This is a genomic window from Chryseobacterium oranimense, from assembly GCF_900129755.1.
Taxonomy (GTDB): domain Bacteria; phylum Bacteroidota; class Bacteroidia; order Flavobacteriales; family Weeksellaceae; genus Chryseobacterium; species Chryseobacterium oranimense.
On the sequence record NZ_FQWT01000007.1, the window covers coordinates 57,672 to 173,014 of the forward strand.

Genomic DNA, 115,343 nt, shown 5'->3' on the forward strand with positions numbered 1-115,343 from the left:
AAAGGTGCTCTTGATGCCATTGAAGAATCTGATGAAATTATTGCTGATGGCTCAGACAGAGATTTGGTAGATCTTGCCAAAGAGGAGAAACTTGAAGCTCAGGCTAAAATTCCAGGACTGGAAGAAGAATTGAAAGTTTTACTGATTCCTAAAGATCCTGCAGACGACAAAAACATCATTGTGGAATTACGTGCCGGAACAGGAGGTGATGAAGCAGCTATTTTTGTGGAAGATATCTACAGAATGTACACCATGTATTTCAAATCAAAAGGATGGAGACATGAAGTAACAGATTCCAATGAAGCGGCAAAAGGTTATAAAGAACTGATTATGAAGGTGGAAGGTGAAGGTGTTTACGGAATTATGAAATTCGAGTCCGGCGTTCACCGTGTACAGCGTGTTCCGGAAACAGAATCCCAGGGAAGAGTTCACACTTCTGCTATTACCATAGCTGTGCTTCCGGAAGCTGAAGAAGTGGATGTGGAGATCAATCCTGCAGATATTGAAATGCAGACATCCCGTTCAGGAGGTGCCGGAGGACAGAACGTTAACAAGGTAGAGACCAAAGTACAGTTAACCCACAAGCCTTCAGGTTTGGTAGTAGTATGTCAGCAGGCCCGTTCTCAGCTGGCTAACCGTGAACTGGCCATGGAAATGCTTCGTGCCAAACTATATGATATTAAGCTACAGGAAGTTCAGGGAGATATTGCAGCACAGAGAAAAACCATGGTTTCCACAGGAGACCGTTCTGCGAAGATCAAAACCTACAACTATCCTCAGGGAAGGGTTACTGACCACAGAATCAACAAGTCTATGTACAATCTGGATGCTTATATGAACGGAGATATTTCTGAAATGATAGACGCCGTGATCATGGCAGAAAATGCAGAAAAAATGAAGGGAGAAGAAGAAAATTACTAAAATAGATAATCACACAATATAAATATGAAAAAATTATTCTTACTGACAATTGGTTTATTCCTTATGTCTTCCTGCTCTACAGATGTCCAAAAGGACGATTTAGATTTAGGTAAATCTGAAAACAAAATAGGTAATATTACAAAGAATTTGAATAGTAAGGTTGATGAAAATTATGATTTTATCTTAAGTGATAGATCTGATGTTGTTCCTAATACAGATCCGACTAATTATGTTAGTGGCTATATTCAGATTTATTCTCCACAATTGTTAAGTGAAGGATATACTTTTGATTTAGAATACTTTATAGGAGGAAGAAATGTTTTTGGTGGAACTCCCACTATTTATCTGCCACCAAATACCCATTATGCTGAAATTAATCCATATGATATGATTCAACTATATGGATGTGGGGGAAAAACTGTAACTGTAAAAGTAAAGGCTATTAGAAAAGGTAGATTTCAGATTGTTACTGATAAAACGGTATTATCATCTTGTAATATTTCGCTTTACTTGGCTAATTGTAATGTGGAAATACCTAAGCCATCAGATAGTATCGGTGATGGGCCACAAGGGTTTTGATTATAACCTAATTTTGAGAGAAAGCTATTGTTAGAATAAATTATAACCACGCTCTTGGATTTCAGGAGCTTTTTTTTGCTTAAAAATCATTGAATTTAAACGAACCATGAAAAAACTAGGGAGAATTTTATTGCTGATGACACTGTTTTGCGCTCAGAACTTTTTTGCCCAAACCAAGACATTGCAGCCTGAGCAGGTATTCGCATTGTACTTTGATACTTTTGTGAAACAGGATGAACAGGCACTTAATAAGCTTAATAGCTATCTGCTTACGTTTCTTGGTACTGAAAATACCTATAGAATGGATCTGAAGAAGTCTTACCATCAGGATGTTCAGTATCTTACAACGTTATTTCTTGCAGATCTTCCGAAAGAGAAGGCTGATGTTTGTAAAAAGGATGCGGAGGAATATTATAATACGCTTTTAAATAATTTGAAAAATACCCGGTACACATTAAAAAGTGTACGGGAAGTGAAAAATGAATTTGCAGCAAACAGCTCTGTCATGGAGCTCAACGTAGATCTTATTTTCTCTGTTCCTGAAAAGCCTGTCGGACTGAAACCGGTTAATATCAAAAGAATGACGGCCGGTGAGCTGCAGAACTACTTAAAAAAGCAGGTGAAGGCATTTTCAGAACCCGGAAAGGAGGTTACCGTACAGCAGATTTTCAGGCTGTCTCAGGTAAAAAAAGACGGAAATACCTATTATTGGAACGGTGGTCCTCAGGAATTGGTGTGGAAACTGAACGATTCCTATTTTAAAAGTTTCAACTAGCACAAAATTAAATTACCAAATATAAATATGAAGAATATTAAAATCATTGTATTGCTCATGCTGGCATTATTCAGTCAAAACCTGCTGGCACAGACGGAAGTGAAAAAACCTTCGGAGGTTTTTGAAATGTATTTCGGAACCTTTGTGAAAAATGATAATGTTTCGCTTTCTAAGCTGAATGATTATTTAAAGCCTACGGTAGAGGGAGAAAATGCGTATCAGGTTGATTTTAAAACCGTTTCCCAGGATATGATGAAAGAAAGTACGGATAATTTTCTTTCTGCTTTTTCCAAACCTACGGCAGATGCCTGCAGAAAAGAAGCTGAAGAGTATTTTACAGCCATGATGGAAAATTTTAAAAATGGTAAACTTACCGTCAAAGAAGTAAAAGTTGTTCAGAATGAATATATTGAAGATCAGAAAATTGCTGAGGTTACCTATACTGTAAGCTTTAAGGTTCCTGCAAAACTTCCTGAGGTACCGTCCGGAGAGATCCAGAAAGTTAAGCCGGAAGATCTCAAGAAATATCTGGTTGAGAGTGTACAATACTTTAAAAATGCAGATAAGACGGTAGAAACGGAACAGAATTTCAGGTTATACCAACTTAACGAAGGTGGGAAAATATATTATTGGAATGGCAGCCCTGATGAAATTGTTTCCGGACTGACCGATTTTTATTTCGAAAGCTTCGGATCTAAATAATGACCATAAAAAAATATTTAATGAAGACCTTGAAACCAGGGTCTTTTTTTATTCCATATACTTTACGTATTTTTGAGAAAACCCTTGATTTATGAATTTTAAGCCTATCTTATTAACCGCTGGAGTTTTGTTTTCAGCAACTTTTTATTCTCAAAAAATGAATTATCCTAAAGCCGTAAAAGGAACCCAGACCGATACTTATTTTGGCAATGCTGTGGCAGATCCGTTCAGAGACCTGGAAAATGACTCTCAGGCTACCAAAAAATGGGTAAATGATGAGGTGGCATTCAGCCAGAATTATCTTTCAAAAATCCCGTTCAGAAGTGCAATTAAAGATCAGCTGACAGAAATCTGGAATTATGAGAAAATTTCAGCACCATTCAAAGAAGGAGATTATACTTATTATTATAAAAATGACGGTCTTCAGGCACAATCTATTTTATACAGAACAAACAATAAGACCAAGGCAACGGAAATATTTTTAGATCCGAATAAATTTTCAGAAAAAGGAACTACCTCACTTTCCAATCTGTCATTCAACAAAAAAGGAAACCTGGCTGCTTATTCCATTTCTGAAGGCGGAAGCGACTGGAACAAAATTATCATCATTGATGCCATTACCAAAAAGCAGATCGATGAAACGCTGATTGACGTAAAATTCAGCGGAATATCATGGCAGGGTGATGAAGGATTCTATTATTCAAGCTATGATAAGCCGAAAGAAGGAACCGTACTTTCCGGAATGACCGACAAGCATAAAGTATATTTCCATAAACTGGGGACAAAGCAGTCTGAAGACAAACTGATCTTCGGAGGAGATCAGACGCCGAGAAGGTATCTTGGAGCCGGAGTTTCTGAAGATCAGAGATACCTGATCATTTCTGCGGCCAATGCAACCAATGGAAATGAATTGTATATCAAGGATTTAAAGAAAGGAGGTGATTTTGTGCAGATCAACAAAGGATTTGATATTAATGCCAGCATTGTAGACACCCAGGGCGATGATCTTTTTATCTTTACCGATAAGGATGCCCCGAATATGCGCCTTGTAAAAACCAGCATAGCCAATCCTTCACCGGAAACCTGGAAAGATGTGATCCCACAGACGGAAAATGTCTTGGGAATATCTACAGGAGGCGGGTATTTCTTTGCTACCTACATGGTTGATGCCATTGATCAGGTAAAACAGTTTGACAGAACAGGAAAACTGATCAGGGAAATTACTCTTCCGGGAAAAGGAAATGTAAGTGGTTTTGGAGGAAAAGAAGAAGAAAAAGAACTTTACTTCTCTTTCAGCAACTATATTACACCGGGAACCACTTATAAATTCAATGCAGATTCCGGGAAATCCGAGATCTATCAGAAGCCAAAAGTGAAATTCAATCCGGAGGATTACGTTTCTGAACAGGTTTTTTACACGTCAAAAGACGGAACTAAAATTCCTATGATGATCAACTATAAAAAAGGAACAAAGCTGGACGGTAAAAATCCTACAATTCTTTATTCTTATGGAGGGTTCAACATCAGTCTTCAGCCTTCATTCTCAGTAGTTAATGCCATCTGGATGGAAAACGGAGGAATCTATGCTGTACCGAACATCCGAGGAGGAGGTGAATACGGTAAAAAATGGCATGATGCAGGAACAAAGATGCAAAAGAAAAATGTTTTTGAAGACTTCATTGCTGCAGGAGAATACCTGCAAAGCAAAGGCTATACATCAAAAGAATACATGGCATTATCCGGAAGATCGAACGGCGGACTGCTTGTAGGAGCCACTATGACCATGCGTCCCGACCTTGCAAGAGTAGCCTTTCCTGGTGTAGGCGTTCTGGATATGCTGAGATACAATAAATTCACAGCAGGAGCCGGCTGGTCATATGACTACGGAACCGCAGAAGACAGTAAAGAAATGTTTGAATATCTTAAGTCCTACTCTCCGGTACATAATGTGAAAAAAGGAACATGCTACCCTTCCACAATGATCATTACAAGCGATCATGACGACAGGGTGGTTCCGGCACACTCTTTCAAATTCGGTGCAGAACTTCAGGAAAAGCAGAACTGTAAAAACCCGATTTTATTGAGAATTGAAAAAAATGCCGGTCATGGTGCAGGAAGAGCAACCGATCAGGTAATCAGTGAAAATGCAGATCTTATTTCTTTTGCCCTTTATGAAATGGGAATAACGAAACTGAAATAATTGAATTTGAATTAAAATAAAAGTATCGGCCGCTCGAAGAGCGGCCGATACTTATTATAAGATAGCATATAGATCGTTGTTTAAAATTAAGAATAGGATCACAAAGTGAAAATGATCAATTAAACAAGAAACTGATAAAGATGTAAATTTTATATCATTTTATGCATATGAAACGAAAATAATTAAATGACTAACTAATATCATAAAATAAAAAAAATAGTCAGTTTAATTGAATTTACTTATTTTTTTTGGTGCTGCTATGCGTTAAATTGTTATTTTTGCTATGGATATTTAAAATTTATTAATTCTATTCTTGTAGATCATTATGAAAAAAAGAATTTTACTAGTTTGTGCATTAGCCGCTGGTGTTGCCAGTTTCAATGCACAGAGATGGGAACCTGCATCGCAGAGGACATCCCAAATCAGAAAAGAAGTTGATGTAAAATACTCTTACCGGGTAGATCTGGCATCGCTTAGAAGCATTTTAAAAGATGCAGTAGAGACAGGTAAGGATGCTAAACCTGTTATTGTTTCTCTTCCTACAGTAGAAGGGAAAATTGAAAAATTTGCGGTATACAGCAATCCGGTGATGGAAAAGTCTATGGCAGACAGATACCAGTTGGGATCATACGTAGGAGTAGGTGTTGACGACCCTTCTAAATATGTAAGATTCAGCACATCTCCTACAGAAATGCAGTCTATGATCATCAAGAACGGAGAATTCCAGTTCATTGAGCCGATCACTACAGACAAGCAGACTTACGGAGTATTCTATAAGACAAAGAGAACAAGCAGCGAGCAGGGATTCGAATGCGGGACTAACGAAAAAAATAGCAAAGATATCCAGTTCCTTAAAGAGAACGGTAAAAAAAAGCTTTCTAATGTAGGGATTACAAACAGACCTGCAAGCACAAAATATAGAACATATAGATTGGCTATGTCTGTTACAGCAGAATACACACAATATTTCATGGCTCAAGCCGGAGTACCTGCTACAGCAACGGATGCTCAGAAAAAAGCTCCTGCAATAATAGCAATGAATAATACAATGACTCGTGTAAACGGAGTCTTCGAAAAAGATTTCGGGATTAAACTTCTTGTTCAGGATTATCAGAATGTTATTTATATCGATGCTGCTACGGATCCTTATTCAGACTCAGATGTGGGTGTAGGTGATGGAGCATGGAATGCAGAATTGATGAATACTCTTCATAATAACGTAGGAGAAGTCAATTTTGATATCGGACATTTATTTGGTGCCGATGGAGGAGGTGGTAACGCCGGATGTATCGGATGTATCTGTAGTGATGATATGACATTGAATCAGGGATCTCCGGTAGCTTACAAAGGTTCTGGATTTACTTCTCCCGCCAATGGAGTTCCATCAGGAGATTCATTCGATATAGACTATGTAGCTCATGAATTAGGACACCAGTTAGGAGGAAACCATACTTTCTCCAATAACACGGAAGGATCAGGTGTAAACGTAGAGCCGTGGGGTGGTACCACTATCATGGGGTATGCCGGAATTACATATGATAATGTACAGATGAATTCTGATGCTTATTTCCACTATGCTTCTGTTAACCAGATTCTTAATAATCTTGATTCTAAGACAACCTGTGGTGTTTCACAAACCATTACAACCAATACAGCACCTGTTATTTCTCCGCTTCCAGCATACAGCATTCCTAAAGGAACAGCCTATTATTTAGAGGCTACAGCAACAGATACAGATCCTGTAAAATATACTTGGGAACAGTATGACAGCGTAGATGAAGATGCTACTATTTCCGGAGATGCCGGATGGGGCTACAATACACAGGGTGCATTAACAAGATCTTATTTTGGTACTACAAGCGGAAGAAGATACTTCCCAAGTTTACCTTTGGTTATGAACGGAATTTTGACCAATAAAGCAAGTCTTCCAAATAATACAAATCCTAGCTGGGAAACTGTTTCTTATGTTCCTAGATTACTTCACTATGCGGTAACTGTAAGAGATGAAAATGCACAGAGACCAATGCTTTCATCCTTAGAAACAACTGTAAATGTAGGAAATGACGGACCATTTAAATTTAACGGTCTTACAACAGCTACAACTTTATATAACAATGCATCCAACACAATTAAGTGGGCTGTAGCCAATACAAATGCTGCTCCTTACAACGTTGCGAATGTAAAAATAGATTATACAGCTGACAACGGTACGACCTGGACAGAATTGGTAGCTTCTACGCCAAACACAGGTACTTATACTGCACAGATGCCGGCAAGCTTAACAGGAACTGTTAAATTCAGAATATCTGCTATCAATAACATATTCTATGCAGTATCTCCTGCAGTAACAATTGGAGCTGCGCCTACTTCAACTACAGCAGCACCAACAGGAGTATCTACTACAGCAGCAGATGTTCTTAAAAATTCTGCAATTGTATCTTGGAACAGTGTGCCGGGAGCAGCTTCTTACTCTGTAAATTACAGAAAAACAGGAACTTCAGCATGGACTAATGCAACAAGTACAACCAATTCAATCTTATTAAGCAGTCTTGAAGACGAAATGGCTTACGATGTACAAGTAGCAGCTGTTGTGAATAGCGTACCGGGAGCTTTCTCTTCAAACTATGTTTTCAAAACAAAACCATTGGCAACAGGAGTAAACTACTGTATCTTAAATACAGGTTATAATGCAGTAGGAAATATTGCAAGAGTGCAGCTTTCCAATGTTAACCATATCGATACAAACATCAGATCATACAAAGATGTAAGTGAAAATCCGGCAAAAATAATCAATCTTATTAGAGGAAATTCTTATCCTATATCGATTTTTGGTATTTACAATCAAGCTGCTCCAATGACTTATAATGTGTGGATCGATTACAACAGAAACGGAGTGTATGAGACAAGTGAGAAAGTATATACAAGTGCTGCCATAGCTCCAGGTTCAAATGGAGTAGGAAGTGCTACGGGTAACTTCACAGTTCCTGCTTCTGCTTCTGTTGGAAACAGGGTAGTGGGAATGAGAGTGGCATCTAATTATTCTTCTGCATTAAATAATGCTTGCGGTACCAATGGAACTATTCCAAGTGGGGCAGGAAGCGTAATGGATTTCTCTGTGAAAATTTTCGGAAGTGCACTTGCAGTAGACGAAACAAAGGCAACCAAATCTGAAGTTGAGATTTATCCAAATCCTGCCGATTCTTTTGTAGGCGTTAGAAACCTTAAAGGAAAAGCAGATTACAAAATCTACAGTGCAGACGGAAGATTGGTTCAAAGTGGTAATCTTGATGGCGAGATCATTAATGTAGCTAGCTTGGCAAAAGGAATGTATGTAATTACTATTAATGATGATAATAACACATACAACACTAAGCTTATCAAAAAATAATAAATAAGTTATCTATAAAATGAGACCGGGCAATTGCCCGGTCTTTTTTGTTTAATATCAGCCCGTATCCTCCGGTTTCTAGTAAATGTTCTTATGTTAATTTAATATTTTAACATCAAATAAGCTTTTTTAATGCTAATATTTGGGTTTTAATTTTTATTTTTGTGAAAATGCTGAATAATTTTTTTGAAATCACTGTAAATATGAAAAAGAAAATTTTACTAGTTTGTGCTCTGTCCGCCGGTCTGGCGTCTTTTAATGCACAAAGGTGGGAGCCTGCATCCCAGAAAACTTCTCAAATCAGGAAAGAAGTTGAAGTTCAGTACTCTTACAGAGTAGATTTGGCATCACTTAGAAATATTCTGAAAGATGCTGTAGAAACAGGTAAAGATGCAAAACCTGTAATTATTTCTCTTCCTACAGCAGAAGGGAAAATTGAAAAATTTGCGGTATACAGCAATCCTGTTGTTGAGAAATCCATGGCGGACCGTTATCAGTTAGGATCATATGTAGGAGTAGGGGTAGATGACCCTTCCAAATATGTAAGATTCAGTACCGCTCCTACCGAGATACAGTCCATGATTATCAAAAACGGAGTATTTCAGTTTATAGAGCCTATCACTACAGATAAACAAACCTATGGAGTTTTCTACAAAACCAAAAGAACTGCAAGTGATAATGGATTTGAATGTACTACAGAAGAGACGAATGCCAAAGATATTAAATCATTGGAAATCCATGGAAAAAATAATCTTTCTAACGTAGGAATTACCAGCAGACCTTCCATTACAAAGTACAGAACCTATAGACTTGCACTTTCCACTACAGGAGAATACACCAAAAAATTTGATCCCGCAGGAGGAATTACCAATACAGTAATCCAGATGAATGCTACCATGACCCGTGTGAATGGAGTATTTGAAAAGGAATTCGGCATCAAGGCTATTATTCAGGACATCCCGGCGATCATATACACAGATCCTACATCAGATCCTTATACCGGAAACCTGAATCTGAATCTGCAGCAGACCCTGACCTCCGTGGTCGGCAATGCCAATTACGACATGGGACACGTATTTAATGCTGCTGGTGGAAACGGAAACGCCGGTTCTATCGGATCTACATGTAAAGATCCTACGAGCCCGACGAATTTAGCAAAAGGATCTGCATTTACACAAAATACCAACCCGGTAGGAGATTTATTTGATATTGATTATGTAGCCCACGAAATGGGACACCAGCTTGGTGGAAACCATACATTCTCCCATTCATCGGAAAATTCCGGAGTAAATATAGAGCCTGGAGGAGGAACTACTATTATGGCCTATGCAGGAATTACTGGAGATAATGTACAGATGAATTCTGATGCCTACTTCCACTATTCCTCAATCAATCAGATATTAACAAGTCTTGATGCCAAAACAGCCTGCGGAACATCTGTAGACATTACAACCAATACAGCGCCGGTGATTTCCCCACTTACATCAAGAAATATCCCGAAGGGGACAGCCTACTATCTGGATGCCTCTGCAACAGATGCACAGGGAGATCCGTTTACCTATACCTGGGAACAGTACGACAGCGTTGGAGCCAATAACACCATTTCAGGAGACAGCGGCTGGGGATACAATACCGAAGGAAGTATAGCAAGATCATATTTTGGTACAGTGGGAGGAAGAAGATATTTCCCAAGCTTTGCTACCGTAATGGACGGAAAGCTTACGGATAAAACAAACTGGGAAACTGTAAGTTATATTCCGAGAACTTTAAAATATGCCGTAACATTAAGAGATGCAAACCCTACAAGACCAATGGTTTCTTCCCTTGAAACTACAGTGGTTGTAGGAAATGACGGTCCGTTTAAATTTAATGGCCTTACCACTTCCTCGGTTTTATATAATAATGCATCAAATACAATACAGTGGGATGTAGCCAATACGACAGCAGCTCCTTACAATGTAGCTAATGTTAAAATAGATTACACAACAGATAACGGAGTTACCTGGACAGACCTTGCAGCTTCAGTGCCAAACAGTGGAAGTTACACAGGCCAGATGCCGGCTAGTTTAACAGGAGCTGTTAAATTAAGAATATCTGCGATCGGTAATATTTTCTATGCTGTTTCTCCGGCAGTTAATGTAGGAGCTGCGCCAACATCTACCTCGGCAGCACCAACGGGTGTTTCCACGATAGATACGGAAGTATTCAAAACTACTGCAAGAGTATCCTGGAACAGCGTACCGGGAGCTGCCACCTATTCTGTAAATTATAGAAAAGTAGGCGATACCAACTGGTCCAATACAACAAGTACGGTGAATTCTGTAGTTCTGACAGGTTTAGAAGACGAAACCAATTTTGAAGTACAGGTTGCAGCTGTAGTAAACAGTGTACCGGGAGCTTTCTCATCAAATTATACCTTTAAAACAAAAGGACTAAAAACAGGAATAGATTACTGCTTGCTGACTACAGGAATTAATCAGTTAGGAACTATTGCACGTGTCCAGCTTGCCAATGTTAACTATACAGACGGTACTTTCAGATCTTACAAAGATGTAAGTGAAAACCCGGCACAGATCATAAACCTTACAAAAGGAACCCAGTATACTGTGTCCGTCCTGGCAGGAAGCTCTTCCAGTTATGCTCAGTATCCTTTTACCGTAAATGCCTGGATAGACTATAACAGAAACGGGGTTTTTGAAGCAACAGAAAAAATAATGACTTCTGCCTCTGCAACAGGAACAAGAACGGAGACAGCAACATTTACCGTTCCGGCAACAGCTTTTAGCGGAGATAAACTATTGAGAATGAGAGTGGCAGGAAACTTTAACAGTGCGCTAAGCAATGCCTGCGGAAATACCAACCAGGCGGGAAGTGTCATGGATCTTTCTGTAAAAATCACAAGCGGATTGGCTGTTAATGATGTAAATACGGTAAAAACATCAGAAATATCCATTTATCCAAATCCTGCCGATACTTTCGTAGAAGTTAAAAACCTGAAAGGAAAAGCGGATTACAGCATTTACAGTGCAGACGGTAGAATCGTTCAGCAGGGTCAGATTGATGGTCAGAGAATTAATGTGGCACAGCTTGTAAAAGGAGTGTACGTAATCACAATTAAAGATGATAAAAACACTTACAATACCAAACTTATTAAAAAATAATAAGAAAGTTCATCAATAGCTGAGACCGGGCAATTGTCCGGTCTTTTTTATACATTAAAGCTCAGAAAAACTGTAAGTTAACAGAAGTTTCATGTTTCGTTCAAAAAAATTAACTTTACGCAGACAAAAATTATTGGAATGCGAAAGACAATTTCTGTGAAAAAACCGGATTTTAATGTAGAACCTCAGGAAAGAGAGGTCTATAATTTTGAAAAAGACGGTCTGGAGTTAAAATCATCTTATACCCCCAAAGATGTTAAGAATGAATCCTTAACACAGACTTCTCCGGGAATTGCTCCTTACCTCAGAGGCCCGTATTCCACTATGTATGTACAAAAGCCATGGACTGTAAGACAGTATGCAGGTTTCTCCACAGCAGAAGAATCTAATGCTTTTTACAGAAGAAATCTTGCTGCAGGACAAAAAGGACTTTCTGTAGCTTTCGACCTTGCTACCCACCGGGGTTATGATTCAGATCATTCCAGAGTAGTTGGAGACGTGGGTAAAGCAGGGGTAGCTATTGATTCTGTGGAAGACATGAAAATCCTTTTCAATGAGATTCCATTAGATCAGATCTCCGTATCCATGACTATGAACGGTGCAGTACTTCCTATTTTGTCTTTCTATATTGTTGCAGCAGAAGAGCAGGGTGTAAAACAGGAGCTTCTTTCAGGAACCATTCAGAATGATATTCTGAAAGAATTCATGGTAAGGAACACCTATATCTATCCGCCGGCTCCTTCCATGAAAATCATTGCAGACATCTTTGAATATACGGCTCAAAATATTCCGAAATTCAACTCAATTTCTATTTCAGGCTATCATATGCAGGAAGCAGGAGCCACTCCGGTACTGGAAATGGCTTATACCCTTGCAGACGGTCTGGAATATGTAAGAACAGGAATCAAAGCAGGAATGAATGTTGATGATTTTGCCCCGAGGCTGTCATTTTTCTGGGCCATTGGAATGAATCACTTTATGGAAATTGCAAAGATGCGTGCCGCAAGATATATCTGGGCCACTCTTTTGCAACAGTTCAATCCGCAGAATCAGAAATCTTTGGCCTTAAGAACGCATTCACAGACCTCAGGATGGTCCCTTACGGAACAGGAACCTTTTAACAATATTACGAGAACGGCCATCGAAGCCCTTTCCTCAGCTTTAGGCGGAACACAGTCGCTGCATACCAATGCCCTTGATGAGGCCATCGCGCTTCCAACCGACTATTCAGCGAAAATTGCCAGAAATACCCAGATTATTCTTCAGCAGGAAAGCGGAATTTGCGATGTGGTAGATGCTATGGGCGGAAGTAACCTTGTAGAAAGCCTTACCCAGCAGATGATCGAAGAAGCAATGAAATACATTGATGAGGTAGAGCAGGAAGGAGGAATGACCAAAGCCATCGAAGCCGGAATTCCAAAAATGAGGATCGAAGAAGCGGCCGCTAAAAAGCAGGCTAAAATTGATAGCGGTGAAGAATTTATCATCGGAGTAAACTCATTCAGAACATCATTGAAACAGGATGGTATTGAAATCCTGGATATCGATAACACAGAAGTTCGCAGAAAACAGATCGAGAGGCTGGAAAAAATAAAAGCAGAAAGAAATCCTGAAGCTGTTGCAGAAATTCTGAATAATATCCGAGAAAGTGCAAAAACCGGAAAAGGAAACCTACTGGCATTATGCATAGAAGCAGCCAGAAGAAGAGTGACCCTTGGCGAAATGAGCGATGCCATGGAAGAAACATTCGGAAGATATAAAGCCAATATTAAAACCATTTCTGGAGTATATGCCATGAACGCAGGGAAAAACGAATATTTTGAAAAAGCCCTTCACCTGACTCAGAAATTTGAAGAAGAAGAAGGACGCCGCCCAAGACTTATGGTTGCTAAAATGGGGCAGGACGGGCACGACAGAGGAGCAAAAGTGGTAGCCACCGCATTTGCAGATATGGGATTTGATGTCGATGTGGCGCCATTGTTCCAGACCCCGGAGGAAGTAGCCAAACAGGCTGTAGAAAACGATATCCACATCCTTGGGGTATCTTCTCTCGCAGCAGGTCATAAAACCCTTGTTCCGCAGGTCGTGGAAGAACTGAAGAAGCTGGGTGCAGATGATGTAACTATCGTGGTAGGAGGTGTTATTCCGCAGCAGGATTATGAATTTCTGTACGCCAACGGTGCAGATTTTATCTTCGGTCCGGGAACCAATCTTCCTAAATGTGCCGTGGAAATTCTTGAAAAATTTCTAAATTAACATTCTTATAAAGGATAAATTGCATGGCTTTTGTATAGTTTAATGAAAAATTTCATTATGGCTTATACAGTAGTTTCAGTATTTCCGGTGACTGTAGATACAGAGGAAATTAAAAAAAATTTAAAAGAAAAAGGATTTGACGAAGCAGATATTATTATCTCAAAGTCCAGAGTAGAAAGTGGAATGTCAACTGATCATCAGGAAGACGAGCAGACGAAAGGATTTTTTGACTATGTCTTTGCTCACGATGCAGAAATGTTGGAAGCCTATCGCAAACATAGCATAGGAAGAAGCAATGTTATTGTGTACACGGATGACCTCGAGCGGGCAAAAGTAGCCAAGTCTGTTTTAAATGAAAACGGTGCACTTGAAGTCTATCGGAGACCATCAGAACCCCGCGATACCATTCCTGAAGGCATGACAGAGCAGGAATATAACGGAATCATTGCCAAAGCAAGACATAACATTTACTTTCTCGGATCAGAAAGAGTATATCACTCCAATGAAGTTAAAGGAATGGATGATGAGATGGACAGCTTAGGATCGAAAGATTAATCACTCAAAAAATATAAGTCTGGATTATTTATCCAGGCTTTTTTTTTATTAAAAAATTTGGATATTCAGAAAAATTAATATATTTGCACCTGAAAATCAAGTTTAATCCATTAAAAACAACGAAGCAAATGTTCAGATTTAATCAGAATTCTACAGTTGGATTACCGCTTACAGTGGTAAGGCTTCGTGGTTTGGTATACTCTTAGAATAATAGTACAACGAAATATCAAAACCCGGAGTCGCAAAGATTTCGGGTTTTTATTGCGCAATATTTCAAACTCAAACAAGTTTCCCCGAAATTTTTTCAATATCAGAAGAATATAAGTATTGAACCTTTTTAGGATTCAACGTATTGTCTTCATTACAAATTTAGTTCAACTAGTATTTTAGTTGATAAAAAGAATATGCACAGATCAAAATTTTGAATCCTGTGTCTGGCATCTTATGTCTTAAAAATAAAACAATGGGAAATTTAAAACTAAAAGGAAAAGATATATTAAAACTCGGTTATCCGAATAATCAAAGCGTCAATGTGGCTCTGGAGGTTATGAAAAGAAATTTTGCAACGAAGAATATTCATCATGTAAGATCTATTTTAAAAGAAATCCTCCTGAACCCTGAAAACTTTGAAAAAGACCTGACTTTCGGACAGATTGCAGAATCGCTGCTTTCATCCAGAAAAACAGAAAAAAGAATGCTCAATACCCAGCGTGCTTCTTTCCGGATCTTTGGAAACAACATTTCTGAAGAAGCAAAAAACCAGCTGTACACCGCTTTAAAGCTGCCAATATCAACACAAGGCGCTTTAATGCCAGACGCCCACAGCGGTTACGGACTTCCGATAGGAGGTGTTCTCGCAGTAGAAAACGCCGTAATCCCTTATGGAGTTGGAATGGATATCGGCTGCAGGATGAGCCTCAGTATTCTGGATATACCAGTTTCATATCTTGACGGGGCAAGGGACAAATATGAAAAAGCCCTTGCAGAGCACACCAAATTCGGGATGTATGAAACCCATAAATCTCATATTGATCATGAAATCTTTGAGAGAGATACCTTCGATATGATCCCAATTTTGAGAAGATTAAAAGGAAAAGCCATTAAACAGATGGGGTCTTCCGGAGGCGGAAATCATTTCGTAGAATTCGGGGAAGTGGAAATCACGGAAGAAGATGACCAGATCGGATTACCGAAAGGAAAATATCTGGGAATCCTTTCACACAGTGGTTCCAGAGGCTTGGGAGCAGAAATTGCCCAGTATTACTCAAGAGTGGCTGCAGACCAGTGTCCGCTGCCAAAAGAAGCCCAGCAGTTTGCCTGGCTGGATCTCAGTACCCATCTCGGCCTGGAATACTGGACTGCGATGAATCTTGCCGGAGATTATGCCTCTGCCTGTCACGATGATATTCACAGAAGACTGGTAAAAGCAGTCGGAGGAAGAGTCAAGGCAAGAATTGAAAATCATCACAATTTTGCATGGAAGGAGATTCATAACGGAAAGGAAGTAATTGTTCACAGGAAAGGAGCTACACCGGCTAATGTAAACGAACTGGGAATGATTCCGGGTTCTATGACGGCTAAAGGCTTTATCGTCCGTGGAAAAGGAAATCCGGATTCACTGAATTCGGCATCACATGGAGCGGGAAGAGCTCACTCAAGAGGGGAATGCAGAAGCCTTTTTACTCAGAATGACATCAAAAAAGAGCTGAAGCTGAAGAAAGTTACTCTGATAGGAGGAAATACAGAAGAGGCGCCAATGGCTTACAAAGACATTCACGAAGTGATGAATGCTCAGAGCGAATTGGTGGATATCCTTGGAACATTTCAGCCCAGAATTGTGAGAATGGACAAATAATGAGTCTTAAACTTTACAACCTTATAGGTTTCAAAAACCTATAAGGTTTAATAAAGAATTATTTTAAAATTAAAAAAATGGGAGCACCTCATAACATAAAAAGATACGGAGAAGTCTGGCCGGAATTCAGAATCCTGCACGGACTTGAAATTTTAAATAAATTGAAAAAGAAAGTCATTATATCAGGTGGCTGGGCCTGGCATTTTATGTCACAAGAAGGCCATACGGAATATAAACATGCCCATGACCATAAGGATATTGACGTTTTTGTAACAAAAGAAAATGCAGCAGAAGCTGTGATAATCCTTCAGCAGGAGGGGTTTCAGAAAGTATGGACACGGTATGATCATCTGCAGAGTGACGAAAACTTTCGCAGATACGAGAAAACAATAGAGCCTGAGAACGGAAAGTCTCATAGGGTTACCATCGATTTTTTTGAAAGAAAGGATCTGGAAACTATTGAAATTAATGGTTTTAGTGTTGTTAAACCTGAACTCTTGCTGACATTTTACAGGAATATTCATTCCAGTGACAAATGCTGGGCTGTCATGGCTGCCAAAGAATTATTACAGAAAGGAATTGATCCTATAGGGCACCCTGCATTAAGTGCAATGCCAAAATTAAATTAAAAAATGGAAAAACTCATACAGATAACTTCAGGAAGAGGGCCTTTGGAATGCCAGTGGGTGACTGCAAAAGTTCTTAAGGTCTTCCTTGAAGAGATAAAAAATAATAAAATAGATTATGAAATCATCCATCGTGAAAACGGTGATGAAAACATGACCCTGAAATCCGCAACCATTCTTTTAAAAGCAAAAGATCTGACGGAATTTTTAAAAACGTGGCTAGGAAGCATATGCTGGACCGGGAAAAGTACATTCAGGAAGCTGCACAAAAGAAGCAACTGGTTTATCGGTGTTTTCGAACTGGAAGAACTCGAACAGGTCCATTTCAACGAAAAAGATATTCAGTTTCAGACTACGAGAAGCCAGGGAAGCGGAGGCCAGAATGTGAATAAGGTAAATACAGCTGTTCGGGCGGTTCATGTACCCACGGGAGAAAGTGTATTTGCACAGGATTCACGTTCGCAGCTGGAAAACAAAAAGCTGGCTATTATGCGTCTGAAAGAAAAGGTGACCGGACTTTATATCAGACAGCTTGAAAAAAGAATGCAGGACACCTGGAACAACCACCTGCAGGTACAGAGAGGGAATCCGGTCCGTACATTTTCCGGAACAGATTTCAAAAAGAATCATCAGGATAAATCATTCAAAAAACAAAGAAATATCCTGAAAAAAGAACTTAAAAACAATAGACATGACCTTAACTAAAAGTAAATATTATTTTGATGCACTGGACAATTATCCATACAACCTTACGGACTGCCTGGAAGCATTGAACTATGCCTTGTCCTATGATCCTGAAGATGCAGACAGTCTTTGCCTGATGGGTAGGATTTACAGCGAAATGCTCGCCGATTACGAAAAAGCAAAAACCTATTTTGAAGAAGCTATGCAGTGTAATGTAACCAATCTCAATACACCACAGCATTATATAAAATGCCTTTTGGATAATGAAGATCTGGACGAAGCTGAAAAACTGATCGGCTATGCATTAAAAATAAAAGGAATAGACAAGGCAAGAATATTGATACAAAAATCGCTGTTGTATGAAATCAGATTAGAGTATAAAAAATCGCTGGAACCATTAAAAGAGGCAAGAAAGTACAGTTATAACCAGGCAATGTTAGATTTTTTGAAAGGCAGGGCTAAATTTATCAGGAATAAAATGGAAAATAAGCCTGGAAAGAAAAATAAAAATAGTTAATATCATTTTTACTGAAAAAAGGATAGAATATGCGGCATTATCATAAAAAAATCATAACTTTAGTGTGGAAAAAACAACTTTATGGATAGAAAATTATTTTTATGGCCGTTTTCGGTGGCCGTATTCTTTGCCTTTGGCAAAATGAATGCACAAATTTCGGACCGGCTTATTCAGGACTATTATCAGAAAAGCGGGCAATTAGCCCAGAAAAATGGCACCAGCAGTAAAGCCGGCGTTATTATTCTGAATGAAGATCCTTCTAAAAGCCTGGGCGTGAATATCGTAAATGTTCAGCAGACCTTTGACGGGCTCAGAGTGTATAATGCTCTGGGAAAAGTGATGATCAAAGAAAATAAGGTGATCTCCGAAAAAAATGATTTTAAAAAGAATATTTCTGTTGCCAGCCAGGGAAAAGCTAAAGAACGTTTCTCAGAAGATCTTCTTAAGCAAAAACTTAATCTGACTGAAATTTCCAAGGTAGATTATCTTCCTAATGTATATTTTGAAAAAAACGGAGTCTATGTTTTAGCAAAAGAATTGTTTGTTTCAGATAAGAAATCATCTGATGTATGGCATGTCATTGCTGATGCAGAGACAGGCGAAATTCTTACAAAAGATAATTTAACCCTGGACTGTAATTTTACTCATGCAGACAGCTTTGACACTGGCTCGGAAGCAAAGGCAGAACAGTATTTGGTATCAGAAGAACCCGCTTTGGCAGGTGCAATGAGTCAGCCGTTGACAAACAATTTATTGGTTCCCAGCAATGCTTCTTATAACGTTTTCCCTCTTCCTGTAGAAGCTCCTACATTTGGACCCCGCGCAATTATTAACAATCCATGGGATATAACGGTATCTCCGCAAGGTTGGCATTCTGACGGGACTAATAATTATACCAATACCAGAGGGAATAACGTATATGCTTATTCGGATCAGACGAATTCCAATACTGCAGGTTATTCACCAAGTGGCGGAGCTACTTTAAATTTTGACTTTCCTTATGCAGAAGGAAGGTATATCAATCCTTTTACACATAGAGATGCTGCCATCACCAATTTGTTCTATATGAATAATAAGATGCATGACGTCTTTTATAAATTCGGGTTTACAGAGTCGGCAAGAAATTATCAGACCAATAACTTCGGAAACGGAGGACTGGGGAATGATGCTGTAAATGCCGAAGCTTTTGATGGAAGCGGCCTGAATAACGCCAATTTCAGTTCGGGATATGAAACCATAATATCTGGTGTAACCTATCTTCAGGCTCCAAGAATGCAGATGTATCTTTGGGACAGGGCGCAAACTGCGGCAGATCCTATCTCCAGATATCAGTATAATTCCCCTTCAACAGCAGTAAGCAGGCCAAAAGTAATGACCGGAAGCGCATCTTTCGGAACTCTTTTGTTTGATGGGCAGACCGTAACAGGTGATCTTGCTGTTTCGGTACCTGCGGATGCCTGTACTCCGCCTGCAGCCGGAAGCCTTACCGGTAAAATTGCAGTGATAACAAGTGTAACCTGTGAATATGGACTTAAAGTATTAAATGCACAGAATGCAGGAGCAATAGGCGCCATTGTTTACAGACCTTCTACGGATACCCCTGTCAGCATGGGAGGAGGAACCTCAGGAAGCCAGGTAAATATTCCTGCCATCAACATCGGAAAAACAGAAGGATTGTATATGGTGACGGAGCTGGGAAATGGAAACACGATCAATTTGACATTAGGAAATGATTTCAATGGATTCAAACATTCCAGTCTTGATAACGGTATCATTGCTCATGAATACGGACACGGTATCTCAAACCGTTTAACTGGGCAGGGATACAGCTGTCTTTCTACAGCCAACAGCGCAGAGCAGATGGGTGAAGGATGGTCAGATTTCTTTGCATTAATGCTTACGACAAGACCGGGTGACACTTCAGCTTTGGCCAGAGGAATGTCAACATATTCGGCAGACCAGCCAACAACAGGAGGCGGGATCAGACTTGCCAAATACTCGCCTGATTTTGGGATCAATAATTATACCTATGGAAGAACAAATACCGTTTCAGGATCTCATGCCATAGGATTTATATGGGCGACCATGCTTTGGGATTTAACGTGGAAATACATAGAAAAATATGGATACAACAGTGATGTACTGGCAAGCACCACTTCCGGAAATGCAAAAGTTCTGCAGCTCGTTGTAGACGGTCTTAAGCTGCAGGCATGCAGCCCTACATTCATTGATGGAAGAGATGCCATCCTTCAGGCAGATGCCGTAGGAAACGGAGGGCTTGACAAATGTATGATCTGGAAAACATTTGCGAAAAGAGGACTTGGCGTTAATGCTTCAGCAGGAGTTAAAGCAACCGCCAATGATCAGGTGGAAGACTTTACTGTTCCAGCGGAATGTAATGCGGCATTATCTACTCAGGATATTAAAGCAGCGGATAATAAATTTATCGTATTCCCTAACCCGACTTATGATGAATTCTTTGTTGGTAATTTAGACCAATCTTCTCAGGACGTGCAGATAAAAATGTTTGATATGTCCGGAAAATTAGTCTTTTCAGATGCCAGAGATCCTCAATCCAAAAAAGCGGTTTCTACCAAAGGATTCCAAAAAGGAGTGTACATGGTTCACATCAAACAGGGTGAAAAAATTCAGACTGAAAAACTTATTGTAAGATAAATTAATGAGGTATAAAATCATGGAAGAGACCATTTTTGGTCTCTTTTTTTGTAGATTTAACTTATGAAGCCTTATATTATCTTCTTTCTGCTGATCATTATCTCATGCAAAAAAAATGATTCAAAACTAACGGTTGTTCCAAAAGATCATGACCTGAATTTAAGATATGAAGTTTTAAATCAATTAATTGATAACGATAGTGTATCATTCGAAAATAACTCTTACATCCTTGTTAGTACATTAAGAACAGTTTATCTTAATAAGGATGAAAATAATGATGAGCCCAGACCATTGGGATTTGTTCTGGAATATGACCCGGTCTTTTCTAAAAATGATTCTGCCTACTATAAAAATCAGGAAAAAATAGTATCTGATTTTCGACTTGATAAAACTAAAATTCGCAAAAAACTGCGGTATGTAACTGATGAAGAGCTTCATAAACTGGATGAAAATAGAAAAAGTGATTTTTGGACTGAGTTTAATAAAAAATTTGGAGGTACCTGCATTCGGAGTTTCTCAGTACCTTTCTTTAATAAAGATAGAACAATGTGTATCGTACAAAGCTCAACTTCATGTGGCTATTTAAATGGAAGCGGATATACAGCAGTTTATAAAAAAATCAATGGAAAATGGGTCGAAGTTAAAGCACTTCAGAATTGGATTAGCTAGGATATGAAAATAAGTTATACAATAAAAATACTTCAGTTAAAGGAAACTTTCTCGATCGCTTATGGAAATTACGAGACAAGAGAAGCTTTACTGATAGAATTATCTCATTTAAACTGCAAAGGATACGGCGAATGTGTTGCTATAGATTATTACCAGATTGATCTGAAAAGCTTTATCAGCAGATTAAAAGAAATACAGCCTTTGCTTGAAAGACAGTCTGTTGTTCATCCGGAAGAATTTTTCCGTTTTCTCTCAGGGCTGGATCTGCATCCGTTCTTGATTTCTGCCTTAGATTGTGCCTATTGGGATTTATTTGGGAAGCTTGAGAATAAAAGCTTTGCTGAGCTGAACAGCATCCCTCTGGAAAACCTGGCTCAAAGCTCCATCACCATATCAGTCGGAAGTGCAGATGAACAGATTAAAAAGATTGAAAAAAGCAAGTGGAATAAATTTAAGGTAAAATGTAAAGGGTTAAACAAACCGGATATCAGCAGGCTTTTGCAGTTGAATAGGGATTTAGCATTGGATTCCAATGCCAGTTTTACAGATGAAGACTGTGTCTGTCTGCAGGAGAACATTGAAGTGCAAAAATTTTCATACCTGGAACAGCCGCGGCCGGTGGACCAGTATAAAATTTTAAAAAAAGAAGGTTTCGCCAACTGGATGGCAGATGAGGACTGCCAGAATATAGATTCCCTGGAAGAATTAATCCCTTACTATAAAAGTGTCAATATAAAGCTCATGAAATGCGGAGGACTGACCCCTGCACTAGGAATGATTGCCAAGGCCAAAGAATTGAAATATAAAATTATGATCGGTTGTATGACCGAATCTACCGTTGGAATTTCCGCTGCCTGCCTGCTTGCAGGACTCACCGATTTTGCCGATCTGGACGGAGCTAACCTGATCTCCAATGATTATGCCTCAGGAAATTTTGTAGAAAACGGAAAAATAATCCTCTCCGGAAAACCAGGATTGGGGATTGTCTTAAAATAGCTCAAAAAAAGTGGGGCATAAGCTTTTTGTCGCTTATACCCACAAATTTTCTGTTTTTTTAACTCTGGAGACCTTATTTTTTATTCACAGAAATAAGGTAATCATACACCATCTGATGCTGATCAGTGCTTAATTTAGCTTTAGGGGCCATTCTGCTTAAAGTTTTAATCCATCCCTGATCATCATGCTTGGCAGGATCCGGAAGTTTGTGGCATTTGGCGCATGAATTTTCAAAAATAGTTTTACCCTGAACCAGCTTTTCAGATGCAGTGTATTTTGGGCCTGTTACAGCGGTACTTTTAGGTCCGCAGGATACCATGAATGCTGCACCTGCGATCATGCTTAGAATTACTTTTTTCATATCCATATCTTGATTTTTGGTTATTTTTTCACAGAAACAATATAGTCATATACCCATTGATGCTGCTCGTCCGTAAGTTTTGCCTTCGGAGCCATTGAATTCATGATCCCTACCCACTGTACAGAAGTATGCGATGCAGGATCCGGAAGTTTATGGCATCTTCCGCAGGAGTTTTCAAAGATTGTTTTTCCCTGCGCTATTTGCTCGGCAGTAGATACGGCTGGTCCTGCAGGTCCTGCTGTAGAGGCTTTTGGAGTACAGGAAGCCAGTAAAATGCAGGTAAACAAGGCAGCAGCGGATATTTTTTTCATGTTTCTTAAATTTTGATTGATAACAAATGTAGGAATTTCCCTCTCCTGTTGATAAAGCAGGCTTTAGTTTTAATTTAGAAGAAATAAAATTAATGCCCGTTTGTAGGGGAGTTTGAAGGTTATTTTTATATTTTTGAATCAATGAAATTTTCTACAGAAGAACTCATCGATGGAATACGGTCAGGCAATAAGCGCCTGATCGGGAAAGCTATTACATTAGTTGAAAGCAAAAAAGCCGAGCACAGGACCCAGGCAGAAGAGCTTCTGAAGAAAATCATGCCTTTTACGGGAAATTCCGTAAGAATAGGAATCACCGGAGTTCCCGGCGCAGGAAAGTCTACATTCATTGAGAATTTTGGGAGACTTGCTATTGCTAAAGGCAAAAAAGTAGCTGTTCTGGCTATTGATCCAAGCTCTTCGATCAACAAAGGAAGTATTTTAGGTGATAAAACCAGAATGGAGGAACTTGCCAAAGAAGAAAATGCCTTTATCCGTCCTTCTCCTAGTTCCGGGTTTCTGGGAGGCGTTGCCAACACCACTTTTGAAACCATGATGATCTGTGAAGCCGCTGGCTACGACTATATCCTGATCGAAACAGTGGGAGTAGGGCAATCCGAGGTTCTGGTGGCCGATATTACCGACGTATTTTTATTCCTGAAAATTATTGGGGGCGGAGACGAGCTGCAAGGCATCAAACGGGGAATTATGGAAATGGTAGACCTTATCTTCATCAATAAAGTGGATCAGGATAATCTGCAGAAAGCAAAGAATACAAGGCTGGAGCTGAAAAGGGCGTTGGATTTCATTCCACCCAAAGAAAAAGGCTGGAAAATTCCGGTATTATTAGGTTCTGCCCTTCACAATGAGGGCTTGGGAGAAATTTACAGCATCATTGATGAGTTTATAGACCTTAAAAAGAAAACCGGACGCTTTAATGAAGTGCGTACCCGGCAGGCAGAAAAGCGGTTTGAATATTGGGTTCAGGAATATATTCTTGCCATGATGAAAAGAAGCGATTCTGTAGAGGCAGCTTATATACAGCATAAAAAAAATGCTTCAGAAATGGTTTCTAATCCCAGCACTGAAGCAAAACTGTTCGTTGAAAAATTTTTATCTAAAGACTAAAGTTTCTCCTTTTCTTTTGGGGACTCTTCATTCTTTGAGAGATATCCGTCATAGGTAATAGGCTGTCTGTCGTTACTTCTCATAGAAACAAATGCTTTCCCGCTTTTAAAAACTTCTACAATAATTTCGTCAACGTTTCGTCTATCATTAGGTTTGATCTTTAAAACCCAGTTTCCTTTTTTGTTCTGGGATTTGCTTATTGTGAAATCTTTGGAAGTAAAACGGTAGCTGTTATCGGCGGTATTGTATGAAGGATTGAACTGTCTTCCAAAATAGGGAAGAACCACTTCCATATTATTTTTTTTAAGCTCTATACCATAATTTTCTCCGTCAAGCTGAAGCATTCTTGTTGAAGGTGCATTCTGTATAGATCCCATCACATTAATTACCTCATAATTCATAGGATTTGCATGTTGCGCATGAAAAGTAAATTCTTCAGAACTTACCAGTGCATCGACTGTTTTGGAATCTAATGAAGCCTGTGAGGAGCAGCTTTGGAATAAAAAAAGAAATCCAAAAATAAATATAAGTGAAATATACTTTTTCATAACCGTAATAATTGTTAAATTTAAATAGCAAATTGTATGCAAATATATTCCTTCTGAACCATTTTGGAATAAAAATTGTAAATGTTGAATTATTAACACTCAAACAACTATGAAATTTACACATCTATTAGGAATAGGAGCAGTTGCCCTGTCGACTGTAGCTTGTACTACCAACCCGATTACGGGCAGATCTTCATTACAGATTGCCAATAATTCGGAAATCTTGACGATGTCTGCACAGGAATATAAAACGACATTGTCTAAATCTAAGATTATTACAGGAACTGCAGATGCAAAAAGAATAACGAGTGTAGGAAGCAGAATAAAAAGTGCAGCAGAAAGATATTACCAGAGCATAGGAAGATCCGCAGATCTTGCCAATTACAACTGGGAATTCAATCTTATACAAAGTAATGAGCTGAATGCCTGGTGTATGCCTGGTGGAAAAGTGGCTGTTTATACAGGAATTCTTCCGGTTACAAAAAATGACAACGGTCTTGCAGTAGTAATGGGACATGAGGTTTCCCACGCTTTGGCCGGACACGGTAATGAAAGAATTTCTCAGGCTATGGTGGCACAATATGGAGGTTCTATTTTAGGCGGAACCATTTCCAATTCACAATGGGCCGGTATCTTCGAAAAAGTATATCCTATCGGATCGCAGGTTGCCCTGTTGAAATATGGAAGAAACCAGGAGTCGGAAGCAGATCAGATGGGTCTGTATCTTATGTCTATGGCAGGATACGATCCAAGAGAAGCAATCCCTTTCTGGAACAGAATGGAGGCAGCTTCATCAGGAGCAAGACAGCCGGAATTCCTTTCTACCCACCCGAATCCGGAAACAAGGATATCAGATATCAATAAAAACCTTCCGAAAGCTTTGGAATATTATAAAGCAGCCGGAGGGAAGATATAATTATTCAGAAATTTAATCTTGTATAAAGCCTTATTTAATTTTTCACTAAATTGGGTAAGGCTTTTTCAATATAACCACTTAAACACAATATTTATGAAAAGTTTATCAATTACCGGACTTATACTGCTTGCTGTTTCGGCATTGCTTTTTTATCTGACAACTGATTTTACAGTAGGAGGAATTACCATCTCACATATGATGGGAGTAATGGCCGGAGTGGGAATTGGTCTTATTATTGGCGGATTGGTAGGGTATGTAAGCAAGGGAAGCGCCATAAAGGCTGAAGAGAAAAAAAGAGAATTCAAGCAATTACAGAAAGAAAAAGAGGAACTGGAAAAGCAGGCGGCGGAAATTGCCAGACGCGAAGCAGAACTTCAAAAAAATCAAAACCCTCAAATTTAGAATTTTGAGGGTTTTTTTATAGTGTTATTTTCAAATTATTTAAACTTATAGCCTACTCCTACTAAAAACAGGTTAGGTCTGTTGTCATATCTGATTTCGGAACCGGAAACCCTATTAATAAAGTTTCTTTCGTCTTTGCTGAAGGCTCCTTCATATCGTGCATTAATGATCAGTTTTTTGATTTCAAGTTGGGCACCGAACTGATATCCTACTGTGAAATTGTTTTTAACATTTTCTTTGAAATCATTGTAGGTATTGTCTTTGCTCAGGTTATAGCTGGCAACAGGTCCTACAAAAACGCCAAGCATATCTCCCAAAAGGTTGTAGCCTAGCAAAACAGGCATATCAAGACGATTGCTTTTTACATCAAAAGTAGTATTTTCTGTAGTGAATTCATTTTTGAAATGCGTGTAGTATAATTCAGGCATTACATATAATGAACCCGGAAGCCCCACTTTCAGGGAAAGTCCTACATTAAACCCTGCATTGTTCTTTCCTGTTCCTTCAATTGCATCATTTACCGTTCCTTTAATGTTTTTCCAGGAAGGAGAGCCTGTCGGGAATATCAGGTTAGCTTTTCCTGCCAGAGAAATCTGTGCGGAAGCAAACATTGAAAACCCGATTAATGCTATACTAAGTACCTTTTTCATTGTCATCTATTTTAGTGATTGTATTTTCAATCGTTTTATTATTTTCAAGTAAATATTCTCTCAGCTCTTTAAACAGTTCTGAAGAATAAACGAAGTCAATAAGATTTTTATTGCCCGCAGTAATCAGAATATCCTTATTCCCTTCCCATTCTTTAATTCCTAACCTCAGGTACACAATTTTCTCACCAATGGTCATCACGGAATTCATATCGTGGGTGTTGATGATGGTTGTTGTGTTGTATTCTTTGGTGATTTCAAGCAGAAGATCATCAATTACATTGGATGTATAAGGATCCAGCCCGGAATTCGGTTCATCACAGAAAAGGTATTTCGGATTGTTCACGATAGCTCTTGCAATGGCAACACGTTTCTGCATTCCCCCGGAAATTTCAGAAGGGAATTTTCTGCCTGCTTTATCGAGATGTACCCTGCCTATTACTTCAAATACCCTTTTCTTTTTCTCCCTGAAAGTAAGGTTGGTAAACATATCCAGCGGGAACATAATGTTCTCTTCCACCGTAAGGGAATCAAAAAGCGCACTGCCCTGGAATACTGTTCCGATTTCAGAACGGAGGTGCTGTTTTTCGTCCCTGGTCATTGTATTAATATCTCTTCCGTCAAAAAGGATTTCTCCTGATGATGGCTGGTACACATTCAGTAAACTTTTCAGGAAAACCGTTTTTCCGGATCCACTCTGCCCAATGATCAGGTTTACCTTTCCCTTATCAAATGATGTTGAAATTCCCTTAAGTACTTCAACTTCATCAAAACTCTTCTTAAGATCTTTTACCTCAATCATCAGCTTAATATTAATTGGGTTAAAATTAATTCCGAAATGATAATAAATACCATCGTCCACACTACAGCCTGTGTACTGGCTCTACCTACTTCAAGTGATCCTCCCTTTACATTATATCCGAAATAAGAAGGAACCGTAGCAATGATAAAAGCGAACACAATGGTTTTAATAAATGCATAATACACAAATAAATTAGGCATATACATCTGGATACCTACAATATAATCATTCTCCGTCCAGTTACCCGTAAGGACACCTGCAAGATATCCGCCGCCGATACCGAATACGATACTGATGGCAATAAGCAGGGGATTGAAAATGATGCAGGCAATGATTTTAGGAAATATCAGGAAATTGGGAGAATTCACCCCCATAATATCCAATGCGTCGATTTGCTCGGAAACCCTCATGGTTCCTATACTGGATGCAATATATGATCCTACTTTACCTGCCAGGATAAGGCTGATAATGGTGGGTGAGAATTCCAGAACCAAAACCGCTTTTGTTGCATATCCTACAAAAGAAGGCGGAATAGGGAAAGAGGAAGAATCAAAGTTATTGAACATCTGGATCGCGACTACAGCTCCCACAAATATGGAAGTGAAGATTACCAACCCAAAAGAATTGACGCCAAGATCATTGATTTCTCTCATGAACAGCTTCCAAAAAACCCTCATTTTCTGGGGCTTCTGCAAGGATTTACCTAGAAGGATAATGTATTCTCCTACTGCTGTGAAAAACTTTTTTAACATGCTGCTAAATTAGACTTTTTTTATTTAATTAAGGTTAAGGCTCAGTGGAATGCCTGAGGTTTATTTAACCTTACAAGCAAATATGATTCCTCAATCATATTCTTTATCTTTTGTTTGCTTTATTTTGCGTTTTTATCGCCACCGATCACCAGAAAAAAGGTTTTTAAAATAATAACCAGATCCAGCACAAAACTCCAGTTTCTTACATAGAATGTGTCTGCAAGAATACGCTTTTTCATCTCTACCTCCACATCTCCATAATCTCCACGAAGTCCGCTTACCTGGGCAAGTCCCGTGATTCCTGGCGATACCATGCTTCTTAAACTGTATCTCCCTATTTTAGGCCTATAAAAATTGTCGACGGCCAGCATATGCGGTCGGGGGCCAACGATAGACATTTCGCCCTTCAGAACATTAACGAACTGGGGAAGCTCGTCAAGGCTCGTTTTCCTTAAGAATTTTCCGATTTTGGTGATCCGGACATCGTTTTCCGCTGTAGTTTTTGTAGCTGATTCATTATTAACGATCATCGTTCTGAATTTCAGGCATGAAAATACTTCTTCGTGGAAGCCATACCTCTTTTGAACAAAAAAAACGGGTCCTTTTGATGTTGTTTTTATTAAAAGGGCGATGATTGGGAACAGCCAGGAACATACTAAAACCAATATGGTGATAGAAAAAACGATATCGAAACTTCTTTTAACCAGAAAATTAGAATAATAATCCAGAGGATATTTTGCCTGGCTGAGAACCGGCTGCGTCTGAATGTACCCCAGATCATACAGGAAAAAATCGCTTTGTGTAATGCTGGGAATCAGTGAGACGTGAACTTTATTGTCTTCGGCAAGGCGGAAGATCTCGGTTTCTACATTTTCAGTGAAATGGTTCTCCGTAGATAAAAACAGGGTGTGAATCCCATTTTTCTTCCAGAAGCTAACCAGTTCATTCGGACTGATGTCAGATTTATCGTATTCAAATATTTTGTATCCGTAGTCCTTCCTGTCCTGGAATATAGTCTTTAAAATCTCTGTAGATCCCGTTTCTCCCAGGAACATTACATTTCTATAATTGATCCCCAGTGAGCGGAAATATTTTATAGTAAAATAGATGACCGATTTGGAAAGGAAAATAAAGAAAAAAAGATAAAACGAAAGCCAGTAAATATCCGAATTAAAAAATACATTTTTGCTCACTTTACCAATAAGCAGAACGCCGAATATAAAAGTAAGGAAATGGATGAGAAGACGTTCCAGAAACAGGGTATAGGTAAGGTTCCTCTGAACATTATAAATTTTTGTCCTGCCGCTCAGCAGCATCCAGAACAAAAACAGCAATATCAGGGAAAAAATATTCTGATACCAGGTTTCTTCATGGTATTTTAAAGGCTCGTTCCGGCTTATAAAAAAGAATATAAAGATAGATGCAATAACCAAAAGGTCAAGCAAAATAATAATCGATTTCAGGTATCTAGAGTATCGAATTCTCTGCATCTATCGGTGTTATAACGGATATGAAGAGCTAATGTACATAATTTTTGCGGTATATTCCGGGATTCTATGAATATTATAAACTTTTGACCTGCTACTTAAGTATTTGAGACAAAAAAACAATCATATGAATAAAAAATATACTGATCCGGCATTTCTGTGAATTAAAAAATGATCTACGGAATATTCAGGTATTTATGGGTCTGAACCGACGCCTGCCATTCCGGATGAGCCAGAATAAAATCAGTGATTTTTGGATACATTTCATCGCGTTTGCTCCATTCACTCTGCATATACAGTTTACAGTCGGCAGAAACCTTTGCGGCCTGCTCCTGTGCGAAGGTAAAATCATGCTGATTGAATATGATCACTTTAAGCTCGCTTGCTTTCTGATAGATTTCTTCTTTTGGAAGTCCTGTTTTTTTAGGTGAAAGTGTAATCCAGTCGATTTGCCCGCTCATCGGATAGGCTCCAGAGGTTTCAATATGGATGGTGCATCCCAGCTCTTTTAATTTTCCTGTCAGGATATCAAGATTCCACATTAATGGCTCTCCTCCCGTTAAAACAATTGTCTTACAGTGTTTTGCGGCAGTTTCGGCAATTTCCTCTGCATTCATCAGCGGATGTAAGTTGGGATCCCAGCTTTCTTTCACATCGCACCAGTGGCACCCGACATCGCAGCCTCCCAATCTGATGAAATAGGATGCTTTTCCGGTGTGTGCACCTTCTCCCTGTAAAGTGTAAAAATGCTCCATCACAGGGAGCATTTTACCTTCTTTTAATAAAATATCTTCTTCTTTGTTCATTTTAAAATTAGTCGTTATAGACCGAAGTTTTGTATGCGATGATGGTGTTTTTCATCAGCATGGCTCTGGTCATTGGGCCTACTCCTCCCGGTACCGGTGTGATCCAGCTTGCTTTGGCTGCACAGCTGTCAAAATCCACATCGCCGGCAAGGTAATAGCCTTTTGGTGAATCATCATCTACTCTTGTAATTCCTACATCTACTATTACTGCTCCGTCTTTGATCATATCTCCTTTTAAGAAATGAGGATCTCCCAAAGCGGTAATAACGATATCTGCTTTTTTAGTATACTCTTCAATATCTTTGGTATAAGAGTGTGTTAAAGTCACGGTAGAGTTCCCCGGGAAGTCTTTTCTTCCCATCAGGATGCTCATAGGTCTTCCTACGATTTTACTTCTCCCGATAATCACACAGTCTTTTCCTTTGGTTTCAATATTGTATCTTTCCAAAAGTGTCAAAATTCCGAAAGGGGTAGCAGGTAGGAAAGTATCCATTTCCAAAGCCATTTTTCCGAAGTTTTCAGGGTGGAAACCATCCACGTCTTTCCTTGGATCAATAGCCATAATGATTTTTTCCTGATCGATCTGATCCGGTAAAGGAAGCTGAACGATGAAACCGTCTACTTCTTTGGATTTATTCAGTTCGTCAATTTTTTCCAGCAGTTCAGATTCGGAAACTGTGCTTGGAAATTTTAAAAGGGAAGAACGGAATCCTACTTCTTCACAGTCTTTTACTTTGCTGTTTACATAGGCTTTGCTTGCTCCGTTGTTTCCTACAAGAATAGCTACCAGATGAGGTGCTCTTTTCCTGCCTTCAAGGATTTTTTCCACTTCAGCCTTGATCTCTGCTTTTATTTCTTTGGATACTTTAAGTCCGTCAAGAATTTCTGCCATTTTTACTTTTTTACTTTATTTAGATTTTATTGAATACAACAATATCCTGGAATTCATCTGCACCTTCCTTTTCTACATCGGTTCTCCAGAATCCTCCTTTTATGGTGGTTACTTTTAATCCGGCTTCGGCCGCCATCTGATTCAGCAAAGGAATACTTACGGCAATATTGGCCGCGGTTACCTTATCGTCCATCAGCCTGTAGCCTTCATACTGATGGGGAAATGGCATGGTGCCGAATTCCTTTTTGGTTTCATCATACAGAAAAAATGTGGCCAGGCATTGGCCGTCACTTTTTAAAACCCTGCTGATTTCGTTAAGATATCTTTTGATCTCAGGTATCTGCATATGGGTGAAAACCGAGAACAGGAATGCTTTGTCAAACTGGGCATCATGATAAGGAAATGTAAAATGCTCCGCTTTTTGGCTGAACGTATTGTACAAATCATTATAAATCGGAGTGAATTTGAATTTAAAATTCGGATGCTTGTTACCAATGTGTTTATTACACCAGTTAATTCCTTTTTCCACTGCATCAAAACCATCATAGGTTCCTTTGTCGAGAACTTCTGTAAGGGCTACTGCCGTTCTTCCGATTCCGCATCCCACATCCAGAACGTGATCTGTATTTTGCAGTCCGATATATTTTTTAAGGGCATTTACCTGCCGGATACCATGGGGAATGAAATCGCTGCCGCCTACATAAATATCTCCTTTTTTAGGCTCGTTTTTGGATCTTTTTCCGGTAAGTCCGTCGTAGAGGTCTATCGGGAAATAATAGATCTTTCTCCCCAAAAGCCTCAGGCTGGGAGGAAGTTTATAATAATATGACCTTAATGCGGACATTGGCTATTTATTTCCTTTATAATAATTGATCAGTCCGTTCGTGGAACTGTCATGAGAACTGATGGTCTCACCGTTTTCAAGTTCCGGAAGGATTTTGTTGGCTAAAACTTTTCCTAATTCAACTCCGAACTGGTCGAAGCTGAAAATATTCCAGATCACTCCCTGAACGAAGATCTTGTGTTCGTATAATGCGATTAACTGTCCTAGTGAAAAAGGAGTTAATTCCTTGAATAAGATAGAGTTGGTAGGGGTGTTTCCGTGAAAGACTTTATAATTTAAAAGTCTGTCGATTTCTTCCTCGCTTTTTCCTTCATTCTTTAATTCCTGTTCTACTTCTTCTTCAGATTTTCCGAAGGCAAGTGCTTCAGTCTGGGCAAAAAAGTTGGCTAAAAGTTTCGGCTGATGATCAGAAACCGCATTGCTGCTTTTTGCATAAGCGATAAAATCAGCAGGAATAAGTTCCGTTCCCTGATGGATAAGCTGGTAGAAGGCATGCTGTCCGTTTGTTCCGGGTTCTCCCCAGATGATAGGGCCTGTTTCATATTCCACGAACTCACCGTTTCTGTCAACGCATTTCCCGTTGCTTTCCATATCTCCCTGCTGAAGATAGGCTGCAAATCTGTCCAGATATTGTGAATAAGGAAGAATTGCATAGGTAGTTGCAGCATAGAAATTACGGTACCAGATTCCTAAAAGTCCCATTATAACCGGGATGTTTTCAGAAAAATCTGCCGTCTGGAAATGCTGGTCGGTATCATGGGCTCCTTTTAAAAGATGCTCGAAATTGTCATAGCCTACTGCGAGAACGATGCTCAGGCCGATAGCGCTCCAGAGAGAGTATCTTCCTCCAACCCAGTCCCAGAATTCAAAGATATTTTCTTCTGCAATACCGAATTTTTTAACTGCTTCAACGTTAGTGGATAAGGCTACGAAATGCTTGGCTACATCTTTTTCTTTTCCTGCTTTCAGGAACCAGTCTTTTGCCGAATTGGCATTGGTCATGGTTTCCTGGGTGGTAAAAGTTTTGGAAGCAATGATGAAGAGTGTGGTTTCAGGATTAAGGGTTTTAACCGTTTCAGCAATGTGATTTCCGTCAACATTTGAAACGAAATGAACGTTTAATCTTGTCTTAAAATGCTTTAAAGCCGAAACAACCATTACCGGTCCAAGGTCTGAACCTCCGATCCCGATATTAACCACATCGGTGATTTCTTTGCCGCTGAAGCCTTTATGTTCTCCTGAAATAACTTTTTCAGAGAAAGCTTTCATGTGGTCAAGGACTCTTCTGATCTGCGGTTTGATGTTTTCACCGTCCACGATGATCTCTTTATCTGAAAAATCTCTTAAAGCGGTATGTAAAACTGCTCTTCCTTCTGTTTCATTGATCTTATCACCGGAAAACATTTTAGAGATAGCGTCTTTCAGCTGGCATTCGTTGGCCAGATTAAGCAACAGCTCTTTGGTTCTTGAATCGATCAGGTTTTTAGAATAATCAAAAAGGAAATTGTCTTTCTGCAGAGAGAATTCATTAAAACGATTCGGGTTGTACTGGAAAAGACTTCTCATATCAAAGTCGTTGCCTGCAAAATGTTCGTCAAGAGCTTTCCAGCTGTTGGTATGTATAGGATTTATTTTTGATAACATATTTTTAGAATTATATTGATTCAGGAGATGACAGCGGATCAGAAAAATTCAAAATCCATATCATTTTATTTCTGATCTGCAAATTTAAGGAAAAATAAAACCTCAGATAAATTTGAGCGTGATAAATAACAATTTTTTAAAAAAAAGGAAACCCCGGAACAAATCTGAGGTTTCATGGTTATTGTTAGTGGAAGGAATTAAGAAATTATTCGTCTGTTTCGTTCAGGATATTTTCAAGGTGTTTAGCCTGCCGTCCGTAAATATATTTCGTCCATAAAACGATATTAATGACTATCGCTATTGTCCCGACAAGAACACTTATAATCAAAGCCCGCTGATAAGAATCTGTCATATTTTCAAGAGACATTCCTTTTTTAGACAGAATCTTATAGAATTCCATACCTAATGTGATCATAAAATGAGGGAGTAGCAGGAACCCGAATGACTGGTATCTTTCCATATTGAGTTTCAGTTCGTGGTAAATCTTCCAGAGACTGTTTTTAGTATTTCCCGTATATAATTCGGTTTGCTTATAAAATTTATAAAATCCGTACATATAATAGGAGGAAATAACTACCAGCATAGCATAAGACGTGTAGTAGATAATATACTGCGACGATGGAAAATGCAGCAGTTGCGGAAAAAATGCAATAAGAACGATAGCCATAACCTGCATTGGAAATTCCGATTTCATGCTTTTACGGATTTTTTCTATGGGATGCTTGCTTTTCTTTAGCTGCTCTATGGTGTTGGGAATATGGACGCTGCTGCTATCCTCATTATTCCATTGTTCTTTTAATTGATCAAAATTCATAACCTGATTTTTTTATGATTTGCTGTATTTTTTCTTTGGTTCTGTTCAGTTTTACACGGGCGTTTCCTTCGCTCAGTCCTAAGTGGTCACCAATTTCCTTATGAGACATTCCTTCCATAAAATAGAAGATAACAGCCTTTTCAAGGGGTTTAAGTTCCTGGACTGCGCTGTAGAAAATTTCCAGCTGCCTGTCCTTTGATGGATTGTAGTCTTCATGCTGGATTTCAAAATGTTGGGGAACCTCCGCTTGATTATTTGTCCGGCGCTTCTCTTTTTTCAGATAGGTAATGGCGGTATTGATGGCAACCCGATACATCCATGTGGAAAATTCACTGTTGCCCTTGAAGTTCTGGTAAGATTTCCAGAGCTGGATCAGGATTTCCTGCTGAAGGTCTTCCTGGTCTTCCGCCGAATCGGCATAGATACGGGAAGTCTTATACAGAATGCCTTTGTGCCGGTTGACAAGCGTTAAAAAAACATTTTCAGTTTGACTGCTCACAACGATTCATGGTTTGGTTAGTTTATAAGCTGCAAATCCCAATTGTATAAAGTTTTTCATTTAAGTTTTTGGTTTTCCTATTCTTTAAATAGTAGGTAAGGCGAGCGCTGTCAATGTTACACTTTTTTTCAAAAAAATAAAAAACCTCCCAAAAAAGGAGGTCAGTAAAATCTAAAATTATGATGATAACCAGTTGGTTAGGATAGTTTATTGTTCATGGGTCTTTGTGTGTGCTGGCTGGGTTGGTTTTCTTTTTCTCAAAAAGTATAATATAATACCTAAGATTAATATAAGAGGCCAAACAGTAATGAGTCCTACGGCAATCTTTTGGATCAGGTAAAATCCTTCTACAAAAGCATTTTTGGCATCATATATAAAATTGAACTTATATTTATGATCAATATTCCGGGTATTGGTTACCGCAATTTCTGCAATGCGAAGCTTCGGTTCTTTAATGTAAATATCTACAGTGCTGTATTTTATATTGTCTGCAGTATCCATGTTGGCAAGTTGCTGCAGATTTCCCTCCGTCATATTATCGTTATCCAGTTTTACTTTGTCTTTATTTGCTTTCAGCTGATCGATATTTTCACTGGTCTTTTTTATTCTTTTTTCTTCCATTTCTGCATACCTGATGTTTGAGGTAACATCTTCAGCATTAATATTCCTGAAATTCAGAAAAAGCTTTTTATCATTAATCAGGGTAAGAAGCTCTCCTAATTTTTCTGTTGGAACTCTTACCTGCATTGCGTTTTCGCTCTGGTATTTTTTGATCATCATGGCCTCATCACCGGAAGTATTGTAAGTATCCTCTGAAATGACGTTGCTATGGAGATTGCTGTGCGTTACAAATCCTCCCAGATCCTGAACCGTTTTTTCAATAGAAATTGTTGCTTCGTAAACATCCTTTACCTCCATATTCACATCAGCCGTTTTAATGAACTGTTTGTCTTTTACGGTCATACTCGCTGCCGACGATACACTGTCTGAAACAGCCACTGTAGAATCTGTAATATAGGGATCTGCCCGTTCGATGGTGGCTACCTCACCTTTTTTACATGAATAGATTCCTAATAAAAGAACTGCTGACAGGGATAATTTAATGTAAGTCGTTTTCATAGTGTTGATTTTTTGTGGGTTTCTTTAAGCCAAAGTTCCGTCAGGATCTTTTGTAACGTTTGAAAATCAGGCGTAAAAAGTTTGTAAAGAAATATTTCTGTTTTAATGAGTTGTAAATCTGTGTTTTGTAAAATAAATGGGTACAGAATGACTTGTTTTCGGAGCAGTTTTTGCTTAACTTTTACAAATCAATCCCAAAATATTACTATGTCAAATACCTTTTCCAAAATCAGAAACGCAATAGAATTATTCAGATCCATAGATTTTGATCAGTTGAGTGCTATTTCTCAAAAAGTTGATCTGCCGAAACTGATGCAGAATTTTTCCAAGCTGGATGATAAGCAGCTGAACGGAATGATGAAAATGCTTGATCCCAATAAGAAAAAACGGGAGCTTCCTCCAATCGATGGTGATTTTTATGATATCTACCATACTTTAACCCCGGAACAGCGGGAAATACAGCTAAAGGTGAGAGCCTTCATGGAAAAAGAAGTGAAACCTTTGGTGAATCATTACTGGCTCAGGGACGAATTTCCTTTTGAATTGATTCCGAAATTCCAGAAACTGAATATCTGTGGAGTAACTTATGAAGGATACGGCTGTCCCGGAATGCCTTTTCTGATGGAAGGAGTTATTGCTATGGAAATGGCAAGAATTGATGCTTCGATAGCTACATTTTTCGGAGTACAATCCGGGCTTGCCATGGGTTCTATCTATATCTGCGGATCAGAAGAGCAGAAGCAGAAATGGCTTCCCCAGATGCAGAAATTTGAAAAAATCGGAGCTTTCGGACTTACAGAACCCGAAGTAGGATCCGGTGCAGCAGGAGGCTTAACCGTAACCTGTAAGAAAACACCGGAAGGCTGGATCCTGAACGGACAGAAAAAATGGATCGGGAACGCAACATTTGCTGACCTGGTTATTATCTGGGCTAGAGATCTTGATAGCGGAGAAGTAAAAGGATTTATTGTAGAAAAAGATAATCCCGGTTATTCCGTTGAAAAAATCAAAGGAAAAATGGCATTGAGAATCGTTCAAAACGGACTGATTACTTTAAAAGACTGTCTGGTGACCGAAGAAAACCGTCTGCAGAACGCCAATTCATTTAAAGATACCGGAAAAGTTTTACGGATGACCAGGGCGGGAGTAGCCTGGATGGCAACCGGTTGTGCAAGGGGTGCTTATGAAAGTGCTTTGCAATATACCAGAACCAGGGAACAGTTTGGGAAACCTATTGCCTCTTTCCAGATGATTCAGGGGCATCTAGTGGAAATGCTTTCCAACCTTACTGCGATGCAGACTATGGTTTTCCGTCTGTCTGAGATGCAGGATGAAGGAATTCTTAAAGATGAGCACGCCTCGCTGGCCAAAGTTTTTTGTACTTTGAGAACCAGAGATATTGTGTCCAGAGCCAGAGAGGTAATGGGAGGTAACGGTATTCTGCTTGAATATGATGTGGCAAGGTTTGTGGCAGATGCTGAAGCCATTTACTCCTATGAAGGCACAAAAGAGATCAATTCCCTGATTGTGGGAAGATCTATAACAGGATTCAGTGCATTTGTATAAAGATAGCAGGTTGCAGATGACAGGTATCAGGTGATATGCGCTGCACTACCTGTCACCTGTCATCTAAAATCTTTTAACTGATTAAAGCCTTATACTTTTCTCTGTTATCAATAATTGCCCAGATGTTAATGAGAAACATCACTACGGCTATGATCACTCCTGTCTGGTTAGGATCTCTGTAGACATTGTGAAGGAATATTCCTACCATTACAGGAAGGATAATGATAGCACCCAAAGCTCTGGTCTTCGGAAAGATAAACAGAATTCCTCCAATGACCTCTACAGCTCCCACTAAAGGCAGCAGCCAGCCGATTTCTGCGAAAGCAGCAAAAATCTTCACCTGTTCAGGAGTAAGCTTTGGCATTGGATTATAATGGAAAAACTTATCCAGACCGGCATTGATAAATACCAGTGCGAATAAAAGACAAAGAATAAATTTAACGATTTTCATAATTGTTGATTTTACATCAAATGTACTATAAAAATGGTATTCGTTGATTTATTTATAAATAATTTTGTTGATTTTTTCAGTTTTACCCTATAATTTCATATGTTATTCTATTATGAATTAATATATTTGATATACAAACCAAACTAAACAAAGTATTATGCTGAAAAATTTTCAAAAATTAGATCGTGAAAATTTAAAAAGAATTAATGGAGGCGGAGGCAAGCCTCCTATCTGCGATATCGGACCTGTAGGATGTCCTTGCATAATTCCACCGGGTGACCCTTGTCTGGGAGGTGGAGGTGGCGGCACTAATCCGGGGGATAACCTGGGATACTGTCCAGACAACCAGTCTTATATTCCATGCGACCAGGTATGCCCAAGTGGGATGAGCCCATTCTGTGCATTATAAAATTAAAGGCTGCTCTCAATAACTGAGACAGCCTTTTTTATTTTACAAGCTTATATTTTATTACTAATTACTTATTGCTCATTACCTATAATTAATCAGTCCATTTCCTTAATGGTAATATTCTTGGAAATCTTATAGCTTTTCTTCTTTTTATCAGGCTTTTCCTCTTCACCAAGCAATTTCCCCCAGGGTTTTAAACCTTCCACTCTTTCAAAAATAATTTTAATGATGGCAATAGCCGGAATACAGAGAAACATTCCTGCAATTCCCCAAAGATGCTCACCTAAAATAATTCCGATAAAAGAAAATAAAGCATTGATCTTTACTTTGGAACCTACAACAAACGGCAGCACAATATTCCCGTCAATAATATGCACGGCAATATACCCGATGGCTACATAGATGCAGGTAGAAGGTGTACCGGTTGCAAACGCGATAAAGCAAGATATTAAAAGAGAAATACAGATTCCCAGATAAGGAATTACATTCAGTAAACCTGTAAGGACAGCCAGAAGTATAGCGTATTTTACCCCAAGAACGGTAAGGAGGATGGAGCAAAGAACGGATACAATCAGCACCTGCAGGCAAAGTCCGAAAATATATTTCTTCGTCATCACCCGGATTTCGGTAACTACTTCCTGGACGCTTGCTTTATGCTTTTCATTAAAAACAGTTACAATGAAATTATTGAGAACCCTTCTGTAGTTCAGAATAAAAATAAAAAACAGGGTAAAAAATACAATAAAGCCAAAACCACTCGAAAATATTCCAAAAGTAAAACCGAGGATTACCCCTGAAGACGATAATAATTTATTGAGCCCCTGATTAATATAATCAAGCTGTTCATCTATTTTTACATTAAATGTTTTCGAAATCCAGTGCTGCAGATTGCTGAAAACAGTCGTCATCTGCTCCCGAAGATGGGGAAGGTCCTTACTGAAATCCGAAAGCTGTGATCCGAAAAAATAAATAAGCCCCGCTAAAATGGCCAGCATGATGAATACTGAAGTCATTGTAGATATAGATCTTGGAAATCTCAACCTTCTTTCCATAAATGTGGCAGCAGGCAGAAACAGCATTGCCATTAAAAAAGCCAGGAAAAAAGGAGCTAAAATACTCTGTCCGAGTGCCAGAAGATATCCCAGGCCTATAATGGAAATTACTACAAGCGTTAGATTAACAAGAAAAGGGAGTCTAAGAAAATTCATATTTTTTTCAAATCTGTTGTATAAAAATAAGAAAACCCTTCCATTTGAAAGGTGTTTTTGGCTTAATTAACATAATTCTTTTAACAAAATAAATGCCGTAATCCGGAAGTGTGGTATGTTTGTTATAATTACAGCTATTCCGAATTTTCAATTTTTGAATTGAATGATAAAAAAACGCGTCCCAAAAATCTGAGACGCGTTTCCTTATTGAGAGTTGATATGTTGTTATTTTTCGATGGCAAAGTCGATGACCTCTTCCATCCTGTTGACATAGTGTACCGTCAGGTTTTTCAGGTAATCCTTTTTAATTTCTTCCACATCTTTTCTGTTAGCCTCACACAGGATTACTTCTTTGATTCCGGCTCTGGTTGCAGCAAGAAGTTTTTCCTTAATTCCGCCTACGGGAAGTACTTTTCCTCTTAATGTTATTTCTCCTGTCATCGCAAGATGAGGTTTTACTTTTTTATTCTTAAACGATGAAACCATGGAGGTCAGCATGGCAATACCGGCCGACGGTCCGTCTTTTGGTGTTGCACCTTCAGGAACGTGAACGTGAATATTCTTTTTTTCTATCTCTTCCTGTGGTATTCCCAGCTCATCATGTTTGGCTTTAATGTATTCCAGAGCGATGGTTGCAGACTCTTTCATTACAGTCCCCAGGTTTCCGGTCATCGTAAGACTTCCTTTTCCGTTGCTCAGGATACTTTCGATATATAAAATATCTCCACCTACACTTGTCCAGGCAAGACCTGTTACCACGCCGGGTACTCCGGTAATTTCGGAAAGGCTTTTCGGTCTTGGAACTCCAAGGATTTCGTCTATTTTTTCAACGGTGATCTTCGGATCATATTCTTTCATAAGAGCGGTCTGAAGAGCAACCCATCTTGCAATGGAAGCAATCCTTTTTTCAAGGGTTCTTACTCCGCTTTCTGAAGTGTGAGCTTCAATAATATGCTTAAGTTCAGCATTTCCGAGCTTAAATGACTTGGTATCCAAACCATTTTCTTCCTGCTGTTTTTTAATAAGATGTCTTTTTGCGATCTCCGTTTTTTCCTCCATGGTATATCCGGCAATCTGAATGATCTCGGTTCTGTCCAGAAGAGGAGTCTGGATCGTTGAAAGTGAATTGACTGTGGCAATAAACATTACTTTAGACAAATCATAACCCATTTCCAGGAAGTTATCATAAAAAGCTTTATTTTGCTCAGGATCAAGAACTTCCAAAAGAGCGGAGCTCGGATCGCCATGAAGGCCTTGCCCGATCTTGTCAATCTCATCAAGTACGATCACAGGATTGGAAGTACCTGATTTTTTGATCGACTGTAAAATTCTCCCGGCCATTGCGCCAATATACGTTTTTCTGTGACCGCGGATCTCACTTTCGTCATGAAGTCCACCAAGGGATAATCTTACGTATTTTCTTCCCAAAGCATCAGCAACGGATTTTCCTAAAGAAGTTTTTCCTACTCCCGGAGGCCCTACCAGCAATAGGATAGGGGATTTCATGTTGTTTTTTAATTTCAAAACAGCCATGTGTTCCAGGATTCTTTTTTTGATGTCCTCAAGTCCGAAATGAGCTTTGTCTAAGATCTTTTCAGCTTTTGCAATATCAAAAACATCTTTTGTATAGGTTTCCCACGGAAGATCCGTAAAGAAATCAAGATAATTTCTCTGAACATTATAATCCGGAGCATTCGGGTTTTGGCGTTGCAGCCTGTTGATCTCCTTCTGGAAATGATCTTCTACTTCCTGGCTCCATTTTTTAGTCTTTGCTTTATTGATAAGATCTTCCACATCACTTTCCGGACCGCCTCCAAGTTCATCCTGGATGGTTCTGATCTGTTGGTTCAGGAAGTATTCTCTCTGCTGCTTATCAAGGTCTTTTGAAGTTTTCTGATGGATCTGGTTTCTTAATTCCAGCTTTCTGAAATCTTCATGCATCATTTCATAGCACTTTTTGGCCCGTTCCATAAGGCTTTTCTCTTCAAGCAGCTTTTGTTTTGACGGAGAAGGGAAACTGGCATTGGTACAGATGAAATTCAAAAGATCATCATTGTTATTGATATTCTTGATCGCAAAATTCGCAGCATTCGGAATATTAGGATCAAGTTCTATGATTTTTAAAGCTAATTCTTTAATATTTTCAAGTAAAGCTTCATATTCTTCCTTATTTTTCGGCTGGGAATCTTTTAGTTTGCTGATCTCCGCTTTAAAATAAGGTTGGCTTTCTACAATCTTTTTGATTTTGAATCTGTGGAAACCTTTGGTAATAGCTGTAATATTACCTTCAGGAAGCTTAATGATCTTAATAATCTTGGCAAGTGTACCGGTCTGGTATATATCTTTCTCGGCGGGCTGCTCCAGATCTGAATTTTTCTGGCTTACAATTCCGATGAAATCACCATTTTTCTGTGCCTCTTCAAGAAGCTGTATCGATGTTTTTCTTCCGGCAGTAATAGGAATTACCACGTTGGGAAACATGACCATATTTCTTACAGGAAGTATAGGGAATATTCTCTGTTCGGAATTCTTATCGGTTTCCGAAAAGTCTGAAAGATTGATCTCTTCCGCTACAATGTCAAATCCATCGCCGATCATTTCCTCTAAACTCATATCTTCAAATTCTGTCATACTTATATAAAATGACAAATTGTCATTTTCGTTTTAAATCGTTAAAATGAAATCTTACAATATGCCCTGAAAACGTGTGGCATATTATAGTTCTCTAAATTGCACAATACCTATGCCATTTGTTTTTTGCTAAAAAATATGGCCAAAATTTCCTTTTTTTAATAATCTTTCATTTTAAAAATTAAAATAAAGGAGTTCCGCTTCTCTAATTTCTTAAAAATGTGTATTTTCGCAAACTGATAAAAAACTATAATATATAAAATGGCAATTTTAGGACAGATTAGGAGTAAGCCTTGGCTTTTGATGGGAGTGATTGCATTGGCGCTTTTAGCGTTTTTGGTAAACCCCGATAGCATCGACAAGGTTTTTGGAAAAAATCCTGATGTTTTAGGAAAAGTAAACGGTGAGAAAATCACCCGCGAAGAGTTCAATGATCAGCTTTTCGTACTGCAGCAGCAGGCTGAACAGCAAGGCCGTCCAAAAACGGGACTTGAAGAGCAGGCTTGGCAGTTACTTGTACAATCTAAACTTATCAAGCAGCAGTTTGAAAAACTAGGCTTTGAAATGACGGATGATTATTTCTGGAGTCAGATCCAGTATGATCAGATGTTTGCCCAGAACAAACAGTTCTTTGATGAGAAAGGTAATTTTAAAACTCAAGAGCTTAAAAAAGAAATTGAAACATTAAAGAGCACCAGCCCTGAAGGGTACAACCAGTGGTTGAAAACCAGAAAAACTGTGGAGTACAGACTGATGGCTAGACAGGTGTTTACTAATATTTCTGCAGGGATCACTACTGGTAAGAAAGAAGCTGAAGAGCTTATGAAGCAGAGAGACCAGTTAGCGGATATCGATTTTGTAAAGATCGACTATGCGGCTTACCTTCAGAAAACGAAGATCAATGTGACAACAGCAGATCTTGAAAACTATATCAAGCAGCACCCTGTAATGTTCAAAGCTGAACCAAGCAGAAACATCGGAATTGTATATTTCCCTTCTACACCTAGCCCTGCAGATGATGCAGCAACTCAGAAAGAGATCAATAAACTCTTTTCAGCAGGTACGGATGCAAGCGGAGGTACAGAAAACTTCCAGAATACAAAGAACGACTCAATGTTCGTAATGGCAAATTCTGATATGCCGTTTAACAATCAGTATTTATCACCTGCCCAATTGCCTCAGACTATTAAAGGACAGATTACCACTGCAGCTATAGGACAGACTTTCGGACCTTATAAAGAGCAGAATTTCTATGTAGTTTCGAAACTTTTGGATAAAAAGACTTCAGATTCTACATTATCAAGACATATCCTGATTGCTTTCAAAGGAAGCCCTGCAGGAGAAGGATTAACAAGAACTAAAGAACAGGCTAAGAAACTGGCAGATTCTATAGGGGCTATTGTAAAAGCAACTCCTGCTAAATTTACAGAATTCCTGAAACTTTCTAACGACCCTAACTCTGCAGCACAAGGAGGAAGCTTAGGTTGGACAACTCCGGAAACACCTTTCGTTCCTGAGTTCCTTACTTATCTGGCAAACAACCCTAAAGGCGCTACAGGAGTAGTAGAAACACAGTTTGGATACCATATCATCAATATTGAAGATAAAAAAGCCGGAGCGATGAGCTATAAGGTAGCTAATCTTGTGAAAGAAGTAAAACCTTCAGACGCTACAGAAGCTGAAGCTGATAAAAAAGCAAGAAGATTCATCCAGCAGGTACAAGGGAAATCTTTCAACGATTTCGTGAATATTGCCAAAAAAGGAAACTATCAGTTCTCCAATCCTAAAGCAGCCAAAAGATTTGATGGCCAGCTTCAGGGACTTGGTACAGATAAAGACGGAGAAATTTTAGCATGGGCTTTCGATAAGAAAAGATCCAAAGGAGATACTGAATTCTTTACGGTAGAAGGTACAGGAGATAAAATTGTAGCTTACCTTAACGGAAAACAGGAAGCAGGTCTTGCAGATCCTGAATCTGTAAGAGATCAGATTGAAGTGATTGTTAAAAATAAACTGGCTGCAAAACAGATTTCTGATAAAATTGCAGGCGCTAAAGCCTCAAACTTAGACCAGATTGCTAAAATGTTTGCTTCAACCAAGCAGGCTGCTCAGGTTAATATGCTTAACCCTTCAGTAGCAGGAGCTATGGAACCTAAAGTTGCCGGTGCTGCTTTTGGGGTTGCAAAAGGAAAATTATCCAACCCTATTGAAGGAGGTACTGGAGTTTATGTTTTGATCAAAAAATCAGAAACTGTAAACAAGCAGCCGGGTGACCTTAAGCAGTTTACAGAATCTATTACCCAGAGAAATGCAGGAATGTTCGGACAGGCTTGGATGAAGAGTCTTCAGGACAATGCAGATATCAAAGACTACAGAATCGAGATCTGGAACAAGCTGGGAAATCAGCAATAGTAAGAAATTAATTTTTACAGATATAAAAGCGGCAGAATTTTCTGCCGCTTTTTATATTTAACGCAGAACAATAAAGAAAAAGATTAATTTAAAATGTGTTATATTTGCTCATTAGAAAAAATTTAGCAAGTGAAGTTGAGTAAAGAATTAAAAGCTGGTGTGATTGCACTTTTAGCTGTTGTAGGCTTTGTGTTGTTGTTTCAATTCATGAAAGGCAGAAGTCTTTTTACTACTGATAATATATTTTATGCAAAATACGATAATGTGGAAGGGCTTGCGCAGTCGTCCGCAGTTTCCATCAATGGTCTGAAAGTAGGTCAGGTTGATAAGATCATTCCTAAAACAGCAAAAGACGGAAAGATCAGTTTTGTGGTAAAAGTTACAGTGGATGACAAATTTGAGTTTTCCAAAAATTCAACCCTTGAAATCTTTGAGCCTGGCCTGATGTCAGGAAAAGAAATGAGAGTAAACCTTGTGTACGGAGGTCCTACTGCAAAAGATGGAGATACCTTACAGGGCGCTTTCAAACTGGGAACTTTGGGAAGCCTTTCCTCTCAGGTAGGTCCGGTTAAGGATCAGCTGCAAACTGTTTTACACCGTGTAGACTCACTGATGGCCAATGCCAATCAATTGGTGGACGGGCAGAACAGAGCCGAGATCAAAGCATTGTTAGCCAATCTTAACAAAACAGTAGGTGCCTTACAAACAACAGCAGGAAGCGTAAATACCCTTGTAGGACATAATGATCCAAAGCTCCAGAAAGTACTTGATGATGCCAGCGTTACCATGCAGAGCGGAAAAGTAACCTTGGATAAATACGGGAACCTTGCAGAAAGTATTGATACCAAAAAGCTGAATGCTGCCATAGCAAGTTTAGATGCTACGGTAGGAAAACTTAACCAGGTAATTGCAGGAGTTGATAACGGACAAGGAAGCTTAGGAAAACTAATGAAGGACGAGCAGCTTTACAATAACCTGAATTCTGCTTCCACTAATCTCAATTCGTTGATTGAAGATATGAAGGCAAACCCTAAGAGATACATCAATTTCTCGGTTTTCGGTAAGAACAATAAAGACTAATCACCTTATGCAATACATCGATAACATTATTTTTCTGATCTTATTAATTGCAGGATTCGGGCTGTTTGCAAAAAGCCTGCAAAAGATTTACAGAAACATCAGGTTAGGAAGAGAAATCAACAGAAGCGACAGAAAAGCCGAGCGCTGGGAAACCATGGCCACAGTGGCAATGGGCCAGAGCAAAATGGGAAAACGTCCGGTAGCAGGTATCCTTCACCTTTTTGTATACGTAGGTTTTGTTATTATCAATATTGAGCTGATAGAAATTATTGTTGACGGAGTCTTTGGAACCCACAGATTTCTGGCTTCCATTCTGGGAGATACTTTCTACAGTTTCTTTACGGCAACATTGGAGGTACTGGCTCTTTTAGTAATCATAGGCGTTGTTATTTTCTTTATCAGAAGAAATTTCTATGGTGTAAAAAGGCTTAACATGAAAGAGCTTTTCGGCTGGCCTAAAAACGATGCCAACTGGATTTTGGTCATAGAGTTCGCTCTGATGGTAGCTTTCTTTAGTATGAATGCTTCAGAATCTGTTTTGCAGGCACGAAATGCAGAAGGCTTTCATCATATAGGTTCTTTCCCGGTAAGTGAAATGCTTTTTGTGCCCTTCCTGAATGTATTCAGTTTTGATAATGGCTTCCTGATTTTTGTTGAAAGAAGTGCATGGTGGTTCCACTTTGTAGGGATTCTTTTCTTCATGAATTATCTGTATTACTCAAAACACCTTCATATTATTTTAGCTTTCCCAAGTACTTGGTTTGCTAATCTTGATAAAAAAGGAAAATTCAATAATCTTGATTCAGTAACAAAAGAAATCAAATTAATGATGGATCCTAACGCAGATCCTTATGCCGCTCCGGCTGAAGGAGATGCAGCAGAAGCTCCGTCTAAATTTGGTGCAGAAGATATATTCGACCTAAATCAGGTACAGTTGCTTAATGCTTACTCATGTACAGAATGCGGAAGATGTACTTCCGTATGTCCTGCCAATATTACAGGTAAAAAGCTTTCTCCAAGACTGATTCTGATGAAAACAAGAGACAGGCTGGAAGAAGTAGGAAGAAATATCGACAAAAACGGAAAATTTGTAGATGACGGTAAGAAACTTCTGAACGATTATATTACCAAAGAAGAACTTTGGGCTTGTACTACATGTAACGCATGTACAGAAGCATGTCCGGTATTGCTGGATCCGCTTTCCATCATTTTTGAAATGAGAAGATTCCTTGTAATGGAACAGTCTGCTGCTCCTCAGGAACTGAATCTGATGATGACGAATGTGGAAAACAATGCCGCCCCTTGGCAGTATAACCAGGCAGACCGTCTGAATTGGGCCAATGAAAATTAGATAATTAATCAATTTGAGAATTTGAAAACTATACTTTTAATTCATTTTCAAATTTCCAAATTCTCACATTTTCAAATTGAAAAGAATGGATTTCAGTATAAAAACAATGGCAGAATACGCTGCCGAAGGAAAAGCCCCGGAAGTTTTATTCTGGGTGGGATGTGCCGGAAGTTTTGACGACCGTGCCAAAAAAATTACAAAAGCATTTTGCAAGATATTAAACAAAATAGGAGTTGAATTTGCCGTTCTGGGACAGGAAGAAAGCTGTACAGGAGATCCGGCAAAAAGAGCAGGAAACGAATTTGTTTTCCAGATGATGGCCCTAACCAATATTGAGGTCCTGAATGCCTATGAAGTGAAAAAGATCGTCACTGCCTGCCCTCACTGTTTCAATACCCTGAAAAATGAATATCCGAGCCTTGGGGGGCACTTTGAAGTTGTTCACCATACCCAGTTCCTTAAAACCTTGATGGAAGAAGGAAGGCTGAAGATAGAAGGAGGTGCATTCAGAGGGAAAAAGATCACTTTCCATGATCCTTGCTACCTTGGAAGAGCCAACGACGAATATGAAGCTCCAAGAATGCTTCTTGAAAAACTGGATGCAGAACTTGTAGAAATGAAACGTTGCAAGACCAACGGTTTATGTTGTGGAGCAGGAGGTGCACAGATGTTTAAAGAGCCGGAAAAAGGAAATAAAGACATCAATATCGAAAGAACGGAAGAAGCGTTGTCTTTCGAGCCTAAAGTGATTGCTACAGGATGTCCTTTCTGTAATACGATGATGACGGATGGTGTAAAGCATTTTAACAAAAACACAGAAGTAGCTGTAAAAGATATTGTAGAATTGCTTGCAGAAGCTGAAGATTTGTAGCAGATAACTAAAAAACAGATAAAAAACTCAGGCTTAGGTCTGGGTTTTTCTTTATCATAAACTCAGGAATATTTCTTAATTTTATACTTTAAAACCGACAGGATATGAAAATTGAAGAATCAAGTATAGTAGAAACCAGCGACTACAGAGTCATTATATACCCCGCATCCAGACCTTTTGAAACCAAAGAGGCCAAAGCCATCACCGAAAAGTTATTCGATTTCCTGGCAACCTGGGCTGCTCACGGAAAACCACTTGCTTCATCGTTTAAGATTGAAAAAAATCAGTTTATCGTGGTATGTGTGGATGAAGAGAAGGAAATGGCTTCAGGATGCAGCATTGATGCCTTAGGAAAGGTAATGCGCGAAATTGATCAAGAATACCAGCTTGGACTTTTCGACAGAATGAAGGCCAGCTTTGTACAGGACGGACAGATAAAAACCCTGAAACTGCAGGAATTTAAATCCCAATTGAGAAACGGCGAACTGCCAAAAGATATCCAGGTTTTTGATTTCTCTAAAAATACGTATCTGGACTTTTTAAGCCATTTTCTGTTACCATTGGAAAAAAGCTGGGCTGCAGGCATCGCTTAAACAGCTGTAAAAAACAATCAATCAGAACTTTAGATTGAAGCCTTCAGGTAGTTTTCGGTTGAAAACAGTCTTGGTAAAGTCTTCAATGTAAGGTTCTTTTTGTTTGATAACCTTGCATGGATTTCCTACGGCAATTGAGTTGGATGGAATATCTTTAGCCACAATAGAACCAGCTCCAATAACCACATTATCACCTATTTTTACTCCCGGAAGGATCACCGAATTAGTTCCTACAAAAACATTGTTTCCAATAATGATAGGGCCGCATTCATCATGAATGCTGTGATCATTGTGATTATGGTTCGCAGAAATAAGGGAAGATCCTGCTCCGAAACCCACATTATTTCCTATAATAATGCCATTATTGGCCTGAATATAAATATTGGGATTATCCCCCGGATCACAAAGAATTCCTTTTTTTATTTTTGGATGGTTTCTGATCACTGAAGTAAAATGGACAGGCCACGGAACACTTCCGTTAATTCTTAAAATTTTTTGAGGAACCAGATAATGGAAAAAAAGAACATGTGGAAGCATATAATCGTACTTCTGACGGTAATATTCGGGATAGAAAAAATTATTAATTCTATGGAAAATCTGGTATTCAATAAATTTTTTAATCGGATTCATTTTTCTTCAGAATAAACATGATGTAAAAATACAAAAATCCGTAGCCGATAAACAAGAAACCGGAAAAAATCCCCACCAGATAGCTGATTCCCATTTCTTTTCCAATGAAAATTGCGGCAATATTAGCCAGGAAAAGATAGATATTGAAGACCAGGGCCACATTATTACGTTTCAGGATCGTTAAAATATCTGAAATAGGGTTGATAAGGCTTCTGGTAAGATATCCGAAGGACATCAGGAAAATAAAAAGCCCCAGGTGCTCCCAGTTTTTATTGAAGAACATTTCCAGAACAGGAATCCCGGCCACATTAATAAGTACATAGAGTGCAAAGATGATATAGAAATTCATCAGACTCATCTTTTTTGTATAGGCAAACAGTTCATCTCTGCTCCTGCCTTTGTTATTGATCTCTGCTGCTTTCGGATAATAAACAGTTGCAATGGAAGAAGAGATCAGAAGCAGCGGAACAGACATTATTTTTACGGCTAAAGAATATTCTCCCAACAAAGAGTCTGCAAAATAAAGCGAGATCAGAATCGGCATGATATTATTGCCTAAAGCATTGATCAGCGTTGAAGGATATGAATATTTAAAAAGCTCCGGTCTTTTTTTCGCATTGGCTATATATCTTTTGAAATCAGGTCTTACAATATATTTTCTTGAATAGTATAAAGCGGCAAGAAAAGCAGCAATATAGCCTATCAGACTACCGATAACAAGCCCGTTTTCTATCTTGATAAATACAAATAACACCTGAAACAGAAAACTTACCACAGAATCTATAATAGTTAATACCGATACCAGCTTGAATAATTTTTTCTTGGCCAGCAGAAACTTCGCATTATTTGTAAATAAATAGATGAATCCTGTAAATATCCCCAGAAATAAAATATTCTTAGGAATATCAAAAGGAATGAAAACCAGCAGGAAAGCCAGGAGCATAACGGTTGCTGAAATAATCCCGGCCGCACTGAAATTATTATTCACATCCTGTTCGTTACCTTCCAGCATGATCATATGTTCCTGGGCAAGGCTCAATACCACCGTAAATATGCTCATAATGCTCAGATAAATGCTGAAAATGCCATATTCCGAGGAACCGTAATATTTTGCCAGCAAAAGCCCTCCGATTACCAAAACGAACTTGGAGATAAAGTTTCCCTTAAAGATCGTGGTGATGTGGCTGCTGTTTAATTTTTTGAGTTTGTTTAAAAACATGGTAAAATATTACGGGAACAAATATATAATTATACATTTGCATAAAAAAGATTATTGAAAATTAACGGAAGATGAAATTCAAGCTCAATCCTATTTTACTATTTCAACTTACAGCGATCCTGTTTTTAACGGTTTCATGTGGAAGCGATGAAGATTCTTTACAGAGAATCGACCAGATCATGAATATTTATATAAAAAACAGTGCGGGACAGGACCTTCTGAATGCCAAGAAAAACGGTTCCTATTCTTCCTATGCGGTAAACGATGCTTTTGGTGCTACGGATGTATCTCCGGTATCTGTACCGCTTAAAATGACTACCGATTCGTTATATTACTTTGAATATATAAGAGGGGCAAAAAGGATGACAATGGATTCTTTGGGACCTGATAACAGAACATATCATTCCAAAATGGCATTTGCATTGAGAAGAACAGTGGATAATGCTGTTGAAACCACTATTGACTCTATGGAGATCAGATACCGCTGGACACCCACTGTATTTCAGGTTTCTGAGGTTCTTTACAATAATCAGGTAGTATTTACCAAGGCTGCAGATGCACCCAATGCTATAAATACCATTACTATCATAAAATAATTTTAAATTTGCAAAACTGTTAGCTTAGTATTTAAGTTTAACATCTAATATTTAACATCTCAATAAAATGTTACAAGTCAATTTTTTGCGCGACAATAAAGAACGCGTTTTAGAAGGTCTTCAAAAAAGACAATTCAAGAATCTTGGGTTGGTAGACGATGCTATTGCTACTGACGATGAAAGAAAAAGAATCCAGTTTGAACTAGATTCCCAGCTTTCCGAGATCAACAAAATTTCCAAAGAAATCGGACTTTTGATGAAAGAAGGAAAGAAAGAAGAGGCGGAGTCTGCAAAATCTAAAACAGCACAATTTAAAGAATCGAGTAAAGAATTACAGTCCCAGTTGGATGTAACGGAGAAGGCTTTGCTGGATATTTTATACCAGATTCCAAACATTCCGTATGAAGCGGTAAAAAGCGGAGCTTCTGCGGAAGATAATGAAAATATTTACCAGTCTCATGATGTGGAAGGCCTTGGAGAAGGAGCTATTCCTCACTGGGAACTGGCCAAAAAATATAACCTGATTGATTTTGAACTTGGAGTAAAGATCGCAGGAGCCGGTTTCCCTGTTTATTTAGGAAAAGGAGCAAGGCTTCAGAGAGCTTTGGTTCAGTATTTCCTTGATAAAAATGTTGAAAAAGGGTATATGGAGGTGAATCCTCCTCATGTGGTCAATGAGGCTTCAGGATACGGAACGGGACAGCTTCCTGACAAAGAAGGGCAGATGTACCACATCGGTTTGGATGATCTTTATCTGATCCCAACGGCAGAAGTTCCTGTAACGAACCTTTACCGCGATGTATTGCTTGAAGAAAAGGATCTTCCTATCAAAAATACAGCTTTCTCTCAGTGCTACAGAAGAGAAGCCGGAAGTTACGGAGCTCACGTAAGAGGTCTGAACCGTCTTCACCAGTTCGAAAAAGTAGAGATTGTAAGACTTGAAAAACCTGAGAACTCTTATGCTGCTTTAGAAGAAATGGTTGAGCATATCAAGGAAATTCTTACAGATCTTGAACTTCCGTTCAGAGTATTGAGACTTTGTGGTGGTGATATGGGATTCACATCAGCAATGACGTATGATTTTGAGGTATGGAGTGCAGCCCAGGAAATGTGGCTGGAAGTAAGCTCTGTTTCTAATTTTGAAACTTTCCAGGCGAACCGTTTGAAATGCCGTTTCAAAACAGAAGGAAAATCTCAGCTGGTACATACGCTGAATGGCTCTGCAATGGCCCTTCCAAGAATTATGGCTGCATTGCTTGAAAACAACCAGACCGCTGAGGGAATCAGAATTCCTAAGAAGATTGCAGAATATGCGAGATTCGATTTGATTAACTAAATAATATATCACTATAATAAAGAATCCCCTTTCAGTTTTGAAAGGGGATTTTATATTGGTTTACAGAAAATTATTCCGTTGTAATAACTACTTTCTTGTCTTTATTGACAAGGTTTTTGCCATCTACGAGGTCATTGGATCTTACAACAATTTCAACCGTTTTGTTATCGATCTGTTTTACAAAATCATGTTTACCTTCTATACTTTTGATGGGTTTCTGAAATTTAAGCCTGTTGGAAAATGTAAGATTGAACATTCTCAGCATTCCTGCCATTCCGGAAGCCATTTGTTTGCCATAGGCCTCAATGGAATCGCTTTTGGTCTTAGGAACAGTTTTTTCCTCCGTTTCCTTTTCTTCCAGCATTTTAAGAATACCATCGGAATTGAATTTGTCAGTATTAATCGTCAGTGATTTACCATCCCAAACGGCAACATCCTGCAAAGGAATTTTTTTCAGACGTTTGTCGCTGGCCAGAAGCTGGGTGATTTCTGAGGGCATAAGTTTATCATACTTCAGAGATAGACCTACGATCTCGTTCTTATCTTTGTCCACTTTCATATAGACTTTTTTCAGCACCTTCACCGAATCCTCATTAAGAGTTATTTTTCCGTGCTTCTGAACATTGTAAAGACTTGTCCAGTCAGTAGGCAGTTTATCCAAGTCGGTCAGTTTCTTCGGATCAGAACCCATCATGCTCATCATTCCCATTACACTTTTATCCATCAGGATATTCGACTGCATGCTGGTTGCAGAATCTTTGTAATAGGTAGTTTCTGTATTGATAGAGCAGGACTGTAGAACTATGACAAGAATGGCAGCCCATATAAAATTTATCTGTTTAATCATTACTGAAATTTTTAGTATTATCTTATGTATTACAAAACAAATACCAACCAAAAAACGGACTGAAATTTCAGCCCGTTTTTTTATTCTGTAACGATAACAATTTTTTTATCGGCATTCCTGAATTTTGCCTCCTTATCATACATTGCTTTGAGATCGTAATTAATTTTAACTGTATAATTATCGGTCTGTTTTACCCAATCGTGTTTCCCGGTTATGGATCTTATCTTGTTTTCAAATTTCAGAGTGGTTCCAATGCTTTTAAAGAACATGGTCACCATTCCTTCCACTTTTTCAGCTTCATCTTTGGACGCTTTGCTTTTCAGGGCTTCTTCAATATTTTTAAGATTAAAATTTTCTGTATTGATCGTTAAGGTTTGTCCGTCCCAATTATTGAAAATATTCTGATCCAGCGGAAGTTTTTCCTTTTTATTATAGCCTTTCAGCATCTGATAGTCTGCCTGGGTAAAATGATCCATTTTTAAGGAAAGGCCTGCCGGCTCATTATTTTCCTTGTTCATTTTCATGAAGATCTTTTTCATGAGCCTGATTGAATCGGGATCTGTAGTCTGCGGCTTGCCGTCCTGTTTCTGGATATCCAGAAAGCTTGTCCAAACCGTTGGCAGTTTATCCATTTCTCCGAATTCTTTCTGCTGTTTCAGAGAGTCGGGAGTCATAGCTTTCATTTCGGAAATAAACTGTCTCATATCGATGTCTGTGACAGAAGTTGATGCAGAGTCTTTGTGGTAGACAATTTCAGAGTTAATGGTACATGATTGCAGAACAAAAAGTCCTGCAATGAATAATAGGGAAATATTTTTCATGAAATTAGTTAGCTGTTTAATGGCAGTTACTTGAACTGTGGTCGTGACCTTCAATATGGCAGTTCCCATTGTGATCTTTGGAGATCGTCATCGCTTCAGCTCTAGGTGAGATATACGGAATTCCAAGTTCAAGGCCTCTCAAAATAAATAATCCTCCCAGAATAATCATAATAACCGGAACTGCTTTTAAAATTTTAATTCTGAAAGCCTGATTCATAAGATTTCCGGCCAGAACTACCGCAAACATGAACGGAAGGGTCCCAAGCCCAAATAAGGCCATATATGAAGCTCCCTGCCATATTCCTCCGGCTGCCAGGCTGGCAGTAAGAGCCATGTAAACCATTCCGCATGGAAGAAAGCCGTTAAGAAGACCGGTGGTAAATCTTGATCGGTAATCTGCTTTCTGAAGTAACTTCCCTAAATTTGATTTTACTGAAAACAGAAATTTCGAAAGAAAAGGTATTTTGGAAGCAAAATCTTTTCCGCCAAACGAAAACAAAGCCATAATAATCAGGAGGATTCCTGCAATGATCGTAAGATACTGCTGAAAACCTGCCATTTCAAAACCTTCCCCAACGATTCCCAGAATAGCACCCAATAGGGAATAGGTAACTATCCTGCCGAATTGGTAGGTTAAATTCTGAAGATAAAAATTTGTAGCCTGTTTTTTAGTCAATCCCATCGATAAAGCAATAGGCCCGCACATTCCGATACAGTGAAAACCGGAAGCAAAGCCCAATGCAATAGCCGATAAAATAAGTCCTATTTCCATATCACATCATAATCCATTCTGTAGTCTGTTTTGTCCTTTGTCCACATCAGTCTTAAGGTATAATTTCCTACTTTTAATACCTGTGCAGGTACTATAAAAGACTGGGTAGCATCAAGCTTTACAGATTTTTTGATATCTAAATTCTGGTCGTCGGTTCTGTTTAAAACAAATTTTACCGTAGTATTGGTATTGTTATATTCTTTTGGAAAGGTGATTTTAATTCCGCTTTTTTCCTGGCTGTATACCGGTTTTTCCTGCAGATCGTCTGCTCTTTTTTTAGCATCAATCACATCCTGATACTTAAGTTCCTCTTCGTAATAATTATCGGTTACCATTTCAGAATTCTTCTGCCCGTTCGGGAAAAGAAACAGCATGGATAATATGAAAACAATGAATGCAAATAATGCAATTACAACACCGTGTCCCCAACTAAAGTTTTTCATTTCTTCTTAAAATTAAAATTGCAGTTTGAATGGTCCCTCGAAGTAGGTCTGGTAAGAATCTACAAGCTTACCTTTCATATCGTATACCCCGATGGTTATATTCTGTTTTGAAAGTTTCATATCATTCTCAGGGAAGCTGATGTTGATGGTTCCTTTCGAAATTTTATCTCTGTCTACCTGTATTTTGCTGGATGCACTGTAAGTGATTTCTCCGTGAGCAGGTTCAATAACTTTTATAGTAACGATTTTCTTGTCATTGGTCTTGTTCAGGAAGGTATAATTGTAAGTATTGGTAATTTTTCCGTCTCTTACAAAGAATGTACTTCCTGCCGGTTTAATGAATTTTGCTTCCATTTCACCACGGTTGTAAAGAAGGAATCCTAAGAATCCTACCAGCAGAACCAGAACGACAGCAAAGCCTTTCATTCTTCCCGTGAACTTAAACTGAGTTTGGTTTTCAATTTCGTTTTCGGATGCATATCTGATCAATCCTTTTGGAAGGCCTACTTTATCCATTACCTCGTCACAGGCATCGATACATGCTGTACAGTTTACGCATTCCAGCTGCTGCCCGTCACGGATATCAATTCCTGTAGGACATACTACCACACACTGATGACAGTCGATACAATCTCCTTTTCCGGCTGCCTTACGGTCTTCTCCTTTTCTCCATTTTGATCTGTTTTCCCCTCTTTTAAAATCGTAGAAAACGTTGATGGTGTCTTTATCGATCAACACACCCTGTAATCTTCCGTATGGACAAACGAGCGTACAAACCTGCTCTCTGAACCATGCAAATACAAAGTAGAATGCTGCAGTGAAAAGCACCATTACGATGAAATTGGTAGGATGGGCAAACGGCCCTTCTGATATAATTCTGAATATTTCTTTATACCCAACGATATACATCAGCATAAAATGGGTAATGATTAATGAAATAATGATATAAACCGTCCATTTAAGGCTTCGTTTCCAGATTTTTTCGCTGTTCCACTCCTGTCTGTCCAGCTTCATTTGCTTGTTTCGGTCACCTTCAATAAGATATTCAATTTTACGGAAGATAGATTCCATAAAAATTGTCTGAGGACATATCCATCCGCAGAAAATTCTTCCGAACGCAATCGTAAAAATGATAATAAATATTAAAGAGGCGATAGCACCTAAAGTCAGGATAAAAAAGTCCTGTGGATAGAAAGGCTGTCCGAAAATGAAAAACTCCCTATCAATAACATTAAATAAAAAGAACGGGTTGCCATTAATTTTCAGGAATGGCACCGTAAAATAAATAATAAGTAAAATATAGCTTACAATGTTTCTATAGTTGGTGTATTTCCCTTTTGGTTTCCTTGGGAATACCCATTTCCTCTTACCGGATTGCTCCATTGTCCCTATAGAATCTCTGTAAGTTTCAGGGTCCAGAACCTGTCCCTGTCCGCCGCGTACTTCTATTTCTTCTATGTCTGACATATTGTAATATATTTAAAAAAGAAAAAACATAATTCGTTACTATTTTAATCTAATAACAAATTATGTTTTTTTCATATGTTTCTAATTTTTTTAAAATTATTCTTTTTCCCAATGCGCTTCGGTTCCCTGAGGAGCTGCTCCTCCCTGAGCCGGAGTCACTGGCGGTTGTTCCTGATTGATGTGATATACATACGCTGCAATCTTTTCAATCTCTGCTCCTGAAACCTCTCCGTTTTTACCGAATGGTCTCATCGCAGGGTTGGTAGGAGAACCGTTCCAGTCCATGTGGAAAACATTTTTGAATAAAGTTTTCTCAGGCTGGTTGATCCAGTAGTTATCCGTAAGGTTCGGACCAATACCACCGCTTCCGTCTTCTTTGTGACAAGATGCACAGTTGGTTTTGAATAGCTCTTTTCCTTCTGCTATATTATCAGCTGAATACTTAGCTGTTTCAATTGTTACAGGAGGCTGAGATTTCTGGTATTCCTCAATACTTGCTAATTGCTCTTTATATTCTTTTTCATACTCGCTTAACGGGTGAGCAAAGTCTGTGAAAGAGAATGCTGCAATATATACAATACAAAAAGCAGTCCCAAAATAGAATAGACCTACCCACCATTTAGGTAATTGGTTATCTAATTCCATAATCCCGTCAAAACCGTGATCGATAAGGATATCTTTTTCTTCTGTAGCAGACTGTTTTTTGAATGCACTGTCATACATTCTTCTTAAGAAAGGAATTTTCTTTTCTGCCAGGTAAGCTGCTTTTTCTTCCGGAGATAGTTTTTTGAATTTATTGTTTTCAATCAAATCCCCGATGGCGCTGTGGATGTAGGCCAGAATAGCACTGATCACCACTGTTCCCCAGAAATAAGGTGAAGCTAGGAACGAGTAGCTCTGTACAAACAAATAATAAAAAACTATTAAAAGTCCAGTTATTATTAAGATGTTTACAACAACAGGTGTTCTTTGTTTCATAATAAATAGTTTAATTTTTTAAATTAAAATCGTCATCCTCATCATCCCCAAGCGGAGCCTCTTCTTCCTCTTTGTAATATTTTTTAGGTCTGGTAAAGACATACACTACAAGAGCTACGAAGAACAGCATAAAGAAAATCAGAGCCAGCGTCTGGTAAAAACCAGCGTTTTCTGTATTGGATAATATATCTTTAAAGTTCTGAGGAATCATGTGAACCTTTTAATGTTTAGTTAGTACTTGCTGTTTTTATTTCTGTTGTCTTGATATCTGTTCCTAATCGCTGAAGGAAAGAAATAAGAGCTATGATCTCTTTTTTCTCAAGTTCTCCCTGAGGTCTCTTAGCGTAGGCCACTTTAAGGTCATTGGCTTCAGAGAAGATATCTTTTACAATTTTCTTTGACTGGTTGTCTGCCCATGAATTGGCAGAATCTATTTCAGCTTTTGTATAAGGAACCTCAAATGTGTTCTTCATCAGCTTCATTTTGTCTACCATTTTGGATCTGTCCAGATTGGTAGCAATTAACCATGGGTAACGAGGCATAATAGAACCTGCAGAGGTAGATCTTGGGTTATACATGTGTTTGTAATGCCAAGAACTTGGGTTTTTCCCTCCTTCTCTGTGCAAATCCGGTCCTGTTCTCTTAGAACCCCATAAGAATGGTCTGTCATAAACGAATTCTCCCGCTTTAGAGTACTGTCCGTTCTTACCGTTGAATCTGGTGATCTCATCCCTGAACGGTCTGATCATCTGGGAGTGACAAGCATTACATCCTTCACGGATATAAATATCTCTACCTTCAAGTTCAAGCGGTGAATATGGTTTTACAGCTGAAATTGTTGGTACACTTTTCTTTAAAGATAACGTAGGGATAATTTCAACTGAACTACCGATGGAAATCGTGAAGAAAGATAGAATACCTAATAATACCGGCATTCTTTCAAGCCATAAGTGAGTACCTTCTCCTTCTTTACGTTTGTTTCCGATGTTTGCCAATGCAGGTGCTTCAGCTGGAACTTCTTTCTGGAATGAACCTTTTCTTACGGTAGCAATTACGTTAACGATCATTAAGATAGCTCCGGAAATGTAGAATGCACCTCCAAGGAATCTCATTTTGAAATAAGGAATGATGGCAGTTACAGTATCCAGCCAGTTTTTGTACATCAAAGTACCATCCGGGTTGAACTGCTTCCACATTAATCCTTGTGTAAATCCTGAAATATACATTGGTACTGCATAGAATATAATTCCTAAAGTTCCTAACCAGAAATGCCAGTTAGCTAATTTTACAGACCAAATTTTAGTTCTCCACATAATTGGTACCAGGTAATAGATAACCCCGAATGCCATGAAACCATTCCATCCAAGAGCTCCTAAGTGTACGTGACCGATAACCCAGTCTGTAAAGTGACCAATTTTGTTGATGTTTTTTGTTGCCAAAAGCGGCCCTTCAAATGTTGCCATACCATAGCAGGTAACAGCCACTACGAAGAACTTAAGGATAGGATTTTCTCTTACCTTATCCCATGCTCCTCTCAGCGTAAGAAGTCCGTTAAGCATCCCTCCCCATGACGGTGCGATAAGCATGATGGAGAAACCAGTTCCCACAGCCTGCGCCCATGCAGGAAGAGCTGTATACTGAAGGTGGTGAGGACCAGCCCAGATATATACGAAAATTAATGACCAGAAGTGAATAATAGACAGTTTATAGGAGAATACCGGTCTGTCTGCTGCCTTCGGTAAGAAGTAATACATTAAACCTAGAACCGGAGTCGTCAGTACGAATGCAACCGCATTGTGACCGTACCACCACTGTACAATAGCATCTTTTACCCCTGCATATGCGGAATAAGATTTCCAGCCTGCGAAAGATAAAGGAACTTCAAGGTTATTGAAGATGTGAAGCATTGCTACCGCAATCCATGTTCCGATGTAGAACCAGATCGCTACATAAAGGTGTCTTACCCTTCTTTTTGCAATGGTCATGAACATGTTGATCCCGAAAATAATCCAAGAGAATGCAATTAATATGTCGATCGGCCACTCGTGTTCAGCATATTCTTTTGAGGTATTGATCCCCATAAAGAACGTAACGAACGTAGCAACGATCATAAACTGCCAAGTCCAGAAATGTAACCATGATAATGTATCGCTGTACATTCTTGTTTTTAATAATCTCTGCAATGAGTAATAAATACCGGTATAAACGATATTACATACAAATGCCCAGATTACGGTATTGGTATGAAGCATTCTGATTCTACCAAAACCAAATGCACCATGAGTGTTTATTAACCCTTGAATATTGCCTGATGCAAGGCTCTTGATGGTTGTATCATCTGTACCGAATAAAAATTCCGGCAATTCCGGGTAGAAAAGCATTAATGCCGCCGTAAGCCCGAACGTAAATCCTATAAGACCGAAAACTAAGGTCGCATAAAGGAACGCACGGACAATACTGTTGTCATAACTAAACTTTTGTGTTTCCATATCAACTATTCACTTTTTTCTTCAATTTTATTATTCTCTCCTATTTTTTTATCGTCTTTATCTTTGTCGCCGCTTTCCTCCTTTTCCTTGATTTCTCCATTATCAAAAAGGATTCTGACAGCCGGAGATTCATCATCTTCAAACTGTCCTTTTCGGGCATACACTATAAATACGACCAGGAAAATCGCAGCCAAAGAAACACTGCAGAGGATCATTAAATATAGAATATCCATTGGACAACAAAATTAACCTATTTTCGGGGTTCAAATTTAGTGAAAAATAATGACATTCATCAATAAATGCCGATTTCAGCTAATTTAAAATCAGTCTAAATAAGGGCCTTTACGCCTGTTTTTTGAAATATTTCCGGCCCAGAATCCAGGTGGAAACTGTAGTGAATGTCACTACCGTAATAGAGCTGATTGGCATAATGATTGCTGCGAAGAGCGGATGCATATGACCTGTAACTGCGTAACTTAAACCGACGATATTGTATAGAAAACTGATTATGAATGTCATTTTTACAATAGTAATCGAGCCTTTACAGACATTCAGGTAGTTGTCCAAAGTAACTACTTTATCACCATTCATGATCACATCGGAAGAAGGGGTAAAGCTGTTCGTATCATCTGCGATAGCAATTCCCACATTACTTTGTTTCAGCGCGCCTGCATCATTCAGTCCGTCACCAAGCATAGCGACTTTCATATTCTGATCCTGAAGGCTTTTGATGTAATTAAGCTTGTCTTCCGGGCTCTGGTTAAACGCCATTCCTTTGTAGTTCGGGATAAGTTCCTTAAGCTGGTTCTCTTCAGAAGAATTGTCCCCGCTCAGGATGAATATTTTGTAGCTGGTAAGCTTTGTAAACAGTTCCTTTAATTTAGGGCGGTATTCATTCTTAAAAATAAATTTACCCAGGAATTCACCATTTCTACTGATATAAACCGCTGTTTCAAGATTTTTAGGCTCCTGATCGTTGTAACGGGCAGAACCGATCTTGTAAACACTTCCTCTTATGCTTGCCTCATATCCTTTCCCGGAAATTTCCCGGAAATGTTCAACAGGGAAATAGTTGTCGGTAACCTCTATGAATTCATAAAGAGACTTGGATAGCGGGTGGTTGGAATTTTTTAATAATGTTTTGATATTCAGCTCATCAAATTCATTGATTTCAGAACCTTCGTATCTGATATTTGATTTTTTTCTGTGCGTAATGGTTCCCGTTTTGTCGAAGACAATCGTATCAAGTTTTGCAATCTTCTCGATCGTTAAAGTATCTTTTACATAAAATTTATTACGGCCCAGGATTCTCATAATGTGCCCGAAGGTGAATGGAGCGGATAGTGCCAGGGCGCATGGGCAGGCAATAATAAGGATGGCTGAAATTACCTGGAACATTTTTTCAAGGTCAATAAATGCCCAGTAAATTCCTGAAATTAAAGCGATACCTAAAATAATGAAAGTAAAATACTTGCTGATGTTGTTCGTTAGTGTATCGAGACCGGTTTCATGCTTTTTGAAAGCTTCCTTGTTCCAAAGTTGCGTCAGATAACTCTGGTCAACATCTTTGATGACTTCAAGTTCCAGTGAAGAGCCGATTTGCTTTCCTCCGGCGAATATTTTATCACCGGGCTGCTTGCTGATGCTTTCACTCTCTCCTGTAATAAAGCTGTTGTCAATATTTCCTTCTCCATTGATCAAAATAGCATCCACCGGAATGATTTCCTGGTTTCTCACTAAAATCCTGTCCCCAACTTTGATTTCAGAAAGAAGAATGTTGTCCTGTTTTCCTTCAAAGTCCACTTTGGTAACTGCGATAGGGTAGAAAGATTTATAGTCCCTGTCGTAAGATAATGCGCTGTAAGTTCTTTTCTGGAAAATCTTTCCCATTAGCATGAAGAAGAGAAGACCGCACAGCGTATCAAAATATCCCGGCCCGTAATCTGTAACCACTTCGTAAATGCTTCGTCCGAAAAGAACAAAAATTCCCAGAACAATAGGAACGTCTATGTTAACAATCTTGTTTTTTAGTCCGTACCATGCAGATTTATAGTAATCAGAAGCGGAATAAAACACGACCGGACATGCCAGAAGGAACATCAGTGTTCTGAAAAGTCCCTTATAATGCTCCATCCAATAATCTTCACCCCCTACATATTCCGGGAAGGCAAGGAACATTCCGTTTCCGAATGCAAATCCGGCAATGGCAAATTTGATGAGAAGGGATTTGTCAAGGTGATCTACGTTTTTATCGGCTGTTTCAAGGCTGATAACAGGTTTGTAGCCCAAGTTGGTTAAGAAATTAGCTAGTTCGCTTAATTTCAGATCATTATGGTTGAATGAAATCTGCAGCGTCTTTCTGGTGAAATTTACCTGGGAATAATTGATGTGCTCGTTCAGGGTGTGCAGACTTTCAAGAAGCCAGATGCATGAAGAACAATGTATTACAGGTATTTTGAAAGTGACAAGACTGGTGTTTCCTTCTGAGAAATCAGTAATCTTTTCAAAGATTTCCGGAGTGTCGAGATAGTCGAACTGGGAAGAGTTTTCATCACTTGGACGAATTCCTGCCCTTTTATTAAGTTCGTAGAAATTGGTTAAATTATTGATATTCAGAATTTCGTAAACAGACTTGCAGCCGTTGCAACAGAAAGTCTTTTCATCGAATAAAATCCGCTCCTTTTCTATACCTTGACCACAATGAAAACAGTTCTCGCTCACCACCATAAAATATTGAACTACAAAATTATAACAAATTTTTTTGTTTATCGCGTTAAAATGTTCTATTTTTGTGATAAATGTCATATAAAATGTCGCAGGAACAACAGATTGCAATTGAAGAGAGGTTCGCCAGAGTTTTTAATGATAAATCATTTAAGGAAAGACTTTCTAGCACTGATTTTGAAAAATATATTAGCAGTAAGAAAAAATTAAGTTTTCAAAAGCATGACACCATTTTCGAGGACGGGGAAACACCAAAAGGAGTATACGTTTTAGAAAAAGGAGCTGCCAAACTTTCAAAGTCCGGGGCTTTTGGAAAAGATCAGATCTTAAGATTTATCAAAGAGGGGGATATTATCGGCTATCGTTCATTACTTTGCGGGGAAAATTTCCAGGCAAAGGCTGAGGCTATGACAGATATTGAATGCATTTTCCTTCCGGCAGATGTTTTCATGTACCTTCTGGAGGTAGATCCGCAGCTTTCTTTTGCAATGCTTCAGAAGATTTCCTACGAATTGGGAGAATCATCCAATACCATTACTTTCCTTGCACAGAAGACAGTAAGAGAAAGACTGGCAGAAATCCTTATTCTTCTGGAACAGAAATTAGGTGTAGACCCTGAAGGCTTTATTAAAATTTCGCTCACCAGGGAAGAAATTGCCAACATTATTGGGACCGCCACCGAAAGTGCCATCCGTTTAATCTCTGAATTCAAACAGGACAGTCTCATAGAAGTGGACGGAAGAAACATCAAAATATTGAACCACGACAAACTGATGAAACTAGGTCACGTAGTTTTATAAATATCATACAACAACTTAAGTCGGCGAAAGCCGACTTTTTAACTTTTAAAAAATAGATAAATTATGTCTGTTCACTCTGAAATTAAAAAAGTTACGACTGAAACCTTGCGCAAAATGAAATTCGACAAGGAAAAGATAACAATGCTTACTGCATACGATTTTACCACTGCCAAGATGGTGGATGCAGGAGGGGTTGATGCCATTTTGATCGGAGATTCTGCGGCCAATGTAATGGCGGGCTTTGAAACTACATTGCCTATCACATTAGACCAGATGATCTACCATTCTCAAAGTGTGGTAAGAGGAACGGACAGAGCTCTTGTCGTAGCGGATCTTCCATTCGGAACCTACCAGAGTAATCCTGAAAAAGCATTGGAATCTGCCGTGAGAATGATGAAGGAAGGAGGAGCGCATGCTGTAAAAATTGAAGGAGGAAAAGAGATTTCTAAATCTATTAAAAAAATCATCAACGCCGGAATTCCGGTAATGGGACATTTAGGATTGACTCCGCAGTCGATCTATAAGTTCGGAACTTATAAAGTAAGAGCCAAGGACGAAGCGGAAGCTGAGAAATTAATTTCCGATGCACAGCTTTTAGAAGAATTAGGCTGTTTTGCTGTTGTTCTGGAGAAAATTCCTGCTGATTTGGCTAAAAAAGTATCAGAAAGCATTTCTATCCCGACCATTGGAATCGGAGCAGGTCCTGACTGCGACGGACAGGTTCTTGTATATCATGACATGGTTGGAATGAACAAAGGTTTCAGTCCGAAATTTTTAAGAAGATATCTTGACCTGTATACCGAAATTACAGGAGCAGTTGCCCAATATGTAAAAGATGTAAAAAGTGTGGAATTCCCTAATGAAAATGAAAGCTACTAATTGATGCAGAACCAACAGACTATTCAGGGGATTTTATCAATTGCGGCGCTTGTTTGTCTTGCAGCGGGATGGTTTAATCTCTTTTCTCCTGAAATCAATCATATCCTATCCGGGAAAATTTTTTACTACCTGATCGGAGCAAGCTTCTTCTTTCAGGCACCCCTTCTTTCCAATAAAAACTTTACGTATGCCATGTATGCGGCAGCCTTGATTTGTGTAGTAGGGGCAACTTTACCGGAAGGATCTAAATTTTCAGTGCTTAAAACAATAGGTCTTCTTGGGGGAATTCTCCTTTCATTTACCGGCAAACCTAAGCGTTCATGATGTATGGAGGAGCAGATTGTATATGAAGACAACCATCTTTTGGTCGTCAACAAAAAAGTAGGACAGCTTGTTCAGGGCGACAAAACCGGTGATGAATCTTTGCTGGAGTCCATTAAAAATTTTATAAAAAAAAGAGATGCCAAGCCTGGAAATGTTTTTCTCGGGCTGGTTCACCGTATAGACCGGCCTACTTCAGGATTGGTTATTTATGCTAAAACTTCCAAAGCGCTTTCCCGTCTTACACAGATGGTAAAGAACAGGGAGGTTAAGAAAACGTATTGGGCTGTTGTAGGAAAAGAAATGATTCCCCAAAGCCAAAGACTCGTTCATTATCTGAAGAAAAATGAAAAGAATAATAAGGCTATTGTTTTCCCAAAAGCAACAGAAGGAGCAAAAGAGGCAATCCTGACTTACCATGTGATTAAAACACTTGATAATTATCTGCTTCTTGAAATTGATCTTGAAACCGGAAGACATCACCAGATCCGCGCCCAGCTGTCAAAGACCGGAGTTCCGATAAAAGGAGATCTGAAATACGGAGCCCCCCGCTCCAACCCGGATGGAGGAATCAATCTTCATGCACGGAAACTGGAATTCATTCATCCTGTTACTAAAGAAAACATTGAAATTATAGCCCCGGTCCCGCAGAATGATGCGATCTGGAGAGCTTGTGAAGAATAAAATAAAATGATCCTGCAATTTTTTGCGGGATTTTTTTATTTAAGTTTTGTGAGCAACTCCGGGTTTTGTTTTTTTGAAACTTAATTTTGTCCATTCTGAAAAAATGTCTAACTTCGTCAGAACTTTAGGGGTGTCTGCAAACCTGCAGACTGAGACTTTACCCTTTGAACCTGATCTGGATTATACCAGCGTAGGGAAAAGTAAATGACTTTTGCTGTACATTCTATTGTACAATAACAGCCATTCCTAAAGTATATAAAAAATTAGGAATGGAACTTACAATCAACCACACAACGAAAACATTTGAAGTACTTCCCGACAATCTGGAAGCACTGATGGCTATGGAAATACCCGGGAAGAAGAAAGGGATTGCCGTAGCTCTCAACAATCGTATTATTCCACTGTCCGCCTGGGCAGAAACACTCCTTAGAGACAAAGATTCAATTTTAATCATTACCGCCACTCAGGGTGGATAACTCTCATTAATAAAACAAAAACTTATGGCTCATTCAATCACCTGTTCGCCATTTCCGAACGCCAGGAAAATTTATGTTGAAGGAAAAATACATCCTGTCAGCGTAGCAATGCGTGAGATTCATCTCAGTCCTACCAGGCTGAGCAATGGAACTTTGGAAGATAATCCCCCGGTAACCATTTATGATACTTCGGGTCCTTACACGGATGAAAATGCATCCATTGATATCATGAAAGGACTACCGAGAATCAGGGAACAATGGATCCTGGACAGAAAAGATGTGGATATCCTGAACGGAATCACCTCGGAATACGGGAAAGCCCGTCTTGCAGATCCACGTCTTGATCAACTTCGCTTTGCCTACGATCATAAACCGAAAGTAGCAAAAGAAGGCTTTGAACTTACGCAGCTCTATTATGCAAAACAAGGAATCATTACCGCTGAAATGGAATATGTGGCAATCAGGGAAAACCAGAGGATTGAACAGCTTGAATCAGTTTCCAGTGAAATGGCATGTCAGCATCCCGGAAACAGTTTTGGAGCCAATACCCCCAAAAGTAAAATCACCCCGGAATTTGTGAGGGATGAAATTGCAGCGGGAAGAGCAATCATTCCGAATAATATTAACCACCCGGAAAGTGAACCGATGATCATTGGGCGAAATTTTCTGGTTAAAATTAATGCCAACATCGGGAACAGTGCCGTTTCTTCCAGTATCGAAGAAGAAGTGGAAAAAGCGGTTTGGGCATGCCGTTGGGGAGCAGATACTATCATGGATCTTTCTACAGGGAAAAACATTCATGAAACAAGAGAGTGGATCATCAGGAACAGCCCGGTTCCTATTGGTACCGTTCCTATTTATCAGGCTCTGGAAAAAGTAAAAGGTGTTCCCGAAGATCTTACCTGGGAAATTTTTAAAGATACTTTGATCGAGCAGGCAGAGCAGGGCGTGTCTTATTTTACCATTCATGCGGGAGTTTTATTAAGATACATTCACCTTACGGCGAAAAGAGTAACAGGAATTGTTTCAAGAGGAGGCTCCATCATGGCCAAATGGTGTCTTTATCATCATAAAGAAAACTTTTTGTATACCCATTTTGAAGAGATCTGTGAGATCATGAAGAAATATGATGTGGCTTTCTCTTTGGGAGACGGTCTCCGTCCCGGATCTATTGCAGATGCCAATGACGCCGCCCAGTTTGCAGAATTGGAAACTTTAGGCGAACTGACTAAAATTGCCTGGAAACACAACGTGCAGGTGATGATAGAAGGTCCAGGACATGTACCGATGCATATGATCAAGGAAAATATGGATAAGCAGCTGGAAGTATGCCAGGAAGCACCGTTTTACACTTTAGGTCCTTTGACGACAGATATCGCACCAGGCTACGACCATATTACTTCCGGAATAGGGGCAGCAATGATCGGCTGGTTCGGGTGTGCAATGCTTTGCTATGTAACTCCGAAGGAACATCTGGGGCTTCCCAACAAAGAAGATGTAAAAGTGGGAGTTATCACTTACAAATTAGCTGCCCATGCTGCAGATCTGGCGAAAGGCCATCCCGGAGCACAATACAGGGATAATGCTTTAAGTAAAGCCCGGTTTGAATTCCGTTGGGAAGACCAGTTCAACCTTTCATTAGATCCTGATACAGCCAGAGCTTATCATGATGAAACACTTCCGGCGGAAGGAGCAAAAATTGCCCATTTCTGTTCCATGTGCGGCCCTAAATTCTGTTCTATGAAAATTACCCAGGAGATCCGTGATTCAGCAGAAAAAGGAATGATGGACAAATCCCAGGAATTTATAGAAAAAGGAAAAGAAATTTATATATGATCCTCGTTATCACTCCTGAAACAATGATTCAAAATGAGACAGAGATCATCAACCAAATGTTTCAGGAAGGATTGGATCTGCTTCATATAAGAAAGCCTAAGATAAGCCGGGAAGAAATGAAAAATTTCCTGTATCGTATCGATGAGGAGTTTTATCCTCAGTTGGTATTGCACGGATATGGTGATTTGGGGAAGGATCATCATATTTCCCGGCTTCATTTCAGGGAAGCAGAACGGAATGCAGGGATTTATAAATCCCATATCGGGAAAAATATTCTGTCCACTTCGGTTCACGATATGGAAACGTATAATGCATTAGGAAAAGAATGGGAATATTCATTTTTTAGTCCTGTTTTCCCAAGTATCTCTAAAAAGGGGTATGGGGAAGATTCATCATTAATAGAAGAACTGAAATATAGAAGTAACGAATGGGTAAAATTAATTGCATTGGGAGGAATTAACGAAGACAATATCTGTAAAGTGTTCGAAAACGGAGCAGACGGCGCAGCACTGTTAGGTGCGTTATGGAACAGCGATCAGCCACTAAATACATTTAAAAAATGCAGACAGAACGTCCTTTCGTGATGACCATTGCGGGATTTGATCCCTCAGGTGGCGCAGGTGTTTTGGCTGATATAAAAACATTTGAGCAGCTTGGTGTAATGGGACTGAGCGTTTGCACAGCAATGACCGTTCAGACGGAATCCCGGTGTTTAAGTTTGGAATGGCGGCCTTTAGACGAGATCATAACAACTATAAGTATCTTAATGAAAGATTACCCTGTTGAAGCCGTAAAAATCGGAATAGTAAAAGATGCATGGCTTCTGGAAAAGATTGTAGAAACGGTACGATTGTATAATGCGGAAGTAAAGATTATTTGGGATCCGGTATTAAAAAGTACTTCAGAGTTTTCTTTTTTTGACCTGGAAAGTTTACCTCTTTTAACAAATGCTTTAAAGAAGATTGATCTGATTACCCCCAATTATGATGAATATAATGTTTTACAGAAACATGACCTTTTAAATGGGTCCGGGAATTCCTGTGCGGTGCTGGTTAAAGGAGGTCATAGAAATGATAAGATAGGTACAGATATCCTGATCTGTCAGGGAAAAGAAACTTCATTGGAACCAGATTCACACGATTCTTCTGGCTTTTATCCCAAGCACGGTTCAGGATGTGTGCTCTCTTCGGCCATTGCTGCTCATCTTGCTAAAGGAGAAGCCCTTGAAGCAGCCTGCAGGAAAGGAAAATTATACATAGAAAAATTTTTAAAAAGTAACCCTTCATTACTGGGGTTTCATTCAACTTAATCATGGAAAAATTACAATACATATCTCAGGGACGCACAAAAGCAGAACAGGAAGACAACATCCGTAAAGTCTTGGACCATGGCATACAGTGGGTGCAGGTCCGTTGGAAAAATGCCGACGAAGCTGATTTTTTTCACCTTTGTGAAATTTCAAAGCAGCTTTGCTCAGAATATCAGGCTGTTTGCATCATTAATGATCATGTACAGATGGCAAAAGATATTGATGCAGACGGCGTCCATTTAGGATTAAAAGATGTATCGGTTGAAGTTGCAAGAGATATTCTGGGGAACCATAAAATCATCGGAGGAACGGCTAATACTATTTCAGATGTTCTGCAAAGAATAAATGAACCATGTGATTATATCGGTTTGGGACCGTTGAGATTCACTTCCACCAAGGAACAGCTGAGTCCGATCCTGGGTTTTGAAGGCTACCGGGATATTATTGAAGGTTTAAAGGCACAATCAATCGACATTCCAAAAATTTATGCTATCGGGGGTGTTGTTCTTCAGGATATGGAACTTCTTCAGCAAATAGGAATATATGGAGCTGCGGTTTCAGGAGAAATCACCAGCCGCCCGGCCGTCATCAGTGAATTTAAAAAAGCAATGATATGAACAATCAGAAATTAATAATAGCAGACCGGATTTTTGAATCCAGATTATTTTTAGGAACAGGAAAATTCGGAAGCCTCTCAGAAATGACCGACTCCATTATCGCTTCAGGAAGTGAAATGGTGACCATGGCCTTAAAAAGAATCGACTCCGGGTCTTCAGAAGATGGTTTGCTGGAAGCTATAAAACCTGCAAAAGTTCATCTTTTACCCAATACTTCAGGGGCAAGAACAGCCAAAGAAGCGGTATTGGCAGCGCAGCTTGCAAGAGAAGCCCTGGAAACAAACTGGGTGAAACTGGAAATCCATCCCGATCCGAAATATCTTCTCCCGGACCCTATTGAAACTTTATATGCCACCGAAGAATTAGCCAGACTCGGATTTATCGTGATGCCATACATCCATGCCGATCCTGTTTTGTGTAAACGTTTGGAAGATGCGGGAACCGCGGTGGTAATGCCTTTGGGAGCACCTATCGGCACCAATAAAGGATTAAAAACACTGGATTTTCTGGAAATCATTATCAGCCAGAGTAAAGTTCCCGTAGTGGTAGATGCCGGAATAGGAGCCCCTTCAGATGCTGCGAAAGCAATGGAAATGGGAGCAGATGCCGTACTCGTGAATACTGCGATTGCTGTAGCACAAAATCCTGTAAACATGGCCCTGGCATTTAAAGAAGGAGTTACAGCAGGAAGAAGAGCCTATGAATCGGGTTTGGGAGCTGTAGCTGATTATGCAGAAGCATCAAGTCCTTTGACGTCCTTTTTATTTGAATAATAAAGCAAGAAATAATGAACAGCTTTAAAGATGTTTTTGAACGCTATCATTGGGATGAGATAAAAGCTAAACTAGGAAAAGTTACCCATTCCGATGTCCTGGCAAGCCTTCAGAAGAAACATAAAACCCTGGATGATTTTCTGAACCTTATTTCCCCTGTGGCTGCAACAGAACTCGAATTAATGGCGAAAATGACCCGTCAGCTTACCCAAAAACGTTTTGGGAAAACGATTCAGCTGTATGCACCGATGTATCTCAGTAATGAATGTCAGAATATTTGTACCTATTGTGGTTTCAGCCTCGATAATAATGTAAGGAGAAAAACTCTTTCCGATACAGAGCTGATGATTGAAGCCTCGGTTTTAAAATCAATGGGAGTCAGTCATGTACTTTTGGTGAGCGGGGAAGCCAACAAAACAGTGGGAATTTCTTACTTTTTAAATGCTGTCCGCCTGCTGAGGCCTCATTTTGCCAATATTTCAGTTGAAGTACAGCCTTTATCCGAAGAAGAATATCTGCAGTTGCATCAGGAAGGCGTTTATTCGGTTTTGGTCTACCAGGAAACCTATCATCAGGAAGTTTATAAAGAATATCATCCCAAAGGAAAAAAATCGAACTTCCATTTCAGGCTGGATACGCCGGACAGGATAGGAAGGGCCGGAATTCATAAAATCGGATTGGGTGTTTTGCTCGGGCTTGAAGACTGGCGTGTAGACAGTTTCTTTAATGCTCTTCACATCGATTATCTTCAAAAGCAATACTGGAAAAGTAAATTTTCAGTTTCTTTTCCACGGTTAAGACCCGCAGAGGGCATCATTGAACCTAATTTCGTTATGGAAGATAAAGATCTGCTGCAGCTGATCTGTGCCTACAGAATTTGGAATGAAGATCTGGAAATCTCAATATCCACAAGGGAAAATGAAAAATTCAGGGACCATATCATATCATTAGGTGCCACAACGATGAGTGCAGCTTCCAAAACCAATCCGGGAGGCTACGCTGTAGATGTTGAATCCCTGGAACAGTTTGAAACCAGTGACGAACGCAGCATGGAAGACGTTAAAAATGTCATCAGAAAAGCCGGCTATGATCCTGTGATGAAAGATTGGGATTCGGCATACAGCGGAATTTAAAGAACTAAACCATTAAGAATATTGAAGCTATTAAGTTTAATTAAGAAAAATCAATAGATTTTAAATCTTAAAGCAAAGCGCACCTTAATGTTCTTAACACCTTAAAAAAACTTAATGGTTCAAAACAATTAAAAAATGAGCAAAGATATTTTTGCAAGATACAGCCGGCAGATTTTTATTGAAGAAATTGGTTTGGAAGGGCAGCGGAAGATCATCAATTCCAAAGTTCTTGTGATCGGAGCAGGAGGCTTGGGTAGCCCGGTCATCCAATATCTTGCGGCTGCAGGCGTTGGAAATATGGGCGTTGCCGATTTTGATGAGGTTGAACTTCACAATCTCAACCGCCAGATCATTCACACTGAAAATACAGTTAGAACCTCAAAAGTCAAAAGTGCAGAGCTTTTTGTAAAAAACCTTAATCATCACGTGAGTTTTACCGGGATTGAGAAGAAAATTACCCCTTCCAATGTAGAAGAAATCCTTTCGCAGTACGATATTATTGTAGACGGTTCTGATAATTTTACAACAAGATATTTAATCAACGATACCTGTACGAAATTAGAAAAGCCCTTGGTTTATGGAAGCATTCTTGGTTTTTCAGGACAGGTTGCCATTTTTAATTATAAAGGAAGCAAAAACCTCAGAGATCTTTTTCCCGAGCCGCCTTCTGAAGAAAATATCCCGGACTGTGACAGTCTTGGAGTTTTGGGAGCGCTTCCAGGCATTGTAGGAAGCATGATGGCTATGCAGGCCCTGAAAATGATCACCGGGCTTCCTTTACAAACGGATCAGCTTACCCTTATCGATACTTTGAACTGGAAATTCCAGACGATCGATTTTTAATTATATTGTTTAAACAAATAAGGCAGTAAAATAATTTTTTACTGCCTTATTTTTGATGATAAAAAGTTACTGCGGATTCTGCATCACGCCGCTATCCTCCTTCTTAGTCTGGTTCAGGATGTTTGGATCTTCCTTGGCCAGTTTATTCTTCGTAGGAATTTTATAATTGATAGAAATTCCAAAGTTTCTCGTATCGTACTTACTTCTGATCATTACAGGCTGTCCTTCAGGCGGATTCGAATAAACCTGCATCACCTGTCCGTTGAAAATATCATTCGCGAAAACAGAAACGGTAAGACGGTTGTTCATGAACTTTTTCGTCAGGGTAATGTCCAGGTTATTATTGAATGGTTTATCCGCTGTAAAATAAAAATACCCGGCTTTTGGCGTTAGATAACTGTAATTGGCCGTCAGCTTGATATCCTTCGGTAAAAGCAACTGGGTCATGATATTAAAGATCCAGAAGCCTTTATTATTTAAATTATCAATATCATGTTTCTGGTAACCTGCATACAGATACATGAAATTAATCTTGTCAGGATTAAAATTAAACTTCATGATCTCGCTCATCGGCTTGCTGAAAATCATAAAAGGGATAGGAAGCCCTACATTAAAGTTGTGAATTTTTATATTAGAAATATTCACCTGTCTGTTGTAAAGGTTCTTGCCGTTTTTCATGATGATCTGCGCTACCTGATCCTTTGCAGAACTTACACTGTATCCAATGAAGGCATAATCAAACGCCGAAACTTTCAATTCATAATTGTCAAAAATCGTAGGCTGAAGATCCGGGTTACCGGTAACTTCCGTATTCGGGCTGGCAAAGATGACGTTATTCGGGTTCAAGGCAGAAATGCTTGGCAGCGTGATTTTTTTATTGTAATTCGCTGCAACATACACCTGGTTCATCAGGCTATACTGTACACTTGCATTCGGGAAAAGCTTGAATTTATTGAAAGGGGTTAAATCCCTTTCCACAACAGCATTATCCTTTATAATTCGCGTCATCCCGTAAATATCATAGTTTTCTGCTCTTGCCCCTAAGGTGAAATCAAACTTTTTCAGTTTTGCCTGAAATTCAAGGTAGGTAGAAGCTGTCTGCCTCTGGTATTCCAAATTGGTAAGGCCTTTACTTTCCGTATCGTAATCCTGTCTCTCATATAAACCTCCCAAACTTACTTTTCCACCGTCCAGAAGCTTGATCGGCTGTGAGTAATCTACCTTAAAGTTAGCAACTCTCATATCCGACTTATTATCAAGTACATTTTCTCCGCCTACATTCAGGAAAGGCTGCCAGATATCCGTATAAAAGCCTCTCTGGAAGAAATTGTCCTGGGAGAATTTAGAAGTAGCCTTAGTATATCCGAACTGGAAATCCAATTTTTGAGATTTGTCACTGAAACGCTTCTGATACGTTACAACAGCTTCCTGTCTCAGGTTATTGGTATGGGCAACATCGGATGCTTCATAATCGGCTTCCCGGTACTGGACAGGATTAAAGCTTACAGGAATGTCGGCAAGTCCTGTACTGGCAGTATAATTGTCGTTATTATTGTGATAAATATCGTAGTTCAGCAATAATCTGTCCTGCCCAAGATCAAAAGTCAATCCTGATTTTGCAAAATATCCCCGTCCTATTCTGTCCGTATTGTTATGGAGAAGCACATCCTGATCACCATTCAGCATACTTTCACGGTAGTTCTGGCCTACATTCAGCTGCCATCCGAAAAGCTTATTTCTGGCATTCAGATTTAAAGAATTGGTGGTTCTGCTTCTGAATTTGTCGTAATTGCTAAAAGAATAATTTCCCGAATAGGTTGCTGTTAAATACTTATTAGCATTCTTATTGGTAATGATATTCATGATGGCACCTCCTGAGGTAGCCGGATATTCCGCTCCCGGCTGGGTGATCACTTCTATTCTGTCCACCGAGTTGGCAGGCATTCCTTCAAGAAAAGAATTCAGTTCGTTTGATGTGATATTCAATGGTCTCCCGTTCAGGTAAACATCCAGGATTTTTCCCTGGTACATCATTCCGGCGATATCGGTTGAAACCAGGCCGGGAAGCTTCTTTATACCTTCCAGAACATTTCCGTTATTAAGCTGTGGCTGCTCGGAAAAGTCAAAAATAGTACGGTCTGCTTTCTGTTCAACGGCTTTTTTAGTTTTGGTAATGACTACGCCTTCAATCTGTTTCTCTTTGTCTGGGGTGGTATTGGGTTTTTCCTGTGAATAGGCAAAAAAAGACGCCAGCAAAGACAGCGTGAATATAGTTTTTCTCATAATGTTTTTTACTACTATCCAGTTAGACGTAAAAAAAGCTCATTTGTTACGGTGAAATTTGCGAAAAGTTAAATTTTTAAGCATTTATTTTTTTATTTCCGAAATAATTATATCTTTGCCACGTAATTATCAAGAATCTCATAGATGGGATAGCAACCTGCAAAAACAAGCAAGGTGCTGAAATAGATAAGCCGATATGCCCGGAAAAAATGTTTATTCTCTATTTTTCTCCCATCTTGACATTTTTGTTTTAAAAATAAAATCAATGTTTAAAGACAAGGGAAACCACAAGACCAATTTAAATTTTAGTTTCTCAGATCATGAAGTGTCACTTCGTTATTCTGACCTGTTTTCATGCCATACCCACATGTGCATGTGTTGTTGTTTCTAGACTTCTTTAAAAAATAATTCAATCATTCAGGCTTTTAACCGTAACCTCAAATAGAGGTTACAGGAATTTTATTGCCTGAAAACAATCAACAATCAGTAATCAAAAAATAGAAAAACACATGTACAATTTCAACAAAAAAACAATCATAGCATCAGCAAGTCTTATTTCAGCATTTTATTTTGGGCAGACGGATTCCATATCTTCTAAAAAGATCGATGATGTGGTGATCCTGGGATCGAGAGGGGCCGGAAGATCTCTTACAGAAACTCCGGTTCCGGTAGATATCATCAATATTTCTAAAATTCTGAGACAAAGTCCCGTAAATAATATAAGCCAGGCACTTAATTATGTTGTGCCTTCATTTTCTTCCACATCACATACAGTGAATGACGGAACCGATTTCGTGGATCCCGCTTTGCTAAGAGGACTTGGCCCGGATCAGGTTCTGGTATTGCTTAATGGAAAAAGAAGATACCAGTCTTCGTTGATCAATGTTACCCTTACTCCGGGAAGAGGTTCGGTAGGAACGGATCTTAATGCAATTCCGGCTTTTGCTTTAGATAAAATAGAGGTTCTGAGAGACGGGGCTTCTGCACAATATGGTTCTGATGCCATTGCAGGAGTAGTGAATTTAGGATTAAAGAAAAGGCTTGGACTTTCAGGACAGGTATTTTTAGGAGGATATGCTTCACCAGTTGCTAATAATTTCTCAGGAGGTATAGACGGGGAGACCATTTCTGCAGATCTTAATTATGGAGCAAAGATCGGGGAGAAAGGATTTATTAATGTAACAGGTTCCGTACAATATAGAGACCCCTATTCAAGAGCAGGTGTCCGTCAGGGTGATATCTTTAATGCCTATAATGCCATTAATTACAGAGCATTGCAGAATGGAGTCAATATTGATGGGTTGTATAAAAATATTACCAATACGCCCAATACCCAGCAGATTATTAATACAATAAAGCAATACGCCTCACAGGTTGGCTATTTTTCGCAGGATTTCAAGGATCAGATATCAGGAGCTAACAGTATTACAGCATTGCAGGGGTTACTGGGAAAAGATTTCACTGATAAGGAACTGGCATACAGAGGTCTGGAAAGAAAAGATTTCAGTCTTAGGGCAGGACAGTCCAAGCTGCAGTCCGCACAGCTTTTTTTCAATTCTGAAATTCCCGTCAATGAAGACTGGAAAGTCTATTCTTTTGGAGGTTACAGCTACCGTTTAGGGAATGCAGGTGGATTTTACCGTCTTCCGAATACAGAAAGGAACATCAATGCTGTTACCCCGAATGGATATTTGCCGCAAATTGAAGCTACTGTGAATGATTATTCCCTGGCAGGAGGAATCAAAGGAAAATGGAACGGATGGAATGTGGATTTAAGCAATACTTTCGGGAAAAATGCTTTTAATTTTGGGGTGGTGAATACCTTTAATGCTTCTTTAGGAGAAAATTCTCCAAGAACCTTTGAAGCAGGAGGCTCAGAATTCTTACAAAATACGCTGAATCTGGATTTCTCAAAAAAATATGATGTGCTTCATGGTCTGAATGTGGCCTTTGGTGGGGAATACCGTTATGAGAACTATAAAGTAAATGCAGGAAACGAAAATTCCTATGTTTCTTATGATATCAATGGCCGCGTAGTGACGGCCGCTACTCCTGATAATGAAAAAGTAACTGATTTCTTTGGAGCTGTAAGACCGGCCGGATCACAGGTGTTTCCGGGGTTTAGTCCGGATAATGCAGTTTCCGGAAGCAGAAACAGTCTGGCGGCCTACGCTGATGTGGAAATTGAACCTACCGACTGGTGGCTCGTGGAAGGAGCTGTCCGTTTCGAGAATTATTCAGATTTTGGCTCTACTTTTAATTATAAACTGGCTACCAATGTAAAGCTGGCTAAAAATTTCAACTGGAGAGGAGCTGTTTCTACAGGATTCAGAGCGCCTTCTCTTGCGCAGATCTACTATAGTTCAACTTCTACATTGATACAGAAGGGGCAGACAACACAGGTTGGAACTTTCAGAAATAATTCCGAAGCTGCCCAGGCATTAGGAATTCCAAAACTAAAACAGGAAACTTCACAATCTTACAGTACAGGAATTACATGGAAAATTCCGTCTTTGAGCTTAGTATTTACAGCGGATGCCTATCTTATAAAGATCAAAGACAGGGTAGTGCTTACCGATTTATTCTATCGTCCGGAAGGAAGCTTTGCACCCGGATCTGATCAGGCGGTTCTCCAGGGAGCTTTCGACTTAGCCAGAGCCAGTGCTGCCAATTTCTTTGCCAATGCAGTGGATTCACAGACGAAAGGATTGGATATTACCGTTTCCCAGAATTCAAGAATTTCGGAAGGAATTTCTTTGGAAAATAATCTTGGGCTTAATCTTAACCAAACCAGAAGGATCGGGGATATTCATGCTTCACCTAAGTTGGTAAGCCAGATCAATAATTATTTTTCTGAACCGAACAGAGTTTATTTTGAAGAAGCTGTACCCCGTATAAAAGCTACACTTGCCAATACATTGAGGCTTGCAGCTCTTACCGTTTCCCTTAGAAATTCCTACTTTGGAAAAGTGACGGATGCCGATGTGCTGGATGCCAACTTTGACGGGATTACCGAAAGCAGAGAACACTTTATTCTGAATGAGCGTTTTGTTACGGATCTTTCTGTAGGTTATGATTTTAATAAAAACATTTTAGCAACTATAGGAAGTAATAATATCTTCAATATTCTTCCGTCGAAAAGTCCGAATATCAGCTCTTTGACGGCGGACAATCAGTTTGTGTATTCCAGACAGGTTTCCCAGTATGGTATTGGCGGACGTTTCCTTTTTGCAAGGGTGGAATTTAAATTTTAAATTAATTAAAGGACAAAAATAAAAAACAGAGACCGAATCTCTGTTTTTTATTTGATTATACAATTTATTATTGTGCTCTGTCTTTTTCCTCGAAATTGATGTTTTTCTTACTGATCTTCTTTTTGTTGCCTCCAAAAGTATAATTCACACTTAAACGGAAGCTTCTGCCATCCCAGTAATTATCCATATGCTGGCTGCTGTCGGTAAAATACTTGTCACCCCTGTACCTCTGGGCAAAAATATTGGTAACCGTCGCATTGATCTGAAGTTTCTTTTCCATCAGGGAAACTTTTAATCCTGAAGTAAGTTCAGGAAAAGAGTAGAAATAAGAGTTTACATTTCTGTAAGGAAGACTATGATCATAATTCAGGAATAAGGCAAGAGTCTTATTTTTATTTAAAGTAAACGTATTGCTTATCGAGTAGCTGAACGAACTTCCTTTCTGCGTTTCTGCCTGAATATTGAATACCGTTGAATTCTGAAGGGAAGCATTCATTGATATACTGGTTTCCCAGAATCTGAAAAAGGTATCGGTATAAGAAGCATTCAATCCCCAGAAATTATTGTTGTAGTAATTCAGATACGTGCCGATCTGTGAAAGTCCATCTATATATGAGATCTGTCCGAAGGCATTTTTCATCCTCAGGTAATAAACACTGGCAGAAAATTTACTGTTAAAAGTATATCCAAGCTCCCAGTTGTTGATATAAGCCGGAGTCAGCAAAGGATTTCCTGAAGAATAGGAATACGGATTCGAATACCAGCGGAACGGGTTGAGGTTACTCATACTTGGACGGTTGATCCTTCTGGAATAAGAAAAGCTGAACACATTTTTATCTTCTTTATAGGAAACATAAGCAGATGGAAACCATTGTGCGTAATTATATTGGTTTCCCGAACCGGAAGAAGGGGTATAGCTTTCTGCATTCGTGTTTTCATAGCGAAGACCGGCTTTCATTTCCCAATGCTCCCCGAAAGACTTTGCATAACTGATGTAAGCTGCATAGTTTTCTTCTTTATATTCGAAAAGATTGGCTCTTGTAAGATCTTCAATATAATTTCCTGCACTTACATTGAAATATCTGAGATCCGAACTGTTTTTAAACTGATTAAATTTTACTCCGGTTTCGATCGTCCCAAAAGAAAACGGAAGCTCAAGATCTGCCTGAGCGGAAAAAATCTGTGGTTTGATCAAGGAAGTGGTTCTCACATCCTGTACAGATTGATCTGAGGATTTCAGTGTAGAAAAATTGACTTCAGTATCAGAATTGTTCTTATAAAAATTCCCGGCAATGCTCAGTTTTTTTCCAAGGGAATCCAGTTTGAGATCGTAGTAAGCGCTTAAAGTGTGGGCAGGAAGCTTTTCACGGTGAAAAGTATTGGTTAAAAGATTTTCTTCACTAAGGTCTGAGGCAATGTTTTTCGTTGTATTAACAATATCCATCCCGGATTTCTGATGGGCGTAGATGTATTCCATCCCGATCTCTGCGTTTTTACTGATTTTATAGGAAAGATTAAGAGTCGGAGTCAGTTCCTTCCACATATCGCGTCGTACAGAATTGCTGTAGTTTTGGGATGTCCCCAGAATGGTGTAATTTTCATCAGAACGTTTGGCTGAGTCATAATAGGTTAATTTCAGGCTGCTGCTGAATTTTTCCGTTTGATAACTAAGCGAGCCGTTTGAACTGAAACCGGAATAAGTCCTCTGGATCAGATTGGTATTGATATTTCCGCTAAAACCTAAGTTGGGATTCTTTTTCAGGATAATATTGATGATACCGCTGTTGCCCTGCGCTTCATATTTTGAAGGAGGCGTGGTAATTACTTCTATTTTTGCAATGTTTTCCGAACGGATGGATTTCAGGTAGTTTAATAGGGCATTGCCCGAAAGATTCAGCATTCGTCCGTTAATCATCACACTTACCGTACTTTTTCCGGTAATAGAGATTAGCCCCATGTTTTCATCCACTTTAAGCATGGGAACATTAGCAAGAGTTTCGGAAGCGTCCATACCCTGCGAAGCTACCGATGCTTCCACATTGAAAATAAGACGGTCTGCTTTTCTTTCCAGGAGTTTTTTCTTTACCAGAAGATTAATCTGCTCCACCTGCTGGATGCTGTCTTTTTTAATTTGTGCCGATATCGTTGTTGAAAAAAGGCTGATGATCACAATGTATTTCAGTTTCATAGTTTAAAATCTTGCTCCAAAGGTATTTTCAAACTTATTTTTGTGAAATATCATTTAGATTTCATGGCGGATTATTCCGTTCAAAATATTTTCATCGGAAAAAAAACAGGTTTCATCGGAAATGTTTAGGAATTTGAATGATTGGAGCCTTACATTTGAGCATGAAGCAAAAACAAATCTTTCTCCTGCATTTTTTTTACTGGCTGCTGATTATTTTCAACGGAGTCGTTGCGGGATTGGTATATAATACGAGAAATCTGGATATCCTGAGTGTCACCATATTTTTTGCCAATTTTCTTGGCTTTTATGTAAATTACTTCTTCATCGCTCCAAAATTTTTTGATCCCAAAAGATTTTACATGATGATTATCGGCTTTTTTATCGGGGTATTCGTATTCGTTGTCTTCCGGTACTCAATAGAAGAGATATTGCTTCCCGCACTTACTGGCCGTAGAAATTATAAGGAGGGAACTACATTCCTGTACTATTTTTATGACAATATATATTATTCCAGCTTAACGGTTTTTGTAAGTACAAATCTCTGGTTTTTTAAATATTATTCTAAAATTGAAGCGGAACGTACAAGACTTATTGAAGAAAGAAAACATGCCCAGCTTCAGGCTCTGAAAACCCAGATCAATCCACATTTTATCTTTAATTCCTTAAATAACATCTATTCTCTGGTGTATCAGAATTCAGATCAATCTTTGCCTGCCATCGAAAAGCTGAGTGAATTGCTGAGGTACAGTACCAAAGACCTCGAAAAAGACGTTATCAGCCTGGATAAGGAAATTAGCTATATTGAAAGCCTGATCGGGCTCGAAAAACTAAGGATTAAGAATCCGGAAATGCTGGTGTTTGAAAAAAAAATCTCGAATCCGAAGCTTGAAATTTCTCCTATGCTTTTGGTTCCCTTTGTAGAGAATGCCTTCAAACACGGAGATTTCAGAAATAAGGGCTTTGTATTGGAAATTTCGGACGAAAGTAGAGTGCTTCATTTTTATCTTCATAATTTTAAAAACCAGGGAATGAAAGATACAGCATCAGGAATTGGTATTGAAAATGTCAGAAAAAGACTTGAAATTTTATATCCTAAAAAACATGAGCTTAATATAAAAGACCTGGAATCCGAATTTATTGTAGATTTAAGAATAATTTTCCCCTATGAGAACGATTAAATGCATTATTGTAGATGACGAGCCTCTCGCAATCTCCCTTCTGGAAAATTATGTCAGAAAGATTCCCTTCCTGGAGCTGGTTTTTTCCACGGAAAATCCTATTCTGGCATTGGAATATATACAAAGTAATGAAGCAGACCTGATTTTTCTGGATATTCAGATGCCGGAACTTACGGGAATCAATTTTATGAAGATCGTTGGGGAAAAGAAAAAGTATATCCTGACGACAGCCTATTCGGAATATGCGCTGGAAGGTTACGAGCATAATATTATAGATTACCTTTTAAAACCTGTTTCGTTTGACCGGTTTTATAAAAGTGCGGTAAAGGCTCAGGAACGTTTTTCTTTTTCTGAAAATAATGAAGAGTCTTATTTTTTTGTGAAATCCTCTGGTGTGCAGCACCGTATTAACTTCAATGATATTCTTTACATTGAAAGCATTAAAGATTATGTGAACATCAAAACATCCGATAATGAATATATTGTACTGGACACCCTAAAATCTTTGGAAAATGAGCTTTCTGAGAGGTTTATCCGTGTTCATAAATCCTTTATTGTTAATCTGGACAAAACTAAAAATATAGGCATAAAGAAAATAGTTTTGATTTCAGAGCAGGAAATCCCGATCGGGGAAAGCTACCGGAGCAACCTTCTGAATAAGATAAAATAAAAATCGGCTTCCGAAGGAAGCCGATTTTCTATGATTAATTAATCTAACAATTAATTCTGTTGTTTTTTAATCAGGTTAAGGGCAGAACCAGCCTTAAACCAATCGATCTGCTGATCGTTGTAAGTATGGTTGGCCATGATAATGTCTTTAGTTCCGTCTGCATGTACGAATTCTAAAGTCAGTTGTTTTCCTGGAGCGAACTGGTCAAGATCTAAGAAATTAACGGTGTCATCTTCCTGGATTTTATCATAATCTGCCTCATTAGCGAAAGTGATTCCCAGCATTCCTTGTTTTTTAAGGTTGGTCTCGTGGATTCTCGCGAATGATTTTACCAATACTGCTTTTACCCCTAAATGTCTAGGTTCCATCGCTGCATGTTCTCTTGAGGAACCTTCACCGTAGTTTTGGTCACCCACAACGATAGTAGGAATTCCGGCAGCTTTGTAAGCTCTTTGTACAGCCGGTACTTCACCGTATTCGCCGGTTATCTCGTTTTTAACATGGTTGGTTTCCATATTGTAAGCATTCACGGCACCAATCAGCATGTTGTTTGAAATATTATCAAGGTGGCCTCTGTATTTCAGCCATGGTCCTGCCATAGAGATGTGGTCGGTCGTACATTTTCCGAAAGCCTTGATCAGAACCTTAGCTCCCTGAATATTTTTACCGTCCCATGCAGGGAATTCTTCCAGTAACTGAAGTCTGTCCGAAGTAGGGTTTACTTTTACTACCACTGCAGATCCGTCTTCAGAAGGAGCCTGATATCCGTTATCATCTACTGCAAAGCCTCTTGCAGGAAGTTCAGAACCTTTAGGTTCGTCCAGTTTTACCTGTTCCCCGTTTTCAGCGGTTAAAGTATCGGTAATCGGGTTAAAATCCAATCTTCCGGAGATAGCAACAGCAGCTACCATTTCAGGAGAAGCTACGAAGGCGTGTGTATTTGGGTTACCGTCAGCTCTTTTGGCAAAGTTTCTGTTGAAAGAGTGAATGATAGAGTTTTTCTCTCCTTTATCCGCTCCCTCTCTGTCCCATTGCCCGATACAAGGTCCACAGGCATTGGTAAAGATTCTTGCATTTTCAAATTTTCTGAAAGAATTTAAGAATCCGTCTCTTTCTGCTGTGAATTTTACCTGCTCGGAGCCAGGGTTGATTCCTAAAATTGCTTTTGGCTTCACTCCTTTTGCAACGGCATCTTCAACGATGGAAGCAGCTCTGGATAAATCTTCGTAAGAAGAGTTGGTACAAGAACCGATCAGTGCCCATTCTACTTCAATAGGCCATCCGTTAGCTTCAGCTTTAGCCCTGAATTCTGCTACAGGAGTAGCCAAATCCGGAGTAAAAGGTCCGTTTAAGTGAGGCGTAAGTTCAGAAAGGTTGATTTCTATTAATTGGTCGAAATATTGTTCAGGGTTGGCATATACTTCAGCATCACCTGTTAAGTGTTCTGCGATTTTATCGGCGGCGTCTACTACATCCTGTCTTCCTGTTGCAGCCAGGTATCTTCTCATGGAATCATCATATCCGAAAGTAGAAGTTGTGGCTCCGATTTCAGCACCCATGTTACAGATGGTTCCTTTACCTGTTGCCGAAAGAGATTCTGCTCCTTCTCCGAAATATTCTACGATACATCCTGTTCCTCCTTTTACGGTAAGAATTCCTGCCACTTTCAGGATAACGTCTTTTGCAGAAGTCCATCCGCTCATTTTACCGGTTAATTTTACCCCGATAAGTTTTGGCATTTTAAGTTCCCAGGCCATTCCGGCCATTACGTCTACTGCATCAGCACCACCTACACCGATGGCTACCATTCCCAGACCGCCTGCGTTTACGGTATGAGAGTCGGTACCGATCATCATACCTCCAGGGAATGCATAGTTTTCAAGCACAACCTGGTGAATGATCCCGGCTCCTGGTTTCCAGAAACCGATTCCATATTTATCACAAACGGAGCTCAGGAAGTTGAATACTTCCGAGTTTTTGTTGATACCTTCCTGTAAATCTGCTTCAGCGCCTACTCTTGCTTGGATCAGGTGATCGGCGTGAGCTGTGGACGGAACCGCTACTTTAGCTTTTCCTGCCTGCATGAACTGTAAAAGTGCCATCTGCGCAGTGGCATCCTGCATGGCTACTCTGTCCGGAGCAAAGTCTACGTAAGAGTTTCCTCTCTCATGTGCCTGTGTAGCATTTCCTTCCCACAGGTGAGTGTAAAGGATTTTTTCTGAAAGTGTAAGCGGTTTTCCCACGACTTGTCTTGCTGCTGCAATTCTTTCAGGGTAGCGCTCGTACACTTTTTTGATCATATCAATATCAAAAGTCATATCTTAATTTAATTTTTCTTCTTTTTTAAATACACTTTCCGTTATTATTCTGTCTCGAAAATATTCCTTTACACTTCATCAAATTCTGTTCCTTCGATCTGTAAAAAGGATAAGTCTGATCAATAACCAGAATATTTTGCGTCTATCAAGTTAAGAAAAAAATGGAATTTCTTTCCTCTCTTTTATTTAAAATAATTATTAACAGGTCTTAAATAGAAAGGTTCTAAACAAAAATTGAAAGATTTTAAATTCCGCAGGACTAAAATCTTTCAATTATATTTAAAACAGTCCAAGGACTTATCTTCAAACTCTGTTAATGACCAACCTGAACCAATTCTTTGATAGGAGGGGCAAATTTAGTAAGGTCAATACCTTCAACTGCAGCTTTGTATTCATCTATATTAGGAATTCTTCCGATAATTGCAGACAATACAACAACAGGAGTTGAAGCCAGTAAAGATTCTCCTTTTTTACGTTCGGAATCTTCAACAACTCTTCCCTGGAAAAGACGGGTTGAGGTAGCCAATACCGTGTCTCCTTTTGCCGCTTTTTCCTGATTACCCATACAAAGGTTACAGCCGGGACGCTCAAGGTACATCATGTTTTTGTATTCAACACGTGCTTCACCTTTAGGAGCATTGTCGTCGAATTCGAACCCTGAATATTTTTCTAAAAATTCCCAGTCTCCTTCAGCTTTTAATTCATCAATGATGTTATAGGTAGGAGCTGCTACTACAAGAGGAGCATTGAACTCAACTTTACCTTGTTGTTTTTCAATGTTTTTAAGCATCTGAGAAACAATTTTTAAATCTCCTTTGTGAACCATACAGGATCCTACAAATCCAAGATCTACTTTTTTCTCTCCTCCGTAATAAGAAAGATCTCTGATGGTATCGTGAGTATATCTCTTGGAAACATCTTCGTTGTTTACATCCGGGTCAGCAATCATAGGTTCAACGATGGCATCAAGATCAACCACTACTTCTGCATAATATTTAGCGTTTGAATCTGGAGTTAAAGCCGGTTTTTCACCAGATCTGATCTCTGTGATTCTCTTATTGGCTTTATCAATTAATCCCTGAAGAACCTGATTGTGGTTATCCATACCTTTATCAATCATGATCTGGATTCTGCTTTTGGCAATTTCTAAAGATTCAATTAAGGTATTGTCTTCAGAAATGTTGATAGAGGCTTTAGCCTTCATTTCTGCTGTCCAGTCTGTAAAGGTAAATGCCTGGTCAGCCGGAAGTGTTCCAATGTGAACCTCAATGATTCTTCCCTGGAATACGTTTTCTCCTCCGAACTGCTTAAGCATCTGGGCCTGTGTAGCATGAACAACATCACGGAAATCCATGTGCTCTTTCATATTCCCTTTGAACGTTACTTTTACAGATTCAGGGATAGGCATGGAAGCCTCACCTGTGGCCAGTGCCAGGGCAACTGTTCCGGAGTCAGCTCCAAAAGCAACCCCTTTGGACATTCTTGTGTGGGAGTCACCACCAATGATGATTGCCCATTCGTCTATCGTGATATCGTTAAGAACTTTGTGAATTACATCGGTCATAGCGTGGTATTCGCCTTTTGGATCACGGGCTGTAATCAAACCGAACTCATTCATGAATTTCATCAGTTTAGGAATGTTTGCCTGTGCTTTTTTATCCCATACTGAAGCAGTGTGGCAACCTGACTGGTACGCCCCGTCAACGATTGGTGAAATTACGGTAGCTGCCATAGATTCAAGCTCCTGTGCAGTCATCAGTCCTGTGGTATCCTGAGAACCCACAATATTTACCTGTACACGAACGTCTGAACCGGCATGTAAAACCTTGCCTGGTGTTGTTCCAACAGCATTTCTGTTGAAGATTTTTTCCACAGCTGTAAGTCCCTGACCTTCATGGGAAATTTCTTTTGAAGGGGCAAAAACGGCAGGAGTGTCAATTTCTAAAAGTTTGGCTGCAAAAGTCTGCAGTTTTTTACCAAATACAATGGCATAAGACCCGCCGGCCTTAATGAATTCCATTTTCTGAGGAGTGAATGCCTTTGAAATGTCAATCAGTTCCTGGTCGCCGTTATATAGTTTTTTTGTTTTTGTATTGATTGTCAGAACAGTTCCGGTAGCAACTGAATAGGCTTCTTCAAGAACAATGTCTCCATTTTCATTACGAAGAGGATTACCGTTTTCGTCAAGCTTCTTAACCCAGTTTTTCAGGTCAATACCGATACCTCCGGTTACGTCTACGGTAGTAAGGAAAATCGGAGAGATACCGTTGGTTCCCCCAACAATCGGAGCGATATTTACAAACGGAATATATGGGCTTGCCTGTTTTCCTGTCCAGAGAGCCACGTTGTTTACTCCTGACATTCTGGATGAACCTACACCCATTGTGCCTTTCTCTGCAATCAGCATTACACTTTTATCAGGATGCTGTGCCTGAAGTGCTCTGATTTCTTCCTGTGCCTGAGACGTGATCATACATTTGCCATGAAGCTCACGGTCTGATCTTGAGTGGGCCTGGTTACCAGGAGAAAGTAAATCTGTTGAGATATCTCCTTCGCCTGCAATGTACGTAACTACTTTAATTTCTTCCGGAACATCCGGCAGTTTAGTAAAAAACTCTGCTTTTGCATAGCTTTCAATAATATCCTTTGCAATCTCGTTACCACTGTTGAATGCTTCTTTCAAACGATTGGTATCGGCTTCGTAAAGGAAAACCTGGGTTTTAAGAACATTGGCCGCTTCTTTGGCAATAGCGATATCATTACCTAAAGCCAGATCCAGCAATACTCTGATAGAAGGACCTCCCTTCATGTGGGATAATAGTTCAAAGGCATATGCCGGTGATATTTCTTCTACTTTGGATTCACCAAGAATGATCTCTTTTAAAAATTCAGCTTTTACTCCTGCAGCGCTTGTAGTTCCGGGTAGTGTGTTGTAAATGAAAAACTTAAGAGAGTCCGATCGGTCTGCGTTTTCAGTATCTTTAATCTGCGTAATAATTTCGCTTAGTAATTCAGCACTGTCAATTGGCTTTGGATGAAGCCCCTGGTTTTTTCTTTCTTCAATCTCTTTGATGTAATCCTTATAAATACTCATAATAATAGAAATCTTTCAATTTAAAAATGTAGATTAATAAAATGTTTTGCTAGCACTGTTTCTTTATCAGCCTATTACAATACGATAATGCTATTTTCGAAAGCAATGAAGAGGAGTAAAGTTCAGTATAATCTACCCCTTTTTTTGTCAATGTGAGATAATATTCGTTAATTATCAAACAATTAAAAAGGTTCCCAAAAGTACGAAAATTTAGTATTTTATAAGATGAAATTATTTAGATTCTTTATAAATATGAATTTGATAATTTCTATTTTTGGCCGTAATTTTGCAGGCAAATGATGAATATGAAAAATGCACTGAATTTTTTGGGTCTATTTATTTCGGTTTTCGTTTTTTCACAGACGAAATCGGTGAAGAAACTACCTATAAAAAATATAACGAAAACTGTTATAAGAAAGGCGTCTCCCGAGGTTAAACCGAATCCTGATCTTGTGGTGATCCACCAGGAGCTTCCGGTGCTGATTCCTAAAAAGGAAGATGGTAAATTTGGATATGTCAATCAGAACGGAAAATTTATAATCAAGCCTGAATATCATATTGCCGTGTTTTTTTATGAAGACTGTAATCTTTTGAATTCTCCCAACGAAAAGGTAAGGAAATTCGGGACAGATGAATATGCCACAGTGGAAAAAGATATGATTTCTTACCGGATCAATAAGGCAGGGAAAAGAGTCTACCAGTTCAAAGATTCAGATCTTGGAAAATGCAAGTTGGATAATTATAAACAGCAGCTTTACCAGGCATATGTCCTGAACGGGTTTTATGGCATCATTGAAAAATCCAGATTTGTAAATGCAGCAGATTACAGGGATTATCAGATTTATCCCCAGTATCAGTATTTATATATTATGGAAGGTGATGATGTGGCCAATCCAATGATTGTAGCTTCTCACAATGACAGATTCGGTGTAATTGATGTCAATAACAAAGTGATCATTCCTTTTGAATATTCCAATATAAAAAGAAACTTTACCTGGAAGCTGGGAAGAATGTTTGAAGTAACAAAAGACGGAAAAAACTATTACTATATTGATTCCAGAAATAATACGTACTAAGGCTGTAGTGTAGGCTATAAGCAGTAAGCTGGAAACTTAATGGCGAGTTTTTTTAACTATTTTAATTACATTAAGAAAAGAGCTTTTAGATTTAATCGTTATAAAAATATTTTAACACCCCGCAACTAAATAACCCGAACTCCACATCCGAAACCCATACCCCTAAACTCAAAAACCCCGTCTCACATTTTTTTTGTAATTTTGCGGCTGAAATAAAGGGGTGCTTTAACAGGCTGAGATTATACCCAATGAACCTGGAACGGATAATGCTGTTTAGGGAAATTAAAAATGAGCAATAGGTAATGAGAAATTCTCAAAATATTACTTATTACCAATTACTGATAACTCATCATAATCTGCCCCTTTTATTCATTAAATTTTAAAGATTTATAGAATGAAAGGATTATTTTTTTTAGGGCTTACTGTAGGCGCTGCAGCCTTTATCCAGGCTCAAAACAAAGATTCCCTGAAAGTCAGGGAAATAGAAGCGGTCAATTTTACCAAAAGACTGCCTGTTGCTAAGGAAATTATCAATGTACAGAAAGATGTAGACAGCAGAAATCTGGGACAGGATCTTCCGATTCTTTTGAAAAATCAAACCTCTATTATTTCTACTTCAGATGCCGGAAACGGGGTTGGATATACCGGATTCAGGATCCGTGGAGTGGAAGGAAAGGGGATCAATGTGATGATGAACGGGGTTCCGTATAACGATTCGGAAAGCCAGGGAACTTTTTTTGTAAATGTTCCGGATCTTACAAGTTCTGCCTCCCAGATCGTCATTCAGAGAGGGGTTGGAACATCCAATAATGGGGTTTCTGCGTTTGGGGCAAGTATTAATGTAATCTCCAAAGAACCGGAGGAGAAAATGTATTTTAAGACGGATGACAGCTACGGTTCATTTAATACCTATAAATATTCAGCGGAAGCAGGTTCCGGAAAGTTCTGGAAAGACAGGCTTTCGGTGATGGGAAGATATACACGCATTCATTCCGACGGATATATTGACCGCGCTTTTTCAAAACTGGATTCTTATAATTTCACGGCATTATTTGAAGAAGGTAAAACAAGACTCCGCCTGATGGCCTTCGGAGGAAAAGAAAAAACATACCAGGCATGGAACGGCATCGACCGGCCGACCTGGGAAACCAATCCAAAGTTCAATTATTCAGGGCAATATACTGATCTGGTTACCGGTGAGGAAAAATTCTATGATAATGAGACGGATAATTATCAGCAGAACCATTACCAGCTTTTATGGGAACAGAAATTCAGTGATAAATGGAATCTGGAAACAACGCTTCACTACACCAAAGGAAAAGGATATTACGAAAACTATAAGAGAGTGGATGAAACCGATGCGGATGCTACCCATTACTCCAATTATAATCTGCCGATACCGATCGTAAACGGATCGCCTGTAGATATAACAGATTTTATCAGAAAAAAATGGTTGAATAATGATTTTTATGGGGCAGTTTCCACCCTTTACGGAAAATTGGAACAGGTTGACCTTAATTTCGGTGTCGTGGCCAACCAGTATTACGGAAGACATTTTGGAAATGTTACAGGAGTGTATTTTCCTCAGATCAACGAATATGAATACTACAGAAACCGTTCAGTAAAAACCGAACTTGCAGGTTTTGCAAAAGCTTTGTGGCGAACCGGGGATCATTTCGAATTTTTCGGGGATCTCCAGATCAGAAATATCGATTATGATACCAAGATCCTTACCGCCGGAGACGGAGAAGGCGGAAATCTGGATAAAAACTGGCTTTTCTTTAATCCAAAAGCAGGGGTAAATTATAAAATCGGAAACGGAAAAGTTTTTCTTTCGTATGCGCATGCCCACCGTGAACCGAACAGGGATGATCTGATGAGTGATAATGAGGTAAAGGCTGAAAAGCTTCACGATTTTGAAGCCGGAATAGAAAAGCAGTTCGGGATTCTTGCCGTAACTGCTAATCTATACTATATGTACTATGTCAATCAGTTGGTACTGAACGGGGAACTGAATAATGTGGGCGCATTTATCAGGACAAATTCTGGAAAAAGCTATAGAAGAGGGATTGAAATCGGAGCGCTGGCGAAACTTTCCAAGCAGTGGGAAGTAAACGGTAATGTCAGCCTAAGCCAGAACAGAAATCTTGATTTTAAGATTAAAAATAATGGAACCCTTCAAAATCTGGGTGATACCGATATTTCATTCTCTCCCAATGTCATTGCCAATGTGGGTCTGAAGTTCAACCCTTCGAAAAGCTTCCTGTTTGCTTTAACGAATCAGTATGTCGGAAAACAGTATCTGAATAATACAGGTGATAAAAATCTGCAGCTAAAAGATTATTTCCTGACGGATTTCAATGCCCAGTATCAGTTTACCATTGCCCATAATGATATCGCTTTAAAATTGCTGGTGAATAATCTCTTTAATAAAAAATATGTCAACAATGGAGCTGTTTACGGTGGAGATCCATACTATTTTTCACAGGCAGGAACTAATTTTATGTTTGGGATCAGCTGGAAAATTCAATAAATGCTAAGATGGCAAAAAAGCAAAAAGGCTAAAATGCGGAAGAGCAAATTACTAAAAGGTAGAAGAATAAAATCGCAAATTACCTTTCTTTGCTTTCTCAGCATTCTTGGCTTATTCAGTTTGGCTGTTTAGCCTTTTCGCTTTTTCGCCAAAGTTTAAATAATACTATTCCCGTTTTGATGTGGAATAATCAAAAGACTGTTCCGGCGGTCTTTTTTATATCTGATAAATGTCTCCAAAAGTCGCGAAAAAATTATAAATTTGCTGCCAAATGAATATTTCGGCTTACATTTTAGAATATCTGAAACAATTTGGAACTGTGACGGTTCCGGGCTTCGGTGTGTTTTCGCTTAAAAATTCCAAGGCAATTATCAATTCCGAGAATGGAAGTATCCTTCCGCCGGCAAGTGAAATTGTTTTTGCCGTGGATTATGAAATACAGTCTGATGATCTGGCCGCTTTTATAGCCGGAGAAAAACAGATGTCTTTAGAGGCTTCCAGAAGTGATCTGAAAATTCAGACCGATTTTTGGAAAAAGAAGCTTCAGGCGGATCAGTTTCTGGAAATTCAGAATCTCGGAACAGTTCATATTGAAGATGATAAAACCCATTTTAAAGGGAAAAGAATAGAATCAGGACATCCGGATTTCTATGGGCTTGAAGAGATCAGGCTCTCGGATATCAATAACGGTGAAAAAGTCAGTACCACAGTAAACAAGGAAAAAGATTATAAGTTTAAAAAATCTATTCTTTGGATTTTCCTGCTGGCTATTCCTGTTTTAGGAATTCTGTATCTGGCAATTACCCAAAGAGAGCTTTTATTCGGAAAGAAATCTTTTGATAATGTTTCCGTGCAGACTTCTACACACAGAATTGTAAAGGATACCATTAAAGTAATGGTTCACAGTCCCGAAGAGGCTGTTTCAGATTCCCTGAAAAAAGATTCCCTGTCAAAACCTGCTGCGAAGGGCATTAAATCCAATCCGGCAGTTCAAAACAACACTAAGACTCAATGGCAAAAGTAAAAAAAGCGTCAGAATCCCTGACCATCATGACCAATATTGTTCTTCCGAACGAAACCAACTCTTTAAGAAACCTTTTCGGAGGTGAGCTTCTGGCAAAAATGGACCGTTGTGCTTCCATTTCTGCAGCCAGACACTGCGAAAGAAGAGTGGTAACAGCATCTGTAAATCACGTTTCTTTCAATCATCCTATCCCTGAAGGTGGAGTTGTGGTCCTGGAATCTAAAGTTTCAAGAGCATTTTCTACTTCAATGGAGGTGTATGTAGATGTATGGCTGGATGATCCCATTAACCAGAAAAAAGTTCATACCAATGAAGGAATTTACACTTTCGTAGCGGTAGACGAATTCAACCGTCCTATTCCGATCCCGGATATGATCCCGGAAACAGAAGAAGAAAAACTGAGACATGCTGCTGCTTTCAGAAGAAAAGAGTTATCATTGATCCTTTCAGGAAGAATGAAACCGCTGGAATCTGTAGAGCTTAAAAAATTATTCCAGGAGCCGGAAGAAGCAAAAGAATCTAAAAAAGATAAGAAATAAATCCTTTCTTTTATAAATCCGCCTTTGCGAAGAGGCTTAAACACAAATGTTTGCACAAATTGGTGTTTCAGAAATGAAATATCTATACTCTCCAGTTTAAAAACGGGGTAAGAAGAGTAATCAATGGAACATTATGAATTTTTTTGTGTCATTTGTGAAGTAATTAGTGTCATTAGTGTTTAAAATTATTCGTGTTTAAAAAATGAAGATTCTCCTTTTAGATAAAAACCATCCTCTCATCACAGAACAGCTTCTGGCTAAAAATTTTGTCCTGGAAGAGGATTTTACGTCGTCATACGATGAAATCTGTCAAAAAATTCAAAATTATGATGGTGTCATTATCAGAAGCAGAATTCCTTTGGATAAAAACTTTCTGGAAAAAGGGAAGAACCTGAAATTCATTGCCAGAGTAGGAGCCGGAATGGAAAATATTGATATTCCTGTTGCTGAAAAGCTGGGAATTCAGCTGATCAATTCTCCTGAAGGGAATAGAGATTCAGTGGCAGAACATGTGGTGGGAATGCTGCTGATTCTTATGAACCGTCTTTTTATAGCTTCACAGGAAGTGAAAAACGGAGTTTGGCTTCGTGAAGAAAACCGGGGGGATGAACTTCTTGGGAAAACGGTTGGCCTTATAGGATATGGTAACATGGGAAAGGCCACAGCAAAAAGATTTTCAGGATTTGGCTGTAAAGTGATTTTTCATGATATTCTTCCCGGACTGGCAGATGAATATGCTTCACAGGTTAGTTTGGATGAGTTGAAGCAGTCTGCAGACATCTTAAGTTTACATATTCCACTGACTCCTGAAACGCATTATCTTATAGATGAAAATTTTATTTCAGACATGAAAAAAGACTTTTATTTTGTGAATACAGCAAGGGGAAAAAATGTTGAAACTAAATATTTAGTTGAGGCTTTAAGATCAGGAAAAGTAAAAGGTGCCTGTCTTGACGTTCTTGAATATGAAAAGTCATCCTTCGAAAATCTGGAAACAGAAAACGAGGATCTGAAATATCTCCTGGAATCTGACAAAGCAATCGTAACACCGCATATTGCCGGATGGACCCATCAGAGTAAAGAAAAACTGGCACAGGTAATCGTAGATAAAATAGTAGCTTCGTACTGTTAATTTTAGCTAAGAAAGCAAAGAAAGCTGAGAAGTAAAGTTTTTCTATTCTAATTGCATTTGCGTTCTCAGCTTTCTTTGTTTTTGCCTTTTCGCGATTTCGCCCTTCCACTTTTTATGTTAAATAATTCATAATGTAGGCTTCGGACCGAGAATTTATTTTGAGTTTTATTAAATTGCCACTCATTTTTTGATACTCATGACGACGCGTAATTTTATACTTATTGTAACTGTTTTTTTATCCCTTATTTCCTGTAAAAAAAATGCTGAAGGCAAACAAGCTTCAGCTGAAAATTCAACCAATCTTCCGAATTACGGAAATGTAGACCTGAGCAATGTCTTTACCAAGGAAGACAGCCAGCTAGGAGATAAAGGAATACTCACAGGATATATTGACCAGTATTACAAAAAGATATGGGAAGGAGGCGACCTGAGCGGTGGAATTCTTGTGGCAAAAGGAGACGAAATCCTGTACGAGAATTACAGAGGTTTTGGTAGAGAAGGAAAACAGATGCCGATTGATAAAAATACGCCGCTGCACGTAGCTTCCGTTTCGAAAACTTTGACGGCAATGGCCATGATGAAATTGGTAGAAGCAGGAAAAATTAAACTAACCGACCATCTTACTCAATATTTTCCAGGATTCCCATACCCGAATGTTACCGTACAAACCCTTTTGGATCAGAGAAGCGGTCTTCCGAAATACGAATATTTCATTGCCAAAATACAGCCGGCCCCGGCAGAACTTTCAAAGACTTTTATTACCAATCAGGATATTCTGAATATGATAATCAAATATAAACCTGATCTGGCAAGAGATACGGATACAGGATTTATGTATTGCAATACCAACTTTGCCATGTTGGCTTTACTGATCGAGAAGATCACTAAAACCCCTTTTCCACAGGCAATGCAGGAAATGGTGTTCAAACCATTAAAAATGGAACATACCTATATTTTCCAGGAAAAAGATATACCTACAGCTGCCCAGTCTTTTTATTATGGCGGAAACAGATTGTATCCTCTGGACAGGCTTGATCTTATTTATGGAGATAAAAATGTCTATACAACGCCTAGAGATCTTTATAATTTCTCAAAAGCGATGTTCTCAAAAGAATTTTTGAAACCTGATCTCATGCAGATGGTTTTCACACCCTACAGCAACGAAAAAGCCGGAATGAATAATTATGGTCTCGGTTTCAGGATGAAGATTTTTGATAATGGAGAGAAACTTACTTATCACAATGGCTGGTGGCACGGGACCAATTCAGTTTTTGCCCATCTTCTGAAGTCTAAAGTGACGATCGTGGCTATTGGAAATAAATACTCAGGTAAAGTATATACAGCCCTTGCTTTATCAGGGTTATTTGAGGATTTTCCTGTTCAGAAAGATAAACTGCACAGCGTAATGAACGACAATAAAGATACTTTGAATGCCGGACATGAAGTTTTTGGAGAATAATGTTTAATTTTGCTTAAACATCTATGAAAAGACTTCTTCTATTATTCGTCATCTGTTTTCTTGTCCATTCATGTGCAAGAGTAGGAGCACCTGTCGGTGGTCCTAAAGATACCATCGCACCAAAATTTTTAAGCTCGAATATCGATACCACAAGGGTTAACGTGAGAAGAGATATCCGTGAGCTCAGACTGGATTTTGACGAATACATTACTTTAAAAGATATCAATAAGAATCTGATCATATCTCCGCCTATCAAAAATATAAAGCGGATCCTTCCTTCCAATATTGCCAATAAGTATGTGATGATCCAGTGGGAAGATACCCTTCAGGCCAATACTACTTACAATTTCAATTTCGGGAATTCCATTGCTGACAATAATGAATCTAATATTCTGCGTTATTTCAATTTTGCATTCTCTACGGGAGATAAATTGGATGACCTTTATATAAGTGGTGAAATATCGGATGCAGTAGCTATTAAAAAGAAAGAAGGAGAAAATAAACTCGTTGTAGGTCTTTATCAGGTAAAGGATACAATCAACTACAAACAGAAGCCTTACTATATCACAAAAGTGGACGATGATGGCTATTATGAGCTTAATTATCTTACCCCCGGAAAGTACAAGATCATTGCCTTTGAGGATGAGAACGGTAACTCCATCTATGATCCGGGAAAAGAAAAAATAGGATTCCAAAAAGAGCCTGTAGATGTTGAAAAGTCTGTTTCAGGATTAAATCTAAAAGTATATCCTTCCAAAAAGCCTTTGAAGTATGTTGAAATGAAAGAAAGTCCCGGCGGGGTTATTATGACATTTGAAGGGCATCCGGAAAATGTAAAGGTAGCTTCAATCAACGAAAAGCTTCAGGATATCAAGGTAACTCACCGTCCTAAATCAGATACTGTAAAGATCTGGTTTGATCCTGTGAAAAGTGATGTAGGTCAGACTGTTACCGAGAATCTTAAATTCAGTTACGATACCGGCAGCAAGCAGGATACGGTTTCCGTTTTCTATAAATACAATAAGAAAAATGCAATGGATCTTGAAAATGACAATGGCGGGCCTCTGCTGGCTCCCAATTCTGATTTTAAGATTAGATCCGGATATGTTATCGATAAGATCAGCCCTGAAAAATGGACTTTAAAAAGCGACAGCTTAACAACTCAGGAATTTACCGCAAAGATATCAGAAACGGATCCTTACCAGATTCAGATCCATTCAGACTTTGTGGCAGGTAAAAAATACCAGCTCACTGTTCCAAAAGAAACGGTATCATCCTATTACACTAAAAATGTACAGTCAAAACGTTTTGATTTTGAGGTAGAGAAAGTGGAACAGTTCGGAAGCCTTGCTTTTAACATTCAAAATGCTCCGGAAGCCAATTACTGGATCCAGCTTCTGGATGCTTCGGATAAAGTTGTTTATTCAAGATATACCAAAGGAAACAGCATCAAATTTGATATTCTGAAACCAAACGAATATATCGTCCGGATCCTGGTAGACAACAACGGAAATAAATTCTGGGACGAGGCTGATTTTGAAAATGAAACCTTTGCCGAAGACTCCTATGTTTTCTACAAAAAAGCTATTGTACGTCCGTTATGGGAAACCAAAGAAGACTGGGACCTGAAAGATACCAGAACACTGGACAATCCTAAAGGAAATGTTCCTAAACCTGCAGAAGTTCCTGCTGCCGGGGAAGCAACAAAAGAAACAGTACAGAAGGAAGTAAACAAAGAAGTGAAGTCGGAATCCGGAAATGCAGTCCTGACTCCGGTAAAATAGAGGTATGAAGACGTTAAAAAAAGTATTGTTCTGGACGTTGGTCGCTTTTGCAATCATCCAGTTCATCCCCATTGACAGGGTAAACAAACCTGTCGATACAGCTGTTAACTTTGTTGATACGAAAAAGACACCGGAAAAGATTAAAGGACTGATAAAAGGAGCCTGTTACGACTGTCATTCCAATGAAACAATTTATCCCAAATATGCTTACTTTGCACCGGTTTCCTGGTCCGTAAAAAGCCATATCAATGAAGGCAGAGAACACCTCAATTTCTCCGTCTGGGGAACCTATAATAAGGAACTGAAAGAGAGTATGCTGAGCAAATCTATCCAGACTATTCAAAACAAGGCTATGCCAATGCCCGGCTATATTGTCTATCATAAAGAAGCCAACCTTTCCGATGCAGAAAGAACACTGCTGGTTCAGTATTTTGAAGAAATGCTGAAATCAAAAACCTATTAAAAAACTCCCACAAAATCTGCGGGAGTTTATACAAAAATTATTTCTTTATATATTCCTTAAAAAATCTCTGCTGAGACTCAAAAGCAATATCATTAAGGTCCAGTGTATTCAAAGGAATCCAGACGGCCTCTGATATTTCAGAAAGCTCAAGGCTCACTTCAAATTTTTCCGGAACATTATACTCATAAAAGAGATCAATCGTATTATAATCGATTTCTTTATATTGGTAAACGTTTGGAAGACTGGCCAAATACTTTAAATTTGAAATATCCACATCAAGCTTAAGCTCTTCAAAAAGCTCTCTTTTACATGTTTCCTCAGCACTTTCCTTTGGATCTACAAAGCCTCCGGCCAGATCCAGTTTTCCCTTTTTAGGATCACGGTTTCTTCTGGTAAGGTAGATTTCGTCACCACATCGGATAACAACGGCTACCGCGCCGGCAACATTATTATAGAGGGTGAAACCACATTCGGGACAGCTCCATTTTTTTTCACCGTCCCAGTGCAGGGTTTCTTTGCCACAGCTTGGGCAGTATTTCAGTAATTTCATCTGTTCTAATTAATTTTTCAAAAATCAGATGCAACTGCGCTTCATTGAGCAATATTGATATTCCTCGGATGGTAACTCAAAATTACATCCCGAAGCTCTTCTGTCTTCAGATGGGTATAGATCTCCGTAGTGGTAATGCTGGAGTGCCCAAGCATTTCCTGGATATAGCGAAGGTCCGCACCATTCTGTAAAAGGTGTGTTGCAAAAGAATGTCTGAAAGTGTGTGGAGATATTTTTTTGCTTACGCCAGCTTTATCTGTAAGTTCTTTAATGATCAGGAATACGATCACTCTGGACATAGAGGTGCCACGGCTGTTCAGAAACAGAGTATCTTCGTATTTCTTATTAATCTTGTTTTTCGAACGTACTTCTTTAATGTAGGTTTCCAAAAGTTCAGCAGTATAATCGGCTAAAGGAACAAAACGTGTTTTGTTGCCTTTCCCGTTTACCTTGATATACTGTTCCTTGAAATTAATGTTCGAAATTTTAAGGTCAATAAGTTCCGAAACACGCAATCCGCATCCGTAAAGAACTTCAATGATACAATGATTTCTCTTTCCGAGATCAGAATCTGCCTCAATGGCTGCGATGATCTTATTGATATCCGGCAGGCTTAAGGTGTCAGGAAGATATAATCCCAGTTTAGGGCCTTCAAGCAGTGAAGCAGGGTTGTCTTCCCTGAACTCATCTTCAAGAAGGAACTTGAAGAAAGCTTTTATGGAAGAAATCCATCTTGCCTGAGATCTTTCGCTGAACTTCTGTTTGGAAAGATTGAAGATATATTCCTGTAAGTTTTCGTACCCGATAGAATCCGGACCGACATTTTCCAGATCTACTTCGGCGTAATCTTTTAATTTTTTGATGTCTCGAATATAGGCATCGAGAGTGTTTTCTGAAAAATTTCTTTCGAAGCGAAGAAATATTTCAAAATCTTTGATCTTTTCATCCCAAGTCATATTTGTGCTTTATTTTTTTAGTTCACAGTCCGATATTTGTTCTATTTCAATACCATGATTCCTCAAGAACGCTATTCCATCGTCGTCTGAATACTCATTAATATACACCAGCCTTGTAATTCCTGCCTGTAAAATCAGCTTGCTGCATTCTTTGCATGGGGACAGCGTTAAATATAACGTTGCGCCTTTTGCAGATTGCGTGGAAGCGGCCAGCTTTAATATTGCATTGGCTTCCGCATGAAGTACATACCAGTGTGTTTTTCCCTCTTCATCTTCACAGCAGTTTTCAAATCCCGAAGGAGTTCCGTTGTAACCATCTGAAATAATCATCCTATCTTTTACGATAAGAGCCCCTACCTGTTTTCTCTTACAGTAGGAGAGTGTTGCCCACTCCTGGGCCATTTTTAGATAAGCTTTATCAAACTTATTCATACCGCAGCATTAGTTTTTTCGAAATAATTTGGATTAAAAATCTAGAAGTTAGGCTTTCTTTTCTCTAAAAAAGCGGAAACTCCTTCTTTCTTGTCGTTCAGTTCAAAAAGTTCCCCGAAATACTTGATTTCAGATTCAAAACCTTTATCCGTGTCAGACAAGTTAACGGCCTGTATTGCCTTTGATATAGCCATTGGTGAGTTATGGGCTATAATACTCGCTAATTCTTTTGTTTTGGTTAATAATTCTTCAATAGGGTATACTTCATTTACCAGTCCGATTTCTTTTGCTTTTTGAGCAGGAATCATTTTGGCAGAGAAGATCATTTCGTTGGCGATACCTTTTCCTACAAGTTTAGGAAGTCTTTGTGTTCCTCCGTATCCGGGGATTAATCCCAGGGTAACTTCCGGAAGCCCCAGTTTTGCATTCTCTGATGCATATCTGATATGGCACGCCATGGCAAGCTCTAAACCTCCTCCTAGTGCAAAACCGTTAACGGCAGCAATTACAGGTTTAGATGTATTTTCAATTTTGTTGAACAGGGTATTATGCCCGTTTCTGGCCAGTTCTTCGGCTTTTTCCTGTCCAAAATCACTGAATTCTTTTATATCGGCCCCCGCTACAAACGATTTTTCACCACTTCCTGTAATGATAATTACCCTGCAGGATTCATCAGCATTAAGTTCGTCCATTGCTGAACTGATCTCCTGAATCGTTTTCGCATTTAAAGCATTTAAGCTTTGAGGTCTGTTTATTGTAACAACAGCTAATTGGTCTTCCTTCTCTAATAATATATTTTCGTAACTCATTTTTCCACTATAAAATATTATTTTTTGCAAATTATGAATTTTTTGCAAAAAAAAGGAAAAAATATTATTTTTTTTTCCTTTTAATTGATGAATTGTTCAAAATACTATTTTGAGTGGTTCATCATATTCGCATCTATATTGATGTTAAGCTGAGATGCCACTTTCATGCCAAGTTCAATATTAGTCCTGAAAAAGTGACATAACTGTCGGTTGATAATCTCGTCTTTTTTTGGTCCGGAAATTCCTTTCATGCTTCCTACTATGTTGCTGATTAGGTGTTCTCTATCCTCAACGTTCATTGCTTTTGTATAGAGCAGCCCGGGTTGGGTGTAGTGATCATCATCGTTTTCATTCCTGTTATAATTCGCAACATGAGCACTGTCCAGTTCATATTCATAATTCTTATAAGAAGGATCAGGCTTGATATCATCAAAGCTGTTCGGGTAATAATTCGGTTTGTCCTGGTAAGCACTTGAGTCTGCCATGAAGCCGTCTCTCTGATAATTGTTGACAGCAAATGGGCATCGGTTCACTTCCAGCTGATGAGCATTTACTCCAACTCTGTATCTGTGGGCATCCGGATAAGAGAACAGTCTTCCCTGAAGCATTTTGTCCGGAGAAAAGCTTATTCCGTTAATCAGGCTGCTTGGTGAAAAAGCAGATTGTTCCACATGGGCAAAATAATTGACCGGAACTTCGTTCAGCTCCATTTCTCCCACTTCAATTAATGGGAAATCACTTTGAAACCATACTTTGGTAATATCAAAAGGATTCCATCTGAAATCTTTGGCCTGCTCTTCTGTCATTACCTGGATATACATCGTCCATTTCGGGAAGTCTCCGTTTTCAATGGCGTTGCATAGATCTTCCTGGGCGAAATCCGGGTTTTCTCCCGCCATCTTTACGGCTTCTGCATCCGTAAAGTTTTTGATTCCCTGTTTTGTTTTAAAATGGAACTTTACCCAAACTCTTTCATTCTGATCATTGATCATTGAGAAAGTATGAGAGCCGAATCCGTGCATGTGTCTGTAGCCATATGGAGTTCCTCTGTCCGACATTAAAATTAGAACCTGGTGAAGGGATTCCGGATTATGGCTCCAGAAATCCCACATCATCGTGGCGCTTTTCAGATTGGTTTTCGGAACTCTTTTCTGGGTGTGGATAAAATCCGGAAATTTTTTGGCATCTTTAATAAAGAATACGGGTGTATTGTTTCCTACAAGATCCCAGTTTCCATCTTCCGTATAAAATTTCAAGGCAAAACCTCTCGGGTCTCTTGCCGTATCTGCACTTCCTTTTTCACCACCTACGGTAGAAAACCGGGCAAACATTCTGCATGAGTTTCCTACTTTTGAGAATAATTTAGCCTTTGTGTACTTAGTAATGTCATGGGTTACGGTAAATGTTCCGTATGCGCCGGTTCCCTTAGCGTGTACTATTCTTTCAGGAATTCTTTCCCTGACGAAGTGCGCGAGGTTTTCCTGAAGGATAAAATCCTGCAGAAGGACAGGGCCTCTAGGACCTACGGTCTGCGAGTCCTGATGTTCAAAATAAGGAGCGCCATTGCTGAGCGTTAATTTTTTAGAATCCATATAGTTATGATTTGTATGGTTGATTTCCCGTGTAAACTGTCTTATGCAGACGTATTAAATATCAAATTTACTTGAATTTTTGATTACAAATGGCAAAAACATTTTATCTTTGTAATAGATAATATTAATCACATGAACATTCAGCAACTGGAGTATCTTATCGCTGTAGATAAGTACAAACATTTTGGTAAGGCAGCTCAGGCATGCTTTATTACGCAGCCTACACTAAGTGCGATGATACAAAAATTTGAGGATGAACTGGATGTGAAGGTATTCGACAGAACAACACACCCGATCCGTACTACAGATGTAGGGCTTCAGATCATTGATCAGGCAAAGGTAATTATAGAATCTGTCAATGAGCTGAAAAATAAAGCCAATCTTTTGAATAATATTTTGGGAGGAACGATCAATTTGGGAATCATTCCTACTGTTTCTTCTTTCATTCTGCCAACGGAAATTTTTAAATTTTTGGAAGAGAATCCGAAAATCCAGATGAATGTAAAAGAAATGACTACTGATAATATTATTAAAGCCTTGAAAGCAGGTGAACTGGATGCAGGAATTATTTCCACACCATATGATTCTGCGGATGAATTTTACCAGGATTTTCTTTTCAATGAAGAGCTGATGATCTACAGCTCCAATACGGAAGCCAATAAAAAGAACTCTTATGTGGTTCCGGAAGAACTGAATGTAGAAAAAGTGTGGCTCCTTGAGGAAGGAAACTGCTTAAGAAACCAGTTTGAAAACATCTGTCATTTAAAAGAAAATACTTTAAAGCCGAAGAATCTGGATTTCTTAGCTTCTAATATCCAGACTTTAGTTCATATGGTGGATAAAGTGGGAGGAATCAGTATTCTGCCGGAATTGGCGCTGAGCCAGCTTTCTGAAGAGCAGAAGGAAAATGTTTTCAGATTCAAAAAGCCTTTCCCTTACAGAGAGATCAGCATCATATATTATAAGCCGACATTTAAGCAGAAAATTATTGATGAACTATCACATTCTATCAAGAATTCTTTAGAGCTTAAACTTAACTATCACGCTAACCCGAAGGAATTTGTAAGCATCAAGCCGCAATGAACTAAGAAGGCCGTAAAGTGATATAAATCATTAATTTTAAGAAAATTATAATTAATAAGCAAAATTCTTTAGTATTAAAAAAATAGTACTTAAATTTGCGGACGTTTATTAACGAGGAAAAATTTGACCTGATTGCAACCTCTCTAAAAATATGCTAAAACAGTATTCTTTTTCGGGCAATTATTCTTATTTTTCTTCACTTATTTTAATCTAAAAAACAAAGAATAATATGTCTTATCTATTTACATCTGAATCTGTTTCAGAAGGACATCCGGATAAAATTGCCGATCAAATCTCCGATGCATTAATCGATCATTTCTTAGCATACGATAAAAACTCTAAGGTAGCTTGTGAAACTCTGGTAACTACAGGACAGGTAGTGCTTGCAGGAGAGGTGAAGTCTGACGCGTATCTTGATGTACAGACTATTGCAAGAGATGTAATCAACGGAATTGGTTATACTAAAGGAGAGTATATGTTCAATGGGGATTCTTGCGGGGTAATCTCAGCAATCCATGAGCAGTCTCCTGATATTAACCAGGGTGTAGACAGAGCTGTAAATGACGGATCTTTCGAAGCCAAAGCCAATGCACAGGGTGCCGGCGACCAGGGAATGATGTTCGGTTATGCAACCAACGAGACAGCTAATTATATGCCTCTTGCGTTAGACCTTGCCCACACTATCCTTAAAGAACTTTCTGCATTAAGAAGAGAAGGTAACGAAATTGCTTACCTGCGTCCGGATGCAAAAAGCCAGGTAACCATCGAGTATTCTGATGATCATAAACCGGTAAGAATTGATTCTATTGTAGTTTCTACACAGCATGATGACTTTGGAACTGAAGAGGAAATGTTGAACAAGATCCGTGAAGATATCAAAAATATCCTTGTACCAAGAGTGGTGGCCCAACAAACTGAAGAGATCAAAGCTTTATTCAACGATCAGATCAAATATCACATCAATCCTACAGGTAAGTTTGTGATCGGAGGTCCTCACGGGGATACGGGTCTTACAGGAAGAAAAATCATTGTAGATACTTACGGAGGAAAAGGTGCTCACGGAGGTGGTGCTTTCTCAGGAAAAGACCCTTCAAAAGTAGACAGAAGTGCGGCTTACGCTACAAGACATATTGCTAAAAACTTAGTCGCTGCAGGAGTAGCTGATGAAGTTTTGGTACAGGTTTCTTATGCTATTGGTGTTGCTGAACCTTGTGGTTTATATATCAATACTTACGGTACTGCAAAAGTAGATCTTCATGATGGGGATATTGCGAAGAAAGTGACTTCTATCTTCGATTTAAGACCTTACGCTATCGAGCAGAACCTGAAACTGAGAAATCCTATCTACCAGGAAACGGCTTCTTACGGGCATATGGGGAAAGAGCACTATACAGCTGATAAAACGTTCAATAAAGGTCAGAAAAATGAAATTACCCTTAAAGGACTTGAGTTCTTTACATGGGAAAAACTTGACAAAGTAGATGAAATTAAAGCCGCTTTCGGTATTTAATTCTTCTTTAAAAATAATAAATGGCTGCTTTATCTTTGGATAAGGCAGTTTTTTTTAATTTTACATCCTAAATAATTTAAAGATGATGAATTTTAGAACGGGACTTGCCACACTTTCCATAATTTTCCTGAGCGTAATGGCAAAGGCGCAGTATACCATGCATAAAATGGTTACTGTGGGATATACTTACCAGAACCAGAGTTTCGGGGAAGTTGGGGGTAAGTTGCTTTTTCTGAAGAATGATGATGTGATATACAGACTGGGCGGATCTGCTCTGATGGGTTCCGCCAATTCCAAATTTGCCATCATGCCGAAACTGCAGGCTGATGTTCTTCTTAATTTTGAAAAAAATGTAGATTTCTATCACTCTTATTATCTTCTGTTAGGAGCTGAAGGAACCAATAAATATATTGCACCCAAAATAGGAGTTACTCTTTTCGGGCTGCTAGATCTTACCGGCGGGTATGCTTTTCCTATCGGAGACGCCCGTTTGAACGGAAAAGAGCTGAAAGGCTTAAATGTTAATTTTACATTAAATATCCCTACGGTCTTTATTCATGATATGTTTAAGTGATGTTTATTAAATTTTCTTGTTAAAATTTAATAATAGGTTAACAGTTATTAAAAAATTATTATATTTACACCATATAATAATTGTACTGCCTATTGATTTTACTTTACTCTAAAAAACTGTTTTGTATTTACAGCTAGGGCCAGATATAATATCTGGAGAATTGCTGGTCTGCAAATTTTTTATTATTGAGAAGAGTTATGAAATCAAAAACGGACAGCCTACTAATTTCCCTTTACCAGAAAGGAGACGAAGAAGCCCTATCGACCCTTATTCATCGTCATCAGAGAGAACTGTTTACATTCATTTTTTACAAAATTAATGATGAAGATCTGGCTAATGATGTTTTTCAGGATACATTCATGAAAATCATCCTGATGCTGAAAGAAGGAAGATATAACGAAGAAGGTAAATTCATTCTTTGGGCAAAAAGAATCGCACACAATCTTATCATTGATCATTTCAGACTGAAAGCAAAGAACGTGAAAGTTTCAGAAACTACTTTTGAAACAGACGAATATTCTATTTTTGATCTGATCAGAGAACCGTCGGAAAATATTGAAGATCAGCTGGTAACATTGCAGATTCAGGAAGATTTGCTGAGAATGCTGCAGTTTCTGCCTCAAAACCAGCAGGAAGTTATTAAACTAAGGTTTTTTGACGGCCTGAGCTTCAAGGAAATTGCAGATCATACCAATATGAGTATCAATACCACATTGGGCAGAGTGCGTTATGCGCTGATTAACCTGAGAAAAATCATGGACGAAAATAACATTGTATTGACACGGTAGGATAATATTTTTAAAAAATTCACGTTTATAGGAAAACATACTTTCGCCTATGAAAAAAAATGATTCCTTAAAAGTGAAAACTTTGAAACCTAAGAAACAAACAATTGATTTTTTATTGAATTACTCAAAAAGTCTTGAACTGGTAAAAACCAAGAGCAAGAATTTTCATGTTTCCAAAAATTAAAGAGTAATTTTGTGCTGTATGAAAATTCAGCACATTTTTTTTGATCTGGACAATACGCTCTGGGATCACCGTAAGAACGCTTTTCTTACCATCAAAGACCTTTTTGAAAAGCAGGAAATCACCTTAAACTACAATATAGATTTTGAGGAATTTCATTCTGTTTATCATGAAATTAATGAAAGTCTGTGGGAAAAAATCAGGGATGGAATCATTGATAAGGAATACCTGAGAAAACACCGTTTTTATGACACATTCAAGCGTTTTGAGGTGGATGATGAAGAGCTTTCACAGTATTTTGAAGAACATTTTCTGGATAAAATCCTTAACCATAACGAGCTGGTAGAGGGAGCTAAGTATATTCTTGAATATTTGAAGTCCAAACATTATACACTCCATGTTATTTCCAACGGATTTCAGGAGGTGACGGAGAGGAAATGCATGCTTTCCGGAATAGATAAATACTTTAAAACCATTACCAGCGCTGATTCTGTAGGTGTCAGAAAACCTAATCCAAAAATTTTTGATTATTCTTTAGGGCTTGCGGAAGCTTCTAAACAAGAAAGTATTCTGATCGGTGACGACTGGATTGCAGATGTTGTAGGCGCACAAAACTATGGGATAGATGTGATCTTCTTTGATGTTTACAAAGAAAATAAACAGGAAGAAGGGCTGAAGACTATTACCCATCTCTTGCAGATCAAAGAATATTTATAAACATACAATTTTTACATATTATTTTTTGAACCACTAAGATTATTGAAGAAGTTAAGTTTAAGATAAAAAATGAAATTTTTTTTAAGAATATATTTCTCTTAATCTTCCTATAGCTTTACTTAATCTTAATGGTTCAAAATCTTTTTTTATCTCTTCATTTCTTATTACTATTTTTCATTCATCTGTTTTTCCTAATTCTTTCCTAAATTGATTCTGAACTTTGCTCCATCATAAAGACAGAAAAAATTTAACGTTATGAAAAATATCAGAAAAATCACAGGAGCATTCGTATTAATTTTCTTACTGGCAGGCGGATTTATTTTTGCACAGGACAGAGCAATCAGTCCTAACCAATTACCTAAAACAGCCAAAACTTTTCTTGCCACTCATTTTAAAGGTATTACCGTAGGATCGGCCATTGAAGATCGTGAAATCTATGGTGTGGACGAATACCAGGCCTATCTGGCTAATGGTATGAAGGTAGAATTCGACAGCAGCGGCAACTGGAAAGAAGTAGACGGCAAACACCAGAAAATTCCTTATGGATTTATTCCTGCATCAATTCGGAATTATGCTGCCAAAAACTTTCCAAATACCTATATCGTGAAGATAGAAAAAGAAAGATGGTCTTATAAAGCTGAACTTTCCAACGGGCTGGATCTTGAATTTGACAGAAAAGGAAATTTCAGAAGAATAGATGATTAATTCGAACAAACAATATATAAAACACCTTAAAACCTTAATATGATGATCAACTGGAATATAATGAACAGCAGGGAGGGAAATGGATCTTCCCAGAGTATAAGGAAAAATGTGCTTTCTTTTTTAACAAGATATTATTCGGGCAGTGTGGTAGATTCGATAGAAAAGAAATGCGACGCTTATAAAATATATCTGATAAGCGGCCTGTGTCTTACTTTTGATGCAGCCGGAAGGCATGTAAAAACAAACTAAAAAGGAATAAGGAGGATAGAGGATCGGGAGTTGCAAAGCATGCTGCCGGGTTCTTTCCTCCGTCTTCCTGTCTATTTTCATATATTTGATAGAAGTTATAATGGATATGAAGATATTAATCATAGAAGATGAGCCGGAACTGAAAGATACCATACAGACTTTTCTGGAAGCAGAGCATTTTATTGTAGAATTTGCCCTTACATACAGTGCCGGACTGGAAAAGATCATTTCGTATGAGTACGATTGTATTCTCCTGGATATTATGCTGCCGGACGGAAACGGTATTGAGCTGCTGAAAGAGATCAAAAAACTGCATAAAAAAGACCCTGTAATTATCCTTTCGGCCAAAGATTCTGTAGATGATAAGGTTGCCGGACTGGAAATAGGAGCGGATGATTATCTTGCGAAGCCCTTCCATCTTGCTGAGCTTATGGCGAGGATCCGGTCGGTGATCAGAAGAAAGAATCAGGATGGGGAAAACATGATTGCGTATAAAAATATCAGTATTGATCCGGAAAACAGAGCTGTTAAAGTCGGTAATCAAGATCTGATCCTTAATCGTAAGGAATATGATCTCCTGTACTATTTTGTGATCCATCCGGAAAAAACATTACAGAAAACGACTTTGGCCGAGGCTATCTGGGGAGATTATATTGATCAGGCAGACAGTCTGGATTTTATTTATTCCCAAATTAAAAATCTTCGTAAAAAACTGAAAAACCTCAATGCAGAAGCTGATTTCCAGGCTGTTTATGGAATAGGTTATAAATTTGTCTGAATGAAAGTTTCGTTAAAATATTACACCATCAAATACATGATCGTTATCCTGCTGCTTATTATTGCAGTCTGGGCAGCGCTCTTTTATGCCTATATTCTGGATGAAGTGTATGATAATGTAGATGATGGACTGAAAGACAGGAAGATACAGATCATTAAAGCGGTATATCACGATCCGAAATTATTGGACAGTAAAGATTTTGGATTTAATGAATTTAAGATCAAGCCTATTTCCGAATCTGAATACAAGGACAAAAGCAGGTTCTATAATAAGATGTTCTATATGGAATATGATGATAAAGACCAGCCTTACCGTGTTTTGGAGACCGATTTCATAGATCAGTTCGGGAAAAGGCAGAGGCTTGAAATTCGCACGTCTACCGTAGAGCAGGATGAATTGGTATATGACCTCACCACAGCACTGATTGTGCTTTACATTTTGCTTGTCATCAGTATTGTTGCTGTTAACGGCTATCTGCTGAATAAGGCGATGCGCCCTTTCTATGCTATTCTTGACAGGCTTAAAAAATATCAGTTTGGGATATCTTCTTCGCAGGAAGCTCAGCGCTATGCCATTAAAGAATTTGAAGAACTCAATGTAGAGATTGAAGAAATGATTGACCGCAATGAGCTTGTTTTCCATCAGCAGAAACAGTTCATTGAAAATGCATCCCATGAACTCCAGACACCGCTGGCCATTGTGATCAATAAAATTGATTTAGTGATTCAGAATGATGATCTCGATAGAAAACACATAAACTTCCTTTCCGAAGTAAAAGGTGACCTCAGAAGAATGGCCGGTTTGAATAAATCTCTTCTCATGCTTTCAAAAATAGAGAACAGCCAGTTCAATAAAACGGAAAAGGTAGATTTTAATGAAATGATTTCTGAGCTCGTTAAAAGCTATGAGGACTTTATTGAATTTAAGAAAGTTCATGTCAGCATTGTTGAAAAAAGATTCTTTGGAGCGGATTTTAATCCCGATCTGGCAGGGATCCTGCTTTCCAATCTGCTTAAAAATGCAGTTAAGTACAATATAGAAGAAGGGGTTGTCAATATTATCATAAAGGACAACGAGCTGATTTTTCAGAATAGCAGTAACGGTATTCCACTTGACGAGGCACAGATTTTCAACCGCTTTTACAAACAGGGTTCAGACCACAGCTCTACGGGGTTGGGACTGTCTATCATCAGCACTATAACAAAACAATATCCCGGTTGGGATATTGTTTATAAGTTTGAAGAAAAAATGCATTGTTTTATTCTTTCTAAAAACAATGCAGGGTTATCGTAATGCTTAAATTCCTAAGCTCGTTCTTACTCTTTTAATGGTTTCTGTAGCAATAACTCTCGTTTTTGCTGCACCTTCCTGAAGTTTTGCTTCCAATTCATCAAGATTGGTCATGTAATAAGAGAATAGTTCTCTTTCTTTTTCAAATCTTACTAAAATCAGATCCAAAAGCTCTTTTTTTGCATGACCATAACCGAAGTTTCCTGCTAAATATTTCGCTCTCAATTCTTCAGTCTGTTCCGGAGTTGCAATTAATTGGTAGATGGCAAATGTTTTATCTGTTTCCGGATCTTTAGGCTCTTCCAACGTTTTAGAATCGGATTCGATGCTCATTACCTGCTTTTTCAGTTCCTTTTCAGGTAAGAAAATATTAATGATATTTCCCATGGATTTAGACATCTTACGGCCGTCTGTTCCGGGAACATATTTCGTGTCTTCCTGAAGCTCAGACTGAGGCAGTACGAAAACTTCCCCCATCTGATTATTAAACCTTGAAGCTACATCACGGGCAATTTCCAGATGCTGAAGCTGATCCTTTCCTACAGGAACGATCTCTGCGTCATACAATAAAATATCTGCCGCCATTAAAATAGGATAGGTAAACAAACCGGCGTTAACGTCCTGAAGTCGGTCTGCCTTATCTTTAAATGAATGGGCAAGAGTTAATCTCTGATAAGGAAAAAAACACGATAAATGCCAAGAAAGTTCACAGGTTTCAGGGATATCACTCTGTCTGTAAAAATATGTTTTTTCCGTATCCAGCCCACAAGCCAGCCAAGCCGCAGCGATCTCGTAGGTATTCTGTTTTAGAACCTTTGCATCTTTAATCTGGGTAAGAGAATGAAGGTTCGCAATAAATAAAAATGATTCATTTCCTTCCTGCTTGGAAAGTTCGATAGCAGGAATAATCGCCCCAAGCAGATTTCCAAGATGGGGGGTTCCGGTGGCTTGAATGCCGGTAAGAATTCTTGACATTTGTTTTTTGATTTATTAAAAATTAATGAAATGCAAATTTAATTAATTCTCCCGCAGATTACACAGATTTGCACAGATGTTTGTATAAAATTAAAAACGCAAGGAATTTAATCTAAAAAACAGGGGATTTCTCAGTGAAAAATTAAGGAATCTGAATCTTTTCTCCCCCGAATTTCGGCTGTACCCCGAAAAGCAGGTCCCAGTATACCTTTGTCTTTGCCAGGTATTCTCTAAGGTTGGTCTTTAAGCCGGCATATTTATTCACATCATTGGCGTTATAGCCGAAAGCCTCTATTCCGTTTTTTTGGGCCAGAAAAACCGCTCTTTCATTATGGAATTTCTGTGAAATGATCACCAGCTTCTTCTGTCCGAAGATATCTTTTGCCCTTACCACGGAATCCAACGTTCGAAACCCGGCATGATCCATTATAATCCTGTCCTTTGGAATGCCGTATTTCATCAGGGTAAGCTGCATATCTTCCGGCTCATTATACTCTTTGGTGCTGTTGTCACCACTTACAATGATATATTTGATCTTTCCGCTTTTATACAGATCTATAGCGGCCTGTATCCTGTTATAAAAATAAGTATTCGGCATGCCGTTGTTCAGATTCTTCCCGGTTCCGAGCAGTAAACCCACTTTGGTTTCGGGAACATCGGAAATGTTATAAGAAACAAAAGGGCTGCTCTCTTTTCTGATGCTGTAGTTAGCCCATGCTATAAAAATAATTCCTGCCACAACAAGCAGCAGGAAAATTTTAAAAATATTTTTAATTACTTTTTTCATCCGGAATACTGTTTTTTAAAACTCAAGTCCGTTAGGGAAAGCTTTTTTTCTGAATATTAACAATAAAGCGGCTCCTACTGTAATAGCTGAATCTGCTACATTGAAGATATATTTGAAGAACTCAATATGTTTTCCTCCAATCAGAGGCCAGTTGTCCGGAACATACCAGTCTACCAGAGGAAAGTGGAGCATATCTACCACACAGCCTTTCATAAAGGCGGAATACCCCTGTTCGAAAGGAACAAACTTGGAAATTCCTCCATATCCGATCCATCGGTCGATGCTCGGGTCATAAACGGTTCCGCTGTCAAAGATCAGCCCGTAAAACATACCGTCGATAAGGTTTCCGATAGCACCGGCAAAAATAACGGCCATCGGGATCAGAAGATAATTGGACGCTCCCTGCTGCAGCCATTTCTTAAACATATACACCATTCCACCGATTAAGAAAAGCCTTAAAATTACCAGAAAATACTTCCCAATGATTCCTCCGAAATGCAGGCCATAGGCCATTCCCGGGTTTTCCACGAAAGTCAGTTTAAAACCAGGAAGTACAGAAACGCTGTCGTCCAGGTTGAAATGGGTTTTGATGTAAATTTTTGAAGCCTGATCAATTAACAATACTAAAAATGTTATAGCTAAGATCTTTTTCATTACAGTCCTTTTGGTTTAGAAGGTTTCTCCGGGTTTTTCTTGTCGAAAATTTTCTTTGCCACTTTTTCTGTATGAAACGTATTTTTGGTGTGAGCTTTTTCAAATTTAATGTTCATTTCCTTTAGAACACTTTTCAGTGCGCTCAGTTCCATAGGATTCTTAGGATGTACTATGATAGATTCCATTTCTTTTCTGTTTTTATATATTACATTTTGGACAGTTCGTCAAGTCTTTTTCTGTCTTTTGCAGAAAGATCATTGATTCCGTTTTTGCCCATCTTACTCAAAAGTCTGTCGATTTCTTTTTCCCTTTCGCGTTTGTCGGAATTAAACTGATCATCGATAGTATAGTTCTTCTGCCGAACGGGAAAGAATCTGTTTCTGATCCATTCCCTATTGAAAAACAGTAAAACTGCAGCAACAATAATTGCTAAAATCAATACTTGGCTCATGGGTATACATTAAAAATTAGGTTTATAAAGTATCCTCGAATACGATATAAACCCAATATTATTTTTACAAACCTTACGGCTTATTTCTGCATATTTTTCGCTTCAATGCTCAGCGTAGCATGAGGAACTGCCAGAAGTCTTTCCTTAGGGATCAGCTTCCCGGTTACTCTGCATACACCATAGGTTTTATTTTCGATTCGGATCAAAGCATTTTTAAGATCACGGACGAATTTTTCCTGACGTCCGGCTAAAATAGAGTTCTGCTCTTTGCTTAAGGTTTCCGCTCCTTCTTCAAAAGCTTTGAAGGTAGGGGAAGTATCATCCGTCCCGTTATTCTGGTCGTTGATGAAGCTTTCTCTGATCAGCTGAAGATCTCTTTCCGCTTTTTCTATTTTTTCTTTTATAACTGCCTTAAATTCCTGTAAATCAGCATCGCTGTATCTAACTCTTTCGTCTGACATATTCTTTTCTCTTTTTTAATAAAATTATGAAATGGAATTTGAAATACATTAACTATATGTTAATTCTTTTCAACATTTACCTTAAAATTAACCTCATCTATTTCGATTTCGTTAAAATTTGAAAGTGAAGATACAATTTCTATTTTATTTGACAAGACCTCTGAGGAAATATATTCCTCATTTTTCTTAACATCTTCAAGGAAAGGAGAATTCTCTTCGATGGAGATCTTAATTCTGTCTGTCAGTTCAAAGTCTTTATCTTTTCGCAGGTTCTGAATTCTGTTGATGAACTCTCTTGCGATACCCTCAGATTTTAATTCTTCAGTTAACGTCAAATCTAATGCCACAGTTGTTTTCCCGTCGGAAGTTACTGTCCATCCCGGGATATCTTTCGTAGAAATTTCCACATCATCAGGGGTAATCTCGTAACCCTGGATGTCTATTTTTCCTTCTTTTTCAAGGCTGGAAATCTGTTCCGCATTCATCTCAGCAATCGCTCCGCCTACAGTTTTCATGTCTTTTCCTAGCTTAGGACCAAGAGCTTTGAAGTTAGGTTTTATCTGTTTTACAATTAAGTGAGATGCTTCTTCTGCATTGATCAACTGTAATTCTTTAACATTCACTTCCTGCTTGATCAGTTCTGCAACGGCCAGGATCTGCTCTTCCGTTTTGGAATCAAGAACCGGTACCAGTACTTTCTGCAATGGCTGGCGAACTTTTACGTTTTCTTTCTTTCTTAAAGAGAAAACCATGCTCGTGATGTTCTGTGCCAGATGCGTTTTTTCTACAAGATCCTGATCGATCAGGCTTTCATCAGCTACAGGGAAATCCGTTAAATGTACAGATTCACCTTTATCTTTTCCTGTTACTTTATTTAAATCCTGATACAATTGATCCATAAAGAACGGAGCAATAGGCGCAGATAATTTCGCTACGGTTTCAAGGCATGTATATAAAGTCTGGTAAGCAGAGATTTTATCATCAGAATAATCTCCCTTCCAGAAACGTCTTCTGCACAGTCTTACGTACCAGTTGCTCAGGTTATCATTCACAAAGGTGCTGATGGCTCTGGCTACTCTTGTCGGTTCATAATCTTCGTAGAATGCTTTTACTTCTTTGATTAAAAGGTTCAGCTCGGAAAGGATCCATCGGTCGATTTCCGGACGGTTTTCCACTTCTTTTTCTGTATAGTTGAATCCATCCACATTGGCATACAAGGCAAAGAATGAGTAGGTGTTGTAAAGTGTTCCGAAAAATTTTCTTCTCACCTCATCAATGCCTTCGATATCAAACTTCAGGTTTTCCCAAGGATTTGCATTCGAGATCATATACCATCTTGTAGCATCCGGACCATATACTGAAAGCGTTTCGAACGGATCTACCGCATTTCCTAAACGTTTTGACATTTTCTGCCCGTTCTTATCCAGAACAAGCCCGTTACTCATTACATTTTTATAAGCAACAGAATCAAAAACAGCAGTTCCGATCGCGTGAAGCGTATAGAACCATCCACGGGTCTGGTCAACACCTTCTGCGATGAAGTCAGCAGGGAATGCCTTGTTATTGTCGATCATTTCCTTATTCTCAAACGGATAATGCAGCTGAGCGTAAGGCATAGATCCTGAATCGAACCAAACGTCGATCAGGTCACTTTCACGGTTCATTGCTTTACCTGAATCAGAAACAAGCACTACTTTGTCCACTACGTTTTT

At 38.8% G+C, this 115,343-nt stretch carries 105 protein-coding genes and 2 riboswitches (2 of these 107 cut by a window edge); of the genes, 60 read left to right on the plus strand and 45 right to left on the minus strand.

The genetic code is table 11. From position 1 onward, the window contains the following. From prfA to BUB03_RS18315, 16 genes are all read left to right on the plus strand, one after another. On the plus strand, positions 1–921 hold the 3' portion of the coding sequence (prfA, locus tag BUB03_RS18240; RefSeq protein WP_073065881.1) for a peptide chain release factor 1. Its footprint begins 165 nt before the window's first position; 921 of the gene's 1,086 nt are visible here — the last part of the coding sequence; its start codon lies off the left edge, out of view; the stop codon is at positions 919–921. A 24-nt stretch (positions 922–945) separates the two neighbouring features. Beyond that, on the plus strand, positions 946–1,500 hold the full coding sequence (locus BUB03_RS18245) for a hypothetical protein (protein WP_073065884.1): 555 nt from the start codon (positions 946–948) through the stop codon (positions 1,498–1,500). 106 nt (positions 1,501–1,606) lie between these two features. Continuing rightward, the gene (locus BUB03_RS18250; RefSeq protein WP_073065887.1) at positions 1,607–2,275 is read left to right on the plus strand and encodes a hypothetical protein; all 669 of its coding nucleotides are present in this window, start codon (positions 1,607–1,609) and stop codon (positions 2,273–2,275) included. 27 nt (positions 2,276–2,302) lie between these two features. Next, the gene (locus tag BUB03_RS18255) at positions 2,303–2,977 is read left to right on the plus strand and encodes a hypothetical protein (RefSeq protein ID WP_073065889.1); all 675 of its coding nucleotides are present in this window, start codon (positions 2,303–2,305) and stop codon (positions 2,975–2,977) included. A gap of 91 nt (positions 2,978–3,068) precedes the next feature. Beyond that, positions 3,069–5,177, plus strand: a complete 2,109-nt coding sequence (locus BUB03_RS18260) for a prolyl oligopeptidase family serine peptidase (RefSeq protein ID WP_073065892.1) — start codon at positions 3,069–3,071, stop codon at positions 5,175–5,177. A gap of 325 nt (positions 5,178–5,502) precedes the next feature. Then, positions 5,503–8,565 (plus strand): reprolysin-like metallopeptidase, encoded by a 3,063-nt coding sequence (locus BUB03_RS18265; protein WP_073065894.1) that lies wholly within the window; start codon positions 5,503–5,505, stop codon positions 8,563–8,565. Positions 8,566–8,768: 203 nt separating this feature from the next. Then, positions 8,769–11,726 carry a reprolysin-like metallopeptidase gene (locus BUB03_RS18270; protein WP_073066140.1) on the plus strand — a complete coding sequence of 986 codons (2,958 nt, stop codon included), beginning with the start codon at positions 8,769–8,771 and terminating at the stop codon, positions 11,724–11,726. A 138-nt stretch (positions 11,727–11,864) separates the two neighbouring features. Further along, entirely contained in the window at positions 11,865–13,982 is a 2,118-nt protein-coding gene (scpA, locus tag BUB03_RS18275) for a methylmalonyl-CoA mutase (protein ID WP_073065897.1), read from the plus strand. A 57-nt stretch (positions 13,983–14,039) separates the two neighbouring features. Next, positions 14,040–14,537 carry a hypothetical protein gene (locus BUB03_RS18280; RefSeq protein ID WP_139258923.1) on the plus strand — a complete coding sequence of 166 codons (498 nt, stop codon included), beginning with the start codon at positions 14,040–14,042 and terminating at the stop codon, positions 14,535–14,537. A 463-nt stretch (positions 14,538–15,000) separates the two neighbouring features. Next, positions 15,001–16,392: an RtcB family protein gene (locus BUB03_RS18285; RefSeq protein WP_073065903.1), complete on the plus strand. Its 1,392-nt coding sequence runs from the start codon at positions 15,001–15,003 to the stop codon at positions 16,390–16,392. A 77-nt stretch (positions 16,393–16,469) separates the two neighbouring features. Continuing rightward, positions 16,470–17,021, plus strand: coding sequence for a hypothetical protein (locus BUB03_RS18290; protein WP_073065905.1), 552 nt, complete (start codon positions 16,470–16,472; stop codon positions 17,019–17,021). 3 nt (positions 17,022–17,024) lie between these two features. Continuing rightward, positions 17,025–17,723, plus strand: a complete 699-nt coding sequence (gene prfH / locus BUB03_RS18295; RefSeq protein WP_073065908.1) for a peptide chain release factor H — start codon at positions 17,025–17,027, stop codon at positions 17,721–17,723. Then, on the plus strand, positions 17,710–18,219 hold the full coding sequence (locus BUB03_RS18300; RefSeq protein ID WP_073065910.1) for a tetratricopeptide repeat protein: 510 nt from the start codon (positions 17,710–17,712) through the stop codon (positions 18,217–18,219). The genes prfH and BUB03_RS18300 overlap by 14 nt, the downstream gene beginning before the upstream one ends. An 81-nt stretch (positions 18,220–18,300) precedes the next feature. Further along, a complete protein-coding gene (locus tag BUB03_RS18305; protein WP_073065913.1) occupies positions 18,301–20,895 on the plus strand; it encodes a T9SS-dependent M36 family metallopeptidase in 2,595 nt (864 codons plus the stop codon). Between the two features lie 63 nt (positions 20,896–20,958). After that, a complete protein-coding gene (locus tag BUB03_RS18310) occupies positions 20,959–21,564 on the plus strand; it encodes a hypothetical protein (RefSeq protein WP_073065916.1) in 606 nt (201 codons plus the stop codon). A gap of 3 nt (positions 21,565–21,567) precedes the next feature. Further along, positions 21,568–22,560, plus strand: a complete 993-nt coding sequence (locus BUB03_RS18315) for an enolase C-terminal domain-like protein (protein WP_073065919.1) — start codon at positions 21,568–21,570, stop codon at positions 22,558–22,560. A gap of 73 nt (positions 22,561–22,633) precedes the next feature. Here the strand turns inward: BUB03_RS18315 and BUB03_RS18320 are convergent, their stop codons facing one another. Together BUB03_RS18320 and BUB03_RS18325 are read right to left on the minus strand one after the other, a co-directional pair. Beyond that, positions 22,634–22,921 (minus strand): c-type cytochrome, encoded by a 288-nt coding sequence (locus BUB03_RS18320; RefSeq protein WP_040999647.1) that lies wholly within the window; start codon positions 22,919–22,921, stop codon positions 22,634–22,636. Between the two features lie 20 nt (positions 22,922–22,941). After that, the gene (locus tag BUB03_RS18325; protein ID WP_040999536.1) at positions 22,942–23,232 is read right to left on the minus strand and encodes a c-type cytochrome; all 291 of its coding nucleotides are present in this window, start codon (positions 23,230–23,232) and stop codon (positions 22,942–22,944) included. Between the two features lie 141 nt (positions 23,233–23,373). On the opposite strand from BUB03_RS18325, the gene meaB reads away from it, so the two are divergent. After that, the gene (meaB, locus tag BUB03_RS18330; RefSeq protein ID WP_073065921.1) at positions 23,374–24,357 is read left to right on the plus strand and encodes a methylmalonyl Co-A mutase-associated GTPase MeaB; all 984 of its coding nucleotides are present in this window, start codon (positions 23,374–23,376) and stop codon (positions 24,355–24,357) included. Here the strand turns inward: meaB and BUB03_RS18335 are convergent. Next, on the minus strand, positions 24,354–24,905 hold the full coding sequence (locus tag BUB03_RS18335; RefSeq protein ID WP_040999531.1) for a DUF4251 domain-containing protein: 552 nt from the start codon (positions 24,903–24,905) through the stop codon (positions 24,354–24,356). The genes meaB and BUB03_RS18335 overlap by 4 nt on opposite strands. Before the next feature lie 109 nt (positions 24,906–25,014). Here BUB03_RS18335 and BUB03_RS18340 point away from each other — a divergent pair, with 109 nt between their 5' ends. Both BUB03_RS18340 and BUB03_RS18345 read left to right on the plus strand, forming a co-directional pair. After that, on the plus strand, positions 25,015–25,821 hold the full coding sequence (locus BUB03_RS18340) for a M48 family metallopeptidase (RefSeq protein ID WP_040999530.1): 807 nt from the start codon (positions 25,015–25,017) through the stop codon (positions 25,819–25,821). A 93-nt stretch (positions 25,822–25,914) separates the two neighbouring features. Further along, positions 25,915–26,223: a hypothetical protein gene (locus BUB03_RS18345; protein WP_040999529.1), complete on the plus strand. Its 309-nt coding sequence runs from the start codon at positions 25,915–25,917 to the stop codon at positions 26,221–26,223. Between the two features lie 35 nt (positions 26,224–26,258). Here BUB03_RS18345 and BUB03_RS18350 read toward each other — a convergent pair whose 3' ends face one another. From BUB03_RS18350 to BUB03_RS18400, 11 genes are all read right to left on the minus strand, one after another. Continuing rightward, on the minus strand, positions 26,259–26,873 hold the full coding sequence (locus tag BUB03_RS18350; RefSeq protein ID WP_073065923.1) for an outer membrane beta-barrel protein: 615 nt from the start codon (positions 26,871–26,873) through the stop codon (positions 26,259–26,261). After that, a complete protein-coding gene (locus tag BUB03_RS18355) occupies positions 26,857–27,672 on the minus strand; it encodes an ABC transporter ATP-binding protein (RefSeq protein WP_040999527.1) in 816 nt (271 codons plus the stop codon). The genes BUB03_RS18350 and BUB03_RS18355 overlap by 17 nt, the downstream gene beginning before the upstream one ends. Then, positions 27,672–28,424 carry an MlaE family ABC transporter permease gene (locus BUB03_RS18360; RefSeq protein WP_040999526.1) on the minus strand — a complete coding sequence of 251 codons (753 nt, stop codon included), beginning with the start codon at positions 28,422–28,424 and terminating at the stop codon, positions 27,672–27,674. The genes BUB03_RS18355 and BUB03_RS18360 overlap by 1 nt, the downstream gene beginning before the upstream one ends. Positions 28,425–28,543: 119 nt before the next feature. Then, positions 28,544–29,914 carry an exopolysaccharide biosynthesis polyprenyl glycosylphosphotransferase gene (locus tag BUB03_RS18365; RefSeq protein ID WP_073065926.1) on the minus strand — a complete coding sequence of 457 codons (1,371 nt, stop codon included), beginning with the start codon at positions 29,912–29,914 and terminating at the stop codon, positions 28,544–28,546. 173 nt (positions 29,915–30,087) lie between these two features. Then, positions 30,088–30,717: a 7-carboxy-7-deazaguanine synthase QueE gene (locus BUB03_RS18370; protein ID WP_040999524.1), complete on the minus strand. Its 630-nt coding sequence runs from the start codon at positions 30,715–30,717 to the stop codon at positions 30,088–30,090. Positions 30,718–30,724: 7 nt separating this feature from the next. After that, positions 30,725–31,609 (minus strand): bifunctional 5,10-methylenetetrahydrofolate dehydrogenase/5,10-methenyltetrahydrofolate cyclohydrolase, encoded by an 885-nt coding sequence (locus BUB03_RS18375; RefSeq protein ID WP_040999522.1) that lies wholly within the window; start codon positions 31,607–31,609, stop codon positions 30,725–30,727. Positions 31,610–31,628: 19 nt separating this feature from the next. Beyond that, complete coding sequence (locus tag BUB03_RS18380) at positions 31,629–32,453, minus strand: class I SAM-dependent methyltransferase (RefSeq protein WP_083539005.1); 825 nt, start codon at positions 32,451–32,453, stop codon at positions 31,629–31,631. A gap of 3 nt (positions 32,454–32,456) precedes the next feature. Then, entirely contained in the window at positions 32,457–34,097 is a 1,641-nt protein-coding gene (pgi, locus tag BUB03_RS18385; protein ID WP_073065929.1) for a glucose-6-phosphate isomerase, read from the minus strand. Between the two features lie 205 nt (positions 34,098–34,302). Further along, entirely contained in the window at positions 34,303–34,911 is a 609-nt protein-coding gene (locus tag BUB03_RS18390) for a hypothetical protein (RefSeq protein ID WP_073065931.1), read from the minus strand. Continuing rightward, complete coding sequence (locus BUB03_RS18395; protein ID WP_040999514.1) at positions 34,901–35,410, minus strand: RNA polymerase sigma factor; 510 nt, start codon at positions 35,408–35,410, stop codon at positions 34,901–34,903. Before BUB03_RS18395 ends, BUB03_RS18390 begins: the two co-directional genes overlap by 11 nt. A gap of 207 nt (positions 35,411–35,617) precedes the next feature. Further along, on the minus strand, positions 35,618–36,529 hold the full coding sequence (locus BUB03_RS18400) for a DUF4349 domain-containing protein (RefSeq protein WP_073065934.1): 912 nt from the start codon (positions 36,527–36,529) through the stop codon (positions 35,618–35,620). Between the two features lie 207 nt (positions 36,530–36,736). Between BUB03_RS18400 and BUB03_RS18405 the strand changes: the two genes are divergently transcribed. After that, complete coding sequence (locus BUB03_RS18405) at positions 36,737–38,095, plus strand: acyl-CoA dehydrogenase family protein (RefSeq protein WP_073065936.1); 1,359 nt, start codon at positions 36,737–36,739, stop codon at positions 38,093–38,095. 73 nt (positions 38,096–38,168) lie between these two features. Here BUB03_RS18405 and BUB03_RS18410 read toward each other — a convergent pair whose 3' ends face one another. Beyond that, on the minus strand, positions 38,169–38,546 hold the full coding sequence (locus tag BUB03_RS18410; RefSeq protein ID WP_040999511.1) for a DoxX family protein: 378 nt from the start codon (positions 38,544–38,546) through the stop codon (positions 38,169–38,171). Positions 38,547–38,703: 157 nt separating this feature from the next. Here BUB03_RS18410 and BUB03_RS18415 point away from each other — a divergent pair, with 157 nt between their 5' ends. Next, entirely contained in the window at positions 38,704–38,955 is a 252-nt protein-coding gene (locus BUB03_RS18415) for a bacteriocin-like protein (protein WP_073065939.1), read from the plus strand. 95 nt (positions 38,956–39,050) lie between these two features. Here BUB03_RS18415 and BUB03_RS18420 read toward each other — a convergent pair whose 3' ends face one another. Together BUB03_RS18420 and lon are read right to left on the minus strand one after the other, a co-directional pair. Continuing rightward, positions 39,051–40,163, minus strand: a complete 1,113-nt coding sequence (locus tag BUB03_RS18420; protein ID WP_040999507.1) for an AI-2E family transporter — start codon at positions 40,161–40,163, stop codon at positions 39,051–39,053. Between the two features lie 225 nt (positions 40,164–40,388). Next, positions 40,389–42,794, minus strand: coding sequence for an endopeptidase La (lon, locus tag BUB03_RS18425; protein WP_073065942.1), 2,406 nt, complete (start codon positions 42,792–42,794; stop codon positions 40,389–40,391). Between the two features lie 261 nt (positions 42,795–43,055). Between lon and BUB03_RS18430 the strand changes: the two genes are divergently transcribed. The 5 genes from BUB03_RS18430 (at position 43,056) to BUB03_RS18450 (ending at position 49,101) form a co-directional block, all read left to right on the plus strand. Beyond that, positions 43,056–45,206: a peptidylprolyl isomerase gene (locus tag BUB03_RS18430; RefSeq protein ID WP_073065944.1), complete on the plus strand. Its 2,151-nt coding sequence runs from the start codon at positions 43,056–43,058 to the stop codon at positions 45,204–45,206. Positions 45,207–45,335: 129 nt separating this feature from the next. After that, entirely contained in the window at positions 45,336–46,286 is a 951-nt protein-coding gene (locus tag BUB03_RS18435) for an MlaD family protein (protein WP_040999504.1), read from the plus strand. Between the two features lie 7 nt (positions 46,287–46,293). After that, the gene (locus tag BUB03_RS18440; RefSeq protein ID WP_073065947.1) at positions 46,294–47,637 is read left to right on the plus strand and encodes a 4Fe-4S dicluster domain-containing protein; all 1,344 of its coding nucleotides are present in this window, start codon (positions 46,294–46,296) and stop codon (positions 47,635–47,637) included. An 85-nt stretch (positions 47,638–47,722) separates the two neighbouring features. After that, the gene (locus BUB03_RS18445; protein WP_040999499.1) at positions 47,723–48,508 is read left to right on the plus strand and encodes a (Fe-S)-binding protein; all 786 of its coding nucleotides are present in this window, start codon (positions 47,723–47,725) and stop codon (positions 48,506–48,508) included. A 104-nt stretch (positions 48,509–48,612) separates the two neighbouring features. Beyond that, on the plus strand, positions 48,613–49,101 hold the full coding sequence (locus BUB03_RS18450; protein WP_073065950.1) for a hypothetical protein: 489 nt from the start codon (positions 48,613–48,615) through the stop codon (positions 49,099–49,101). A gap of 21 nt (positions 49,102–49,122) precedes the next feature. Here BUB03_RS18450 and BUB03_RS18455 read toward each other — a convergent pair whose 3' ends face one another. Both BUB03_RS18455 and BUB03_RS18460 read right to left on the minus strand, forming a co-directional pair. Beyond that, positions 49,123–49,731 (minus strand): acyltransferase, encoded by a 609-nt coding sequence (locus BUB03_RS18455; protein ID WP_073065953.1) that lies wholly within the window; start codon positions 49,729–49,731, stop codon positions 49,123–49,125. Then, positions 49,718–50,950, minus strand: coding sequence for a lipopolysaccharide biosynthesis protein (locus BUB03_RS18460; RefSeq protein ID WP_073065956.1), 1,233 nt, complete (start codon positions 50,948–50,950; stop codon positions 49,718–49,720). The genes BUB03_RS18455 and BUB03_RS18460 overlap by 14 nt, the downstream gene beginning before the upstream one ends. A gap of 71 nt (positions 50,951–51,021) precedes the next feature. Between BUB03_RS18460 and BUB03_RS18465 the strand changes: the two genes are divergently transcribed. Both BUB03_RS18465 and serS read left to right on the plus strand, forming a co-directional pair. Beyond that, the gene (locus BUB03_RS18465) at positions 51,022–51,546 is read left to right on the plus strand and encodes a hypothetical protein (protein WP_073065958.1); all 525 of its coding nucleotides are present in this window, start codon (positions 51,022–51,024) and stop codon (positions 51,544–51,546) included. Positions 51,547–51,613: 67 nt separating this feature from the next. Beyond that, positions 51,614–52,882: a serine--tRNA ligase gene (gene serS / locus BUB03_RS18470; RefSeq protein ID WP_073065960.1), complete on the plus strand. Its 1,269-nt coding sequence runs from the start codon at positions 51,614–51,616 to the stop codon at positions 52,880–52,882. A gap of 70 nt (positions 52,883–52,952) precedes the next feature. On the opposite strand, the gene BUB03_RS18475 is transcribed toward serS, so the two are convergent. The 10 genes from BUB03_RS18475 to BUB03_RS18520 all read right to left on the minus strand — a co-directional run bounded on the left by BUB03_RS18475 (position 52,953) and on the right by BUB03_RS18520 (position 63,420). Continuing rightward, on the minus strand, positions 52,953–53,729 hold the full coding sequence (locus BUB03_RS18475) for a hypothetical protein (protein WP_073065963.1): 777 nt from the start codon (positions 53,727–53,729) through the stop codon (positions 52,953–52,955). An 80-nt stretch (positions 53,730–53,809) separates the two neighbouring features. After that, positions 53,810–54,550, minus strand: coding sequence for a hypothetical protein (locus BUB03_RS18480; RefSeq protein ID WP_073065966.1), 741 nt, complete (start codon positions 54,548–54,550; stop codon positions 53,810–53,812). Between the two features lie 16 nt (positions 54,551–54,566). Beyond that, positions 54,567–55,322 carry a sulfite exporter TauE/SafE family protein gene (locus BUB03_RS18485; RefSeq protein WP_073065969.1) on the minus strand — a complete coding sequence of 252 codons (756 nt, stop codon included), beginning with the start codon at positions 55,320–55,322 and terminating at the stop codon, positions 54,567–54,569. Next, positions 55,313–55,765 carry a FixH family protein gene (locus tag BUB03_RS18490; protein ID WP_073065971.1) on the minus strand — a complete coding sequence of 151 codons (453 nt, stop codon included), beginning with the start codon at positions 55,763–55,765 and terminating at the stop codon, positions 55,313–55,315. The genes BUB03_RS18485 and BUB03_RS18490 overlap by 10 nt, the downstream gene beginning before the upstream one ends. Before the next feature lie 12 nt (positions 55,766–55,777). Beyond that, positions 55,778–57,232, minus strand: coding sequence for a cytochrome c oxidase accessory protein CcoG (gene ccoG, locus BUB03_RS18495; protein ID WP_040999297.1), 1,455 nt, complete (start codon positions 57,230–57,232; stop codon positions 55,778–55,780). Between the two features lie 96 nt (positions 57,233–57,328). Further along, the gene (locus BUB03_RS18500) at positions 57,329–58,210 is read right to left on the minus strand and encodes a cbb3-type cytochrome c oxidase N-terminal domain-containing protein (protein WP_073065974.1); all 882 of its coding nucleotides are present in this window, start codon (positions 58,208–58,210) and stop codon (positions 57,329–57,331) included. 10 nt (positions 58,211–58,220) lie between these two features. Continuing rightward, on the minus strand, positions 58,221–58,421 hold the full coding sequence (locus BUB03_RS18505) for a cbb3-type cytochrome c oxidase subunit 3 (RefSeq protein WP_040999299.1): 201 nt from the start codon (positions 58,419–58,421) through the stop codon (positions 58,221–58,223). Positions 58,422–58,437: 16 nt separating this feature from the next. Continuing rightward, entirely contained in the window at positions 58,438–60,699 is a 2,262-nt protein-coding gene (gene ccoN, locus BUB03_RS18510; protein WP_073065977.1) for a cytochrome-c oxidase, cbb3-type subunit I, read from the minus strand. Positions 60,700–60,704: 5 nt separating this feature from the next. Beyond that, positions 60,705–60,932: a cbb3-type cytochrome oxidase assembly protein CcoS gene (ccoS, locus tag BUB03_RS18515; RefSeq protein WP_073065979.1), complete on the minus strand. Its 228-nt coding sequence runs from the start codon at positions 60,930–60,932 to the stop codon at positions 60,705–60,707. A gap of 109 nt (positions 60,933–61,041) precedes the next feature. Beyond that, positions 61,042–63,420 carry a heavy metal translocating P-type ATPase gene (locus BUB03_RS18520; RefSeq protein WP_073066145.1) on the minus strand — a complete coding sequence of 793 codons (2,379 nt, stop codon included), beginning with the start codon at positions 63,418–63,420 and terminating at the stop codon, positions 61,042–61,044. 89 nt (positions 63,421–63,509) lie between these two features. Between BUB03_RS18520 and BUB03_RS18525 the strand changes: the two genes are divergently transcribed. From BUB03_RS18525 to BUB03_RS18580, 12 genes are all read left to right on the plus strand, one after another. Beyond that, positions 63,510–64,223: a Crp/Fnr family transcriptional regulator gene (locus BUB03_RS18525; protein WP_048500919.1), complete on the plus strand. Its 714-nt coding sequence runs from the start codon at positions 63,510–63,512 to the stop codon at positions 64,221–64,223. A gap of 63 nt (positions 64,224–64,286) precedes the next feature. Further along, positions 64,287–65,102, plus strand: coding sequence for a 3-methyl-2-oxobutanoate hydroxymethyltransferase (gene panB / locus BUB03_RS18530; RefSeq protein WP_040999307.1), 816 nt, complete (start codon positions 64,287–64,289; stop codon positions 65,100–65,102). A gap of 3 nt (positions 65,103–65,105) precedes the next feature. Beyond that, on the plus strand, positions 65,106–65,426 hold the full coding sequence (locus tag BUB03_RS18535) for a hypothetical protein (RefSeq protein WP_040999309.1): 321 nt from the start codon (positions 65,106–65,108) through the stop codon (positions 65,424–65,426). Positions 65,427–65,429: 3 nt separating this feature from the next. Then, positions 65,430–66,107, plus strand: a complete 678-nt coding sequence (locus tag BUB03_RS18540) for an RluA family pseudouridine synthase (protein ID WP_073065982.1) — start codon at positions 65,430–65,432, stop codon at positions 66,105–66,107. A 116-nt stretch (positions 66,108–66,223) separates the two neighbouring features. Then, positions 66,224–66,321, plus strand: a riboswitch (TPP riboswitch). Between the two features lie 55 nt (positions 66,322–66,376). Beyond that, positions 66,377–66,583 carry a sulfur carrier protein ThiS gene (gene thiS, locus BUB03_RS18545; protein WP_040999311.1) on the plus strand — a complete coding sequence of 69 codons (207 nt, stop codon included), beginning with the start codon at positions 66,377–66,379 and terminating at the stop codon, positions 66,581–66,583. Positions 66,584–66,607: 24 nt separating this feature from the next. Continuing rightward, entirely contained in the window at positions 66,608–68,419 is a 1,812-nt protein-coding gene (thiC, locus tag BUB03_RS18550; protein ID WP_040999313.1) for a phosphomethylpyrimidine synthase ThiC, read from the plus strand. Beyond that, positions 68,416–69,003 (plus strand): thiamine phosphate synthase, encoded by a 588-nt coding sequence (locus BUB03_RS18555; RefSeq protein ID WP_073065985.1) that lies wholly within the window; start codon positions 68,416–68,418, stop codon positions 69,001–69,003. The genes thiC and BUB03_RS18555 overlap by 4 nt, the downstream gene beginning before the upstream one ends. After that, complete coding sequence (locus BUB03_RS18560) at positions 68,979–69,728, plus strand: hydroxymethylpyrimidine/phosphomethylpyrimidine kinase (RefSeq protein WP_073065987.1); 750 nt, start codon at positions 68,979–68,981, stop codon at positions 69,726–69,728. The genes BUB03_RS18555 and BUB03_RS18560 overlap by 25 nt, the downstream gene beginning before the upstream one ends. A 2-nt stretch (positions 69,729–69,730) precedes the next feature. After that, the gene (locus BUB03_RS18565) at positions 69,731–70,345 is read left to right on the plus strand and encodes a thiamine phosphate synthase (protein WP_083539007.1); all 615 of its coding nucleotides are present in this window, start codon (positions 69,731–69,733) and stop codon (positions 70,343–70,345) included. Continuing rightward, the gene (locus BUB03_RS18570; protein ID WP_073065993.1) at positions 70,342–71,118 is read left to right on the plus strand and encodes a thiazole synthase; all 777 of its coding nucleotides are present in this window, start codon (positions 70,342–70,344) and stop codon (positions 71,116–71,118) included. The genes BUB03_RS18565 and BUB03_RS18570 overlap by 4 nt, the downstream gene beginning before the upstream one ends. Positions 71,119–71,132: 14 nt before the next feature. Next, positions 71,133–72,251: a 2-iminoacetate synthase ThiH gene (thiH, locus tag BUB03_RS18575; protein WP_073065996.1), complete on the plus strand. Its 1,119-nt coding sequence runs from the start codon at positions 71,133–71,135 to the stop codon at positions 72,249–72,251. A 135-nt stretch (positions 72,252–72,386) separates the two neighbouring features. Continuing rightward, a complete protein-coding gene (locus tag BUB03_RS18580) occupies positions 72,387–73,094 on the plus strand; it encodes a HesA/MoeB/ThiF family protein (protein WP_073066000.1) in 708 nt (235 codons plus the stop codon). A 66-nt stretch (positions 73,095–73,160) separates the two neighbouring features. Here the strand turns inward: BUB03_RS18580 and BUB03_RS18585 are convergent, their stop codons facing one another. Further along, positions 73,161–75,377, minus strand: a complete 2,217-nt coding sequence (locus BUB03_RS18585) for an outer membrane beta-barrel protein (RefSeq protein WP_073066003.1) — start codon at positions 75,375–75,377, stop codon at positions 73,161–73,163. 121 nt (positions 75,378–75,498) lie between these two features. Then, a riboswitch (SAM-I-IV-variant riboswitch) is annotated at positions 75,499–75,597 on the plus strand. A 289-nt stretch (positions 75,598–75,886) separates the two neighbouring features. On the opposite strand from BUB03_RS18585, the gene BUB03_RS18590 reads away from it, so the two are divergent. Continuing rightward, positions 75,887–78,631 carry a TonB-dependent receptor plug domain-containing protein gene (locus tag BUB03_RS18590; RefSeq protein ID WP_073066006.1) on the plus strand — a complete coding sequence of 915 codons (2,745 nt, stop codon included), beginning with the start codon at positions 75,887–75,889 and terminating at the stop codon, positions 78,629–78,631. Between the two features lie 67 nt (positions 78,632–78,698). Here the strand turns inward: BUB03_RS18590 and BUB03_RS18595 are convergent, their stop codons facing one another. After that, positions 78,699–80,819 (minus strand): outer membrane beta-barrel family protein, encoded by a 2,121-nt coding sequence (locus tag BUB03_RS18595; RefSeq protein WP_073066009.1) that lies wholly within the window; start codon positions 80,817–80,819, stop codon positions 78,699–78,701. 161 nt (positions 80,820–80,980) lie between these two features. Between BUB03_RS18595 and BUB03_RS18600 the strand changes: the two genes are divergently transcribed. Both BUB03_RS18600 and BUB03_RS18605 read left to right on the plus strand, forming a co-directional pair. Then, positions 80,981–81,997, plus strand: coding sequence for a sensor histidine kinase (locus BUB03_RS18600; protein ID WP_073066012.1), 1,017 nt, complete (start codon positions 80,981–80,983; stop codon positions 81,995–81,997). Next, positions 81,984–82,667: a LytR/AlgR family response regulator transcription factor gene (locus BUB03_RS18605; RefSeq protein WP_040999330.1), complete on the plus strand. Its 684-nt coding sequence runs from the start codon at positions 81,984–81,986 to the stop codon at positions 82,665–82,667. The genes BUB03_RS18600 and BUB03_RS18605 overlap by 14 nt, the downstream gene beginning before the upstream one ends. 50 nt (positions 82,668–82,717) lie before the next feature. Here the strand turns inward: BUB03_RS18605 and BUB03_RS18610 are convergent, their stop codons facing one another. Together BUB03_RS18610 and BUB03_RS18615 are read right to left on the minus strand one after the other, a co-directional pair. After that, a complete protein-coding gene (locus tag BUB03_RS18610; protein WP_073066015.1) occupies positions 82,718–84,985 on the minus strand; it encodes an aconitate hydratase in 2,268 nt (755 codons plus the stop codon). Positions 84,986–85,298: 313 nt separating this feature from the next. Further along, on the minus strand, positions 85,299–88,079 hold the full coding sequence (locus tag BUB03_RS18615; protein WP_073066018.1) for a bifunctional aconitate hydratase 2/2-methylisocitrate dehydratase: 2,781 nt from the start codon (positions 88,077–88,079) through the stop codon (positions 85,299–85,301). A 305-nt stretch (positions 88,080–88,384) separates the two neighbouring features. Between BUB03_RS18615 and BUB03_RS18620 the strand changes: the two genes are divergently transcribed. The 8 genes from BUB03_RS18620 (at position 88,385) to BUB03_RS18655 (ending at position 98,089) form a co-directional block, all read left to right on the plus strand. Continuing rightward, positions 88,385–89,155, plus strand: a complete 771-nt coding sequence (locus tag BUB03_RS18620) for a WG repeat-containing protein (protein WP_073066021.1) — start codon at positions 88,385–88,387, stop codon at positions 89,153–89,155. A 394-nt stretch (positions 89,156–89,549) separates the two neighbouring features. Further along, positions 89,550–91,688: a TonB-dependent receptor gene (locus BUB03_RS18625; protein ID WP_073066024.1), complete on the plus strand. Its 2,139-nt coding sequence runs from the start codon at positions 89,550–89,552 to the stop codon at positions 91,686–91,688. Between the two features lie 271 nt (positions 91,689–91,959). Beyond that, positions 91,960–92,712, plus strand: a complete 753-nt coding sequence (locus BUB03_RS18630; protein WP_073066026.1) for an HU domain-containing protein — start codon at positions 91,960–91,962, stop codon at positions 92,710–92,712. Then, positions 92,700–93,251, plus strand: a complete 552-nt coding sequence (locus BUB03_RS18635; protein ID WP_040999339.1) for an acyl-CoA thioesterase — start codon at positions 92,700–92,702, stop codon at positions 93,249–93,251. The genes BUB03_RS18630 and BUB03_RS18635 overlap by 13 nt, the downstream gene beginning before the upstream one ends. A 202-nt stretch (positions 93,252–93,453) precedes the next feature. Further along, a complete protein-coding gene (locus BUB03_RS18640; RefSeq protein WP_073066028.1) occupies positions 93,454–94,383 on the plus strand; it encodes a 2-hydroxyacid dehydrogenase in 930 nt (309 codons plus the stop codon). Between the two features lie 196 nt (positions 94,384–94,579). Continuing rightward, on the plus strand, positions 94,580–95,842 hold the full coding sequence (locus BUB03_RS18645) for a serine hydrolase domain-containing protein (protein WP_040999343.1): 1,263 nt from the start codon (positions 94,580–94,582) through the stop codon (positions 95,840–95,842). 23 nt (positions 95,843–95,865) lie between these two features. Next, positions 95,866–97,626 carry an Ig-like domain-containing domain gene (locus BUB03_RS18650; RefSeq protein ID WP_073066029.1) on the plus strand — a complete coding sequence of 587 codons (1,761 nt, stop codon included), beginning with the start codon at positions 95,866–95,868 and terminating at the stop codon, positions 97,624–97,626. A gap of 4 nt (positions 97,627–97,630) precedes the next feature. Continuing rightward, complete coding sequence (locus BUB03_RS18655; protein ID WP_073066030.1) at positions 97,631–98,089, plus strand: heme-binding domain-containing protein; 459 nt, start codon at positions 97,631–97,633, stop codon at positions 98,087–98,089. Between the two features lie 37 nt (positions 98,090–98,126). On the opposite strand, the gene BUB03_RS18660 is transcribed toward BUB03_RS18655, so the two are convergent. From BUB03_RS18660 to BUB03_RS18680, 5 genes are all read right to left on the minus strand, one after another. Beyond that, positions 98,127–98,639 (minus strand): NUDIX hydrolase, encoded by a 513-nt coding sequence (locus BUB03_RS18660; RefSeq protein ID WP_040999350.1) that lies wholly within the window; start codon positions 98,637–98,639, stop codon positions 98,127–98,129. A gap of 41 nt (positions 98,640–98,680) precedes the next feature. Beyond that, on the minus strand, positions 98,681–99,595 hold the full coding sequence (gene xerD / locus BUB03_RS18665; RefSeq protein WP_040999352.1) for a site-specific tyrosine recombinase XerD: 915 nt from the start codon (positions 99,593–99,595) through the stop codon (positions 98,681–98,683). Between the two features lie 9 nt (positions 99,596–99,604). Then, a complete protein-coding gene (locus tag BUB03_RS18670; protein ID WP_040999354.1) occupies positions 99,605–100,027 on the minus strand; it encodes a deoxycytidylate deaminase in 423 nt (140 codons plus the stop codon). Positions 100,028–100,068: 41 nt separating this feature from the next. Continuing rightward, a complete protein-coding gene (locus BUB03_RS18675) occupies positions 100,069–100,836 on the minus strand; it encodes an enoyl-CoA hydratase-related protein (protein WP_073066032.1) in 768 nt (255 codons plus the stop codon). Positions 100,837–100,940: 104 nt separating this feature from the next. After that, the gene (locus BUB03_RS18680; RefSeq protein WP_073066033.1) at positions 100,941–102,428 is read right to left on the minus strand and encodes a catalase; all 1,488 of its coding nucleotides are present in this window, start codon (positions 102,426–102,428) and stop codon (positions 100,941–100,943) included. A 132-nt stretch (positions 102,429–102,560) separates the two neighbouring features. Between BUB03_RS18680 and BUB03_RS18685 the strand changes: the two genes are divergently transcribed. The 9 genes from BUB03_RS18685 to BUB03_RS18725 all read left to right on the plus strand — a co-directional run bounded on the left by BUB03_RS18685 (position 102,561) and on the right by BUB03_RS18725 (position 110,306). Then, positions 102,561–103,511, plus strand: coding sequence for a LysR substrate-binding domain-containing protein (locus BUB03_RS18685; protein ID WP_040999358.1), 951 nt, complete (start codon positions 102,561–102,563; stop codon positions 103,509–103,511). Between the two features lie 229 nt (positions 103,512–103,740). Continuing rightward, positions 103,741–105,021: a methionine adenosyltransferase gene (gene metK / locus BUB03_RS18690; protein ID WP_040999360.1), complete on the plus strand. Its 1,281-nt coding sequence runs from the start codon at positions 103,741–103,743 to the stop codon at positions 105,019–105,021. A gap of 82 nt (positions 105,022–105,103) precedes the next feature. Beyond that, positions 105,104–105,595: a hypothetical protein gene (locus tag BUB03_RS18695; protein WP_081780240.1), complete on the plus strand. Its 492-nt coding sequence runs from the start codon at positions 105,104–105,106 to the stop codon at positions 105,593–105,595. Positions 105,596–105,792: 197 nt separating this feature from the next. Next, the gene (locus BUB03_RS18700) at positions 105,793–106,383 is read left to right on the plus strand and encodes an RNA polymerase sigma factor (RefSeq protein WP_040999361.1); all 591 of its coding nucleotides are present in this window, start codon (positions 105,793–105,795) and stop codon (positions 106,381–106,383) included. A gap of 202 nt (positions 106,384–106,585) precedes the next feature. After that, positions 106,586–107,281 (plus strand): YjjG family noncanonical pyrimidine nucleotidase, encoded by a 696-nt coding sequence (locus tag BUB03_RS18705; RefSeq protein ID WP_073066034.1) that lies wholly within the window; start codon positions 106,586–106,588, stop codon positions 107,279–107,281. Between the two features lie 255 nt (positions 107,282–107,536). Then, positions 107,537–107,986, plus strand: a complete 450-nt coding sequence (locus tag BUB03_RS18710) for a PepSY-like domain-containing protein (RefSeq protein WP_040999365.1) — start codon at positions 107,537–107,539, stop codon at positions 107,984–107,986. 39 nt (positions 107,987–108,025) lie between these two features. After that, positions 108,026–108,235 carry a hypothetical protein gene (locus tag BUB03_RS18715; RefSeq protein WP_073066035.1) on the plus strand — a complete coding sequence of 70 codons (210 nt, stop codon included), beginning with the start codon at positions 108,026–108,028 and terminating at the stop codon, positions 108,233–108,235. A 106-nt stretch (positions 108,236–108,341) separates the two neighbouring features. Next, the gene (locus tag BUB03_RS18720; protein WP_073066148.1) at positions 108,342–109,013 is read left to right on the plus strand and encodes a response regulator transcription factor; all 672 of its coding nucleotides are present in this window, start codon (positions 108,342–108,344) and stop codon (positions 109,011–109,013) included. After that, positions 109,014–110,306 carry a sensor histidine kinase gene (locus BUB03_RS18725; RefSeq protein ID WP_073066036.1) on the plus strand — a complete coding sequence of 431 codons (1,293 nt, stop codon included), beginning with the start codon at positions 109,014–109,016 and terminating at the stop codon, positions 110,304–110,306. Positions 110,307–110,309: 3 nt separating this feature from the next. On the opposite strand, the gene trpS is transcribed toward BUB03_RS18725, so the two are convergent. The 7 genes from trpS to ileS form a co-directional block, all read right to left on the minus strand. Beyond that, positions 110,310–111,278: a tryptophan--tRNA ligase gene (gene trpS / locus BUB03_RS18730; protein WP_040999371.1), complete on the minus strand. Its 969-nt coding sequence runs from the start codon at positions 111,276–111,278 to the stop codon at positions 110,310–110,312. Positions 111,279–111,420: 142 nt separating this feature from the next. Then, positions 111,421–112,065 (minus strand): SanA/YdcF family protein, encoded by a 645-nt coding sequence (locus BUB03_RS18735; RefSeq protein WP_073066038.1) that lies wholly within the window; start codon positions 112,063–112,065, stop codon positions 111,421–111,423. A gap of 15 nt (positions 112,066–112,080) precedes the next feature. Then, positions 112,081–112,719, minus strand: coding sequence for a lipoprotein signal peptidase (locus BUB03_RS18740; protein WP_073066040.1), 639 nt, complete (start codon positions 112,717–112,719; stop codon positions 112,081–112,083). Beyond that, positions 112,719–112,904 carry a DUF2683 family protein gene (locus tag BUB03_RS18745; protein ID WP_040999377.1) on the minus strand — a complete coding sequence of 62 codons (186 nt, stop codon included), beginning with the start codon at positions 112,902–112,904 and terminating at the stop codon, positions 112,719–112,721. The genes BUB03_RS18740 and BUB03_RS18745 overlap by 1 nt, the downstream gene beginning before the upstream one ends. Before the next feature lie 20 nt (positions 112,905–112,924). Further along, a complete protein-coding gene (locus BUB03_RS18750) occupies positions 112,925–113,170 on the minus strand; it encodes a DUF6576 domain-containing protein (protein WP_040999378.1) in 246 nt (81 codons plus the stop codon). A gap of 80 nt (positions 113,171–113,250) precedes the next feature. After that, on the minus strand, positions 113,251–113,631 hold the full coding sequence (locus tag BUB03_RS18755; protein WP_040999380.1) for a TraR/DksA family transcriptional regulator: 381 nt from the start codon (positions 113,629–113,631) through the stop codon (positions 113,251–113,253). Positions 113,632–113,690: 59 nt separating this feature from the next. Next, positions 113,691–115,343: the 3' end of an isoleucine--tRNA ligase gene (gene ileS, locus BUB03_RS18760; RefSeq protein ID WP_040999382.1), read on the minus strand. It continues 1,737 nt past the right edge of the window; 1,653 of the gene's 3,390 nt are visible here — the last part of the coding sequence; its start codon lies beyond the right edge, outside the window; it ends in the stop codon at positions 113,691–113,693.

Bases quoted from the DNA above. Each gene is read 5' to 3' on its own strand.
- BUB03_RS18245 (WP_073065884.1), top strand. From the start codon at position 946: ATGAAAAAATTATTCTTACTGACAATTGGTTTATTCCTTATGTCTTCC.
- BUB03_RS18250 (WP_073065887.1), top strand. From the start codon at position 1,607: ATGAAAAAACTAGGGAGAATTTTATTGCTGATGACACTGTTTTGCGCT.
- BUB03_RS18255 (WP_073065889.1), top strand. From the start codon at position 2,303: ATGAAGAATATTAAAATCATTGTATTGCTCATGCTGGCATTATTCAGT.
- BUB03_RS18260 (WP_073065892.1), top strand. From the start codon at position 3,069: ATGAATTTTAAGCCTATCTTATTAACCGCTGGAGTTTTGTTTTCAGCA.
- BUB03_RS18265 (WP_073065894.1), top strand. From the start codon at position 5,503: ATGAAAAAAAGAATTTTACTAGTTTGTGCATTAGCCGCTGGTGTTGCC.
- BUB03_RS18270 (WP_073066140.1), top strand. From the start codon at position 8,769: ATGAAAAAGAAAATTTTACTAGTTTGTGCTCTGTCCGCCGGTCTGGCG.
- scpA (WP_073065897.1), top strand. From the start codon at position 11,865: ATGCGAAAGACAATTTCTGTGAAAAAACCGGATTTTAATGTAGAACCT.
- BUB03_RS18280 (WP_139258923.1), top strand. From the start codon at position 14,040: ATGGCTTATACAGTAGTTTCAGTATTTCCGGTGACTGTAGATACAGAG.
- BUB03_RS18285 (WP_073065903.1), top strand. From the start codon at position 15,001: ATGGGAAATTTAAAACTAAAAGGAAAAGATATATTAAAACTCGGTTAT.
- BUB03_RS18290 (WP_073065905.1), top strand. From the start codon at position 16,470: ATGGGAGCACCTCATAACATAAAAAGATACGGAGAAGTCTGGCCGGAA.
- prfH (WP_073065908.1), top strand. From the start codon at position 17,025: ATGGAAAAACTCATACAGATAACTTCAGGAAGAGGGCCTTTGGAATGC.
- BUB03_RS18300 (WP_073065910.1), top strand. From the start codon at position 17,710: ATGACCTTAACTAAAAGTAAATATTATTTTGATGCACTGGACAATTAT.
- BUB03_RS18305 (WP_073065913.1), top strand. From the start codon at position 18,301: ATGGATAGAAAATTATTTTTATGGCCGTTTTCGGTGGCCGTATTCTTT.
- BUB03_RS18310 (WP_073065916.1), top strand. From the start codon at position 20,959: ATGAAGCCTTATATTATCTTCTTTCTGCTGATCATTATCTCATGCAAA.
- BUB03_RS18315 (WP_073065919.1), top strand. From the start codon at position 21,568: ATGAAAATAAGTTATACAATAAAAATACTTCAGTTAAAGGAAACTTTC.
- BUB03_RS18320 (WP_040999647.1), bottom strand. From the start codon at position 22,921: ATGAAAAAAGTAATTCTAAGCATGATCGCAGGTGCAGCATTCATGGTA.
- BUB03_RS18325 (WP_040999536.1), bottom strand. From the start codon at position 23,232: ATGAAAAAAATATCCGCTGCTGCCTTGTTTACCTGCATTTTACTGGCT.
- meaB (WP_073065921.1), top strand. From the start codon at position 23,374: ATGAAATTTTCTACAGAAGAACTCATCGATGGAATACGGTCAGGCAAT.
- BUB03_RS18335 (WP_040999531.1), bottom strand. From the start codon at position 24,905: ATGAAAAAGTATATTTCACTTATATTTATTTTTGGATTTCTTTTTTTA.
- BUB03_RS18340 (WP_040999530.1), top strand. From the start codon at position 25,015: ATGAAATTTACACATCTATTAGGAATAGGAGCAGTTGCCCTGTCGACT.
- BUB03_RS18345 (WP_040999529.1), top strand. From the start codon at position 25,915: ATGAAAAGTTTATCAATTACCGGACTTATACTGCTTGCTGTTTCGGCA.
- BUB03_RS18350 (WP_073065923.1), bottom strand. From the start codon at position 26,873: ATGAAAAAGGTACTTAGTATAGCATTAATCGGGTTTTCAATGTTTGCT.
- BUB03_RS18355 (WP_040999527.1), bottom strand. From the start codon at position 27,672: ATGATTGAGGTAAAAGATCTTAAGAAGAGTTTTGATGAAGTTGAAGTA.
- BUB03_RS18360 (WP_040999526.1), bottom strand. From the start codon at position 28,424: ATGTTAAAAAAGTTTTTCACAGCAGTAGGAGAATACATTATCCTTCTA.
- BUB03_RS18365 (WP_073065926.1), bottom strand. From the start codon at position 29,914: ATGCAGAGAATTCGATACTCTAGATACCTGAAATCGATTATTATTTTG.
- BUB03_RS18370 (WP_040999524.1), bottom strand. From the start codon at position 30,717: ATGAACAAAGAAGAAGATATTTTATTAAAAGAAGGTAAAATGCTCCCT.
- BUB03_RS18375 (WP_040999522.1), bottom strand. From the start codon at position 31,609: ATGGCAGAAATTCTTGACGGACTTAAAGTATCCAAAGAAATAAAAGCA.
- BUB03_RS18380 (WP_083539005.1), bottom strand. From the start codon at position 32,453: ATGTCCGCATTAAGGTCATATTATTATAAACTTCCTCCCAGCCTGAGG.
- pgi (WP_073065929.1), bottom strand. From the start codon at position 34,097: ATGTTATCAAAAATAAATCCTATACATACCAACAGCTGGAAAGCTCTT.
- BUB03_RS18390 (WP_073065931.1), bottom strand. From the start codon at position 34,911: ATGAATTTTGATCAATTAAAAGAACAATGGAATAATGAGGATAGCAGC.
- BUB03_RS18400 (WP_073065934.1), bottom strand. From the start codon at position 36,529: ATGAAAACGACTTACATTAAATTATCCCTGTCAGCAGTTCTTTTATTA.
- BUB03_RS18405 (WP_073065936.1), top strand. From the start codon at position 36,737: ATGTCAAATACCTTTTCCAAAATCAGAAACGCAATAGAATTATTCAGA.
- BUB03_RS18410 (WP_040999511.1), bottom strand. From the start codon at position 38,546: ATGAAAATCGTTAAATTTATTCTTTGTCTTTTATTCGCACTGGTATTT.
- BUB03_RS18415 (WP_073065939.1), top strand. From the start codon at position 38,704: ATGCTGAAAAATTTTCAAAAATTAGATCGTGAAAATTTAAAAAGAATT.
- BUB03_RS18420 (WP_040999507.1), bottom strand. From the start codon at position 40,163: ATGAATTTTCTTAGACTCCCTTTTCTTGTTAATCTAACGCTTGTAGTA.
- lon (WP_073065942.1), bottom strand. From the start codon at position 42,794: ATGACAGAATTTGAAGATATGAGTTTAGAGGAAATGATCGGCGATGGA.
- BUB03_RS18430 (WP_073065944.1), top strand. From the start codon at position 43,056: ATGGCAATTTTAGGACAGATTAGGAGTAAGCCTTGGCTTTTGATGGGA.
- BUB03_RS18440 (WP_073065947.1), top strand. From the start codon at position 46,294: ATGCAATACATCGATAACATTATTTTTCTGATCTTATTAATTGCAGGA.
- BUB03_RS18445 (WP_040999499.1), top strand. From the start codon at position 47,723: ATGGATTTCAGTATAAAAACAATGGCAGAATACGCTGCCGAAGGAAAA.
- BUB03_RS18450 (WP_073065950.1), top strand. From the start codon at position 48,613: ATGAAAATTGAAGAATCAAGTATAGTAGAAACCAGCGACTACAGAGTC.
- BUB03_RS18455 (WP_073065953.1), bottom strand. From the start codon at position 49,731: ATGAATCCGATTAAAAAATTTATTGAATACCAGATTTTCCATAGAATT.
- BUB03_RS18460 (WP_073065956.1), bottom strand. From the start codon at position 50,950: ATGTTTTTAAACAAACTCAAAAAATTAAACAGCAGCCACATCACCACG.
- BUB03_RS18465 (WP_073065958.1), top strand. From the start codon at position 51,022: ATGAAATTCAAGCTCAATCCTATTTTACTATTTCAACTTACAGCGATC.
- serS (WP_073065960.1), top strand. From the start codon at position 51,614: ATGTTACAAGTCAATTTTTTGCGCGACAATAAAGAACGCGTTTTAGAA.
- BUB03_RS18475 (WP_073065963.1), bottom strand. From the start codon at position 53,729: ATGATTAAACAGATAAATTTTATATGGGCTGCCATTCTTGTCATAGTT.
- BUB03_RS18480 (WP_073065966.1), bottom strand. From the start codon at position 54,550: ATGAAAAATATTTCCCTATTATTCATTGCAGGACTTTTTGTTCTGCAA.
- BUB03_RS18485 (WP_073065969.1), bottom strand. From the start codon at position 55,322: ATGGAAATAGGACTTATTTTATCGGCTATTGCATTGGGCTTTGCTTCC.
- BUB03_RS18490 (WP_073065971.1), bottom strand. From the start codon at position 55,765: ATGAAAAACTTTAGTTGGGGACACGGTGTTGTAATTGCATTATTTGCA.
- ccoG (WP_040999297.1), bottom strand. From the start codon at position 57,232: ATGTCAGACATAGAAGAAATAGAAGTACGCGGCGGACAGGGACAGGTT.
- BUB03_RS18500 (WP_073065974.1), bottom strand. From the start codon at position 58,210: ATGAAACAAAGAACACCTGTTGTTGTAAACATCTTAATAATAACTGGA.
- BUB03_RS18505 (WP_040999299.1), bottom strand. From the start codon at position 58,421: ATGATTCCTCAGAACTTTAAAGATATATTATCCAATACAGAAAACGCT.
- ccoN (WP_073065977.1), bottom strand. From the start codon at position 60,699: ATGGAAACACAAAAGTTTAGTTATGACAACAGTATTGTCCGTGCGTTC.
- ccoS (WP_073065979.1), bottom strand. From the start codon at position 60,932: ATGGATATTCTATATTTAATGATCCTCTGCAGTGTTTCTTTGGCTGCG.
- BUB03_RS18525 (WP_048500919.1), top strand. From the start codon at position 63,510: ATGTCGCAGGAACAACAGATTGCAATTGAAGAGAGGTTCGCCAGAGTT.
- panB (WP_040999307.1), top strand. From the start codon at position 64,287: ATGTCTGTTCACTCTGAAATTAAAAAAGTTACGACTGAAACCTTGCGC.
- BUB03_RS18535 (WP_040999309.1), top strand. From the start codon at position 65,106: ATGCAGAACCAACAGACTATTCAGGGGATTTTATCAATTGCGGCGCTT.
- BUB03_RS18540 (WP_073065982.1), top strand. From the start codon at position 65,430: ATGGAGGAGCAGATTGTATATGAAGACAACCATCTTTTGGTCGTCAAC.
- thiS (WP_040999311.1), top strand. From the start codon at position 66,377: ATGGAACTTACAATCAACCACACAACGAAAACATTTGAAGTACTTCCC.
- thiC (WP_040999313.1), top strand. From the start codon at position 66,608: ATGGCTCATTCAATCACCTGTTCGCCATTTCCGAACGCCAGGAAAATT.
- BUB03_RS18555 (WP_073065985.1), top strand. From the start codon at position 68,416: ATGATCCTCGTTATCACTCCTGAAACAATGATTCAAAATGAGACAGAG.
- BUB03_RS18560 (WP_073065987.1), top strand. From the start codon at position 68,979: ATGCAGACAGAACGTCCTTTCGTGATGACCATTGCGGGATTTGATCCC.
- BUB03_RS18565 (WP_083539007.1), top strand. From the start codon at position 69,731: ATGGAAAAATTACAATACATATCTCAGGGACGCACAAAAGCAGAACAG.
- BUB03_RS18570 (WP_073065993.1), top strand. From the start codon at position 70,342: ATGAACAATCAGAAATTAATAATAGCAGACCGGATTTTTGAATCCAGA.
- thiH (WP_073065996.1), top strand. From the start codon at position 71,133: ATGAACAGCTTTAAAGATGTTTTTGAACGCTATCATTGGGATGAGATA.
- BUB03_RS18580 (WP_073066000.1), top strand. From the start codon at position 72,387: ATGAGCAAAGATATTTTTGCAAGATACAGCCGGCAGATTTTTATTGAA.
- BUB03_RS18585 (WP_073066003.1), bottom strand. From the start codon at position 75,377: ATGAGAAAAACTATATTCACGCTGTCTTTGCTGGCGTCTTTTTTTGCC.
- BUB03_RS18590 (WP_073066006.1), top strand. From the start codon at position 75,887: ATGTACAATTTCAACAAAAAAACAATCATAGCATCAGCAAGTCTTATT.
- BUB03_RS18595 (WP_073066009.1), bottom strand. From the start codon at position 80,819: ATGAAACTGAAATACATTGTGATCATCAGCCTTTTTTCAACAACGATA.
- BUB03_RS18600 (WP_073066012.1), top strand. From the start codon at position 80,981: ATGAAGCAAAAACAAATCTTTCTCCTGCATTTTTTTTACTGGCTGCTG.
- BUB03_RS18605 (WP_040999330.1), top strand. From the start codon at position 81,984: ATGAGAACGATTAAATGCATTATTGTAGATGACGAGCCTCTCGCAATC.
- BUB03_RS18610 (WP_073066015.1), bottom strand. From the start codon at position 84,985: ATGACTTTTGATATTGATATGATCAAAAAAGTGTACGAGCGCTACCCT.
- BUB03_RS18615 (WP_073066018.1), bottom strand. From the start codon at position 88,079: ATGAGTATTTATAAGGATTACATCAAAGAGATTGAAGAAAGAAAAAAC.
- BUB03_RS18620 (WP_073066021.1), top strand. From the start codon at position 88,385: ATGAAAAATGCACTGAATTTTTTGGGTCTATTTATTTCGGTTTTCGTT.
- BUB03_RS18625 (WP_073066024.1), top strand. From the start codon at position 89,550: ATGAAAGGATTATTTTTTTTAGGGCTTACTGTAGGCGCTGCAGCCTTT.
- BUB03_RS18630 (WP_073066026.1), top strand. From the start codon at position 91,960: ATGAATATTTCGGCTTACATTTTAGAATATCTGAAACAATTTGGAACT.
- BUB03_RS18635 (WP_040999339.1), top strand. From the start codon at position 92,700: ATGGCAAAAGTAAAAAAAGCGTCAGAATCCCTGACCATCATGACCAAT.
- BUB03_RS18640 (WP_073066028.1), top strand. From the start codon at position 93,454: ATGAAGATTCTCCTTTTAGATAAAAACCATCCTCTCATCACAGAACAG.
- BUB03_RS18645 (WP_040999343.1), top strand. From the start codon at position 94,580: ATGACGACGCGTAATTTTATACTTATTGTAACTGTTTTTTTATCCCTT.
- BUB03_RS18650 (WP_073066029.1), top strand. From the start codon at position 95,866: ATGAAAAGACTTCTTCTATTATTCGTCATCTGTTTTCTTGTCCATTCA.
- BUB03_RS18655 (WP_073066030.1), top strand. From the start codon at position 97,631: ATGAAGACGTTAAAAAAAGTATTGTTCTGGACGTTGGTCGCTTTTGCA.
- BUB03_RS18660 (WP_040999350.1), bottom strand. From the start codon at position 98,639: ATGAAATTACTGAAATACTGCCCAAGCTGTGGCAAAGAAACCCTGCAC.
- xerD (WP_040999352.1), bottom strand. From the start codon at position 99,595: ATGACTTGGGATGAAAAGATCAAAGATTTTGAAATATTTCTTCGCTTC.
- BUB03_RS18670 (WP_040999354.1), bottom strand. From the start codon at position 100,027: ATGAATAAGTTTGATAAAGCTTATCTAAAAATGGCCCAGGAGTGGGCA.
- BUB03_RS18675 (WP_073066032.1), bottom strand. From the start codon at position 100,836: ATGAGTTACGAAAATATATTATTAGAGAAGGAAGACCAATTAGCTGTT.
- BUB03_RS18680 (WP_073066033.1), bottom strand. From the start codon at position 102,428: ATGGATTCTAAAAAATTAACGCTCAGCAATGGCGCTCCTTATTTTGAA.
- BUB03_RS18685 (WP_040999358.1), top strand. From the start codon at position 102,561: ATGAACATTCAGCAACTGGAGTATCTTATCGCTGTAGATAAGTACAAA.
- metK (WP_040999360.1), top strand. From the start codon at position 103,741: ATGTCTTATCTATTTACATCTGAATCTGTTTCAGAAGGACATCCGGAT.
- BUB03_RS18695 (WP_081780240.1), top strand. From the start codon at position 105,104: ATGATGAATTTTAGAACGGGACTTGCCACACTTTCCATAATTTTCCTG.
- BUB03_RS18700 (WP_040999361.1), top strand. From the start codon at position 105,793: ATGAAATCAAAAACGGACAGCCTACTAATTTCCCTTTACCAGAAAGGA.
- BUB03_RS18705 (WP_073066034.1), top strand. From the start codon at position 106,586: ATGAAAATTCAGCACATTTTTTTTGATCTGGACAATACGCTCTGGGAT.
- BUB03_RS18710 (WP_040999365.1), top strand. From the start codon at position 107,537: ATGAAAAATATCAGAAAAATCACAGGAGCATTCGTATTAATTTTCTTA.
- BUB03_RS18715 (WP_073066035.1), top strand. From the start codon at position 108,026: ATGATGATCAACTGGAATATAATGAACAGCAGGGAGGGAAATGGATCT.
- BUB03_RS18720 (WP_073066148.1), top strand. From the start codon at position 108,342: ATGAAGATATTAATCATAGAAGATGAGCCGGAACTGAAAGATACCATA.
- BUB03_RS18725 (WP_073066036.1), top strand. From the start codon at position 109,014: ATGAAAGTTTCGTTAAAATATTACACCATCAAATACATGATCGTTATC.
- trpS (WP_040999371.1), bottom strand. From the start codon at position 111,278: ATGTCAAGAATTCTTACCGGCATTCAAGCCACCGGAACCCCCCATCTT.
- BUB03_RS18735 (WP_073066038.1), bottom strand. From the start codon at position 112,065: ATGAAAAAAGTAATTAAAAATATTTTTAAAATTTTCCTGCTGCTTGTT.
- BUB03_RS18740 (WP_073066040.1), bottom strand. From the start codon at position 112,719: ATGAAAAAGATCTTAGCTATAACATTTTTAGTATTGTTAATTGATCAG.
- BUB03_RS18745 (WP_040999377.1), bottom strand. From the start codon at position 112,904: ATGGAATCTATCATAGTACATCCTAAGAATCCTATGGAACTGAGCGCA.
- BUB03_RS18750 (WP_040999378.1), bottom strand. From the start codon at position 113,170: ATGAGCCAAGTATTGATTTTAGCAATTATTGTTGCTGCAGTTTTACTG.
- BUB03_RS18755 (WP_040999380.1), bottom strand. From the start codon at position 113,631: ATGTCAGACGAAAGAGTTAGATACAGCGATGCTGATTTACAGGAATTT.